We start from the raw sequence: 115343 nt of genomic DNA on the forward strand, positions 1-115343 counted from the left end.
TGCTTTTGCCGTTACGCACCACCCCGTCAGTAGCTGAACAGGAGGGACAGCTGATAGAAACAGAAGCCACTGGAGCACCTCAAAAACACCATCATACACTAAATCAGTAAGTTGGCAGCATCACCCGATTTTACACAGGATTTATCGTGGGAAAGGTGCATGTATTTTACCGTTGAAAACAGCATTAATTTATAAAAGTGAAAGTTTGGCCGTTAAACCTATCAAAGAGAGAAAAATATCAGTGTTTATGTATCACAATGAAGGTCTTTCATTTAAAGAGGGATTTGAAAGGACAAAGCAAGTTCTTCTGTCTTTTATCTGACGACTGAAAGCGAAAAAGCTCTCGCTGCGAGAGCTTTTATTTCTTGTTAAGGTCAATACCGGTTTTTATCTTTAACGCAAAGAGAAAAAATCTCCCGATGCCATGAGTGCCTAATAATGATATGATAATTGCAATTGCCCCTGATGAGATTTTGACTCCGTGAAAAGGAGGCAAGCTGATTATATGCGGTTTTACCAGGAAAAAAATCAGAAGACATATAATTAAGTCTCCGCATTTTTCCCGAAATTTCCCCCCTCCATATAACCACCGTCCTGTCTCTCCTAGTGTAATAATAAAAATCATTTTGAGTGTGTCCAGGGGTTCAGAAAAGAGTGCGAATATCAACCCGCTAAATGTCAATTTTGAGGACATCATTTCTCCTGAAAGGCCAGTTTAATAACTGGCCTTGTATAGTTATCTTACGTTAGATTTACATGCCAATCAGTAAACGTACATCATCGATATCGACTGCATCAGTCGGTTCGGCATTGTATGTCGCCTGAAAATGCAGCATCAGCGGCCCAGTCCAGCTTTCTTGTACAGTGAAGGTCATTGTTTCAGTCGTCCAGTCGACATTCATACCTGTATTGAATGTCTGGCTCCAATAGATGGTGTTTGTGTTCAGCATCATTACTGACACTGTACCGCTATTCTGGCCGCGAGATTTGAAGCTCAATACAGCTTCTTGTCCCACAGGGATGCTAATTCCCTGCCATGCAGATTCTGTGGCATTAATATGCGCGTAGTAGTTTTCAACAGTTTCGGATTCGTTTTGCACGCCCGCGGCACTATCAGAAAAAGACCATGCGTTGAGTTGTTCCGGGTTAAAATCGCCGTCGTTAATAATATTAGAAATCATTTTGTATCTCCAAATTGAAAAATTAAGGTATATGTTACTGACTCAGTAACATGAATTAATAGTAACGATATTCTTGCAATAGAATTTTCATTATTTAGTGAAAGTTCAACTCAAAAAGGTTGTTTGTTTTCAGGAGTCGAATGTTTAATCAGGGGATTCGACAGGAATGCATGTAAAGATTTTTTGACAGTTTATCGTTTCAAATGTGCTGTCAACTCACCATTAAAGTTTAAGTCCATTTTGGGATTGGTCGCTTGTCATGGCTATCAAGGAGTTTTACAACGATAAGGGAATGCTTATGTACAGCATCTCAACATTTTGCCCGTTCTGTCATTCTACGTTTTTAGTGGGTGCTGAGCGATGCGGTAGCTGTGGTGCGACCATTGAGTATGGACGAATTCCACCGCGATTCTTTCTGTTTCTGCTTGTGGTGATTTGGGGGCTGATAGGTGCTGTCCATGTCATTTGTGATAATTTTGGCGTTTTTAATTTCATTATACAGCTCAGTATTGCCGTTTCACTTTGCCTTATGGTTTGGGGGATCGGAATAAGAAAACTGGGTAAAAAATATCGAGGTCGGGTGCGGTTTGTTCGTAATGGAGCCTGAAGGAATGTAAAGCGGCGGAATTAACCGTAACAGAATTTTATTACTTTTAGGAAGATGATTTGTATGCCAGTTAATGACATCGCGGTGTTGATTTTTACGTTTATCGCAGTATGTGTGTTTATTTTTTGTGCCGCCAATATTGTCGTGCAGCTAAAAATCTATGATCTTAAACGACTTCTTCAGGACGACTATGAAAAGGCCCGGCAAAAGCTCGTGAGTGATCTGGATGAGTCCTGGATAAAATACAATGATGAACTTGCCGGTCTCAAAATAGAAGTGAAAGCACTTAAGAATCAAATTGCGAAGAAAGACGTGGCTGACGAATATCTAAGCAGCGCAGAGATATTGGGCAAAACAAAGAAGCCGCAGGACGATCCACAACATGATCAGTCACTGTCAAATGGAATACTTGCCCAACGCCATTGATGTGGCGCTACCTCCGACATGAAAACGTGCTGGGTTACATTGTGCAAATTACACATTCATCGGGGAAATAATAAGAGGTATATTCAGGTGAGATTTTAAAACTACTATTCACTATACCGAAAAAAGGACTCTGGCATCTAGGGTGTTAACACAGATGCCGAGTCCTGTTGAGTATCTTACTTATGGCGTTTCCACCTGCGGTTTACTGTTGCGCTTACGGATCAGACGCAGCATCGGCGGGATTACGATAACCATCACCGCCATCGACAGCAGAACTTTTGCCACACCGCTGGCCCACAGAATGTCCATGTTGCCATTACTGATAGACAGCGCGCGACGCAGGTTCTGCTCCAGCATTTCACCCAACACAAATCCGAGGATCAGCGGCGACATGGGGAAGTGCATCTTTCGCAGAATGTAGCCCAGTACGCCGAGCGCGACCATCAGCACCAGATCAAAGGTGGTGCTGTGAACCGCGTAAACGCCCACTGCGGAAACCGCCGCGATAGCAGGGACGAGGAACCACAACGGGATGGTCAGCATTCGGGTAAACAGACCGATCAGCGGGATGTTCATCACCAGCAGCATCACGTTGGCAATCAGCAGGGCGGCAATCAGCCCCCAAACGATATCCGGCTGCTCGGTAAACATCGCCGGACCCGGTGTGATGTTGTACAGCGTCAGTGCGCCCATCATGACGGCGGTAGTCCCGGAGCCCGGTACGCCAAGCGTCAGCATCGGGATGAAGGAGCCGCAGGCGGAGGCATTGTTTGCCGCCTCAGGAGCGGCAACACCGCGAATGTCCCCCTTACCAAAGCTGTCGCTGTTGCCGCTCAGCTTTTTCTCGGTCATGTAGGTAATCGCACTGGCGATAGTGGCGCCCGCGCCGGGCAGTACGCCGACAAAAAAGCCAATCACCGATGAACGCAGCGTTGCGCCCACACACTGGGCACCTTCTTTGGCATTGAATAACATGCGGCCTGTTTTACGCACCAGCGTCTGGCCACTGCTGGTATGTTCCAGCATTAAGAGAATTTCTGAGACAGAGAACAGCCCAATCACCACCACGATAAACTGCACGCCGTCGGAGAGATGGACACTGTCAAAGGTGAAGCGGTAAACCCCGGTATTGGCGTCTACGCCAACGGTCGCAAGTCCGAGACCGATTAGCGCTGCCAGAAATGATTTCAGTGGATTTTGCGCCATCATGCTGCCGAGACAGGCAATGGCGAAAACCATTAAGGCAAAGTATTCTGCCGGACCGAACGCCAGCGACCATTGCGCCAGCGCCGGGGCAAACAGAATGATGCCGCCGATAGCGATCAGCGAACCAAAGAACGAGCTGACCGCTGAAATAGAGAGCGCCACGCCGCCGCGCCCTTGCTGTGCCATCGGGTAACCGTCGAGCGCAGTCATAATGGCGGCCGCATCGCCGGGAACATTGAGCAGAATAGAGGAGATCCGCCCGCCGTATTCGCAGCCGATATAGACGGTTGCCAACAGGATCAGCGCAGACTCTGCGGGCAGGTGTAACGCGAAGGCCAGCGGCAGCAGAATCGCCACGCCGTTGATCGGCCCCAGCCCCGGCAACAGCCCAACAATGGTGCCGACAAAGCAGCCAATCAATGCAATGACCAGGTTTTCCGGCGTCATCGCCACCGCGAAACCCTGAGAAAGATAAATCCAGGTATCCATCGTTTCTCCGTTAACCCAGCCAGGCGCCGAGTGGTAAGGTGACGTCAAGTAGCCGGTCGAAGGCATACCACAACAGAATGCCAAGAACCGCACCGGAAATTCCTGCTGCCGGAATCGTGGCGCCGAACAGCATGCCTATCACCACCGTGAGAATGGCGGTGGCAATCGGAAAGCCCAGCCATTCAAAACCCCAGGCGTACATCAACAGCACAATCACCATCGTGAGCAGTTTTTGCAGCACGTGGCGGCGAGGCCAACTGATGGTATCCGGGTGGCGCAACAGCAACGCCACGGCACACAGGAGCATCAGGCTGATAATGCCGAGCGGGAACGGACGCGGTCCGACCGGCTCATAGCTGTATTCACTGCTGATTTGCCAGGCGATGAACAGCCCGGCAATACAGAGCAACAGCCAGATACCTGCAAAAATACGATCGCTCATCATCGTTGCCTCAACGGTTATTTAGCGAGACCAAAGGCTTTCGCCTGCTCACGGTAATCCGTAACCTGCTTTTTCACGTAGTCGTCGAGCTGCTTGCCGCTCATGTTGAATTCGAACAGACCACGCAGGTCGCGCTGCTTTTTAAACTCATCGGTCTGCTGGAGTTTGTTAAAGGCTTCAACCCACCACTGATATTCGGCATCGCTGACTTTGGGACCAACGTAGAAGCCGCGGATGATTGGCCATACGAGGTCATAGCCTTGCTCTTTGGCGGTGGGGACATTGGCCAGTTGACCCGGCAGGCGCGCTTCAGAGAACACTGCAAGCACACGGATCTTGTCGCCACTGAGGTAGGGCACCATTTCACTGAGATCGCCGGAGACGACCTGCACGTGATTCCCCATCAGTGCCGTCACCGGCTCGCCGCCGCCTTCAAACGCGACGTAACGCATCTTGTGCGGATCGACGTTGGCCTTTTGCGCCAGCAGCGCGGATTTCATCCAGTCCTGGCTGCCGATGGAGGCCCCTGCGCCAATCACCACGCTATTGGGATCTTTCTCCATCGCCGTCAGCAGATCTTTCAGCGTTTTCCATGGGGAGTCGTTACGCACAGCAATCATGCCGTAGTCGGTTCCTACGCTCGCCAGCCAGCGCACATCATCCACGCCGTAGCGGCCAAACTTGCCCTGTGACAGGTTCAGCAGCGAGCCGCCGGAGAAGGCCACCACGGTTCCCGCTTCGGCAGGGCGTTGCGCGACGATCGCGTTATAGGCTACGGCCCCCACGCCGCCGGGCATGTAGGTCACGCGCATCGGTTTTTCGATAGCGCCTGTTTCCATCAGGCTCACCTGAATCAGCTTGCAGGTGAGATCGAATCCACCGCCGGGTTTTGCCGGGGCGATGCATTCTGTGCGCGAAGGCGCTTGTTCAGCCAGCACAGAGGTACTCATCAATAAAATGCTTGCAGTAAGGGTACGAAGTAATTGTTTTTTCATTGTTTATCCTCACGCCGGAAAACCGGATTTTCGGGTACGGAAGAAGATTTTTGTGATTATGTGAGCCGATGTGTAGCAGTTCGGTTGCGTGATTGTTAAAACATTAACCTTTCAATTCCCTTTCAATGCGGCAGAAACTTTACAGGATGTGATATGCGTCTCTTATTAGCGGAAGATAACCGTGAGTTAGCTCACTGGCTGGAGAAAGCGCTGGTGCAAAACGGTTTTGCCGTGGACTGCGTGTTTGATGGCCAGGCGGCCGATCACCTATTACACAGTGAAACGTATGCGCTGGCGGTGCTGGACATCAACATGCCCGGTCTGGATGGGCTTGAGGTTGTTCAGCGGTTACGTAAGCGCGGGCAGACGCTTCCCGTCCTGCTGTTGACGGCGCGCAGCGCGGTGGCGGATCGGGTGAAGGGGCTGAACGTCGGCGCCGATGACTATCTGGCGAAGCCGTTTGAGATTGAAGAACTGGATGCCCGGCTGCGGGCGCTGCTGCGGCGCAGTGCGGGACAAGTACAAGGCATACAGCAACTGGGTGAACTGGCGTTTCACGATGAAGGCTATTTTCTGCTGCAAGGGCAGCCGCTGGCGCTCACGCCACGTGAGCAGGCGCTGCTGACGGTGCTGATGTACCGTCGATTGCGCCCGGTTTCACGTCAACAACTGTTTGAACAGGTTTTCAGCCTGAGCGATGAGGTCAGCCCCGAAAGTATCGAGCTGTACATCCATCGCCTGCGTAAAAAACTGCAAGGAAGCGATGTGCGGATTGCCACGCTGCGCGGCCTTGGTTATGTGCTGGAGCGTAGCGATGAAGTGGGTTAAGCCCCAGTCGCTGTATCTGCAGCTATTAATGTTTCTTGGTTTGCCGCTGCTGTTGCTGTGGGGGCTGTCGGCCTTTAACAGCTATGTCAGCGCGCTACAAGCGGCGACGCAGGCGTATGACAGGGCGCTGCTCTCGTCGGCCCGAACGGTCTCTGAACGGCTGGTGGTGCGAAATAAACAGCTGGAAGTCAATGTCCCGTGGGTGGTGCTGGACAGCTTTGAACTGAACATGAACGACAGGCTGTATTACAAGGTGGTGGATCCGGCGGGGAATGTGATCTCCGGCTATGACGATTTGCCGGCGATGCCGCTCGCAACGTCGCGCACCCAACTCTATCCGGCGCTGGCGTGGTTTTATCACACGGAATACCGTGGAGAAGCGATCCGCGTGGCTCGTCTGCTCCAGCCAGTGAACGAGGGCGGGATCGTTGGCATGGCGGAGATCTACGTCGCCGAAACTCTGCAATCGCGGCGCTATCTGGCAAGGCAGCTGCTGTTTTCCTCATGGGTTTCACAAGGGCTGTTGGTGCTGCTGACGCTGGTACTGGTCGGCTGGTTACTGCGGCGGGTATTACGCCCGATGCGCCAGTTATCGTCATTGATGGTGCGGCGTGAGCCGGGATTGCTGACCCCGCTGCCGGAACTGCTCCCGTGGTCAGAAACCCGTTTGCTGATTGTGGCATTCAACCGCTATATCGACCGGCTGCGTGCACTTATTTCCCGTCAGGAACGCTTTAGTGCGGATGCGTCCCATCAGCTAAAAACGCCTCTGGCGGTGCTAAAAACCCAGGCGGCGGTGGCTCTCGCCAGCCCACAGCCCCAGCAATGGTATGAGAGCCTACAGGCGATGAGTACGACGCTGGACAGTACAATCCAACTGACGGAAAGGTTATTACAGCTTTCGGCGGTGAAGCGTAAAGAACAAGGGGAGAGGCACTTTTCACCGGTTAATCTGTACGAGGTGGTGCAAAGCAGCTGCTTTACCCGACTGGCACAGGCGCGTAGCAAGGCAATTGATCTGGGTTATGAAGGGGAACAGGGCGCGGTGTGGATTGAAGGCGACGAGGTACTGCTCGGTGAACTGTGCGGGAACCTGCTGGATAATGCACTGAAATATACTCCCGCTCAGGAAGTCGTCACTGCCCGGCTATTGCGGGAGGGCGATGCGGTGGTGCTGGTGGTTGAGGATAGCGGTCCCGGCATTGATGATCAGCAGATGCATCAGGCGTTACTGCCGTTTCATCGTCTGGATAACGTCGGTAATGTCCCCGGCGCCGGTATTGGTCTGGCGCTGGTCAACGATATTGCTCGCCTGCACCGTACTCATCCACAGCTATCACGCAGCGAAACGCTGGGAGGGCTGTGCGTTCAGGTGCGTTTTTTGTGCGCAGTGGATGAAGGCGAAGGATATATTGCGCAGAGGTAAATCAGTAGACGTATTTTCTACGTATTGCTGGCTACCTGACGTTAATGGTGCCGTCGTACTATGGAGATAATAAACGACGTGATTGATAACGAATAATTATCTTTATTGGATAGTGGGTAGTCTATGGATGGTTATCTGTCAATAGTGCTTCAGTATTGTATTGGCAGTTTTTCTAATACTGGGTTTTTAAATAGGGTGATATTTTAATAATCATTAAAATCATAGTGATAGGTATTCATGGTGCGATATTAGTCACACTGAACAACAATCTTTTTTACATTTGTTGACAGTCTGACATTGCGTTTTTCAGACTTGTGATATAATTAGCAACAGTAAAGGGACATAAAAACATTAAATATCAATAAAATAATAACAGGCCGAGATATGCTAAAAAATTCACTAAAGATTAGCAGTCAAGGATATCCAGTATTTATAAAGCTGGTCGATTTTATCGTTATTAATTTAACGTTAATGAGTAGCGCGCATCTGTTAGCAATTGCGCCGTTTAAGACTGTTGTTATTCTTAGCGTACTCTTTTCCGTACTTTTTCTATTGTTTGCTGAATACACTAAAATGTACCAGCAAAAGATCAAGACTATCAGTTTACGTAATCAAAAAAGACTGCTTTCCTGTACGCTGCTGGCGATATGTTGTAATGAATGGGTCAGGGTGACGGTGGCCGAGCCTGAGTCACAGGGATACTTAGCGGTACTGGAATCTTCTTTTTTATCAGCCATTGTCTACTGGTATTTTATTCCACTGCCTTTTCTTTATTTTGTGCGTTTTTTAATTTTTAAATTAACGGCGAAAAAAAACATTCGCGTTGCCATTATTGGGCTTACCGATAATGGTCTGGCAGCAGAAACGGCACTGATGAATGAATATGCCCATATAAAATTAGAACTGGCTTTTTATGATGAACGCAGTCTATCCCGCTGCGGTGATGTGGTGAATAAGGTTAAAAGTCCCTTTCGCGGCTCGGTGATTAATTTGGTTGAAGAAGCCAAAATGGGAAGAATGGATGAGATCTACATTGCATTGCCAATGGTCGCGTTACAGCGTATTCGCCATTTTTTGGCAATGATGTCTGATACCACGGTGGATACCTATATTGTTCCTGATTTTTATACTTACAGTAACAATATGTCTAAGCTGCGCTCCATCCACAACCTGCAGACTATTGGCATCTTCAGTTCGCCGTTTGAAGGGGCGGGTTCTTTTATCAAGCGTGCGGAAGACCTGATTCTGGGCAGTATCATTATGGTGATGATTTCCTCATTGATGTTAGCGATCGCCATTGGAATCAAACTTACCTCTCGTGGGCCGGTATTTTTCAAACAGGATCGTTATGGCCTGAGTGGGCAAAAAATTAAGGTCTGGAAGTTTCGCTCTATGCGCGTTATGGAGAACGCCGATACGGTGATTCAGGCCACAAAGAACGATCCGCGGGTTACCCGCTTCGGCAGTTTTTTGCGCCGCACCTCTCTGGATGAATTGCCGCAGTTCATTAATGTCTTGCAGGGAAGTATGTCAATTGTTGGCCCAAGACCACATGCGGTTACGCATAATGAGCAGTACCGCCAACAGGTCGAAAATTACATGATCCGCCATAAAGTTAAACCCGGTATCACTGGGCTTGCGCAGATTAACGGTTTCCGTGGTGAAATCGATGCGCTCTATAAAATGGAAAAAAGAGTCCAGTATGATATTGAATATATTCAGAACTGGTCGTTGTGGTTGGACATAAAAATTATTATTAAGACTATTTTCAAAGGATTTGTCGGTAAGAATGCATACTAAATTAATAATTATTACCGGAATTGTGATATCGCAGCCCGCATGGGCTGATTTAACACCGAAATCACACATAGGCTTTGCGGGGATAGACTTCCAGGGCAAGGTTGCTGTGGATTACGGTTATGATGATAACGTGACTTATCAGCCACATAACAGCGATGCCATCGGTTCTTCGTTCCAGAGTGCCGCGCCTGTGCTGAGTATGATCGGTGAACGCGGTCAGGATAAGTATTTGCTGATGTATTCCGGTGATTACCGTAACTACTCCAGTGATTCCGCAGATAATTACGCCGATCATCTTTTCCGTTTTAACGGTGCCTGGCGCTATGGGCGTATGCACGGTTTAACCCTGAATCTGGAAGATGCGCTTGGGCATGAAGCGCGTGGACGGGATATCACGGAGGGGTTTCTGCCGGGGCAGTTTCGCCAGTATGGGATAACGTCACCGTTGACGACAAATTTTATCAACAGTGAATTGCGCTATAGCTATGGTGCGCCGGATGGCCGCGGCAAAGCTGAGCTGGCGCTGTTATACAAAAAACTGACGTTTGGTAATACTCAGGATGTTGAGGATGCCAGTGAGGATTTCTACCATTACATCCAGCAACAGGAGTGGCATGAAAATAGTCTGGTGGCCGAGATTTTTGACCAATACACATCCAGAACGCGTTTTCGCTATAGTTTTATTACCAACCAGCGTCATTATGATAATGATTCAGATAAAGACAGTAATGAATACTATTTGCTTTACGGTCTGAAATCACAGTTGACGGGGAAAACCAACGTCGACATGAATATTTCCTGGTTGTATAAAACATTTGAAAATGACCCAAACTCACATGATTTTAATGGTCTAAACTGGGATATTCAGGGGGAGTGGAAGCCGTTAAAGCAATCAGTGCTTACTCTCCATTCCTCGCAGAGCATTAAAGACCCTTCGGAAGTGGGGGGCTATATTTTAGTGACTCAGTATGGGATTTCATACCAACATTTCTGGTTGGGAGAGCGTTTTTCAACGCTGCTGGACTACTCATATACCACGGAAGATTATAAAAAACAGAACAAGGATCGGCATGATAAAAATGGTGTATTTAGCGTAACCCTGAGCTATGACTACACGCCGTCTGTGAACTTTGAGATTAAATATCAACTGGATACCCTTAACTCGAATAAGGATACTGACTCGTTTGATATCGGTCCCAACGACAATCAGAACGTCATCAGAACGTTGGGTTATGATAATTCTATGATTATGCTTAAAGCTAAGGTTCAGATCTAAAATGAAAATAATAGAACTGTGCGCGTTTTTGCTATTCAGTGTTCTGTTGGTCGGGTGTACAGCCTCCAGACCAACATTAATGGACGATCCCGCTGATCTTGCGCAGGATTACCGACTCGGGGCGGGGGATACTGTCAATATCGTTGTTTACGGTGAACCCGAGATGACGATGAAATTCATTGTGGATAAGAGTGGCACAATTAATTTCCCTTATATCGGTGCTCTGGTATTAAAAGATAAAACACCTGAACAGGTGAATATTGAATTAGCTCAGCGCCTGCGCGATGGTTATATGATTAATCCGATGGTGACAGTGAGCGTCGCTGAATTCCGTAAATACTTTGTTTCAGGCGAAGTGAAAAGCCCGAATGGGTTCGCTTATGAGCCAGGACTTACCGTTGAGAAGGCCATTGCGCAGGCTGGCGGATTTACCGATCGTGCTGACCGCAAAGATATCAATATACGCAAAGCGGGTAGCCATCAGCTGCTGGAAAATGTCGATTTAACGCACTCTGTTCGTCCTGGGGATGTCGTGATTATTGGCGAGGGGTTCTTTTAACGATGAAACTATCAATAGTGGAAAACGGCAAGAAACGGGAAAACACCGTGGACTTCTCCCGATTCGCCAAAGAAATTAAAAAGAACGCCTGGAAAATCGCCCTTACCGGGATTATTGCCGGGGTCGTTGCGTATCCGTTAATCAGCATGATGTCATCAAAGTATGTTTCGACGGCAACGGTACTGATCAAGGCGCAAGCGGATAATGTTTCGCCGTTTCCACAGGTTGATGGTTTTGATTCAACGCGCAGTGGTTACTATGAAACGCAGTATGCGTTGATGCAGTCACGTATCGTGCTGGAGCAAGCCGTACGCGATCTGAAACTGGATGAAAACCCTGACTTTAATGGTGAGAAGGCTGGCGCTAAAGCGGGGGATAGCCGCCAAAATCAGCAGCAGAGAGTCGATCAAGCGCTGAAGACCCTGTCGAAGCACCTGAGTGTTATCGGCATCAGAACAACGAATCTGGCGTCCATTTCCTATGAATCCACGTCCCCTGACGAGGCGGCGCAAATTGCTAACGGTGTTGCCCAGGCTTTTATCCATTACACGGTAGATCAAAAACGCCAGAAAGCGGAGAAAGCGAAAGCGTTAAACGCAGAAAAGATGGCGGAGATACAGGCCTCCATCGTCAAACAAAAAGCGGAAATGGATAATTACCTGAAAAGCGCGGGGTTATTGACGTTCCGCGGTATTGATGGCTTTGAAACCGAGCAGTTAAGTATCGCCACCAATCGCCTGGCTGATGCGACTCAACGCCGGGTAGCCGCAGAATCGGTCTATAACGAGGTGAATGGCTCCGGGAAGTCGCTCGCGGATATCATTTCTCAGCCCTCCGTTTCTGACCATGCACAGATTCAGGATTTACGCATTGCGCTGATCCAGGCACAACGTACGCTGGCTGAACAGCGTAAGCTGTATGGACCTAAGCACGCGAATATCCTGAAAGCGGAAGCCGATGTTCAGTCTATTCAGGGGCAAACACAACGCGTCCTTAGCGAGCTGAAAACCGGGTTACGTCAGCAATATCAGGCTGCGCTCGCGGATGAAAAAAATTACCGGGATCAGGTGGCTCAGCAGAAAGACGTTTTCCAGAATATGTCATCAAAGCGGGATATCTATAACAGTCAAAAACTGGCGTTGGATAAAATGGAAGACCTGTATAAAACGCTTTATCAGCGAACTCAGGAGCTATCCCTGTCCGGGGTGAATGCCGACGCGGTGTTATATGATCCCGCCGTGCCCGCATTAAAACCGGCCAAGCCAAATAAATCCTTACTGTGGGTGATGGTTGTTTTGCTGGTGGTGGTGTTCAGCATCATGTATTTCATTGTCAAAGCGGCAATGGACAATTCAATCAGCACCCTGAGTCGTATGAAAAAACGCCTGAATATTGAACCGCTGGGGGAAATACGGCGTTTTAATGGGATTGAGGGGCGATCGCAAATTCGGGATCTGATTCTGAAGAATCCGCTAAATGCCGACGTTGTTCACGGCATTCGTACCCGGATAATGCTCGATACCCGCTTATTGCAGACGGTGGTGATCGCCTCGACAGAGCACGGCGAGGGGCGCTCTCTGTTGGCCAGTCTGCTGGCAAATTCATTCAGCTTTGATCAGAAAACGCTGCTCATTGATGCGGACTTCTTTAATCACGACGGGCTCTCTTCTGAGTTTGCAACCCCAGCCTCTGCTGGTGTAGCCGAATTGCTACGTGGTGAGGCGGTGCTGGAAAACGTGCGGCTTAACATAAAGGAGAATCTCGACTTTATCCCTCACGGTAAAGCGACGATCTCTTCGTTGCTGATGCTCTCCTCGGAACATGTTGAACCGCTGATGCGCGAGCTCAGATCGCAGTATCAACGCATTATTATTGATGTTGCGGCCGTGAAACAGAGTCAGGATATTCAACTGATCAAGCGCGTTGTGGATGGGGCGGTATTCGTTGTTAACGCCGGGGCAGGGGCTGCTGATGCCATTGCCAGCGCACTGGATAAGCTCGAAGAGCATCAGGGCGTTGTGATTGGGGCTGTGCTGAACAAGGTCGAGGAGAAAAACCTGGAAACGCAAGAGGGGCTGCGTTCACTGAACTTCAATACTGACCAACTGATGACCACGCCAGGTCGCCTATGAGTCTGCTGAAGAGCGCCTCCACGATAGCCGGCTCCTCCGTCATTTCGCAACTGATTGGCGCGCTGTCTATCTGGTTGATTTCGCACAAGTACGATATGGCTGAAGTGGGGCTTTATGCGCTCAACTACAGCATTGCCGTGGTGGGCGCTCAGGTATGTACTTTTGCTTCACAGCTGCTCATTCCGAAACAGCAGGATGAGGATCTGGCGCAAAATGTGGTGTTTTGTCTGCTGCAAAGTACGGTGATTGCACTGCCGTACGCCGTTCTGACGGCGTGGTTATTTCATCAGAATGTGCTGTTTCTTTATTTACTGTCGCTTTCAAATGCCTGGGTTTTGATCTCGGAAAATTTATCGCTGCGAACGGCAAACTTTGCTTTTCTGATATTTCAGCGTATTTCGGTCTCTGTCGTGGTGGTTCTTTCGGTACTGCTGACGCACCATGTTCAGATGTTTTATTGGTCGTGGGCATGCGCGATGATGTTGCTGACCACGAGCTGTATTTTGCATTCGTTTGATATTCGTTCGGTAACGGCACACCATTTGCGTCCGGGCAGCAATCTGCAATTTTTTAAACAGCATGTTCATCACATCACCAAAGTCGGCAGTGCGGAAGTGTTAGCGATGGCAAGCAGCAACTTGCCGATTATGCTGATTAACTTCTGGTTCTCGGCGCTGACGGCAGGCTATTTTTCCGTCGTGAGTCGATTCTGTCTGGCACCGGTTGTGATCATCGGTAACGCGGTGCGCAATACCATTTTTTCAAAATGGTCTATCGACTTCAGAAATAATACCTTCAATTATCAAGAGTATACGAAGGTACGCATGTTGTTGTTGGTGCTTGGGGTTATCTGTACCTTAGGGGTCTTTATTTTCTATCCGATCGTGATGCGTCTGGGGTTTAGCGAAGACTGGATCAATTCTATTCAGACTTCACGTTACATGCTGCCCTATTTATTCCCGGCGCTGGCGATCAGCCCATTGACGGTAGTGGAACTCATTTTTGGCTCCCACCGCTATTTTCTACGTATCCAGCTTGAGCAATTGGCCATTGTGCTTATCGCTTTTGTGGTCACGCCGTATTTTTATAATGACTATGCGACATCCGTAATATTGTTTTCCTCACTGACCTTTATTCGCTACGCCTTCATTTATGTGAAAATGAATAAGCGTGCGAATCTGCTGAAAAACAAGCCGGTGATACTATGACGCTGAATACCGGATATTATTTACAGGTTTATGCCTTTATTACGCTGATTGTCTGTGGCCTGGTACAATACTTCACCGGCGTGCAGTCAGTGCTGTGGCTCCCCTTTTTCCTGACCCTGGCGATGCTCGTACTGTTGGTCATGCAGACGCGGGATGGCTCGCTGCATTTAGATGCACAGGAAACGATAGTGCTTGCGCTGTATCTCTCTTTCCTGGTGCTGGCGGGGACATCGACCCTGCTTCAGGGCGGGATCACCGTTGCTATCGTGGCGTTTAAAAACGAAATCGCGCTGTCGCTGGTGATGATCTGTTTGTTGCTGGGATTTTGCCGGGAGTCGCAGATTTATCGGGTCACTCGCTATCTGTACTGGGTGTTTTACGCACAAATCCCGGTGATGATTTATCAGGTTGTCATGGTGCTCCCCCAGCGTGTGGCCTTGCGCGGTGAAGATGAAAAATGGGACTCCGTGGTAGGCACGTTCGGCGGCGATCCCATGGGGGGCGGTAACACCGCAGCCATGGGGCTATTTTGCTTGTTGATTATGTTGCTTAAACTCTCGGAATATAAGCACGGGTTAACGACGTTTAAATCACTGGCGCTGCACATTATCATCGGGATTGGGCTGTGTATCATTGGTGAAGTGAAGTTCGTTATTCTGCTTTCACCAATATTCCTGGCCTGGGTGTGGATAACGCCGAGCTACGTCAAAGATGTCAGTAAGGTCAATCTGAAGACGTTATTGGTGATAGTGGCAGGAATGCTGCTGCTGATTGGCGTATCGATCGTCATTCTGGCTTATTATTATTCCACCGCGTTTGGCGGCGATGCACAGAAAAGCGCGTTAAGCATCTTCATTGATTCATTAAGTTATATCTTTGACCCTAACTACATCATGTCTACCGGAGAGTTAGGGCGTTTTACGACCTTTCTGTTCTGGCTCAAAAATAACGATTTGTGGGGACTTTCAGGAACGTTATTTGGCTATGGGTTAAATGCCACGAACAGCGGGAGTTCGGTGTCACCGGGATTTTTGAATATTGTTTATAACTTAATTCTGGATTCCACTGCGCTGAGTATGCTGCTGTGGGAAGTGGGCGTTATCGGCACGCTGCTGTTTATCAGTTTGTTTATTTATATTCTGAAAGTGTGTCAGCCAAAACCCTTACTGACGCTTGAACAACTGGACAAAAACGATCTTCAGTTGTTGAGCTTTGCCCCGGCGTTTAATGCTTTTGCTATCAGTTGTTTAATTAGCTTGCCTTACAGCCAGATATTGATGATCACGCCGATGTTACAGTTCCTGTTCTATCTGGCTCTGGGGTCAAGCTTAGTGATTCGCCGAACGGTTCTTCGCTGCGCAGGGTAATGATATGGACAATAAACCATTTATTTCAGTGAGTATTAAGACCCTCAACGAAGCAAAAGGTATTGAGAAAACGATCGACAGCATCCGGCGGCAGCTGGTGGGTTATCCGCATAAAATCATTGTTGCGGATAGCTTGTCGACGGATAGCACCCAACAACTGGCGGTCAATAAAGGCGTGACGGTGGTGTCATTAACCGATCCTGGCGATCGCTGCTGCGGGGTGGGGCATCAGCTTGGTTACCTTTATAGCGAAGGCGACTATCTGCTGCTGATGGACGGGGATATGGAGCTGGAAGAGGGATTTGTGGATCAGGCCGTCGCGTTTTTGCAGGCAGAGCCGGAATATGCGGGTGTTGCGGGAACGGTAGCGATGGATGAGGCCGTAAACTATGAGTTTAAATCCCGTAAGCAGCGAATTAATCAGATCTATCCCGTTGGCGATTGCGATCATTTAGGCGGCGGTGGATTGTATCGTCGCGCAGCAATTGAAAAAATAGGTTATCTCACCAACCGTAATTTGCATGCTTATGAAGAGGCCGAACTGGGTCTGCGTTTAGGTAATGCGGGTTATAAATTACGTCGTCTGAATATTCCGTATTTTTTCCACACGTCGCATACCTTACCGACATTTAAAATGCTGAGGCATCGCTGGAAAACACGGTATTACCAGGCGCCGGGTGAGCTTTTACGCTGTAGCTGGGGGAAACCCTGGTTTATGGGGGCGCTCAATATGGTCAGAAATGAGGCCGTATTTGCTCTCTACCTTATTGTGTTATTTGCTGCGCTGTTCACCTTTAATCGCGACGTAGTGGCGATAGCCTTTCTGCCATTACTGGCATTTGCGCTGTTGAAGATCGTGAAAAACCGCTCGCTGACCGATGGGTTGCAAAGCGTTATCAATTTAGTAGTTCGTTCAGTGGGATTGCTCAAAGGCTGCATTTATCCGGTTCGCGATCCGCTGACTCCGCCCAACAGTAAAATCATTCATGAATAAACAGGGCAGGCGTAATGAAAATTTTATTAGTCAATAAGTTCTTTTTCATTAAAGGCGGCGCGGAAACGGTCTATTTTCAAGAGCGCGACATGCTGAAGCGGGCTGGCGTAGAGGTGATCGATTTCTCGATGCAGCATGAGAAAAATTTCCCTTCTGATTATGCCGATTATTTCGTCAGGAATGTGGATTACCATCAACAGAGTGATCTTCTGGGGGGAATCAAAACGGCGGTTAACTTTATTCATAACGCTGAAGCCTGTAAAAAAATGCTGGCGTTATTGCAGAAAGAGCGCCCGGATGTCGTCCACTTTCATAATATCTACCACCAGCTGACGCCCGCGTTGATTAAAGTTGCGCGTAACTTTGGCTGCAAAACGGTGTTGACCGCCCACGACTATAAAATTGTTTGTCCTGCTTACTCAATGCTGCGGGAGGGAAAGGTTTGCGATGCCTGTATCACCGGGACCGTGTTCAATGCGTTCAAATACCGCTGCCAGGAAGGCTCTGCCTCAAAAAGCTTGCTGCTCTCTTTGGAGGCGACCTGGCAATATATCGCCCAAAACTACCAGGCGCTGGATGTGATTATTTCACCCAGTCAGTTTTTACGCGGTATTTTACGGCGTAAATTGCCGAATTCCCGTATCGATGTGATCGTCAATGGCGTTGATGACAGCAAGCCAGTTACGGAGATCAATGATGACGGGTATTTACTCTATTTTGGCCGCTTAAGCCGTGAAAAGGGGGTGGCAACGTTGGCGCTGGCTCATCAGAAAATGCGTAACAAAGCGCCCCTGAAAGTTGTGGGGCACGGCCCGCTCTATGATGGGCTGGTGGCTAAATACCCGGATGTCGAATTTGTCGGTTACGTGCAGCAGGGAGAGGCGCTGGATAACCTGATAAAACATGCCAGGGCCGTGATCCTGCCCTCGGAGTGTTATGAGAACTGCTCGATGGCGGTGTTAGAAGCGATGGCATTCGCGAAACCCGTGATCGGGGCGCGTATTGGGGGGATCCCTGAGCAAATTCGCGATGGCATCGAAGGGATTCTATTTGAACCGGGCAATGCGCAGGCGCTGGCGGATGCGATGGATACCCTGATAGATGACCCGGAAAAAGCACGTGTGATGGGCTTATGTGGGCGTGAACGTTTGAGTGAAAAATATGCGCTTCGCAAGCATATGGATACGCTGCAGACGTTATATCAAGAACTTTTGGGCAGGCCATAATATGGGTAAAAAAATCACTGTTTTTGGTACGCGTGGTATTCCCGATGTATTGGGCGGGGTGGAAACGCATTGCCAGAATCTTTATCCCGCCATTAAGCAACTGTGTGATGTGGATATTTGCGTGATCGCCCGCTCGCCGTACGTGAATTACACGCGGTCCTCTTATAAGAAAGTAGAGACTTACGCGCTGTGGGCACCGAAAAAGCGTTCGCTGGAGGCCATTGTCCATTCTGTTTTGGCGGCGTTCAGAACCTGCATAGACGGCTCGGATATTGTCCATGTACATGCTATCGGCCCAGGGCTCGTTATTCCATTATTACGTGTGCTCGGGAAGAAGGTGGTGTTCACCCATCATGGTCCAGATTACGACCGCCAGAAATGGGGATATGTCGCCAAAAAAATATTGTTGCTGGGTGAGCGCTGGGCGGTGAAATATGCCAGCGAGGTGATTGTTATTTCTGATGTTATTAATCAGTTGATCCAGAATAAATACGGTCGCCATGACGCGCACTTAATTCATAATGGCGTGAATGAACCGCGGACGTTATCGGCGCATACCCTCCACACGACGCTCTCCCGGTTTGGACTACAGACTGACAACTATCTTGTGGTGGTCGGACGATTTGTGGAAGAAAAGGGGATGCACGATGCCATCTCCGCGTATCAACAAAGCGGTTTGAGTATGCCGCTTGTCTTAATTGGCGATGCGGATCATCCGACGGAGTACAGCATCAGACTCAAACAACTCGCCGCCGACACGCCCGGCGTGGTGATGACCGGTTTTTTAAGAGGCGATGAGCTACAGGCCGTGTTTTCGCAGGCAAAATTGTTTGTGATGCCTTCGTATCATGAAGGATTGCCGATAGCGCTGCTGGAGGCCATGTCATTTTCGCTGCCTGCTGTCGTCAGCGATATTCCGGCTAACCTGGAGGTACAATTGCCTGCAGAGGCCTATTTCAATGTGGGTAATCTGGCAAGTCTGGCCGAGAAAATGACCGTCTGGTCGACAGCCAATAGCGTTGACTATAGTGTATATTTGCAAAACTATAACTGGCATGAAATCGCCAGAAAAACCGTCAACGTCTATCACTCAATTGATAAAGATATAGGTTAATTTTGACCAGTTCTCACAAGCATCCTCCCGCCATCGAACGATTTTATGCTGAGCTTGATCCGCAAATATCGCAGGCGTTAACCCCGGAACAAAAAGCAGGGATAGAGAGTGCGGTGGTTGCCATTACGTTGGGCTCTAAGCACCGCGTTGATATTCGCAGAAGTTTTCCTTTTTTCGGTAAGCGTTTTTATCTGGTTTTTTTGTTTGGCCGGGATTTACGTCAGCGACATCGGCAGGAATCGACCTTATCGACAATCCTGCTCACCTGTTTGCTGTTGATTGCCGTACTGTTCGTGACTTGCTGCATATTGCTGACGCTTTACATGATCAAATCAGCCTTGGGTATTGATGTGTTCCAGCATTTTCATGTGGGTATTTGGGACTGGTGGCTAAGCCTGAAAAACCACTAGTGTTAACGCAATTGTGGGGCGTGACTGCGATGAAAGCCAAATGGGTGACTGCGCTATTGGGGATGTTTTGTCCGTTGACGGTATTGGGCGCATTAACGACCGTAACGCCTAAAGCATTGACCGGTCCTTTGACGAATCCCGGGATAGGGGTGGCCAGTTTTCATCAGGGGTATGGTGAAACGCTGGGCCTGGCGGATTATCCCGACACCGGATTTGAATATGAGCGATTTTACTGGCGAGAGCTGGAACCGGTGGAAGGCCAGTACAATTTTGCGCTGGTTGATGAGGCGTTCAAATATGCGGCGGCTCATCGACCCGCAATGAATGTCGGGCTGCGGTTTATGGCGCTCGCGGAGCCGGAAAGCGGTCCACAAATTCCTGACTGGCTGATTAAAAAAGGCGTAAAAGGCACATGGACGCCGGATAAAAAAACCTTTGCCCCCGATTTAGATGATCCCCTGTTTATTGCCTACAGCCAGCGGCTGCTGAATGCCTTTGGGAAGCGTTATGATGGGAATCCGAATCTGGCCTTTGTGGATATTGGCATGGTTGGGGCGTGGGGAGAGTGGCATAACAGCAACTTTCCAACGCTGAAGCCGCTGCTGGAGAGATACACCACGGCGCAGTTGGATCGCTACGTCGCCATGCACTTTTCCGCTTTTCCTGTGACACCCAAAATCATGCTAATGAGTGGTGGGCAAAGTCTGGCGAACGCAGTCGCCAGAGGGGCGGGATGGCGTGCGGACTGTTGGGGTGACCTGCGCGTCTTTTCTGACAGCTGGAATCATATGAGAGATGATTATCCGCAACGCTTGCAGGCGGCCCAGAGGAGTTATTCAGGGTTTAATGATGCATGGAAACGCGCGCCGGTGAGTCTGGAAATGTGCTCTTATATGCCGGACTGGAAGAATACCTTTCATTATACGCGCGCTGAAGTGCAGGCTATCTTTGACTGGGCGGTGAAACAACATGCCAGCACCATTAATCTGAAATCAAGAACGGTCCCCAGTGAGTATCGGCCTATTGTCGATGATGCGTTGACGAAGCTGGGTTATCGGTTTCGTTTGGCCTCCCTGAGTCACGAGTCAGTATGGGAAAAAGGCAAAAGCCTGGCGCTCACCAGTACCTGGTATAACGATGGCGTTGCACCAGTTTATCTTCCTTACACCCTGTCATTTCGCATCATGAATCAGGCTAATCAGGTGGTTGCTCAGGGGAATACGCCGCAGGATATTCGAACCTGGTTACCCGGTACGCATCCGGTCAATTATCTGTTGCCCATGCCTGATACCTTACCGAAAGGACACTATTTTATTGAGACGGCAATGCTGGATAAGTCTGGCGCGGCAAGAATCAGTTTTGCCAATGAAGGGAAGCAGAGCAGTGGTTGGTATCGGATATCGACGATAACGGTAGAGTAGCGGACGAGCGTAATGAGCCCGCCAGGCAGGCTCATTACGACTATCAATTACATGCGATACCCATTCGGGTTATTTTTCTGCCAGTTCCAGGTGTCGCGCATCATATCATCCAGATTGTGGGTCGCCTGCCAGCCTAATTCTGTACGTGCTAATGACGGGTCCGACCAACATTCAGCAATATCCCCAGGCCTTCTGGCGACAAACTGATAAGGAATTTGGGTTTGCGCGGCTTTTTCGAAAGCTTCAATCAGATTGAGCACGGAATAACCGATTCCGGTGCCGAGATTAAATACCTTGAAGGCCGCGCCTTTATCCTGGCTGTCCAGTGCGGCCAAATGACCGGTTGCCAGATCCATCACATGAATATAATCGCGAACACCCGTGCCGTCTGGCGTCGGATAGTCATTGCCGAATACCGACACGGTTTCCAGCTTACCTATTGCAACCTGAGAAATATAAGGCACCAGGTTGTTGGGTATTCCATTCGGATCTTCCCCAATTCGGCCTGATGGATGGGCGCCAACCGGGTTAAAATAGCGCAGACAGGTGATGCGAAAATCAGGCTGGGCGTGTGAAAAATCCGCTAAAATTTGCTCAACCATATATTTGGACGTGCCGTACGGGTTGGTGGTCCCCCCAGTCCGTGCCTGCTCGTTTAGCGGTACGCTTTCGGGATTGCCGTATACCGTTGCAGAGGAACTAAAAATGAAATGGTTAACGCCAGCGGCTAACATTTCATGCAGTAAAACCAGCGTGCCCGTGACATTATTTTCATAGTAGGCGAGCGGTTCTTTCACCGACTCGGAAACCGATTTTAGTCCTGCGAAATGAATAACATCAGTAATATTATGCCTGGAAAAAATCGTTCTCAGCGCTTCTTTGTCCAGAATGTCAGCAATGTAGACCGTGGGTTCCCTTCCGGTGAGTTCCGCGACCCTGTCCAGCGATGTTCGAGAAGCGTTTGAGAGATTATCGATGACCACAACATCATCCCCTCTCTCCAGCAGTGTCAGCACGGTATGTGAACCAATATAACCTGCGCCACCAGTGACAAGAATTGCCATACAGTCTCCAGATATATGCTTTAAACCCGAACCATTTTCTACCAATGTTACTCGCAAATCCAGTGAATCATTGATGCCTTCGGGAAAGATGAATACTTCTATATTTGATCATACACTTGTATGATATTTTTTTAAATATTGAGAATAAACTAAAGCTGAGTTTTTTAGTGTCATAAACAATATAGTTATCCGTGAAATTTAATGTGTGGACACCTTCGCTTTGGTTGATGCTGGAATGTATTTGCTCCGTCATTTCCTCTGTAAAGGTAGAAGCATTGAGCGTGATTAATTCTTTGATGTAAATTGACTTGCCGTAAGTTTCCGGCGTGCACTCCTGGGTCAGGAAATACATTTTCTCATTTATTGTGTGAGGTGAACCGGCTCCCCGATGGTGTTCATTACACACATGCAATTCTGGGGTGATTTTTTTCCACGGTCCGCTCACCGCATCGGCGGTATGGAGGGTTAACGTATCTTCCATCGTGGTGGATAAAAGATAGAAGTGTCCATCACGTGCAAGCAAGACATTATCAGTGAGCGCGATATCCGATAGTAATACGTTTATTTGTTTCCAGTGTGTGGGGAAATCTAAAGACTGGAATAAGATGACCTCTTTTCTCTCTGAAGACTCGGGGATCATAAAGAGCTGGTCATTGCTGTAAAACAGGAAAGGAAAAGATAAATGACACTGCAGATGATCAAAACCTTCCAGTTTTACATCATCAAGCTCCACCAAATTAGCATCAAGTATGCGGCAGCGCAATATCCCTTTTGAATTGAGAAAGCTTAATGCCTCATAGAATATATATACTTTATTATCTCTTTCAATAATGAAAGGATCGGCCTGGAAAGTATATTTCTTTTTGAGCTGTTGGGCCGTGGTGTTATTGAGAATGTCCAGCGTATTGGTCGGGAATCTATGTGGTTTATTATTTTTAATGATCATAATATCCCACGATTCATGAAAGAATAACCTATCAACCAACCTGTTATTTTTCGCTCGCATTCGCAACGGCTCCTTTTTATCGCTTAATTTGCTGCTGGTTCCCATAAGGCAACACTAACGAACAGTATAAAAGCTAGTAGCCAGAGTACTTTTTGTCCACTCACAGAAGTCGTGGTCAGGCGGTGTGATGTTGCCAGAGCATCCTTGCTCCAGTAGAACGATTATTCGAAGTGAACCTGAGGGTTGTCTGCCAGTGACACAAACGTTTTGCTGTTTTTATCCAGGGTTCTGATCTCACCACTTTCAATGTCGTACACCCAACCGTGTAGACGAATTGCATTATCGCGCAGTCCGACAGCGACAGAAGGATGCGTTTTAATGTTGTTCAACTGGGCGATGACGTTCTCTTCCACCATGGCGTTGATTTTATCGGTTTCGTTATCCCAGGTTTTCTTTTCAACGACGGCTCTGGCGGCATCAGCATAGTGCAGCCAGTGGGCGACGGCGGGCATCGGGTCCAGACACTGGTTGGCGGCGATGGCTTTCATGGCGCCGCAGTTTGAGTGACCACAGATAACGATGTCGGTTACGCCTAAGGCGACCACGGCGTATTCGATAGTGGCTGACACCCCACCCGGTTCCGGGCCAAAAGAGGGGACGATATTACCGGCGTTGCGGATAACGAAAAGCTGTCCAGGCTCTTGCTGTGTCACAAGCTCTGGTACCAGGCGGCTGTCTGAGCAGGAGATGAAAAGTGCTTTAGGATTCTGGCTGGATGCCAGGCTGCGGAAGAGTTCCTTACGCTGAGGGAAAATCTCTTTTTGAAAGTTGAGGAAGCCCTCAATGATATGTTGCATAGCAGTGTCTCTTTTCTCTGTTTAAGCAGGTTATGATGAAGATCACACTTTCCAGTTTACCATCAGCAGACAGAAGAGAAAGACTTTATAGCCGTTCGGCGATTCGCTATGCGAAAAAGCCTGGCCATTATTACTCATAAATCGGAGTAATAGAGATGGCTGATACCCAGGGAATACCGTACATTTTGTCTGTATCCCACACGTAAAGGAATCATCATGTCCAGGCTCCGTACTTTAGCAACGGCCTTCGTCGCTGTTGCCGCAATAGCGATGTGTGCCACCCCTGCGTTAGCCAACCCCGGTAATGGGAACGGAAACGGGAATGGTAACAGTGGCAACCATGGCAATAGTGCGAACAAGAGTAATCATGGTAATAGTCAGAAAGGAAATTCGGATCAAAAAAACAACCCGAAATCCGAGTCACGTAAAAACTATGGCAAACCGGATCATGTCGATAGCGACATCAGTTTTCATGTGGCGCGGCAATACGCCGTCCAGTATGGATTGACCGGGTATAAATCCCTTCCCCCAGGTATTGCAAAAAACCTGGCGCGCGGAAAACCGCTGCCCCCGGGTATCGCCAAGAAAAGCGTTCCCGCCTCTATGCTGAATCAACTCCCGTATTACCCGGGGTATGAGTGGCAGGTTGTCGGTGACAATCTGGTGCTGATTGCACTGAGTACGGCGATTGTGACCACCATCATCAATGGTGTGTTTGATTAACGTATAAATAGCGATTAAAAACAAAAGACTACGATAACCTCGTGGTCTTTTTTTATTTCCTTGCCCCAAAACGGTCTGTGCCAGACGACGCATTAATTGGGTTTTGATTTATTCATATAGAAAATAATAACAGCCATCAATCAATTGATTGAGGAAGGGTTTATGTTTAGAATGTTATTTCATAACAATTCAAGCATGCAATTATCCTTCCTGCCGCCAAAAACCGGATGCTTACTCGTTGTGTAGGTCGCGGTGTGGGAACCGGTTTACGGGAGCTGTTACGGTGAAATCCCCCGAATCTGAACGCGAGCCGCTGTCAGGTCGTTTTGCGTTGCGTCTGTCTATCACGCAGGTTGTTCTCTATGGATGCATCGCCGTATGTGGCGCGTGCTACCTTTTTCTGGTTCTGCTGAATGAACCGGGCTTCTGGTTACCCTTTTACGGTCTGTTGCTGGCAACGGCATTTGTTGCCTTAGGGTTTATCGATAACGCCCAGCGCATGTTACCTACTGCGACGCTGGCGGCGAGTGACACGCCGGATACGCCCCCAACGAAACGTCTGCGTTTTCCCCCACGACTCACCGCATGGATACAACACGTCCAGCAAAATCTGGCCGTTACGTTGATGACGGCCTTGCTGGCGCTGGGATTTGCGTTCGGAAACCTCATCAACACGCGTCCGGCACTGCCGCCCGAGTTCTACCGCATGGCGGTCTTCAGCGTGTTAATTGTTGCCAGCTTTGCGCTGCTGGTCATCGAGCGGATGCTCAGTTTTCAGCGTCCCCGTTCGTGGCGCTATCAGGCGGAATATGTCGGGCTGGCAAGGGTGGGGCTAAGCGTATTGCTGATCGCCGCGATTGCTCTGCTGATTTCCGCTTCCTTTCCTCTACTGGCAATAAGGCTCATCAATGTTGCCAGCTTCCTGATTTTATTGATTGCGCTGGAGTATTTGCTGCGCGCACTTGCCGCGTTGAGCTTACCGTCCGATGAGGGCGCACCGCGTTTTGTGACGCGCAGTTTACTGGCGGCGCAGTATCGCTGGCCTCCGCGTCCGCTGGCTTTTTTACTGGAACGAATCCAACGCCAGTTTGGCATTGATCTTCGCCAGATTCAGGCGTTTCGCCTGATGGCCCGACGCTTTTTACCGGTGACGGGAGCGATGCTCCTGCTGGGCTGGGTGTTCAGCGGGCTGACACAGATCCCGCTCCAGCAGCGCGGTATCTACGAACGCTTTGGCAGACCGGTTGCGGTATGGCAGCCAGGGCTTCATGTGGGATTGATGTGGCCATTTGGTCGTGTTATCGCGGTCGAAAATGGGACGGTGCATGAATTACAACTCAGCGATGTGACCGAGAAAACCCGCCGCGATACGCAGCCTGATACGGCAGAAGGGCCAGCGCCGCAGAGCAGTTGGCGGTTGTGGGATAACAATCATGCGACCGATCAGTCGCAGGTAATCGCCAGTAGTGCGTCAAACAGCCAGAGTTTTCAGATCGTGAATATGGATATTCGCCTGATCTGGCGCGTGGGGCTGCGCGATCAGGACGCGCTCAATAGCCAGTATCAGACCGATGGCCTGCCGACGGTGATCCGCAGTATCGCGCGCCAGGTTCTGGTCAGCGAATTTGCTTCGAAACAACTTGATGAGCTTCTTAACGAGCAGCGTGTCACGCTGGCGCTCACATTGAATCGCCAAATCCAGCAGCGGCTGGATGCGCTACACAGCGGTGTGGAATTGCTGTTCACCCGGGTTGAGGCCATCCACCCTCCGGTAGGGGCTGCAAGTGCTTATCACGGCGTGCAGGCTGCGCAAATCGCCGCAACCGCGCTCATTGCCCGCGAGAAAGGGTATGCCGCCAGTGTGATCAGCGATGCTCAGCGTAACGCGTTAACCCGCTTAAATGATGCCCAGGCATTTTCCCATGAAAATCTGGCTCGGGCTAACGCTGCGGCCGTTCAGTTCGCCGCTGAACATGACGCCTGGCGTGAGGCCGGTGACGCTTTTATTACCGAACGACGGTATGCCGTACTCACCCAAACGCTGGCACAAACGCCGCTCTTAATTATTGATAGCCACCTTCAGGGGAACAATGCGTCGGTACTCGATCTTCGCCAGTATCCGCTGCTGTTTGGTTGTCCCGACTCACAAAAGGCCTGCGCAAAATGAAGATCCATGCGATTACTCACCCGGTGACGGCGCCCAAAAATGCCCTGCATCGACCACCGTCAGCGAGGCCGACGGCTCCCTTTTGGCGAAAGCGGGCGCTACGTATTGTTATCGCTGTCCTGTTCATCGCCCTCGCGCTGTTAACGGCCAGTTTGCTGGAGGTACGGGCAGGAAGCGCCACCGTCGTGACACGGTTTGGTAGCCCGGTTCGCGTGCTGCTAACGCCCGGTCTGGCATGGCGTATTCCCGCGCCGTTCGAAACGCCGGTCAATGTTGATCTCCGCGTGCGCTCAACTTCCAGCGGGTTGCAGGATGTGGGCACGCGCGATGGTTTACGTGTGTTGGTTCAGGCCTGGGTCATCTGGAAAGTCAAACCGGATAACGATCATGTGCTGCGCTTTATTCGCGCGGTGCAAAACCAGCCCGACGAGGCTGCGCGTCAGATTCGGACATTTGTGGGCTCGGCGCTGGAAACCACGACCAGTAATTATGCGCTGGCGGATATCGTGAACACCGACAGCCGTAAGATCAAAATCAGCCAACTGGAACAACTGCTGCAGGAACAACTGAAAACCCAGTTGCTGAACAGCTACGGTATTGAGCTGATACAGGTGGGGATTGAACGCTTAACGCTGCCTGCCGTGACGCTGAATGCCACCGTTGATCGGATGCGCGCTGAGCGTGAAACCATTGCGACAGAACGGACGGCAGAAGGGAAGCGTCAGGCGGCGGAGATCCACTCAAAAGCGGACAGAGATGCGCGCATTCTGGAAGCCGATGCCTCCGTTCAGGCGGCGACCATTACCGCCCAGGCGCAGCGTGATGCCGCCAGTATCTATGGCAAGGCCTGGGCCAGCGATCCTCAGCTCTATAACCTGCTGCGTTCACTGGATACCTTAAATTCAGTGATCAACACCCGTACCCGTTTGGTATTAAGTACCGATGCTGCCCCCTTTAAGGCGCTGGTGCAGTCCCCGGATGAAACAACAGAGCTGAAACGGCCATGAGAACAACGACCTCTGCCCGTACGCCGTGGGGACAATCCTACCGTATTGCCTTTTTCACGCTGTATGGCGCGGCGATCCTGGCGGCAGGCGCATGGCTGTTTTCCAGTATCCATGAGATTGCGCCAGACAGTCGTGCGGTCGTCTTTCATTTTGGCAATCCGACGCGTGTCGAAAATGCCGGGCTGTTGTTTGCCTGGCCGCAGCCAATAGACCGGGTTGAGCAAGTGCCCGGCGCTGAACGCGTGATTGAACGGGATGTCCGGGCGCTCCAGCGTAGTGTGCAACTTGAATCGGTGAATAGCTGGGAACTGGACAGTGATGCCGGGGCCGGTGCGGGCTATCTGCTGACCGGCGATGCCGGTGTGGTGCAGCTTAACGTGCGCGTATTTTATCGAGTCAGCGACCCGATTCGCTACGCCTTGCAGCGCCCGCATATTGACCCCTTGCTCGACCGCTTAACCCAGCGCGCGGCGGCGGTAGTTTGCGTCGGTCGCGATCTGGACACGATTCTGGTTGCCCGCCCCGAGGCGCGGCAAAATGATGCCCGCGCAGCGGAAGAGCGTATTCGTCTGCGCAGCGACTTCAAACAGGCGATGGCGCACAGCCTGGCGCAACTGGCCGACAGCGGCAACGATCCGGGCATCACGATTGAACGCGTTGATATTGCATCCTCACTGCCGGTGAATGCGGTCGCGGCGTTCGATGCGGTGTTAACGGCCAGCCAGCAGGCGGAACAGGCTATCGCCAGTGCCCGTAATGATGCCAGTCTGCGGATGCAAAAAGCGCAACAGCAGGCGGATCGCACTCTGCAACAGGCGCAGGCCAGCGGCGAAGAAAAGGTCGCCAAAGCGCATGTCGATACCCAGGCGATCTTTGCGCTGGCGCAGGCGCGAAAAGAGGGGATGGATGGCGGTATGTTGCAGAGGATCTGGAGTGAAAAAATTACCGCGTTGATGGCGAAAGCGGGGCAGGTCACGACCATTGCTTCAGGTCAGGACAGCCAGCTGATCCTGCAAAGTGAACCGACAGCGGTGACGTCATCCTCCGCGAGCGAGCGTAAACCATGAGCCATCAATGTAGCCACGGGCATACTGATCATTTCAGCAGCCAGTTATTAACGCCTGACGAACAACGGCGAATGTCGCGTCAGCTGACGCTGGTCATGACAACGATTGGATTACTCCTGTTAAGCCTGGCGTGGCGCGCGATTGCGCCGGAACAACCGGCGATCAGCGATATTTTAGCGGGTGTCGCCTGGCTGCTGGTGGCGGTCCCGGTGCTTCGTGCGGGATGGCACAGCCTGCTGCATCCTGATCTGCACGGCGTGACCGACCTGCTGATTGTGCTGGCGATGCTCGGCGCCTGGGCGTTGGGCGATTTAATGACGGCTGCTCTTTTGCCGATCATTATGATTTTCGGGCATATCCTCGAAGAACGAAGCGTGATGGGAACGCGACAGGCGATTGCCGGGCTGAGTAAACTGACCCGCAGCAAAGCATGGCGCGTGCGGGCCGATGGTTCGCTGGAGAGTACTGACAGCGAGCATCTGCAAGCGGGCGATGTCGTTGAAGTCCGCGCGGGCGATAATATCCCGGCAGATGGTCGGGTAATTTCCGGGCAGGCCAGTCTGGATGTGGCCTCCATCACCGGAGAGTCCGTCCCGCTGGAAGCCGAACCGGGGATGGCGATTTATGGCGGTGCGACCAATCTGAATGGCGTATTGCGGGTTGAGGTGACCCACACGGGGGAATCCTCAACGCTTGGGAAAGTGATTGCGCTGATGAAGAACGCCGAGCATGCCAAACCGCCGATAACCCGCATGCTGGAACGCTACGCCGGGCACTATCTGATCCTGGTGTTACTGATTGCCGCGACCACCTGGTTTTTAACCTACAACAGCCAGGCGATGTTGGCGGTTCTGGTGGCGGCGTGTCCTTGTGCGCTGGTGCTCTCGGCGCCCGCGACCGCAATGGCGGGGATTGCGGTTGCCGCGCGACACGGGATCCTGATTCGCAATGCCGCATTTCTGGAAGAACTGGCCGATGTGGATGCGCTGATTATTGATAAGACCGGTACGCTGACGCAGGGGCGTTTGCGGCTAACCGATATCGTCCCGCAGGACGGTGTTGCGCGTGAATCACTGTTGCCGTTGGCGGCAGCACTGGGGGCAACCAGCCACCATCCGGTGAGTCGCGCCCTCGCTGAATGTGCACCGTCTGCCGAACTTCCTGTCTTACAGGAAATCCGCGAAGTGCAGGGGCTGGGCGTGATGGCTCGCACCGATGCAGGGCTGGCTCTGCTGGGGCGGGCGGCGCTCTTTAAGCAGTATCAGATAACGCTTTTACCGCTGCCGGAACACGATGGCCCCGTGGTCGGGCTGGCGTTGAACCAGCGTTTCCTCGGGTGGTTGCTGCTGGACGATACTATCCGACCCGAAGCCTCTGAGGCGATGGCGGCGCTCAGAGCGTTGGGGATTGCCCGACAGCAGCTACTGACCGGCGATCGGTTATCCGCCGCGCAACGGGTCGCGCAGGATGCGGGGATCGATGAACTGGCGGTCGAGGCGCTGCCTGCAGAAAAATTGCAGCAGGTGCAACAGGCGGTGAACGAAGGCTGGCGACCGCTGGTGGTGGGAGATGGTATTAACGATGCGCTGGCATTAAAAGCCGGCGCGGTGGGCATTGCGATGGGGAGCAATGGCGCGGATATCGTACTCGCTTCGGCTGACGTGGTCTTAACCGGCGGGGATTTGCGCCGCTTACCGACGGCGGTGCGTTTAAGCCGCAAATGCCGCCATACCTTACAGGTCAATGTGTTTATTGGTCTGGGGTGGACGATCCTGATTGTGGCCGCCGCGGCGTTGGGATGGCTGGGTGCAGCAGGTGCGCTGGTCGCGGCTATTCTGCATAACCTGAGCACATTGTTGGTGCTGTTGAATACCGGACGGCTACTGCAGTTTGATGAAACGCGCTAAGTGACGGGCGGTGGAAGCGTCGCCGTCGATAAGGGCTCAGGCTAAAACAGCGTGTTGAACAGGCTGTTTTTGCCGGAGCCAGATTATCCCTCTTATCTGCCACCGATTCATTGCGGCGCGGTGCGCAATACCGATAACCAGTGTTGTGTAGTGTCGTAGAAGCGATCCCCCTTGAATAACGCGCTCCCGGAAACGACCCGTTCTACGCCACTGGCTTTCAACCCGGTCAGTTGATCCAGCGTCAGGGAACCATCCACCGCCACGATCACGTCTTGCGTTTTCCCCCTGGACGCCAGCAATTGCGCCAGTTGCTCCAGACGATTGAGCAGATCGGTCTCAGCGACTTTACTGCCATAACCCGGATTAACCGCCAGCACCTGAATCATCTCTACTTCATTCAGCACCGGCAAAATCACCTCCAGCGGTGTGGCCGGGCACAGGCTAATGCCGCGTAATACCGGCATAACGCCGCCCTGTACCGCCGCCTGCTGCTGACCCAGCCAGTGCAGAATGTGGTGCAAATGGCGATTGCCTTCAACTTGCACCGTCACGCAATGCGCACCGGCTTTCACACACTCCACGACGACCGGCCAGGGCTCTTCCACCATTAAATGCACATCTTTAATCATGTGTGAGGGAAGCTGGGAAACGGCCCAGGGACCGACGGTAAACTGCGGGCAAAAGCGACCATCCATGAGATCCAGATGCAGCAGGGGTAATTCGAGGGACTCAAGCTCGCTCAGATATTGACCCAGTTTTATCCAGGACGCCGCCAGAATGCCGACGCTCAGCGGATGTTGCTTCATCCGCAGGACGCACTCTTCGCGGCTTAAACCGGCAAAAATCCTGTTCATCCGTAACCCCTTACGGCATCAGCCCGTTGAATACCGTTTTTTTACGCGGCATCGTCATCAGCGGTTCCAGTTGTTCCACACAGGTTTTATAGTGCGGCGTGGTTTTGTGAAATGCCACGGCCTGTTCATCGGTGTAGGCTTCGTAGATAAAAAAGCGCGTCGGGATGTCGGGGTCTTGTAATACGTCAAAGCGTAAATTCCCCGGCTCCGCGACAGACCCCAGATGGTTTTGCCGAAAAACCTCAATAAACTGTTCCACCTTATCTTCATGAACGTTTATTTCTACCAGCGTGACGTGCATAAGATCTCTCCATCATCAGTCGTTCAGCGCCGGATAAAACAGCATGGCGGCTGAGTTTTATCCGGCTGGCTGCGTTATTTCGCGTTGATTTCGTTCAGGTACAGTTCATAGGCGCGCGCCGCGGTTTCATTGTGATGAACGACGGCATGTACGGCCTTCAGCATGGCGACAGGATGTTCTGACTGGAAAATATTGCGTCCCATGTCTACCCCGGCAGCACCCTGATCAATCGCCTGCCAGCACATTTCCAGCGCCTCACGTTCCGGCAATTTTTTGCCGCCAGCAATCACGATAGGTACCGGGCAGCCGGAGGCGATGCGCTCAAACCCGGTGTCCACGTAGTAGGTTTTAATGATCTGCGCGCCCATTTCGGCGGCAATACGGGTGGCCAGCGAGAAGTAACGCTGATCGCGAGCCATATCTTTGCCCACCCCGGTCACCGCCATGGTCGGCATCCCGACTTTCATCCCTGCATCCACCAACTGGATGATATTTTTAATCGACTGGTGCTCATGCTCGGTACCGATATACACCTGCGCAGCCATTGCACAGCTGTTGAGGCGCACGGCATCTTCGGTACAAACGGCAACCGCTTCATTGCTGAGTTCGGTCAGAATGGAGTTGGCGCCAGAGGCGCGCAGCACCACCGGTTTATTGGTCGCGGGCGGCACGACGCTGCGTAAAATACCGCGGGTACACATCAGCACATCGGTGTATTCAAACAGGGGCGCAATTGTGACGTCGATACGTTCAAGCCCGGTGGTCGGCCCCTGAAAATAGCCATGATCGAAGGCCAGCATGACGGTCTTCCCGGTTTTGGGATTAAAAATCCGGGATAAACGGGACTGCATGCCCCAATCCAGCGCCCCGCAGCCTTTCAGGGTGAACGGGGTGTTCTGCTGAGGTTTATCCGTATAGAAATTTTTACCGTCTTTAATGTCATCTAAATCAGCCATGATTTTCTCCGTATTTCATCGTGGATATCAGAAGTCGTACTGGTCGATATTGTCTTTGGTAAACACCACACGCTGAGGCAGCAGAACAATGCCGTTACCTTTCGCTTCATAGTCGTAGCCCTGAACGCTGTTGGGGGAGACGTCTACCTGGCCAATACCCGGAATATCCAGTTTGGCGCCAACGTCCAGCGCTTTGTTTTTCAGCAAGGCGTCAGCAACATGGATGGAGATCTTGCCTTGCTGAACCACGTCCCACAGACCGAACGCTTTCACCGTGTCGCGTTTCACATAGGGGCGCATCACATTCGGCGTACTGAAACCCACGATGGCGACATTTTTATTTTTCAGGTTTTCAGCAGCCTGGGCGGCGGCAGGGAGCGCATTGGCGTCGGGAGCAATAATGATGTCCAGATCGCTATACGCCTTGAGGATACCTTCGGCGGTTTGCAGAGATTTCGTGGCATCGTTATAACCAAACTGCGTGGTCACCACTTCCCAGCCCGGATGCTCGCTGGCGATTTTCGCCTTCGCTTCTTTGACCCACTGGTTCTGATCCGTCACGGTGGGGCTGGAGTAGAAGAAGGCCACTTTGGCTTTCTCTTTGCTCACCTGGCTGGACGCCATATCCACCAGTAATCCCCCTAGCTGGGCTGGCGTTCCCTGGTTGATGTAATAGGAACGGCATTCGGGTTTGGTGTCAGAGTCCCAGGTCAGCACTTTGACGCCGCGCTGCATCGCGCGTTTGAGCGCCGGACACAGCCCTTCAGGAGAGACCGCGGAAACCACAATGGCGTTATAGCCCTGGTTGACAAAGTTATTAATCAGCTGAACCTGCCCGGAAACGCTCGGCTCTGTTGGACCGTCGTAGGTGACATCCACGCCCAGTTCTTTTCCGGCTTCCAGCGCGCCGTTGCCGCCGCTGGTGAAAAAACCCACCCCGACCAGTTTAGGAATAAAGGCGATCCGTTCTGCGGCATTGGCATTCATAGCAAACGTGGCCAGACCGAGAGCGCTGAGTAAGGCCATTTTTTTCATACCTTGCATAGTCATGTGTTTCTCCTTGAGTGAGATTCGTTATCAGGCCTGGCGGGTAGCACGGCGACGGGCAATCCAGTCGCGTATTTGTTCACGGTGCAGGCTGACTGAACGGCCAACAACAACTACTATCAACAGCGCGCCGGACAGTGCGCTGGAAATCTGGTTCGGTACGCCCGCCATCTGCAAGCCTTGCTGCAGATATCCCACCAGCAGGACGGCAATCGCCGTACCGAGGATGGAGCCGGAACCGCCATAAATATTGGCGCCGCCTAAGACCACGGCAGTAATGGCTGGCATCAGAAACGATGCGCCGAGATCAGAGCGCGCAGAGCCAAAGTAGGAGACCAGCAGTACCGCGGCGATGGCGGCGGAAATACCGGTCATGGCATAGATGGCGCACAAGGTTTTATTCACCGGGATGGCGCTGTACAACGCGACCCGGTTGCTTTGTCCAATCAGGAAAATATTGCGACCGATATGGGTCTTGTGCATCAGCAGCCAGAAGAACAGCACACAGAGAATGAAAAAGAGGAGTGGTACCGGGACGCCCGCCACATCGAGGTTGGCAAACTCGGTAAAGCCCTGCGGGAAACCGCCAATGCCTTCGTAGCCGGTCGCACCGGCCATACCGGACATTAACAATGCACTGCCGCTAAACAGATACATCGTGCCCAGGGTAATCACCAGCGGGTTGATACCGGTATAAATAATCAGACCTGCGTTAATCAGCCCGCACAGTGCGCCGAGCAACAGCGTCGCGGGAATGGCTAACGACAGCGGTACACCCGCCTGAAACAATACGCCGAGGGCGATGGAACACAGACCGATGGTGGAACCAAATGAGATATCCATACCGCCACTGACAATGACCATGGTCAGAGGTAAGGCCACAATGCCGATACAGATAAAATCACTGGTGCTAAACAGCAGGACATTCATATCCAGCAGACGCGGGTTGAGTACGCCGAACGCGAGGATTTCTGCAATAAGCAGAGCGAACAGAGCGATTTCCCAGCCGTGGCGGTGTAAACGAATGTTCATACGACCTCCTTGTTTTTACCCGTCCAGGACGTTGAGGATGACGCCGCAGACGCCGGCGGTACCGATTTTGCTTCCGGGGTAAAACGCGCATATTTCTGTTGGCGAATATTTTTCTCCAGCGCCCGGCGCAGACGACCGTCGAACACCAGCACCCCCAGCAGAACCAGACCGGCGATGAAGTCATTCCACCAGGCCGGAATGCGCAGCAGCACCAGTACGCTGTCTATTTGCGTCAGGAAGTACGCGCCCAGTACGGCGCCGATCACCGTCCCGGAACCGCCCAGCAAACTGATGCCGCCCAGCACGCAGGCGGCGATAGCTTTCATTTCCAGCCCGGTGCCGGTCTGATTAGGGATAAAGCCGATTTGCGACGCGAAAACGATGCCCGCCAGCGCGGCCATACAGCCATTGAGCGAAAAAGCGAGAATACGGATAGTTTCAGTACGGACGCCGAGTTGCCGGGCGCCCTGCAGGTTGTCGCCGGTAGCGTAAAAGTTACGGCCGAACGGGGTTTTGGCCAGCAGCCAGGCCATCGCCAGCACCAGCACCAGCGTCAGCCAGCCGATAATGGAAATCCCCAAAAACCACGGCGCGGAGAGCTGTTTCAGTTCCGCCGGCAGGCCTTCAATCCATTTACCGCCGGTCCACAGCAGCATAATGCCGCGATACAACCCCAGCGTGCCCAGCGTGGCGACAATGGCCGGAATTTTCAGCCATGCCACGAGGACGCCATTAAAAAGACCGGCCATTAATCCCAGCATCAGCGTCAGCGCGCAGGCCACGCTCAGCGAATAACCCTGGTTGAGCAGCAGTCCCAGTAACACTGCGCACATCCCCGTGGTGGAGCCGACCGAAACGTCGATATTGCGGGTGAGCATCACCAGCGTTGCGCCCATCGCCAGCAGCATCAATATTTGCGCACTGCTGAATACCATCGTGATGGTTTGCACGCTGAGGTAGCGACTATCAATGAGACCGGGCAGGATAAACAGTAAAACAACCGCCAGCAGCGCGGTGATTTCCCGGTTGTTCTGAATAAACTTCAGCATGAGGCCTCCCGGTCTGACAGCGGTAGTGCCGCATCCGGTTGGTGGTGCTCACCGAAGGCGACATGCATGATGGTATCCACGTTGATGTCATCACCGGTCAGGGCATTTTCGCCCGTTTCGCCCTGATGCATGACATACACTCTGTCCGCCATAAGTTCTATCTCTTCGAGGTCGGAAGAGATAAACAGCACCGCGACGTCTTGCTCCGCAATGCTGCGAATCAGTTGATAGATGTCGCTGCGGGCGGAAACATCCACCCCTCTTGTGGGCTCATCAATAATCAGTACCTGAGGCGAGGCCTCCAGGCATTTGGCGATCAATATTTTTTGCTGATTACCGCCAGAGAGCGTACGGGCAGGCTGGTCTGGCGTATTGAGTTTGATATTCAGCGCGCGGCGATAGCGTTCAAGCACCGCATTATCCCGTTCGGGCCGGGCCCAGAATCCGTTGTGGTTATGAATTAAGGCAGAGACATTCCAGGCGAGTGAGGCATCCAGATGCAGCCCCGACGACTGGCGGTCTTCCGGCAGATAGACCAGCCCGCGCAGCAATCGCTGCTCGCTGGAGAGCGTTGAGATATCGTCGCCGTTCAGCGTCAACCGCCCGCCGCGCAGGGGGCGAAGGCCATATAAGGTTTCCGCCAGTTCGGTTCTGCCCGCGCCGACTAATCCCGCCAGCCCCAGAATCTCACCGGCGCGAACATCAAAGCTGATATGCATAAAGCCTTCGCCGGTCACATTCTCCAGTTGCAGTACGGTTTCACCTTTTTGGCGCTGCGGCCGTTGACCCGGCAGCTCCAGCCACAGTTTCTGGCTGGCAGACATGCCAACCCCGCGCGAGGCGGGGGTAATGGCCTGAATAATGTCGTCCGTTGTGAGGTCGCGGGTCTTACCGGAAAGGGCTATTTTGCCATCGCGCATGATGCTGATGCAGTCGGCGATCTGCCTGATCTCAGGGAGCTTATGCGAGATAAATACGATCCCCACGCCTTTATCCAGCAGATCCCGCAAGCGGGTAAACAGGCGGTCGGTTTCGGCCGGCGTCAGCGAAGCGGTCGGTTCATCCAGAATCAGGATCCGCGAGTCACGCATCAGTCCACGCATGATCTCCACCAGTTGACGGTCCGCCACATCCAGCGAACCGGCGGTCATATGGAGATCAAACTGGCAGCCCAGCGCGTTCAGCAGTCCTCGCATTTTTTCCAGTGAGGCGTGTTGTTTGTCGAGGCCGAACAAAATGTTTTCTTTCACCGTCAGGCTGGGAAACAGCAGGGGTTCCTGAGGAACCAGATAAATGCCCAGCTGGTGTGCCTTCACCGGTGTCAGGCTTGCGCAGTGCTTACCTTCAATATCGATAGTGCCGCTGTCTGCAGGGGTGATCCCCGCAATGATTTTCATCAGGGTCGATTTTCCCGCCCCATTCCCGCCGAGCAGCGCATGAACCTCCCCCGCATGCAGGGTAAAGTCGATGCCTTTAAGCACCTGAACACCCGAAAACTGCTTATGGATGTTGCAGGCCCTGAGCAAGGGAATTGATGTATGATTACCGGTTTGCATTTTGCCTCCGTTCGCCTTTAGACAGATCCGGATTGAACAAATGTAATTGCATATTCTATTTGTTCAAAACATAAGACCTGATTGGTCATAAAACCAACGGATAGATCACGATTTTAGAAAAAATGAGATCAAATTTATCAATTGTTCATTTTAGATTGCGATTTGTGGCTGAGATCACAGCTATTAAGGGATTTTGATTGAACAATTGCATTCAGGGTTAAGAAATGTTCAAAAGTGAAGCAAAAATTATGACAACACATGATGCGTTTGTATCTGAAAACGAAATGAGCGAAGAGGAGCTGGTCGCTCGTATTGCCTGGTTTTATTACCACGACGGCATGACGCAAACCGACATCAGTGAACGACTGGGGCTGACCCGGCTTAAAGTCTCGCGTCTGCTGGAAAAGGGACATCAGTCGGGCATTATTCGTGTACAGATAAATTCGCGTTTTGAAGGTTGTCTTGAGTATGAGCATGCGTTGAAAACGCACTTCGCGCTGAAACACGTCCGGGTTTTGCCAGGACTGCCCGTGGAGAATGCTTATCCACGACTGGGCATCGGCGCTGCGCAAATGCTGATGGAAAATTTGCAGCCGCAACAGTTGCTGGCGATAGGCTTCGGTGAAGCCACCATGAGCACACTTAAGCGACTCAGTGGGTTTATTTCGGCAAATCAAATCCGTCTGGTGACCCTTTCAGGCGGCGTCGGACCTTACATGACCGGCATTGGCCAACTGGATGCCGCCTGTAGCGTCAGCATCATTCCGGCACCGTTGCGTGCCTCTTCTGCCGCCATTGCCAGCACCTTAAAAAATGAAAAGAGTGTGCAGGATGTCATCCTCGCCGCGCAGGCGGCAGACGTCGCGGTTGTCGGGATTGGCGCCATCAGCCAGCGCCACGATGCAACGATTATGCGTTCCGGTTATATCACCGCGGGTGAACAATTGATGATTGGGCGTCACGGTGCAACGGGAGACATTCTGGGCTACTTCTTTGATGCGGATGGCGCGCTGATCCCGGAAATGAATATTCATGACGAATTGATTGGGTTGCCTTTGCCGGCGTTATCGACCATCCCGCTGGTGGTGGGGGTGGCTGGCAGCCCACAGAAAGCGGCGGCGATTGTAGCGGCAATGCGTGGGGGTTATATCAATGCGTTAGTGACAGACCAGGACACCGCAGCAGCTATGCTAAAGCTGATTGAATAAAGGTGTTATGGCGGTAACGCATACCGCCCGTAGGCATACAAAGACAGTGAATACCGCAAGCAATACCGGAGAAAGAGTGAACGATTAAACTGGAATAATTAGCCGAGGAAGAGACTATGTCCCGACTTTGTACCCCATCTGAAAACGGTCCTTACCTGATGGCGCTGGATGCTGGTACCGGTAGCATCCGAGCGGTTATCTTCGATTTAAGTGGTAATCAGATAGCCGTCGGCCAGGAGGAATGGCGACATCAGGAAGTGCCTGATGTGCCGGGATCGATGGAGTTTGATCTGCAACGTAACTGGCAGCTGGCCTGCCAGTGTATTCAGCAGGCGCTAAAGTCGGCAAATATCTCCGCCTCGGCGATCTGCTCGGTGGCTGCCTGCTCCATGCGCGAAGGCATTGTGGTTTATGACAGCAACGGGACGCCCATCTGGGCCTGCGCCAACGTAGATGCCCGGGCGGCCAGAGAGGTCAGCGAACTGAAGGAACTGCATCAGCATACTTTTGAAGATGAAGTTTATCGCTGTTCCGGGCAGACCCTGGCACTGAGTGCGATCCCGCGTTTACTCTGGTTGGCTCACCATCGGTCGGATATTTATCATCAGGCGTCAACCGTCACGATGATCAGTGACTGGATGGCGTATATGCTCAGCGGTGAACTGGCGGTTGATCCCTCCAACGCAGGCACCACCGGGTTGATTGACCTCTCGACCCGCAACTGGAAACCCTCACTGTTACAAATGGCCGGATTACGGGCCGACATTCTCTCCCCGGTCAAAGAGACCGGTACGATGCTGGGGCGGGTGACCGCTGCGGCTGCCGCGCAATGTGGATTGCAGGCCGGTACGCCGGTGGTGATGGGCGGCGGCGATGTGCAGCTTGGCTGTCTGGGACTGGGCGTGGTGCGACCAGCGCAAACGGCGGTGCTGGGCGGGACGTTCTGGCAGCAGGTGGTCAATCTCCCGGAACCGGTTATCGATCCCAATATGAATGTGCGGATCAATCCGCATGTGATCCCCGGTATGGTGCAAAGTGAATCGATCAGTTTCTTTACCGGGCTGACGATGCGCTGGTTCCGCGATGCTTTTTGCGCAGAAGAGAAGCTGATCGCCGAACGGCTGGGAATTGACGCCTATACCCTGCTCGAAGAGATGGCCAGTCGGGTGCCCGCCGGATCGTACGGGGTGATGCCGATCTTTTCTGATGTGATGCGCTTTAAAAGCTGGTACCACGCCGCGCCCTCTTTTATCAACTTATCCATCGACCCTGAAAAATGTAATAAAGCCACGCTGTTTCGCGCCTTGCAGGAGAACGCGGCCATTGTGTCGGCGTGCAACCTGCAACAAATCACCGAGTTCTCCGGCGTCCAGCCAACCTCGCTGGTGTTTGCCGGGGGCGGCGCAAAAGGCAAACTCTGGAGTCAGATTCTGGCGGATGCCTCCGGTCTGACGGTAAAAGTACCGGTCGTCAAAGAGGCGACCGCGCTGGGATGCGCGATTGCGGCAGGCACCGGCGCGGGCATCTGGTCCTCCATGGCGGAGACAGGGGAAAAGCTGGTGCGCTGGGAGCGTGAGCATACGCCAGACATGCAGAATCATGAACTTTACATGGCATCGCGCCAGAAATGGCAGGCGGTGTATCAGAAGCAACTCGGTCTGGTTGATAACGGACTGACCACCTCTCTGTGGAAAGCGCCGGGCTTATAAAAGGAAACTGCCATGATTAAGACAAATGAATCGCAGCATGAATATCGATTTGGTGACAACGGTCCAAAATACCTTGTCCGCGGTCCGATTTGCGACATGGGCGTCGTTATCCTGCAGCCCGGCCAGTCGTTTCCCAACCACCGCCACCAACAGGCCTGTGAAATTTTTTACACCCTGCAAGGGGAGGTGAATTTCTATCTCGAAGGGGAGTTGCATGTTCTGCAGCCCGGCGATGTGCTGCAGTGCGAGCCAGGGGAAGCGCACTTTTTAGTGAACCGCAGTTCGGCGCTGTGGAAGGGGGTGTTTGTCAAATCCCCCCACATCCCAGGCGACAGCCACCCGGCGGAGCCAGTGGCGTTTGAGTAAAACAATCACCGCGATTAGGCGGTGAGATAATGCCAGACCAGGAGGGCTTTCTGCGCGTGGAGTGCGCCATTAAGCGGCTGTTTACCTGACGGTATAAGCCGCTTTTCTCAGCACTGACTGCCAGGGCGGTCAGTGTACCCACACCGTGCGAATGACCGCATTATTGCGCAATGGCGCTTCTGATAGCCGTCAGGCGCTGCTTTTGTTGCTGCTGCGACGTGAAATTATCTGCCGATAGCCATGTCTGAAACGCTCGCTCAATCAGCGGCCACTCTTTATCGATGATCGAGAACCAGGCCGTATCCCGGGTTCTGTCTTTATACACCACCGCCTGGCGAAAAATTCCCTCGAAACGAAAGCCAAGCCGCTCCGCTGCGTTTCGCGAGGGGGCGTTCAGACTGTCACATTTCCACTCATAACGGCGGTAGCGCAGCGTATTGAAAACATACCGCATGAGCAAGAACTGTGCTTCGGTCGAGGCTGGTGTCTGTCGGAGTAACGGCGAGAACGCGACGTGTCCCACCTCGATAACGCCGTTGCCGGGATCAATACGCATCAGGGACAGCGTACCGACTGCTTTACCTGATACGGTGTCGATAACAGCATAATGTTTGGGATCGGTACTGTGCGCAATGCGCTCGGCGTAGTGCCGGTATGCGGCTGCGTCCTCAAACGGGCCTGCGGACATATAGGTCCAGTCGCGACCATCCGGGGCGCAGGCGTAGGCCGCGAACAGATCGTCAGCATGGCGTTTCACATCCAGCGGCTCCAGGCGACAGAAGGTTCCCTCAAGCGTCACATCGCCGGGAGTCGGACGGGGCGTCCAGTCCGTCATGGTTTCCCCGACGGGTTGTCCAAATGGATTGCAGTTCCGGGTCATGCTGTTCCTCGCTCTGTTGCGGTTCGGGATGGTTTTTTGCTGTTATCGGGAGGGATATTCCACGAACGTCCCGCGTTCCCGCCGCCTGATGACGACACCTTAAGCCATCAGGTTTCTTGCCCTGTGTGAAAGATTCTAGGAACATAACGACCCATAACACAGGTACAAGAAGAGTAAAAATGACCAGGACATCGCGCGTCAATCTGCACCCTTTGCGGCTCACCCGGACGTCGGACGCGCCGATCTATCTGCAGTTATACCGACGCTTTCGCGATGCTATTGCGGCGGGAAAACTGCAGCCGGGAGACCGTGTACCGTCAATCCGCAGCCTCGCCAGTGAACTCAGCATCGCGCGGGGAACCGTTGAACAGGCTTACCAGATGTTGATCGGCGAAGGGTATTTTCTGGCACGTGGCCCTGCCGGGACAATTGTTTCACCGCGCCTGGACGGTGCGGGGACCTCAGGACAAGCCCATCACGCCAGAGCTTATACTCCGCAGAGCGCACGCCAGCAGGCGACTCCCGACGAGACAGAACCTTTCCAGTTTGGCCTGCCTGCGCTTGATGCCTTTCCGCGTAAGACCTGGGCGCGTCTGGCGGGACGTAGCCTGCGAGTTCTTGATACCGCTGCGATGCGCTATCCCGATCCCGCCGGGTATGAACCGCTGCGCCACGCCATCGCCGCGTATCTGGGCATTTCACGAGGCATCGTATGCTCTCACGACCAGGTTTTTATTACGGCAGGCTACCGGGGCGCGCTGGAACTGGTGTGCCGCACGCTGTTGCAAAGCAGGGATGTGGGCTGGCATGAGGACCCCGGTTATGTCTATGCGCGGGACTTTTTGCTACGGGCAGGGATGAACCTTGTTCCTGTCCCCGTGGATGACGAAGGGTTATGCCTTCGAACCGCGCAGCAACAGGCCGACGGAGCGCGTTTTGCGCTGGTCACGCCGACTCATCAGTGCCCGACGGGCGTGGCGTTATCCTTACCCAGGCGGCTGGAACTGCTGAAGTGGGCAACGCGACAGCAGGCGTGGATTATCGAAGACGACTACGACAGCGAGTTTCGCTATCACGGGCGTCCGTTACCCGCGCTAAAGAGCCTCGACCAGGACGATCGTGTGCTCTACGCCAGTACTTTCAGTAAGGTGCTGTTTCCGGGGCTGCGGTTGGGGTATCTGGTTGTTCCCGAGTCGCACATCGAACGCTTTCGCGATTCGGCGCGTCACCTGTCAGGGCCGGGTTCCATCCTCCCGCAGGCGACCGTGGCCGCCTTTATGGAGGAAGGCCATTTCGCCCGTCATCTGCGCAAAATGCGCGTACTTTATGCCCAACGGCAACGCTGGTTGATGGATGCGCTGGCGCAGACATTCGGCACAGAGCTCAGCATCGTGAAGCATGCGGGAGGGACGCACCTCCTCGCGATGCTGCCAACCGCCCGTAGCGACAGGGATTTTGCCGCTGCCGCGCAGTCTCACGGTCTGGCGGTTCAGGCGCTTAGCCGCTGGCGGGTCAGCGCGTCAAACCCGGGCGGGGTCCTGCTGGGATTCGCTAACATTACCGGACCGGAACATGCCAGGGTGCTGGCGCGTCGGCTTTTCGACGCCACCCGCACCGGGTAATCCTTTAGTTCAGACTTGGGTAAATCCCCGGTCCAATCGGCAGACCGACGAGGTACCATACCACCAGCATCACCAGCCACACGGCTAAAAAGATAAGCGGATAAGGCAAGACCAGCGAATAGTAGGTCCCCAGTTTCGCCTCCGGTTTATAGCGCTGCAGGAAGCCTAAAAACAGGGGTACGAAAGGCGAGACTGGCGCCAGCGGGATCACGGAAGAGTCCGCGATACGGAACAGGATCTGCGCAAACGCCGGGTGAAATCCCAGCATCATGAACATCGGGACAAAGATGGGCGCCAGAATGGACCAAATTGCTGAACCGCTGGCGATAAACATGCACAGCAGCGATGATAGCAATGCCAGGCCCACAAATGCCGGCACGCCGCTTAATCCGGCCGCTTCCAGGGCATCGGTCAGTCCGACGGCCATAAATTTACCCATGTTGCTCCAGTTAAACATGGCCACGAACTGCGCCAGCGGGAACACCATCACGATAAAGCCCGCCATCTCTTTCATAGGCTCGATCATCAACTGGGGGAGATCGCCCTGGCGGCGTATCGTGCCGGTCGCGATGCCATAGGCCAGTGAGACAACAAAGAAAAAGAGAATAATCAGCGGCACAATACCCTGAATAAAAGGCGACGGGAGCACGGTGTGTTTCACCGGATCGCGCAGCACGCCGCTTTCCGGCACCACCATCAGCGCCACCACGGCGATAAATGCGAGCGAAACGATCCCGGCAACGCGCAGGCCAAAGCGCTGCTCTTTACTCAGCGTTTCAAGCTTTTCGTCGCTGCGGCCTTCCCATTTCCCGAGACGTGGTTCGATGATTTTGTCGGTGATAAGCCCGCCGACAACCGTCAGTACAACCACCGAACTGGCCATAAAGTACCAGTTGTCGATGACGCTGACGTGCATTGCGGCATCGATGGTTTTGGCCGCTTCGGTGCTGATGCCAGAAAGCAGAACGTCGGTGGTAACAATCAGCAGGTTAGCGGTAAATCCGCAGCCCACACCGGCAATTGCCGACAGCAGCCCCGCCACGGGATGACGCCCGACGGCGAGGAAAATCAACGCCCCCATCGGCGGCATGATCACCAGCGCGGCATCGGATGAGATATGGCTGAAGAAGGCGATAAACAGCACCATATAACTGGCATAACGCGCGCTGACGTGCGAGGCCATTTTCACCATCAGCGCAGGTAGCAGACCCACACGTTCAGCCAGTCCGGCACCGAGTACCAGCGCCAGGATGGCGCCCAGCGGAGCGAAGCCGCTGAAGTTTTTGATCACATTAGGTAAAAACCAGTGCAGCCCCTCAACGCTGAGCAGGTTTTTCACCGCCACCATACTGCCGTCGGCCGGGCTGCGCACGCTGACATCGAACGCGGAGAGCACGGCGGTGGCGACCATTAAGATCACAATCAAATAGATAAAAAGCAGGAAAGGGTGGGGCACTTTGTTGCCAATTCTTTCAACCCAGCCATAGAGCTTACCGGATGGGGAATGCGAAGGTATGGATGACATACTCATGGGCGTTCCTCGGGACTGTTGTGTTGTTATGCCCGTCATACTTCAAGTTGCATATGCGTTGGCTGCGCTCGTTCACCCGAATCACTTACCAGAGTAAGCTCATCGGGATTCACTTCCTTGTCGCCTTCCTGCAACTCGAATTATTTAGGGTGTATGTTGTTGTTTTATTTTCTTATTTATTTTAATGGTGAAGGTGTCACGCCCTGTGGGATCGGACACACATACGGTTTTTCTGTGATTTGTTGTTCGAACTCTTCCCTGCATTTTTGCAACAGCGCGGCATCCTGAAGCAGATGGAGTGCTGTTGCGCCCATCACTTTTCCGGCCAGCAGCATGCCTTTATGGGCGATGGAGGTGCGTCCCTGCGCCACCAGTTGCCAGGTATGCAGCGGCGTGCCGACGGTAAAGCAGGGGCTAAAGCACTGTGCCACGGGCATTTTCCAACTGACATCGCCGACATCGGTTGAGCCTGCCAGCACGTTATCGGTAATGGCGTACGGGGCGACCTCATCCACCAGCAGCGTCTCCTGATGGCGGCGGGCAAAGCGTTTCCCTTCTTCTGCGCCGGTGGCAGCAATATTCTTCAGGCTGTTTTGCAGATCGTTGGGCGTGAGCGTCGCGCGAATATCGCGGGCAAATTCGCGTTCTTCCGCCGTCCATGCCGGGGTACCGTAATGCTGTAATGCGCTGTACATCGCCGCTTCCAGCGTCCGGTTTGGCAGATAGCTGGAACAGGCTTTATCAAAACGGCACTCGACGCGGGTTTCGGTCATCATTGCCGCCCCCTGGGCGATTTTTTCGATGCGTGCATAAATTTGCTGCGCATCTGCCATCTCCGGGGCGCGGATCAGGTACAACACTTCGGCCTGCGCCTGTACGACGTTCGGCGAAATGCCTCCGGTGTCGGTGATGGCGTAGTGGACGCGTGCTTTCTCGATAATATGTTCGTTGAGGAAATTCGTGCCGGTGGTCATCAGCGTCACCGCATCGAGCGCACTGCGCCCCAGATGTGGCGAGTTTGCCGCATGAGCCGCAACACCATGAAAACGCCAGGCCGCCTGAATATTGGCCAGCGTGCTGACGTTAAACATTCCGGCAAAGGCTTCCGGGTGCCAGGTGACGGCCGCATCGACATCATCAAACAGCCCTTCACGTACCATAAAGGTTTTACCGGAACCGCCTTCTTCGCCCGGACAACCGTAAAAGCGTACGGTGCCGGTGCCGCCGTGCTGTTCCAGCCAGCTTTTGACGGCGACGGCTCCCGCAAATGCCGCCGTACCGAGCAGGTTATGCCCGCAGCCGTGACCGTTGGCGCCCGGCGTGGACGATTGCGCGGTGGCGCAATGCGCCTGCTGGCTTAATCCGGCCAGCGCATCGTATTCACCGAGCAGCGCAATAACGGGTTTTCCATGACCAAAGCTGGCAATAAAGGCGTTGGGGATCCCGCCCGCCTCCCGCGTCAGGGTAAAACCTTCGGCTTCCAGTGCGCTGGCCAGGCGCTCGGCCGACCAGAACTCTTCGAAACGCGTCTCTGGATGATCCCAGATCTCATCGGCAATATGGGTAAACGTCTGGGATCGTGTGTCGATCGCATCGGCAATAAAAGCGTAGTTCTTTTCCATTACACACCTCGCGTCCACGGGAAGTTGAGCGCAGTGCGCGCCAGCGTTTCGATCGCAACGGTCATAATGCTCTCGTCAAAATCGAATTTTTCGTTGTGGTGTCCGGCGGTCAAATCGGTGCCAAACACCATATACGACGCCTTACCGCCGTTTTGCTGCACGTGCGCCATCATCAGCGTGGCATCTTCGGAACCGGCCGGGGCTTTCACCTTATCAATGGCATGAACGACACCGGAGACCTGGCTTGCCTGCGCGCGAAGGTAATCCACCCAGGCCGGGGTCGGCGCGCTGGAGGTGGCGGCTCCCATCAGACGAATCTCTGTCGTTACGCCGTAGAGCGCCGCTGCGCCGGTAATGACGGATTGTGCGCGTTCGAATACGTACTGATTAATGCTTTCGCTTTCGCCGCGGGTTTCGACTTTCAGCAATGCGCTGGCAGGCACCACGTTGCGTCCACTTCCTGCCTGCATCACGCCGACGTTCACGCGGGAAGCGCCTTCGCTGTGCGGAGCGATGCTGTGCAGGGCGAGAGCCGCCTGCGCCGCCGCGAGCAGGGCGTTGCGGCCATCTTCCGGTTTACCGCCTGCGTGTGCCGCCACGCCGGTAAACTGCACGTCGAATTTGGTGGTTGCCATAAAGTTATCGCTGCCGCAGATAACCGTTCCGGCAGGCACGCCGGTACCAATGTGAATCGCGGTGAAATAGTCCACATTATCCAGCGCACCGGCGGCCACCATGGCGCGGGCACCGCGCGTACCTTCTTCGGCAGGCTGGAAGATAAGTTTGATTGTGCCGTTTAGCTGCGCTTCGTTCTGTTTCAGGATCTGCGCCAGCCCGAGGCCAATGGTGGTATGGCCGTCGTGACCGCAGGCGTGCATCATTCCGGGATTACAGGAGGCAAAACCATGCCGGAACGGGCGATGGCTGTCGTCGAGCGCTTCACCCAAATCGAGCGCGTCCATATCCACGCGAAACGCCAGCGTCGGGCCCGGACGTCCGGTATTCAGAGTGGCAACAATGCCCGTAAACCCACCTTCAAAAGGAGCCAGCCATTTCTCTGGCGCGCCTTGTTCGCGCGCGCGGGCAAACTCGCGCGCCAGCGTGGCGTCGTCGGGCAATCCCATACGACTTTCGGCATCCACCACGTCGCGACCCATTGCCAGTTCATACCCGAGGTTATCTACGATCTCCGCGACTTTCGCCGCCGTACGAAATTCCACCCAGCCGGACTCCGCAAAGTGGTGAAAATCACGACGCCATGCGCTCAGTTGCGGGGATAACGTCTGGATGTTTTGCGCCAGTAAATCCATATCTCTTCCTGTCATCACGAAAATATGTGAACGGCTTCACGCTGTGATAGTTTTTACTTACCACTAACCGTTTTTTCACAGTTTTAACTGTTCAGGAATTACCCTCGCACATTCATTTCCATTAAAGTAGATGACAGTTTCTTTACTCTGATAAACAACGGTTATCGGTCGGGCTATGTCATTTCAGATTAAATTTCATCAAATTCGGGCGTTTGTGGAAGTGGCGCGGCAGGGCAGCATTCGTGGTGCCAGCCGAACGCTTAACCTCTCTCAGCCAGCTCTGACCAAATCGATCAAAGAGCTGGAAGAGGGGATGGCGGCGCAGCTTTTTGTTCGTCGCAGCAAAGGCGTGGCGTTAACCGAGTGCGGTGAGGGGTTTTATCAGCGAGCCAATTTAATTCTGGAAGAGTTACGCGCGGCTCAGGATGACATTCGACAGCGGCAGGGGGAACTGGGCGGGCAGATTAATATCGGTATGGGAGCCAGTGTGGCACGCACGTTAATGCCCGCGGTTATCACGCGCTTTCATACTCAACATCCGCAGGTAAAGGTGCGGATAATGGAAGGGCAACTGGTCTCGATGATTAATGAATTGCGTCAGGGAGAACTGGATTTCACCATTAATACCTACTGTCCAGGCCCCTACGATCATGAATTTACCTTTGAAAAACTGTTTGAAAAGTCGTTTGCGATATTTTGCCGGGAAGGGCATCCGGCCATCGGCGCACAGTCCATCAACGATCTTTTGCATTATAACTGGACCATGCCCACGCCGCGGGGCAGTTATTATAAGCAGTTAGAGGATACATTTAGCCACCGTTCGCAAATACCGCGAGTGAGCATTGTTTGTGAAACGTTTTCATCCTGTATCAGTCTGGTGGCGCAGAGCGACTTTTTGAGCATTCTTCCGCAGGAACTGGGCTGTGATCCGCTGCTGGCGCATCGTCTGGTGGTGCTGCCCGTTGCCGAATCGTTGCCTAAAGCGGCTTACTTTTTAATTCGGCGCCGCGATTCGCGGCAGACACCGCTCACGGAATCGTTAATCACGCAGTTCAGACGAGAGGCGCGTAAAATCGTTGCGGAGTAAAATTGAAATAATAAAAAGCAGCGTCTGAAAAGGATCAGCCAGACTCTTTAGAAGAGAGCGTCGTTTCATTCAAACCGACATGAAAACCACCAATACAAAAGGGTACATGTTTTAACATGTACCCTTTTGAATGATGGTCAACAAAGAGGGCGCAGTTAGAAGCTGTACTTCGCTCCAATCATGGCGGAAGTATCGCTGTAACCCTTATCGCCGAGCTGCACACCAACATTTCCCCATACATTCAGATGCGGATTCAATTGGCCTTCAACCCCTGTTTTGACTTCCCCAATATTGCGGGTACCCGACTGAGAAACGTTTATCTCATCCATACGCGTTCCAAAATCATGGGTATTGTGGATCCAGTTCGCTTCCACAAAGGGCTGGAAACTGCGATTTTTGTCTGCATCCATTTTGCTGTGTCCTTTGAGGAAAGTACGCATACCCAGACGCGTCTGGACATTATCTTCCCCCAGAGCACTCACTTGTGTACCGTTGCTTTCCCGATGGTCATCTGCGGTCACTCCCATCCAGATTGCCTGAGCTTGTGGCTGAATAAACCATTCATTCACAGACCCCTTACTGCCGGTGAACTCACCCAGTTTATGCGTGTATCCCAGTTCCAGAGATGCGGTAATACCGCTGGAGTCATACGATTCACCCTGGACATTCTGGCCTTTTACGTCGTTATCAAACCAGCCGTACTGTGCCCAGGTATCCAGGTAAGCCCCTTGTTTTGTCTGTTCATTTTCATACCAGGTTACGTAAAGCCCAGCACTGTAACCGCTCACCGACCCTTCAGAATGGTATCCCGTTACACGTGAGTGAGAGTTGCTTTCATTATTGCCGTAACCTGCCATCGCGCCAAAATGCCAGCTCTGCAAACCATCTGGGCTCCATTGAGCCAAATCGCCACCCAGTTGTGTGACGTAGCGGTTACTTTGTGTATCAAGTTGGCCGGTGCTGTCTTTCCAGCGATTGTGACCGCCGACCTGTCTCAGCCACAGGCTGGTGACTTTCTTTTCACCTGTCAGCGGATCAATATACTGCGTTTCCCCCTGACGATCGTGCAGACGGGTGATGAACATGGTATTCGCTGCTGCAAGATTGGAGGTATAACTCGCGGATTCAGGACGTACGGAATAGTGGCTGGTTAAAGACCAGTCCGCTCCTTTCTTCACGATGTCGTAGTCATACACACCAGCAACAATACGCCCGGATTTCGTGAAGGTACCGTCTGAGAGTCCTTTCACCTCTATCAGGCGGAACCCTTCAATCGTCTGCGCGCCTTTACCGCCAAGGTTATTGACTTGAACAAATGTGTTGCCGCTGGTATTGCCGTTGATCACGATCTTATCGGAGATGGACGCATCATTATTCAGTACGGTATTCATTATCACCGTGCCATTTTGTCCTTTCCAGTTGGTTACTGTCAGCGTTTTGCCGGCCACCATCGGTGACGATGTCGGGGCAACGAAATTGAGCGTACCCGCGAGGCTAATATCATCAACCAACGAATCGGCAGTCATATTCCAGCGGCTGGATTTATCGATATTTACGTCAGTAGGATCGATAGAACCTGTCAGGCTGGCGCCGTTACGCAGTGAGAACGTGGTATTGTCTTTCGCAATGATATTGCTGACCAGATGCGCCCCCCCCTTCGCACCGTCCAGTACCAGTTCACCCCCGTCAAGATGGGTGTCTCCCGTCCATCCGGTTTTGCCTGTGAGGGTCAGTGAACCCTCACCCGTTTTGATCACGTTACTTTTACCTGCGCCATCGACAATATCGCCCGCGAAGGTGGTGTTATCTGCTGCAGTGGCATTGTTCAGCGTAACCGTGGCGCTGTTCAGGCGGACTTCTCCACCCGTACCGGCCAGCTTATTAAACCGCTGGTCATGACCGTTGAGGTCGAGGATGCCGCCATTCATGATTACGTCACTGCTGTTGGCAATACTGTCAGCCACGTCTGTTCGCAATGTGCCGTCATTGATGATGGTTTTGCCTGAATAGGTATTCACCGCCGATAACACTAACAAGCCGCCACCGGCTTTGGTCAGGCTTTTACCGTCCCAGCCGCTGTCAAAGGGGCCGCTCTGGTCAGTAAGTGCGGTATCAATATTAAATCCCGTTCCCTGTGCGACGGTGAAGGAGCCGGTCCCCTTCGACTGAAGACCTTCAGTCCAGGCCATCCGGAATCCAAGGTTATAATCTTTACCGTTTGTTGAGACATGTCCGTCATGCAACAAATAGTCTATTCCGGTCGAGACCAGAGGGTTATTCGTGAAGTCGCCTGTAATACCATTGGTTGTATGGATAACCGTATAGGTATTTTGGGTCACTTCGCTGGCTTTGACGGGGGCAGGGCCGTCGGCAAAACCGTTGATGACCAGTTGTCCCCCAAGGCTTGCGGTGTCCGCCTGAATTTCAGGTGAACTGCCGAGGGTAATATTCAGGATGGATCCTGCAGCCTGAGTGAACGCACCTCCCACGGACAGTGTGGAATTGCCCTGCCCAATTTTGGTCGTGGCGCCTGCCTGAGTCGTGTAGTTCCCCGAGGTGGTAAACGCGCCGTTCTGTTCAAACTGCAGAGTACCGCCGGTCACATTAACATTGCCGACCGTGTTGTTTGTGCCGCTCAGAATTTGCGTCAGGGTGCCTGCTTTGGTGAGCTGACTGATATTATTCAATGCGCCAGCAAAACGGGCTTCATCAATAAGACTACCGTTACCCGTCTGATTATTGCTCCCAAGCGTGAGCTGACCGCCTGCGCTGCTGGAATTCACCGCGCTGGAGGCGTCGCCCTCCAGGGAGCCAATCATCACGCCTGTCGGGTCAGTCGTCAGAACGGCACCGGTATCGAGGAGAATGCGTGAACCGGCTGCATTTGCCCCGGATAAAGCTATGCGGCTACCCGCGCCTGTCGCCCAGAGTCCAGTGCCTCCGGTGCTGCCGCCATTGATGGTGACCAGACCACCCGCTTCAGACTTGATGCCCCAGGTGTTCGCCGATGCGGCACCACGAATATCAAGCGTCTGGTTATTGAGTGTAATTTGGCTCCCGGTGCCATTCGCATCCAGCATGGCGGAACCCGCCCCGCGGACAACGATAGTCGGCAGGACATTGCCAGCAGAGCCATCAAATACTTTGGTCGTACCGCCCGTTGCGGTAAAACCATGTGAACCGGCGCCTGATGTGGTAATACTGCCGCCATTACTGCGGATACTTGCGGTTCCATCTTGTCGTAAGCCATGGGCACCATCGCCAGCGGTCGCCACCGTTGTCGCTGCGGTCAGGTCAATGATAGAACCCGCTCCGCTTGCGAAAACAGCGGTAGCGCCAGCGCCTGTCGTGTTCACCGTCGTGGCGGTTCCAGCATGAAGGGCGCCGCCGTTAGCGGCCTGCAGACCATAGGCATTATTACCGGTCGTCTGAATGACCGTCGTTCCGGTGCTGGTAATATTACTGCTGCTACCAGTGGCAAGTAGGCCGACGGAATTATCACCGGCTACCGTTACATCTGTATTCAGCATGCTAATAACGCCGCCGTTTTGGGCTCGTAACCCTGCGCTATTATTGCCAGTGATATTCACCTTAGTGAGTCCGCTGCTGGAAATGGAAGAGCCTGAATCCTCGGCATTCAGTCCATGGGAATTATTACCTGTGATGGTAATCTCCGCGTCAGCCAGATGTACTGTGCCACTCAACAGAGCAATAACGCCATTGCTATATGATTTATCAGCCTGAATGACGGTTTTACCGATAACGTTAATCGTACCGGGAAAGGCGGCAATACCGCGAATCGAACTGTTTGTACCCGTTATTGTGAGGTCTTGCAGATTAACGGTAGCGGTATCCCTTAGTGTGGAGACACCGGTGACGGCGTCGCCATCAATAAGATGAATCGTTGTCGCCCCGGTAGCGGAAATCACGCTGTCACTACTATAAGCATTTAACGCAGTATAGTTATTTCCCGTGTTTGTGATATCAATGTCTGCGAATTGGAAGTTGGATTCATTATCGGCCTGTATACCGCCACTTCCGTTGGTTGTATTAACGGTGACCAGACCTGTACTGGTGAAGTTTCCGTTACTGCGGATACCGAAAGCAGAATTACCCGTGGCCGTAATAGTGACGTTCTTAAGATTAACATGCGAGTCATAGCTGCCCTTGATGCCATTACTGCCATACCCGGACGTATTTATTACCAGATCATCATTAGATGTGACTGTTTCATCCCATAAATTGATACCCGGGGTACTATCAGCCGTTGTCGTGATTGTGCTGGTTTCGCCGGCTGGGAAGGTAAAATTGCCCGTAATCGTTGAGGTATAATCAGCAGCATACCCGGCGCTACACAATAGCATCGCCGTAATACCTGCGGATACCGATCCGAGTTTTGTTTTATTCACACTGCTTTTTTGTTTTTTTTGCGAGGCCGTCAATTCTGAAACAACCATCCAGCATTGGTTCGCACTACTCCAGATAACACGGTACACCTTGTTCATCATCATCTCCATGTCTGACTTATATTCGTGTGAAATAAAGTCAGTGTTAGAACAATCCACTAAATAAATTATCTGGGTAAGTAGCTTAAATAGTTTTTGTTATTAAACGACTCTGCATCAGATAATATGTCCCATATATTAGGTATCACTGAATATAACGCTCCTGATAACGCCATAGTTTTAGCTATGCTGTGTTCACAAAATGCGCCTCAGGAAGAAGTGATTAATATATTTGGTAACATCATCTTACATCAGGTCAAAATCAGTTCAACAAAATGCGTTTTTGTCTTTATGTAACTAAAAAAATAGCATTAGATTTTTTGATGTGAGAAAGCATGCGAAGGATGTGATTTTTTTTGTGTTAACCATGTTCGGGTGCAATAGTGTAATAGTTATTCTTATGTATTTATGTTAATTCATTAATAAGTAAATAGTTTGGGTTAATTAAATATTTAAATAATCATTATAGGATATCTCTTATCTGTTGCGTATATCCAAATAGCCTGCAGGTATGACAATTTGAATATACGCGGATAAACACGATTTGCCCCCGATATTATAAAGGCACAAAAAAGCGAAAACAGGCACCGGGTGTGGCATCCATCAGACGGATGCCGCCACCGTGCAGTTCCAGCATTCGGCGTACAATTAGCAGCCCCAGTCCACCCCGCGCTTCGCGTGACGCCTTTTGGCTGAGCGCTGATGGCCGCTGGAACAGTTGCGCCCGCATATCCTCTTCTACCCCCGGTCCGCTGTCCGCCACTTCGACCTGCAACTGGTCATGTTCTTGCCATACTTTCAGCCGGATTGTGCCTCCCTGCGGGGTGTGGCGTACGGCGTTATCCAGTAAATTGGTGACCACGCGCTCGATCATTGAAACATCAGCGTTGATCAGCGGCAGAGAATGCGGCATATCCACCCGTAGCTGTAATTGCCGGGTTTCGATGGTGAGATCGAATTTCTGCGCCACATCCTGGATGAGCTCGCCGATGGCAAACCGCTCCAGTTGGGGCTTGATACCGCCATGCTCAAGGCGCGCCAGTTCAAAAAGCTGCTGAGATAAATGCCTCACTTTATGTCCCTGGCGCAGGGCAATCGCCAGGTACTGACGGCTGTCTTCTGGTGAGAGCGTATCCGCTTTCATTGACAGGGTTTCCAGATACCCAAGAAGCGACGTTAATGGCGTGCGCAGATCGTGGGAAATATTGGCGATAAACTCACGACGCTGCCGATCGCTATCGGAGAGTTGATCCCACTGACAGGCGATTTTACGCGCCAGCTCAATAAAGGTATTACGCAATACCGCGACTTCATTGCCGGGCTGCGGGTCGGGCTCCTGCATTGCCAGCTGTTTGATGGCGCTCATACTGTCCTGCTCGATCCTGCTGACATTCGCCGTCAATTGTTTTACCGGACGCGTTACCCAATACCAGACCAGCATCCCCGCCAACAGACCAAACACGGCCACCAGCAGCAGCGACCACAGCAGCGCATTCCAGAGCGCTTTTTGCCACACCGCATCCGCGAGGGCATTGAGTTCTTCGCCCTGCAAAATTATGTACAGATAGCCGCGCAGCTCGCCATTCAGGTGAATGGGAGCCACGCTGAATACTTTTTGTTTATCCGTGCTTCGCGGGTCATCGCCGTATACTGGCCAGGCGCTCCCGGCGAGGAATTTCTGCAGCGGCGCGATGTTGACGCGCTGACGCTTGAGGTGCCCCGAGGGCGCAGCATCCGCGAGCAGTTGCCCATCCGGCGAGATCAGATAGAGCTCCACGCTGGGATTGAGGGTCATAAGCCGATCAAACAGGGTTTTAAGCGTCTGGCGATTGACCTGCCCGGCGTTATCCAGCAGCGGTTCGCTGATGGCGATTTGTTGTGCCAGACCGGCAGACAAACGTTGCACCATCGCGTTGCCGTACTGATTACTGCTGTAGATCTGGACGCCGCATGCCGCGGCGGCGCAAAACAGGAGAATGGCGGTGAACACCAGCGTTAACCGCTGGCTTAACGTCAGGCGACGAATCATGGTTGCGGCTCCGTTTTCTCGACAGCAAATTTGTACCCTTTACCCCAGACTGTCAGGATAATCTCCGGCTCGGCAGCGTCATGCTCGATTTTGGTGCGCAGGCGGTTGATGTGCGTGTTCACCGTATGCTCGTACCCTTCATGTTGATAGCCCCAGACGTTGTCCAGTAGCGAAAGACGGGAAAAAACTTCACCCGGGTGACGGGCGAACCAGTACAGCAGGTCAAACTCGCGCGGAGTGAGATCGATCAACTCGCCACGCAAGCGAACCTCGCGCGCCAGTGGGTCGATATGCAACCCGTGACAGCGGATCAAGCCGCCTTCCAGCCGGATATTTTGCCCCATGGCTTCCTGGCGACGAAACAGCGCTTTGACGCGCGCAATCAGTTCCAGCACGGAAAAGGGCTTTGGCAGGTAATCGTCAGCGCCCATTTCCAGCCCCAGCACCCGGTGGGTTTCACTGGTGCGGGCGCTGATGATAATTACCGGCAGGTAGCGCGCCATTTGACGGATACGGCGGCAAATCTCCAGACCATCGACATTCGGCAGCATCAGATCGAGGATCACCGCATCCCAGACCTGCTTCTCGAGTAACGCCAGGGCTTTGGCGCCGTCCGCCTCATGGACAATCTGATAGCCCTCATCCTGCAGATTCAGCCGCAGCAGGGTGGCGATATCGCAATCATCTTCCACCAGCAGTATTTTTTTTGCGTTATTCATAGCGAGTTACCCACGATGTCTTTACCAAAAGCTTACCCCAGGCTGGCGCGGCGAGTTATCACATTTTATTTAAACTTTCGTGAGGATGTGGTGATCAGAAAACCGCCATGATGCGTCCATATCTTCCACAGAGAGCGCACCATGCAACCATCACATTCACAACCGGTACACCCTTTATGGCTGCGCTGTTGCCACTGGGTCAATGTCGTGGCCATTGCGGGCATGTTGTTCAGCGGCTGGCGCATTTATAACGCTTCTCCCTTGTTTCCTTTTACGTTTCCGACGCCGTTGACCCTTGGTGGCTGGCTTGGCGGCGCGTTGCAGTGGCACTTTGCCCTGATGTGGGTACTGGTCATCAACGGTGCGGTATACCTCTCGCTGGGTGTCGCCAGCGGGCGCTTTCGGCGCAAATTCTTCCCGCTCTCGTGGCAGTCGCTGAAAGAAACCCTTTCCCAGGCGTTACGCGGAAAACTGCAGCACGCTGATCTGCGCGACTACAACATGGTGCAAAAAATCGCCTATCTGCTGATTCTTCTCGACGGTGTGGGGCTGGTGTTTTCAGGCCTGGTGCTGTGGAAACCCGTCCAGTTTTCGCTGCTCAGTACGCTGCTCGGTGGTTATGAAGCGGCGCGTTATATCCACTTTTTGTGCATGAGCGCGATGGCGCTGTTTATCGTTATTCACCTGCTGATGGTGCTGCTGGTACCGCGCACGCTGTTGGCTATGCTGCGTGGTCGCTAAGGAACTGATCATGAAAAAAGAGCGCTTTCTCTCCAACAGTGATGCCCATTACCTGGTGAAGGATGCAGAAAAAATACTTAGCCCGGACAGGCGCCGCTTACTGCGTCAGGGACTGACGCTGGGGGGCATTATGATGCTGACCGGCTGTGATATTAGCGATAACGCGGATGTGGAAAATGTGTTGTCGCGGATGTCCCGATTTAATGACCGGGTGCAAGGGTTCCTGTTCAGCGACCGCAATCTGGCACCGGAATACACCGCTGCCGATATAACCCATCCATTCCCCTTTAACGCTTTTTATGGGGAGGAGGATATCCCGCAGATTGATGGCGGCGATTACCAACTGGAGATCCGTGGGCTGGTGCGCGACACCCGCCGTTGGCGCTTACCTGAACTGTATCGCATGCAGCAGGTGAGCCAGATAACCCGCCATATCTGCGTGGAAGGATGGAGCGCGATAGGCGAGTGGGGCGGTGTGCCGTTCCGCCATTTCCTGACGCTGATCGGCGCCGATATGCGCGCGAAGTACGTCAGTTTCCGCTGTGCGGATGACTATTACACCAGCATCGATATGGCGACCGCACTGCATCCGCAGACTCTGCTGACGCTGACATGGAATAACCAAATCCTCCCTAAGGAATATGGGTATCCCATGAAGTTACGCATCCCGACCAAGCTGGGATACAAAAATCCCAAGCATGTTCAGGTCATTGAAATCACCAACCATTTCCCGGGCGGTTACTGGGAAGATCAGGGTTACAACTGGTTTGGTGGCAGTTAATACAACAACGTTAATAACGAGGAAATACCATGAAAAAGATGATTATTGCAGCAACTGTGCTTTCTGCTCTGTTTATGGCCAACGTCCAGGCGGCAGACACAATGAAAAAAGACACGATGTCGAAAGACTCCATGTCTAAGCCGCATGATGAAATGTGCAAAGACAGCATGTGCAAAGACGCCATGAGCAAGGATCACATGGGGAAAGACAATATGGGCAAAATGGACAAGATGAAAAAGGATGACATGGGTAAAAAAGACGGCATGGCGAAGAAAGATGATATGGGTAAAAAAGACAGCATGAGCCAGTAAACGAAGCGGATTTCAACGCGCGTGCGCCTGGCCACACATTTTCTCTGTTACTTGCTTGCGCCGGACGCGTTGTAAAGGTGACCGCTCTGGCGGTCACCAAAACCCGTAAAATGCTGCGGTGCGCTATTGCCCCGCAGCATGTCCATTCTCATTTCCTCTGTCGCCTAACCGGTAAGCCAGCGCCACCACCAGCGATTGCACCAGGCACAATGTTGCCGATTGAGACCGAAACGCGTCTACCTGCGCCTCTTTTACGACAAAACAGAGATCGCTGAACGTGGCCAGCGGGCTTATCTGGCTGTCGGTAATGACTATCTGACGTGCGCCCGCATTCGCTGCTGTTTCGCTGACCATTAATGTCTCTTCCGCGTACGGCGAGAAGCTAACAGACACGACAATATCGCGCGCTTTGATACGGCTTATCTGCTCGCGCAACATCCCGCCCATTCCGTCGAGCAGAACAGGGCGGCAGTCCAGGTGACTCAGGGCATAGGTGAGATACGCCGCAACGCTGAAGGAGCGGCGCAAGCCCGCAATATAGATGGTGTCAGCTTCGGCCAGCAGTTGGACGGCGCGTTCCAGCATTTCAGGTTCGGCACGCGCGGCCAGTTGTTGTAGCGCCTGCGAGTTTGAACGCGCAAATTCCTGCAATATGTCGAGTGGCGTTTCCGGCACGGCCTCGCTTTCCATTTCGCGGAACATTCGCGCACGGTCACTGTAGCTGGCGGTTTCTTCCACCAGGTTCATGCGAAACAGTTGTTTCATCTCGTTGAAGCCGGTGAAATCAAACGCATTGGCAAAGCGGATAAGCGTTGACGGCGGAACATTGGCGCGCTCGGCAATGACGGCGACCGTATCAAAGGCCACGCTATTCGTATTATCCAGCACATAGCGCGAGACCTGCTGCAGCCTTTTGCTCAGGCTATCGTAGCGATCGCGGATTTGCTGCTGCAGTTCGTTCAGGTTGGTTGCTGTCGTCATTTTATCCCTCACAATAGTTTTATGATTCTAAACACAAAACCGTGTCTTTTAAATCTCGACCATCCATCCAGCATCAAAAATGAAACAGAAGCTCCAGTCATTTCCACGGGGAAAATGCCTTAATGGTGCAGGCTGTACCAGTGATGTTAGTCGTTAACATAAAAATCCATCCTTGATCACAATAATCATCATTTATTTTATTTCAACTTAAAGTGGAATATTTGTTTCATATATAGTGTTTGGTAAACATTGAGTACAGGAAGCATTGAGTACAGGAAACAGAGTGTTCATGTAACAGTCACGTATCAACAGCGAGAGGTTAAGGATGAAGACGGTAGCGAATTTTATTCACGGCGAATGTGTCACCCGTTCAGGCCAGCGCGTTCAGGCGATCTTCAACCCGGCCACTGGCGAGCAGATCCGCCAGGTGGTGATGAGTACAGCACAGGAAACCGAACAGGCGATTGCAGCAGCGCAGCAAGCTTTTCCGGCGTGGGCGCGTCATTCTCCGCTTAAACGCGCACGAATCATGTTCCGTTTCAAAGCGCTGCTGGAAGAGAACATGGCGTCCCTGGCTCGCATTATCAGCGAAGAACACGGCAAGGTCTTCTCTGACGCGGTGGGCGAGTTGACCCGTGGGCTGGAAGTGGTGGAGTTCGCGTGTGGCATCCCGCATCTGCAAAAGGGGGAACACTCCGCGAATGTGGGAACCGGTGTTGACAGCCACTCGCTGATGCAACCGCTTGGCGTTTGTGCCGGTATCACCCCGTTTAACTTCCCGGCGATGGTGCCGATGTGGATGTTCCCGATTGCGCTGGCGACCGGGAATACCTTCGTGCTGAAACCGTCGGAAAAAGATCCTTCTCTGGCGCTCGCGTTGGCAAAACTGCTGAAAGAGGCGGGGCTGCCGGATGGCGTATTTAACGTCGTGCAGGGGGATAAAGAGTCTGTTGATGTGCTGCTGACTGACCCGCGCGTGCAGGCCGTGAGCTTTGTCGGCTCGACGCCGATTGCAGAATACATTTACCAGACCGCATCTGCTCATGGTAAGCGTTGTCAGGCGCTCGGCGGGGCGAAAAACCACTGCATTTTAATGCCGGATGCCGACATGGAAATGGCGACGAACGCCATTATGGGTGCGGCTTATGGCGCGGCGGGCGAACGCTGTATGGCGCTGTCTGTCGTACTGGCGGTGGGCGACAAAACGGCCGATGAACTCTGTGCGCGGCTGGAAAAACAGATTGCCGCGCTGCGCGTGGGGCCGGGTCTGGATCAGACGCCGGAAAATGAAATGGGGCCACTTATTTCCTCCGCGCACCGTAGCAAGGTTTTAGGTTACATCGACAGCGGGGAATCGCAGGGAGCCAGCCTGCGCGTAGATGGTCGTGGTTTTAGCGTGAAGGGGCATGAGCAGGGCTATTTTGTCGGACCGACGCTGTTCGATAACGTCACCCCGGAGATGGCTATTTATAAAGAAGAGATTTTTGGACCGGTGCTTTCTGTGGTGCGCGTAGCAGATTACCGCAGTGCGGTGGAACTGATTAATCGTCATGAATATGGTAATGGCTCGGCGATCTTCACCCGTGACGGTGGCTGTGCGCGCCGCTTCTGCGAAGAGGTGCAGGCGGGCATGGTGGGGGTGAACGTTCCGATCCCGGTACCGATGGCGTTTCATAGCTTCGGCGGCTGGAAACGTTCCATCTTTGGCGCGCTCAATGTTCATGGTAACGACGGCGTACGTTTCTACACCCGAATGAAAACCGTCACCGCTCGCTGGCCTGAAATGCAGCAGGAAACCGGCGCTGCGTTCTCCATGCCGACGCTGGGCTGACAGGAGGTTTTATGCAAACCGAACGTATGACCATGGCCCAGGCGCTGGTCAGATTCCTCAATCAACAATATGTCTGTGTCGATGGACAAGAAACGCCCTTTGTGGCGGGCGTGGCGACCATCTTCGGTCACGGTAATGTGCTCGGTATAGGTCAGGCGCTGGAGCAGGATCCCGGTCATTTACGGGTTATGCAAGGGTGTAACGAGCAAGGGATTGCACACATGGCGACGGGATTTGCGAAACAGCACCGACGCCAGCGTATTTTTGCCGTCACGTCATCCGTCGGGCCAGGCGCCGCCAATATGATTACGGCGGCGGCGACCGCAACGGCAAACCGTATTCCGCTGCTGTTGTTACCGGGCGATGTGTATGCCAGCCGCCAGCCAGACCCGGTGCTGCAACAAATCGAGCAGTACCACGATCTCAGCATCAGCACCAACGACTGCTTCCGTCCGGTCTCCCGTTACTGGGACCGCATTAACCGCCCGGAACAGTTAATGAGTGCGATGTTAAGTGCAATACGCACGCTTACCGACCCGGCAGACACCGGTGCCGTGACGATTTGCCTGCCGCAGGACGTGCAGGGCGAGGCCTGGGATTACCCGCTGAGTTTCTTTGCGCGTCGCGTACATCATATTGAACGCCGTCCGCCTGACCCGCAGCGTCTGGCTCAGGCTCAGGCGCTGATTGCCAGTAAACGTCGTCCGCTGGTGGTGTGTGGCGGCGGTGTGCGGTATTCCGGTGCACACGAGGCGTTTCGTGCGTTTGTGGAAACCTTGCAACTGCCGTTTGCCGAAACTCAGGCCGGAAAGGGGGTGTTGGTCAGTGACCACCCTCTGAATCTTGGCGGTATTGGGGTCACGGGCGGTATGGCTGCGAACCAGCTTGCGCCACAGGCCGATCTGGTGATTGGTATCGGAACACGGCTGACGGATTTTACCACCGGTTCAAAAGCGCTGTTTTCACATCCTGACGTCGAATTTCTGCTGTTGAACGTAGCGGAGTTCGATGCCCTGAAACTGGATGCAACCGCGCTGATTGCGGATGCGCAAACTGGGCTAACGGCATTGACGCAGGCACTGAAAGCGTACCGGAGTGGCTGGGGAGAGGAAGTACAGCAGGCGCGTCGTGCCTGGCGGGACGAGTGCCATCGACTGTGGTCGCGTGAATGGCATCCTGACGACGCGCCCGAAGTGGCGGGGCATCTCGATGCGCAGCTGGCAGAATATGGCGACGCGCTGAATACCCGCCTGACCCAGACGCGGGTGCTGGGGCTGATAAACCAGCATACTGAAGATGACGCCATCGTGGTGGGGGCTGCAGGCTCATTACCGGGGGATCTACAGCGGCTGTGGCAGGTCAAAACGCCTGACAGTTATCACCTGGAATATGGCTACTCCTGCATGGGCTACGAGATTGCGGCGGCCATCGGGGCGAAGCTGGCAAAACCTGAGCAACCGGTTTACGCCATGGTCGGGGATGGTTCGTACATGATGCTGCACTCTGAGCTACAAACCGCGGTGCAGGAGGGGATCAAGATAACCCTCTTGCTGTTTGATAACGCCAGCTTTGGCTGCATTAACAACCTGCAGATGGGACATGGTATGGGCAGTTTCGGCACGGAAAACCGCCATCGCAACCCACAGACCGGGCGGCTTGACGGACCGCTGGTGAAGGTGGATTTCGCTCAAAATGCCGAAAGCTATGGTTGTCGGGCATGGCGGGTTAACGATGAACAAAGTCTGCTGGCGGCGCTGGAGGCCTCGCGTCATCACCCGGGACCGACGCTGCTGGACATCAAAGTGCTGCCGAAAACCATGACTCATGATTACGCGTCATGGTGGCGAACCGGCGATGCGCAGGTGGCGGAATCACCGGGCGTTCGCAGAGCTGCGGAGCAGACGCAGGCACAAGTGAAAAAAGCGCGTCAGTATTAGCCTGACGCCGTCATTCGGCAAAACAGAACCGAAACAATGCCTGATAAGGCCTCACTTATCAGGCCAACAAACTGCCATCCGGCAAAACGGCTATAACGAAATTTTCATTTCATTTTCCTTCCTTCTTCACTTTCACTCTCTTCTTCCTGGGAAGAGAGTGTGTTTTCCGCATAATGTTGCCGTTAATGTTGTGATGTTGATAACAGAATTTATCTCATTCATCTCAAAAGTGTTAACCTCCACTCAAAAACATAATTTTCACTATCCACAAAAATGAAATAAATGTTTTATTTATAGTGTCGTTAGTTCACCGCATTCACCAACACCGGGAGCCGTTATGTTTAACATTGCTTTACTGGGCGCTGGCCGAATTGGCCAGGTACATGCAGCTAACATCGCCAACCACACCGCGACCACCCTCTGGTCTGTGGTCGATCCGAATCAGGAATTTGCTACCCGCCTCGCGACACACTATCAGGCCCGTCTACAGAGCCTGGACGAGGCGATGACTGACCCGAATGTTCACGCCGTATTGATTGCCTCCGCGACGGATACCCACGCGGATCTGATTGAAATGGCTGCCCGTCACGGCAAAGCCATTTTTTGTGAAAAGCCTGTACACCTTGACCTTGCCCGCGTGCGCGATTGCCTGAAAGTGGTCAATGAGTACGACGTGCCGCTGTTCATCGGTTTTAACCGTCGTTTTGACCCACAGTTTCGTCGTGTGAAAACTGACGCGCAGGCCGGGCGTATCGGTAAGCCGGAATCCTTGCTGATTATCTCCCGCGATCCGTCACCGCCGCCTGCTGAGTACGTGCGCGTTTCCGGCGGTATGTTCCGCGATATGACGATTCACGATTTTGATATGGCTCGCTTCATCATGGGTGAAGAGCCGGTGTCGGTGTACGCCCAGGGCAGTAATCTGGTGGATCCGGCCATTGGTGAGGCAGGGGACATTGACACCGCCTTTATCGTTCTGAAATACGCCTCTGGCGCGATGGCAACCATCGTTAACAGCCGCCGCTCTGCCTACGGTTACGACCAGCGTCTTGAGCTTCATGGCTCCGAAGGGCTGCTGTGCGCGGGAAATATTCTTGAAAACCAGGTTCAGCACTACGGCAAACAAGGCTGTACCAGCGCGCTGCCGGAGCACTTCTTCCTGCAACGCTACAAATCCGCCTATGCCGCGGAATGGGAACACTTTGTTGCCGTGCTGCGCGGCGAAGCGGTTCCGGATTGCAGCGGCGAAGATGGTGAACGTGCGCTGTACCTTGCGGATAAAGCGCTGGAATCACTGCGTAGTCAGCGTGAGATCGTCCTCTAAACCACCACTACCCTACCCAGAGAGACATAATAATGAAAAAACTGATCTTAGCCGCCCTCATCGCCATGACATCCGGGGCAGCCATCGCCGAAAACGAGCAAATTGTTTTCAGTACGCCAAACCTGGCGATGCCGTTTGAAGTTCACATGCAGCGTACGGCGGTCAAAGCCGCAAAAGAGATGGGCGTCAATTTGCAGGTGCTGGATGGACAGGGCAGTTCCCCGAAACAGGTGGCTGACCTGGAAAACGCCATAACCCGTGGAGCACAGGGGTTTATTGTTTCGCCGAACGATGTCAACGCGGTGTCCAGCGCGGTCGATGAAATTCAGGATGCGAAACTGCCTGTTGTGACACTTGACCGCTCCGTTGACAGCCAGAAGAAAGTGCCGCACTTCGGCGCTAATAACTACAAAGGCGGTCAGGCCATTGGCGACTTCGTAAAAACCAAATTCCCTGACGGGGCGGACATCATTCTGCTGACCGGCCAGCCAGGCTCTTCCTCCAACATTGAACGTACTAAAGGGATCCGTGACAGCCTGAAGGCGGGCGGCGAGAAGTACAAGATCGTTGCCGATCAGACCGGTAACTGGATGCGTTCAGAAGGGATGCGCATTGTCGAAAGCGTCCTGCCTTCGCTGCCTAAACGACCTCAGGTGATCCTCTCCGCTAACGACGACATGGCGCTGGGCGCTATTGAAGCCTTGCAGAGCCAGGGGGTGAAGCCGGGTGAAATTCTGGTGACGGGGTTCGATGCCGTGCCGGAAGCGCTGGCGCGTGTGCGTGACGGCTGGCTGGCGGTGACGGCGGATCAACGTCCGGGCTTTGCGGTGAAAACCGCGATGACCCAACTGGTGGGCAGCGTACGCGAGAAGAAAGCCATCACCGGTGCGGACTACCCGCCAACGCTGATTACCAAAGAGAACCTGCAGCAGGCTGAGCGGATCGGTGAGGCCGGTAATTGATTCAGTGTATGTCCAGAGCCGCCCTCAAGGCGGCTCACTATGAAGGAGGAGCAGGCCGATGTCGCAACCCTTACTGAAAGTGACCGACCTGGCAAAAAGTTTTTCCGGCGTCTGGGCGCTGACCAGTGCCCAACTGTCCGTCGGGACGGGTGAAATTCACGCGCTGCTGGGTGAGAACGGAGCCGGTAAATCGACGCTGTTGAAGGCGCTGGCGGGCGCTCAACCACAAACGCGCGGTGAAATCTGGTTCAACGGCGAAACGCTGTCGGTAGAGGATTCTCCGGTCGAGCGACAGAACAAGGGTATTATCACGATCTATCAGGAATTTAACCTGCTGCCCAATATGACCGTCGCGGAAAATATGTTTCTGGGTCGTGAGCCACGCAAACGCAACGTTATCGTCGATGAAAAAGCGGTGAACCAGGAAGCGCAAGTGATTCTGGATTACCTGCAACTGAACGTTGCCCCGACCACGCCGGTTGCCCGCCTCAGTGTGGCGCAGCAGCAAATGGTGGAGATCGCCCGGGCGCTGACGCTGAACGCGAAGCTGATCATTATGGATGAGCCTTCCGCCGCGTTGAGCGACAGTGAAGTGGAAAGCCTGCACCGCGTAGTGCGGGAACTGAAAGGGCGTGGCGTGAGCATTATTTATGTCACCCACCGCCTGCACGAAGTTTTTCAGCTCTGCGACCAGTTTACCGTCTTCCAGGATGGCCGTTTTACCGGTACCGGCGCGGTCGCCAGTACCACGGTTGAGCAACTGATTCGCCTGATGGTTGGACGTGATGTGGCCTTTAATCGCCGTCCTTCCAGCGAAACGCATCATGAAAATAAACCTGTCCGCCTGGCGGTGAAGGGGCTGAGCCGTGAAAAGCCGCCGTTAGATCCGCATGGCATTGCGCTGCACGACATCAGCTTCCATGTTCACGCAGGAGAAGTGTTAGGGATTGCCGGGCTGGTGGGCGCAGGACGTACCGAGGTTGCACGTTGTCTGTTTGGCGCCGATGGCTTTACCTCAGGGACCTTTGAGCTGGACGGCGTACCGTATCAGCCGCGCGACCCGCTTTACGCGCTGGATCATGGGCTGGCGCTGGTGCCGGAAGATCGCAAAAAAGAGGGGGCGGTACTGGGGCTGTCGATTCGTGACAACCTGTCGCTCTCTTGCCTCTCTTCTCTGTTGCACTGGCGGTGGTTCGTCAACACCCGCAAAGAGGACGACCTGATTGAGTCCTACCGCCAGGCGCTGCAGATCAAAATGGTCAACAGCGCCCAGGAAGTGCGCAAGCTCTCCGGTGGGAATCAGCAAAAAGTGATCCTGGCGCGCTGCATGGCGCTGAACCCACGGGTGTTGATCGTGGATGAGCCGACGCGCGGCATCGATGTTGGCACGAAATCAGAAGTGCATCAGGTGCTGTTTGATATGGCGAAAAAGGGCGTTGCCGTGATCGTGATCTCCTCCGATCTGCCTGAGGTGATGGCGGTGTCCGATCGGATCATCACGCTCAGTGAAGGCCGGGTCACCGGCGAGATCCACGGTGACGACGCTAACGAAGAGCGGCTTATGACGATGATGGCCATCAACCACAACGCCCTGAACGCGGCATAACGGAGTTTCTCATGACGCAGATAATTTCTAAAACGCAGACCCCGGTCAAACGTGCCGGACGCATCGATCCCATCGCCTTTTTCGAGCGTTTCGGGGTGCTGATTTTCATGATCCTGTTGCTGATTTTCTTCCAGTCCCAGAACAGCAATTTTCTCTCTGAACGTAATATTTTCAACATCCTGACCGAAGTCTCCATCTACGGGATCATGGCGGTGGGGATGACATTCGTCATTCTGACCGCCGGGATCGACCTCTCCGTCGGATCAATCCTGGCGGTCTGCGCCATGACCGCCGCGTATGTCATTAAAGGCGACAACTTCACGACCGTTGATCCCAATGCCTGGGGAGGCATGAGCTGGTTAATTGGGCTTGGGATTTGTCTGGCAATGGGCACGGTCATTGGCTTTCTGCATGGCCTTGGCGTGACCCGCCTGCGCCTGCCGCCGTTTATTGTCACCCTCGGCGGGATGACCATCTGGCGCGGTCTGACGCTGGTGATCAACGACGGCGCGCCAATTGCCGGTTTCGATCCTGGCTATCGCTGGTGGGGGCGAGGCGAACTGCTCGGTATCTCCATTCCTATCTGGATCTTCGCGCTGGTGGCAATTGGCGGCTATCTGGCGCTGCATAAAACCCGTTGGGGTCGCTTTGTCTACGCCATCGGCGGCAACCCGGAGGCCGCGCGTCTTGCCGGGGTCAACGTCAAGCGTGTGCTGGTGAGCGTCTATGTGATGATTGGCTGCCTCGCAGGGCTGGCGGGCTTCATCCTCAGTGCGCGCCTGGGAAGCGCGGAAGCGGTTGCCGGGATCTCGTTCGAGCTACGCGTCATCGCCTCGGTGGTCATTGGCGGCACCTCGCTGATGGGCGGTTACGGGCGTATCGGCGGCACCATTATCGGCTCCATCATCATGGGCATTCTGATTAACGGCCTCGTGCTGATGAACGTTTCGGCTTACTACCAGCAAATCATCACCGGGTTAATTATCGTTCTGGCTGTGGCGTTTGACACCTATGCCAAGAGCCGTCGCGGCGCATTGTGAGGAATAAAGGATGAAAGAAGTACGCATTGGATTGATCGGCACCGGGTATATCGGCAAGGCACATGCCATCGCCTATGCCCAGGCGCCGACGGTTTTCAACCTGCGCGGCAAGCTGGTGCGCGAGATGGTGGCGGAAGTGACGCCGGAACTGGCGACAGAACGGGCGCAGGCCTTTGGCTTCAACCGCTCAACGGGAGACTGGCGCGCGCTGGTGGCCGATCCGGCAATTGATGTTGTGGATATTTGCTCGCCCAATCATCTGCATAAAGAGATGGCGCTGGAAGCGATTCGCCACGGCAAACACGTCTATTCGGAAAAACCGCTGGCGCTGAATGCCCATGACGCCCGTGAAATGGTAGAGGCTGCGAAGCGGGCAGGCGTGAAAACGCTGGTGGGCTTCAACTACATGAAGAACCCGACGGCACAGCTGGCGAAAGAGATCATCGCCCGTGGCGAAATTGGTGAGGTGATTCATTTCTACGGCACGCATAACGAAGACTATATGGCTGACCCGCTTTCACCGATTCACTGGCACTGCTTTAAAGAGACCGCGGGTCTGGGGGCGTTGGGGGATCTGGCCGCGCATATCGTCAATATGGCGCAGTACCTGGTGGGGGATATTCAACAGGTGTGCGGTGACCTGAAAATTGTCGTGCCGGAGCGGCCAGCAAAGGCGGGATCATCGCAAAGGGTCGCAGTGGAAAATGAGGATCAGGCACATGCCATGGTGCGCTTTGCGGGCGGCGCGCAAGGGGTAATTGAAACTTCCCGCGTCGCCTGTGGCCGCAAGATGGGGCTGTCGTACGTGATTACCGGCACCAAAGGCGCCATCAGTTTCACCCAGGAGCGGATGGCTGAACTGAAGCTCTATCTGCATGACGACCCGGTGAACCGCCAGGGATTTCGCACGCTGCTCGTGGGGCCGGCGCACCCGGACTACGCCGCATTTTGCATGGGCGCGGGGCACGGTATCGGCTTTAACGATCAGAAAACGGTGGAAGTGCGCGATCTGGTTGATGGTATCGCCGCGGATATACCGATGTGGCCGGACTTCGAAGAGGGCTGGAAAGTCTCGCGCGTGCTTGATGCGATTGCACTTTCACACCAGGAAGGCCGCTGGCTGAACGTGAACGACATTGTCTGATGAGGTATCAACGTGGAAAAGCAGTTTGATCTGATATGCATGGGCCGCGTGGCGGTTGATCTCTACAGTCAGCAGATTGGCGCGCGTCTGGAGGATGTCTCGAGTTTTGCCAAATATCTCGGCGGCTCGTCCGGCAATGTGGCCTACGGCACGGCGCGTCAGGGGCTGCGCTCGTCAATGCTGGCGCGCGTTGGCGATGAACATATGGGGCGCTTCCTGCGTGAAGAGTTAAATCAGGTAGGCTGCGATACCAGCCATCTGATCACCGATAAAGAACGCCTGACGGCGCTGGTGCTACTCGGCATTAAAGACCGGGACACCTTTCCCCTGATTTTTTACCGTGATAACTGCGCGGATATGGCGATTACCGCCAGCGATGTTGATGAAAACTACATTGCCTCCGCACGTTGTCTTGCCATCACCGGGTCACATCTTTCTCATCCGCACACCCGTGAAGCGGTGCTGACGGCGCTGAACTATGCCCGCCGCCACGGCGTACGTACGGTATTGGATATCGACTACCGTCCGGTACTGTGGGGGCTGACCTCATTGGGGGACGGCGAAACGCGTTTTATCGCTGCCGATCAGGTGACCCGCCAGTTACAGGACGTGTTGCATCTGTTTGATGTCATCGTCGGCACCGAGGAGGAGTTCCACATTGCAGGCGGCAGCACCGATACCCTACAGGCGCTGGCGCAGGTGCGGGCGGTAAGTCAGGCCGCACTGGTCTGCAAACGCGGTGCGCTGGGCTGCTCAGTCTATACCGACGCCATCCCGCCACGTCTGGATGATGGCCTGACGGTGACCGGTGTGCGCGTGGAAGTGCTTAATGTCCTCGGCGCGGGCGATGCTTTTATGTCCGGTTTGCTGCGCGGCTATCTGAACGATGAAGGCTGGGAACAGGCGTGTCGCTATGCCAACGCTTGCGGTGCGCTGGTGGTCTCGCGCCACGGCTGTGCGCCCGCAATGCCGAGCAAAATTGAACTGGATGATTATCTCTCGCGTGCGGCGCTCGTTCCGCGCCCGGATCTCGACCCGCATCTTAACCATTTGCATCGCGTTACCACCCGCCGACGCACATGGCCGGAACTGTGCGTGATGGCCTTCGATCACCGCAGCCAGCTTGAGGAGATGGCGTTGCAGTGCGGCGCATCGTTAAAACGCATCCCGGCGTTGAAGCAACTGATCCTGCGGGCCAGCCGTGAGGCGGCAAACCGTGCCGGGCTGGATGGAAAAGCGGGGTTGTTGTGCGACGGCACGTTTGGTCAGGACGCGCTGAATACGATTACCGGTGAAGGGTGGTGGATTGGACGTCCGATTGAGCTGCCGGGCTCGCGGCCTCTGGAGATGGAGCACGGCAATATCGGCACGCAACTCATCAGTTGGCCGCAGGAGCATGTGGTGAAATGCCTGGTCTTTTTCCACCCGGAAGATGCCCACGGTCTGCGCCTGGAGCAGGAACAAAAAATCGCCGAGGTATACCACGCCTGCTGCCAGTCCGGTCATGAACTGCTGCTGGAGGTGATCCTGCCTGCCAGCATGCCGCGCAGCGATGAACTGTATCTGCGCGCCGTTTCCCGTTTTTACAACCTGGGGATTTACCCCGACTGGTGGAAGCTGCCGCCGCTCTCTGCTTCGGGCTGGACGGCGCTGAGCGAGATTATCGAACGCCGTGACCCGCACTGTCGCGGGGTGGTGATCTTAGGCCTGGATGCTCCGGCAGAGCAGTTGCGCGCTGACTTCAAAGCCGCGGCAGGTCAGGGGCTGGTAAAAGGATTCGCCGTGGGGCGCACGTTGTTTGGCGATGCCTCCCGCGCGTGGTTGAAACACGATATTGATGATGCCGAGCTGGTGGCGCGCATCCGGGACAACTACCTGCAGCTTATCGCCTGGTGGCGTGAGCGCGGACAAGCATAATTCAGGAGATAAAAATGACTGTGCAATTAGGCATTAACCCGCTGACATGGACCAATGATGACCTGCCTTCTCTGGGGGCGGAGACACCGCTTGATACGTGTCTGAGCGAAGGGAAAGAGGCGGGGTTTGCGGGTTTTGAGTTGGGCAATAAATTCCCGCGTGAAGCGCGACTGCTGGGTCCGATCCTGCAGCGCCACGATTTGCAGCTGGTTTCAGGCTGGTACTCCGGTCGCCTGCTGGAACGCAGCGTCGAAGAAGAAATCGCCGCCGTGCAATCGCACCTGACCTTACTGCGTGAGCTGGGCGCAAAGGTCATGGTGTTTGCCGAGGTGAGTGGTTGTATTCACGGCGAGCAGCAGACGCCGGTTCATTTGCGTCCGCGCTTCCCGCAGGCGCGCTGGAAAGAGTATGGCGAGAAGCTCACCGCGTTTGCCCGCTATACGCAACAGCAAGGGGTTCAGATTGCTTACCATCATCATATGGGAACGGTGATTGAGTCTGCTGAAGACGTCGATAATCTGATGACCCATACCGGTGAGGAAGTGGGGTTACTGCTGGATACCGGTCATCTGACGTTTTCCGGAGCCGACCCGCTGGCGGTGGCGCAGCGCTGGGCATCCCGCATCAACCATGTTCATTGCAAAGATGTGCGTGCCGATGTCCTGGCTGATGTAAAAAATCGCAAAACCAGCTTCCTCGACGCCGTGCTGAGCGGCGTGTTCACTGTGCCGGGTGATGGCTGTGTGGATTACCCGCCGATCATGGCGTTGCTGAAGGCGAACCAGTATCAGGGCTGGCTGGTGGTGGAAGCGGAGCAGGACCCGGCCATCGCACACCCGCTAACTTACGCGCGTCTGGGATATAACAACCTGAGCCGTCTGGCGCGCGATGCCGGACTGATTTAAGGAGGTGGCATGTCACATCTGTTATCACGCTGGCAGCAGCCAAACGCGCAAGGCCTGACGCAGTCCGTCACGCCGGAACGTGCAGGCTGGGGATATGTCGGCTTTGCGGCCTATGAACTTGAGGAAGGGCAGCAACTGACGCTACCCGCCGTCGATGAGGAGCGCTGTCTGGTGCTGGTGGCCGGACGTGCAACCATTACTACGCCTACGGCGACGTTCAGTGATATTGGCGAGCGGATGAGCCCGTTCGAACGGATTAAACCGTGGGCGGTGTATGTTACGCCGCAGGAAACCGTGCAGGTTCAGGCACTGACCCGGCTGGAGCTGGCCGTTTGTTCCGCGCCGGGGAAAGGCACCTACCCGACGCGGCTGATCGCGCCGCAGGATATCGACGGTGAAGCGCGAGGAAAAGGGCACAACCAGCGTTACGTGCATAACATTCTGCCTGAGGATAAACCCGCCGACAGCCTGCTGGTGGTCGAAGTGTGGACCAACGAAGGCTGTACCAGTTCATACCCGAGCCACAAACACGATACGGATAATCCACCACAGGAAACCTATCTGGAGGAGACTTATTACCACCGTCTTAACCCGGAGCAAGGATTCTGTATGCAGCGGGTGTACACCGATGACCGGACGCTGGATGAGTGTATGGCGGTCTACAATCGTGATGTCGTGATGGTGCCGAAAGGTTATCACCCGGTGGCGACGATGGCAGGGTATGACAGCTACTACCTCAATGTGATGGCCGGCCCGGTACGGAAATGGATGTTCACCTGGGAAGAGGATCATGCGTGGATAAATACCACCTATTCCGCTGAAAAATGACGATCCGATCTTTCTGGATGAAGAAAAGAAATAATGCGTTGGAGAGGGTTACCTGAGTAAGGTCTGTTGCGACGGTTGAGCATCAGACCTTTCTCCAACGTTTTGCTGGGCTTGGGGGGAAACGTTAGAGCGCGATATAGACACGTTTTTGAATCGCTAAGGATGTGTCAGTGAATAACTGATGGCGAATGAACTGACAGGCGGTGGATACAAAATCTTTTAATTTTCAGTCAGATTGCGTGCTCTGCCGCTAATATCAATAATACCATCATGAGCCGCCTGGAGAAGGGATGCAGCGGATAAGTGCCCCTGGTTATCCTGCATGTACACCAGTACCATCGACAGATTAAGCCCTGTATAAACGGTGGTGGTTTCCCGGTGCTGTAGCCAGTATTTCAGCGCAACATTCGCTGGTGTTCCACCTGCGATATCGCAAACCAGAATCACGGGTTCATCCGCGTAGGCTGACAGCAGAGTCTGCAGCGCATGCGCAAGAGACTGTGGGCTGTCGCTAATGCGGAGCGCAAGGGCATGGACGTCGTTTCGCGGCCCCAGAATATCGAAGGCGGCGTCGCGAATGGCCACGGCGATGTCGCCGTGGCTGATTAAGACAAGCTGTGTCACGTTGTGTTCTCTGATACCTCAATATAAACGGGCTCGTCCAGCAGATCTAACGCGCCAACGTCGACCCCTTCGGTTTCGAAGATAACCAGACGGTTCTCCCCCTGCCTTAGCAGCGGTGCCGGGATGTACAGATAACCCAGAGGCCCGCGATGCCAGTAACGGCCAAGATTGAAGCCGTTGATAAACGCGACACCTTTACCGAGCGATCGGGTATCCAAAAAGGTATCAGCTGGGTTGTCGATAGCAAAGCGATATTCATAAAACGCGGGTTGCTGCGACTGCCAGCCTGCTGAGAAATCGATATCTTCAATATTATCCAGCGGCAGCGGATAAATGTCCCAATCGGCTTCCAGATGCAGGTCAATGACCAGTCCACCACGCAGCCCTTTACGCTGGGTGGGAGACAGCAGTCGCGGACCATAGTTGACCCGTCCCATGTTTTCGATCAGCAGGTCCAGCACGTTGTCGCTTTCACGTAAGGTAAATGGGATCTGCTCCCCTATCTGCTCGTGATACTGGGTCGCCAGATGTTGGCCATTGCAATAAAACTGCACTCTGTCGCTCGCATCGACCACCCTGCATTTCTCGACCTTTCCGGGGCCTGCCTTATGGCAACGGTAAAGAATATAGCCGTAATTTTGACCGACTTCTTCCATTGTCAGTGGCCAGGGGCTTTTCACGGGATGACTCAGCGTCGGGAGCGTCGCAAACAGGCTGACTTTTCGATTGAGAGCGATCGTGCCATAGGCTCGTCGCAAAAGCCCAACTGGTGCGGACTGCTCAATCTCCGGTGCATGCTGGTGGATGGCCCGCTGCACAGCGAAGAATTTCGCACCCGGCTCACCCCATTCACTCAACAGCGCATCATAATCATAGGAAGTGACCTGTGGCAGGTCTTTATCGCCGCGCACGGAACAACCGTTCATAAAACCAAAGTTAGTGCCGCCCTGAAACATGTAGATATTGATACTGGCGCGCGTCAATAAAGTGCTTGTTTCCTGACCGACATCCTCGGCGTCGCGACGAATGATGGCATCACCGTAGCGGTTAAACCAGCCGTTCCAGAACTCCATGCACATCAGCGGACGTTCCGGCTGGAAAGCGTCAAGGTTATCGAGGCTTTCGGCAGTACGGGAGCCAAAATTCGCGGTTGCCAGGACATTGTCATTGCACAGGGAACCCGCCTGGAGCGCTTCCTGCCAGGCGCCATCGGAAGTGAATAATGGCACTGTGACGCCATACTGACGCATCATAGCCGACAGTGCGCGCAGGTAGGCTTTGTCGTTGCCAAACGAACCATATTCATTCTCCAGTTGCATCATCACCACGGGGCCGCCGCGATCGTACTGCCAGGGCACGAGGCGGGGAAGCAGTTCGGCATAGTAGCGCTCAACCGCCTGTAAAAATGCGGGTTGACTGCTGCGTACCCGCAGCGACGCATCGCGCAGCAGCCAGGCGGGAAGCCCACCAAACTCCCACTCCGCGCAGATGTAGGGCGAAGGGCGCAAAATAACAAACAACCCTTTGCGTTGCGCCAGCGTGATGAAACGCTCAACATCCGCCATGCCGGTGAAGCAAAAGCGATCGGGTGCTGGCTGGTGGATATTCCACGGCAGGTAAGTTTCCACGCAGTTGGCGCCCAGTGCTTTAAGGTTATTGAGACTGTGTTCCCAATATTGCGGCACGAGGCGGAAATAGTGGATCGCGCCGGAAATAATCTGTACGGGCTTTCCGTCCTGCAGCAGGTTTTTGTCGACCGTAAAGGTACCCATGCTCACTCCATTAACCGAGAATGCCGGTGTTATAGCCCACGATGGATATCAGCATCACCACCCAAATAACGCGGGTGGAGTTCATGCGACGCACCCCAAGCAGCCAGTACACCAACGCGACCAGCAGGACCGGCAGCAGTGATGGCATCAGTTGATCAAGCGTTTCCTGGATTTTCAGCTCCACACCACCGCTTTTTAGCGTCAGTGGTACTGTAACGTGCACGACAGAGGCGATAAGCGCGCCGACAACCGTGACCCCGAGCAGTGTTGCTGCTTCGGTAATCGACTTCAGCCGGGTGTTCATGCTGCCGACCATGTTGATACCCTGGCGATAGGCAAACCCGAGCTGTGGAAGGCGAAAACCAAAGATGATCAGAATGTGGGCGATGATCCAGAAGATGGAACCCATCGGATTACCGTTCAGCGCCATCCATGAGCCCACGGAGCCGAAAATGGTCGGCACCAGTGCGCCGAACAGGGCATCACCGATTGCAGCGAAGGGCCCCATCAGTCCGGTTTTCAGGCCGGATACCGCTTCCATCGCGTCACGACCTTTTTCCTCTTCCAACGCCAGATCGACGCCGAGGATCAGCGCGCCGGTATGGGGGCTGGTGTTAAAAAACTGCGCATGCATCTCCAGGTTCTTTTTTAACGCCGCCGGATCGTCGCCGTAGAGCTTCTGTGAGGCTGGGAGCATGGCATACAGGTAGCCGGTACTCATCATACGTTCGTAGTTCCAACAAATCGCAGAGGTAAAGAGCCAGCGCAGATTCACCCGACGTAGGGTGCGACGATCGAGCCGGCCCTGAGTCTCAGCGACAGTGGTATCAGATTTCATCATCAGTAATCTCCCCAGAGGTAGTCTGTACGGCAGGGCGAGGCGTATCTTCTGACTGGCGCTTCTCCGTACTGGAAACGTTGCGGTAGTGAATAATGGCACCGGCGATACCGAGAACAGCGACACCCAGCATCGGCGTTTTCAGCCAGGCTGCGGCGAAGAAGCCAATCAGCAGCCAGGGGAAAAACTGACGGGTTGGCAGGTAGCGCAGCAGAATACCGATACCGACGACCGGCAAAATACCGCCCGCAACCTTCAGGCCGCCCATCAGCCAGTCCGGTGCGTAGTGCAACACCAACTGGACGAAATGTTCTCCGAACAGCAGCATCAGCAGCACGGGTAGCATTCGTGACAGCCCCCAGGGAAGGGCGCCTGCGAGTACGTTACGTTCAATCGCGCCGATATCCAGTCTGTCGATAGCTTTGATGATGCGATGCAGGAAAAAGGTGTTGAGAAAGCGCGCCAGGATATCCAACTGAATCAGCAGCAGGCCGACTGGCACAGCGAGTCCGATGGCGAACTCAATGCCTTTGCCGCTGATGACCGCGAAAATTGTGCCGATAATGGCGCCAGTGGTGAAATCAGGAATTGAGGCGCCGCCGTAGGTGCCGACACCCAGCACCATTAGCTGCAGCGTTGCGCCAACGGCAAGACCGGTGGTGACATCCCCCATAATAAGACCGGTGATCATCCCGGCATTCAGTGGATATCCCAGACCGACGTTGACGGTAATAACGTCAATAATCTGGATAAAAGCAAACAGGCAAATAACCAGAATCTGCCATCCTTCTATTGTCATGGTGGCTCCTCGCTTTATTTCAGGTTATTAAGAATATCGGTGACATTCAGCTTATCGTCGTTAGGAACGCGCTGACTGATAATTTTTGTGCCCTGCGCGCCAAGCTGCTGAAGTCGGGTAATATCCTCGGCAGAAAGGCTGACACTTTTCGTGACCGGGAATCCGTTATGAAGCTGTGTCACGTTGGCAATATTAATTTCAGGCATCGGCAGATGATGTTCATACAGAGCCATTAATGCTGGAACTGATTTAATAAGTAACAGCACGCGCTGCGAATCATATTTGCCCGCAATAATATTTTCCGCCGCCGTTTTGAACGGCAGGACACTTAACTTAACACCTGCAGGAACAGCCATTTTGAGGGTCATTTTGTCGATGTCGCTTTCCGCTATTTGATCATCTACCACCATGATACGGGTGATATTCAGACGCGATGTCCACATATTGGCGACCTGGCCATGAATGAGCCGCTCATCGACACGGATGTTGATTATAGCCATAAATATTCCTCTTATAATTTATTTCCCTGTCGCGTTCTATTGCAGAAAAACTAAATATTCAGCCGGTAGCGGAGAATAATGTGTTGGCTGCATATGAATACATCAGGAAATAACGTTTTTATTTTTCATTAACGGGCGGCGAAGGATAATTCACAACGCTGATACCGTGTTGTTTCAGATCCTGGAGCAGGGCCAGTTCGTCGTTCGTTAGCCAGACGCTGGCGGCAAATTGCTGGCATTCCGCCTGACGGTGATATTGAGAGCAGTTTGCCAGATTAATTTCCGTAATCGCGGGAATACGTGACACGACGCGACTGGCACAGGCGAGGGAGGCGACGATTACCATCTGGTTTGCACCCGGCAGGATCTGGTCTGCAACATCTTCTGGTGTACAGATGTGGCACGACACGCCCGGTGGTAGCGCCATTTCCAGCGCCAGAGCGTGCATCGGATCTCCCGCGGCATCATCGTTGCCGACGATAATACGAGTGAGTGCCAGCGCCTGTATCCACCCTGCAACTACCTGGGTATGGATGAGACGGTCGTCAACACGCAATGTCAGCATGCCACCCCCGGACCTGCGTTTGCGCATTTGGCCATGGTTTCACGCAGGGCGATGAAATCAGGTTGCTCGTTCTGGTAGCGACTGGCGCCGTGAGCGGCCTGTAGTGCGATGGTTATCCGCTGCGCGAGCGGTGCGCCTTCGCTCATGTAAAACTCCAGCAGCATCACCACGCTGGCACCGGAGATAAGGTGAATATGGCGGCTGCTGGCAGCAATTTTCAGAGCCGTATTATTCACGCTGCCGCCGGGTATATCGGTAAACAGCACCATTTCGTTGCCTCTGGAATGTACGTCGGCAGCAGCCTGGGCAAGATGCGTTTCCAGTTGATGAATAGAGGTGATATCACCGCAGTAGGCGCAAATCGGCGTGACACCGTGGCTATCGCCCAGCAACATATCCAGCGCTGAAACAATGCCTCTGGCATATTCACCGTGTCCCGCCATATAAATTTCAATCATGTTTGCTTCTCCCGTCATGGTCTGTTGATATACAGCAAACGCCATGCCAGTTTTTAATGTGCTGATATTTAAAGGTTAAAATTCTGTTTTGGACACTAATTGCCATTTTCGACACCGGGGATGGTATGTGTCGAACGCGCACGGATACCTGCGAGGATTTCATCAATCATCAGCATTTCGGTCAGTGGGATTGTGATGTGGTATTTCTGCACCAGCGGCTGAAAATAACGGGTGTTTTGTGAGATAAACCGCTGCTGACGCTCGTCCAGTGTTTCACTGTCACGATGGGTGTGACCACTGTTCAACATCAGTCGCTCCGTCATCAGCGCGATGTGCATCACCAGGTTGATATGCAGATAGTTTTCGAACCGGCAGTGATAGTCCTGCTCATAGCGACGAATAATGGTTTCAATATCCTCAAGCACCACCCGGGGATTGAGAAAGGTCAGGCGGCTGCTGATACCTTCAAGAGTAAACAGCTCGACCATCTGCTGGATCATGTCACCAAATTCCGCGTCGTCCAGCCACTCGGAGAAATAGTGTTGTAGCAGGCTGTCGGCGTTGCCCTGAATGATGTTGCGGATAGTCAGGGACGGGATGTTGCCCGTATCCAGGTCGGTAGTCGTGATTATAAGTCGCGTATCTGCTAGCTGGCCTTTCTCCTTCAGCGCCTGACGCAACGTGTCGTACTCCATGGTGATAACATCTATGTTCACGGCAGTGAGCGCGTGGGCAAGGATATCCTGCAGTTTTCGGGCTATGCCTTCACCAGAAATGCAGGCGACAATCAATGTGTTGCGAACCGGAGCCCCCGCATAGTAGCGAATTTCATTTTCGTAGCTGCCGGGGATGGTGCTGATGATGTCAGGCATCGGTAGCCCCTGCTGCAGCTTTTCCGCGATATCCAGCGCCAGCAGCGTCGTCACGTTATTGATGACGACCAGATCGCCGTGCACGTGTTGATGGATGCCGTGCCAGATCTCTTTCAACGAGCCCATATCAACCAGGATCAGGAGCCCGCTGTCATGACGTAGCAGTGCGAGGTGGTTTATCAGCATATCGATAATGGTTTGCGTGCTGGTCAACCAGGGCATGTCAAACGCGGTAAAGTAGTAACCGCCGGTGAGTTGGTTCACCAGTGAAGCGATGCTGGAGGCGGTCGACTGCCCGTGGGTGACGATAATGCCCTGAAGTTTGGCTCGCGGGTTATCGTGAAGCGCGAACAGCGCGGCGCTCAGCGTGAACATCATTTCTGGTGAGGTGAGTTCGCCGCAGGCAGTAATGGCGTCAATAAATTCCTGAGCCATCAGGCGTGAGCGAGGCGGGTACGGGCACAAGGCGGGCGTAGTGAAGCGGGACGCGGGATCCGCTTGTCCGTTCATCGATTCTCGCAGGATAACGTAGAGCGCCAGCCGCAGCGCTGGGGAGAAAGGGATACCCCAGCGCTGGCTCAGATTATCAAGCGCTGCTCCGACCATCTGTTGTTGCAGACGGTGAAAATGGCCTTCATTTTTTGGCTCATGCTCCGCAAGCCAGGCCTGCATCTCACCAATAAAACGGGCCGCATCCCGGCTGACACAATAATCGGTGAAGGCGGCGCCGAGCGCGCCATCGCGAGGAAGCTCGTCATGATGTGCATTCTGGTGAATGATCCAGCCGTGATACTGCGCATCACGATGTGCGGTGACAGCCCCAAGGTGGAGCGGACTATTTTCCTCGCGCACTATCCAGGCCGTCGCGCACATGACTTTGATCTGATTTCTGATCTCGCCAATATTGCCGGCAAATCGCCCGTTGAGCCAGCCGTAGAAGTGCATACTGTCGAGCCGGATATCGCAATGAAGCTGCCTTGCCTCCTGGCGCAAAAAGGTTTCCAGCAGCGCGATACGCTCCCGGCGGGTTCTTTCATGCCATGCCGGAAGATGAACCGTGACGGGGATACGCCGGTGCAGGGTGCGCAACAGTACGTTATTCACATCTTCCGTGGTGGCGAACACAAAACGCACCTGCGCGGAACGTGGCTGCTTATTGTCGCCCAGTCGGTAGAAGTAGCCTTTGTCCATGAACAGAAACAGTTTTTCCTGGTTCTCCGCTGATAAGCGATGGACCTCATCGAGAAACAACATCCCGCCGTTAGCGTTGTCCAGCAGGCCTGCTTTTTCACCCGTCGCGCCGGTAAACGCGCCTTTGCTGTGGCCGAATAGGGTACTGGAGAGTAACTCGGGGTTATTGGCGTAATCCGCGCAGTTTAGCTCGACGAGCGGGCATCCGGTTGCAATCAGTCCTTGTTGGCAGGCGTAGTCATAGAGCCGGGCGGCAAGGTAGCTTTTCCCCGTTCCGCTTTCACCGGTCAGCAACAGCGCGAGTCCGTTCGGTGGATAATCCACCGCCGCGCGGCACAATGTCATTTGGCTATACAGGCTCTCGTTTTCTGCCTGTGGGAGTATGGCAGCGGTTGTTTGCGGACCGGAGAGGTAAAACCTCACCGGGCGGCTGTTGTCTTTAGTCAGCATGCCATCTTCACAGAGTCGGTTCAGATAATGGCTGATGACGTTACGTTTAACGGACAGTAGTGAGAGGCACTGGGCGGCCGTAAAGCCGTTGGGCTCTGAGGCAAATGTTGATACCAACTGCTGAAAGAAATTGTCTTTAACGCTCAAAGGCGGAGCTCCCTTTTATCCAGAGGGTGATCCCGGCTGGGCTTTAGCGGTGTATAAGAGCAGGAATAGCGATAAATGGATGCGGCGCGGCCCGCATTAATGGCAATGGGTAATTATGGAGGGAATATTTATAGAAATTATGAATGGCAAGCGTGCAAATTGATAAAGGGTTTTGCCTTGCCCTGGATACGTCTGATGCCAGTGGCGTTACGCTGGCAAAACCATAATGCAATTAGACCATGAGAGTAGGATAGAGCCGGTACAGAACCACCAGAACGACAATATTCAGCATCACCGTTAAAATGAAGTACGTCTTGAAAGGCTGTTTTTTTGTCTTGTGGCGAAAAAATTGCTGGCCAAGAATCGCGCCGGGCCAACCGCCAACCGCGCCCAACAACAGCAACGTAGACTCAGGGACTCTACGCCAGGCGTTGCAGGCTGCTTTTTTATCAATACCGTACACCACCAGCGTCAACACACTGACCAGCAGGAACCACATCACAAAAGGATGGGGTAACCATAGACAGCCCATCGCCGCAGCAATCAGAAGTAAGTAACATAAACGCGTGAGAAACATATCCCTCATTCCCAGATTATCAATCCGTGAAAAATGAAGTGGCAATGGTAATCGATCGCTTCCATTGTGGCTATGCCGCTGAGCTGTCCGCTTCTTTACAGTGGAGCGATACAGACGGCGAATGAGGTTCGTTTGTGTTAAAAGTAAATTTCTGGGCAGTTATGCCTGAAACTTAACGGAGTATAAATGAGAACGCAGAAGCGATGCATGGGATATGTAGCACTGGTGGTTGATGACTATGATAGGGCAATTGAGTATTACACTAAAAAGCTGGGTTTCACTCTCGTTGAGGATACACCACAACCGGGGAAACGCTGGGTCGTAGTAACACCTAACCCCGAAAGCGATTGCAATCTTCTTTTAGCTCGTGCGTCAAATGAAAGGCAGGAAGGTTTTATCGGCAATCAATGCGGTGGCAGGGTTTTTCTTTTTCTCCAGACTGATGACTTCTGGCGCGACTACAACGCTATGAAATTAAAAGGCGTGAAATTCTCTGAGGAGCCTCGTGAAGAGGAGTACGGAACAGTAGTGGTATTTGAAGACCTTTACGGCAACCGCTGGGATCTTTACCAGAACAAGTAAAGTTAAAACGCTCTGTCCGCAATGTCATCAATACGTAGTCACGTAGTCGGAAGATGATGCAAGTCTGCTCCTCGCTCACTGCGTACCTTCAGCTCAGTTGGTATGTCCGCTTCGTCCCAGAGGCGAACATAAGCAATGTTGATTGCCTAATGTGATGTACCGAATTTTTATATAACGTCCCCGTATGGGAATTAAGAGCCTGCCACGCTGCTGTCATTAGGGTGTCAGGTTCCTGTCAGGTCACTGTCAGGTTCTGATCGTGGTAATGCAGACAGGCACCGGTAACACTGCTAACTGACAACTTACTACTCGGAGATAGACGACAATGAGTGACACGAATAAGTTCAGGGCGCTGCGCCTGCAGCGAGCCTGGTCGCAGGAGCAGCTAGCCGAATTAACCGGCCTGAGCACGCGTACTGTACAGAGGATCGAGAACGGCGAGAGCCCCAGCCTGGAAACGTTGAGCGCCTTAGCTGCCGTGTTCGAGGTAAGCGTTACGGAGCTTTCAACTCCGGAAAATGACGGGGACAACGCACTCGATCAGCGAATTACCGAAACGAGAGCCAGGATAGACGAGGAACGCCGGTTTTACAGCTCAATATTTTCAGCGCTCGTCGTTTGCCTGCTGCTATTCATGCTTAATCACTTCACGTCTCCTGGCCGCTTTTGGTCGCTATGGGTTGCTGCTATCTGGTTTGCGTTAATTGCAATGCGAGGAGTGAAGATATTTTTGTTTCGGGGACTGATTAACAAATGGCAGCAGAAGAGGCTCCGACACCTGCTCCGCAAATAATGTATGGTTGGAAAGCCTGGATTAATAGCTCTAATTCTGACCAGCAAACTATACGAAACCCCACTCGACGATATTTTTCGTCGAGTATTGGCATGTCTGCTCCTCGCTGTGAGTTCAACGGGTCAATGCAACGCTATCCTTAATCGAAGGGGGACGTTGCCATGAAACGAAGAACGCGTAAACTACGGATCACTCAAGAACAGTGAGTCGTTTGTAAGGAATTTTAATTATGGATTATGTGGATAGCGAATTAAATCCTGTAGCAGAGAGTGTAAAAAAGAAATTTGTTGATTTAGAGTATGAACTACAGGTGCTTAGTAGGCAGAGGGAAGTACTGCTGCTTTATCGCGGAGAAGAGTTACGTAATATAAAAAAACGCCTGCTAAAAAAAACTGTTTCCAGTAAAGAAGCCGAAATTTATGAGCGTGCGTTTTACTTTGGTGAAAAGGCCAGACATTTTTCAGTCGATGTTTTTACGCCGGTGCGAAACTATCTTACCAATCTCAACGACCATTCAGACCAAACCTTCACATTTATTCATAATCGCATTTGCAATATTCTTAAAGAACCCAAGTTATCGGCCAGAATCGAAAAATGCACAGATGATAGATTCCGGCAGTACTTTCTTAGGCCTGGCTCTGATGTTGACTTTCTGCAAAAAAGTAATTCTTGTTATACTGATAAGACCAAAGTTTATGCCCGTGATTATTACTTGTACTTTCTTCATGTTGCGGGATCTCCGGGCATTCGCAAGGAAACAATGCTGGTCTCGACATCAAAAGATAAAACCATTGCAATGCAGTTTTCTGAATCCACAAAGAAAGAAAGGGTGATTTTTCATTACTTTGTTCCTGCACCATTTCAGGATTATGCTATCGGCCCATGGGAGATTGAACATCATAAAAAAGTAATTTATGCCACGGGACTTCCCGCGTATTCACCGAAAGGATTGTATCCGAAACAGAATGAAATTGCCGTTAAAGGTGCACTGTTTCCACATTTTCTTTTAGGAATAGAGTTGGTTGGTAAAGATAAATTTATAATAAACTCTCACTTTACCAGTGCGAATAACATGAATAATATTCAATCGATTGTCCAGCATGGGTTCAATATAGATCAAACTGATTTTGAAAAAACGATATTTGACACTGGATATATACGCTATGGTGAAACCGATGGTTATGGAGCATTTAGCTCTTATAATGTCTGAAAATGAGTCTGTCAGTAGTTCTGTGTAACTGCCGCGGTGTTAAGGGTGAGCGCGCGTGCGGTCACCGCACTTGATAATATAATCCTTCCTCATCAGCCGCCGGTCCTGAGTCGTTATACTCCATTTTTTGACGCATCCTTGATTACCAGGTAAAGAACCTTTCGTACTGAGCTATCTGTCGGGAACACTTTGCACTTCTCGCTCAGAGCTGGCTATGCTTTCTAATAATTCCTGCTCTTTGTCTAGCTTGTTGGGGTAACTGACGGGTAGGGGCCTATGATCTTCTTTGCACGTTTCTCGATGACAGGCCGATAGCAACAGAACTGCCAGAGCTTACTACCACTGGACTTGATTAACAGAGTAAGACCGTCACCATCATACAGCTGATAATCGGCATCTTTAGGTTTGGCGGCTTTGATTTCCGTATCAGTTAATGGCTTGGTTTTTCTTGCTATGGGGAGTCTCCATGCGTTTAGGCCCAACGAAAACAATAGAGCTTTTCGTTGGGCCTAACAAGGTGCCTAAAAGGTTCGGATTTAATTAGTTGGCATCAGACTTCGCGGGACAAATTCAAGGCACAAAAAAGCCCGCAGGGCTTGCGCCGTGCGGGCTCTTAGGACTTCATCGGATGACTCTGGTAATCACCGATGGAGAATTTTGGTGGAGCTGGCGGGAGTTGAACCCGCGTCCGAAATTCCTACATCCTCGGTACTACATGCTTAGTCAGTCTTTACATTCGCCTGGCACCTGCGGACAGACACGCCACTACCAGACTAGCCTGATTAGTTTTAACGCTTCAACCCCAGGCAGGGCTTCCACGCGATCTCTTTTGGGTTTGACCTCTCTTTGATCCCCGTCTTAAGAGCGGAAGCTAGGGAGAGAGGGCTCAGAGCAGGTTATTAAGCTGCTAAAGCGTAGTTTTCGTCGTTTGCGACTATTTTTTTGCGGCTTTTTACGAGGCCAACCGCCCCTCGGCATGCACCTTGGGTTTCGCGAATCCCGTCGAATCCAGAATCAGCCCCAATGTGTTACAGCAAGTATAACAGACTTGTGACACGCGTGACCAGCCCCCGCAACCCCTTATCCTCAAGGATTTACCGCTCGCGTAGTGCTTCTTTTGCGCGATTAAACGGTTTGATTAAATAGTCAACGATGGTTTTTTCACCTGTTTTTATATCCACTGTGGCAATCATGCCTGGGACGATGGAGAAATGACGCCCCAGTTTGTTCTGCAGATAGTCCTGATGGGTGCGGATAAACACACGGTAGTAGAAGATTTCGGGCTTCACTTTGTCCTGGATTGTATCCGGGGAGATGGTTTCCACTACACCTTCCAGCCCGCCATAAATGGCGTAGTCATAGGCGGTGATCTTCACCAGCGCGCGCTGACCGGGATGGATAAAGGCGATATCGCGCGGCGACAGGCGCGTTTCAATGAGCAGGTGGTCGTCCACTGGCACGATCTCCATCATCTCGCCGTTAGGGGGAATAACGCCGCCAATGGTGGTGACCTGAATGTTTTTTACGATGCCACGCATCGGGGTGCGCACGGTCAGACGGGTGACGGAGTCTTCGCGCCCTTTTAAAATGGCCGCAAGCATATCCACTTCGGCGTTGGCTTTCGACAACGCTTCACGCGCTTGCACGTAATATTGCGAGCGCAGGTCGGTTATCTTCAGCCCCAGATCGCTTTTTTGACGTTGCAGACGCAGCACTTCCACGTGGCTGGCTGCACCGCTTTTTTCCAGCCGTTGGGTAATCGTCAGCTCTTTATTAACCGACACCAGCGCATCCTGCAGCTCCACCATCGAGTCGGCAAGCTGCGCCCGACGACTCTTATACAATCGGGTTTCGGAGGCGATAAGTTCCGGCCAGGCGTTTAGCTCTTTGGGGAAGGTCAGCGGCAGATCGTTGACTTCGGCATTGAGTCTCGCGCTGGAAGCCAGCGAGGCGCGGTATCGGGCGGCGCTTTCACCGACGTTGGATTCCGAACGGGTCGGGTCGAGGCGAGCCACAATCTGATTCGCCTGCACTTTATCGCCTTCGCGCACCGTCAGTTCTGCGAGGATCCCTCCGTCGAGCGACTGCAGCACCTGCTCGCGGGAGCTGGGGATCACTTTCCCGCTGCCGGTTGAGACTTCGTCCAGTTTGCCAAAATACGCCCAGACACCGACGACGACAAACAGCAACGTACTGAGCAGGATAATACGACTGGCCCCGGAAAAGCGGTGTTCGCGACGGATATCGAGGTCATCCATGGCGGCATCATGCGGATTGGTTTTCATTTTTCCACTCCCGACCGTGAGTCTGCGTAGGGGCCCGGCTCGCACTCAGTGCCTGTGCTTTCGGGGCATCCATCACCAGTTGACCTTCTTTTAACACCACCACGCGTTCGACCAGTTCCAGAACCGGAACGCGATGGGTGGCAACGATCAGCGTACGGTTGCCCAGCCACTGGTTTAACCGCTGAATAAACTCCCGCTCGGTGTGTTCATCCAGGGAGGCACTTGGCTCATCGAGCAGGACGATATTGGGTGAGCGCAGCAGCATTCTTGCCAGCAAAATCGACTGCCGCTGACCGCCGGAAAGCCCATTCCCTCCCTCCATAATGGGGTGAGCCAGCCCTTTGGCGAGCTGTTTCACAAAGGTGGCTGCACCGCTGACCTCCAGCGCCTCGAAGATCTGCGCATCGCTGGCGTGCGGGGCGCCAAGCGTCAGGTTCTCGCGCAATGTGCCGAAAAACAGCCGTGCGTTTTGGCTAAGAAACCCGATGTTTCGGCGTAAATCAGCCATATCGATTTGCGCCAGACTCAGGTTATCGAGACGAACATCGCCCTGGATTATCTCCACACCGCCTGCCATCGCCTGGAGCAGTGTGGATTTACCTGCACCGTTACGACCGAGGATAGCAACGCGCTCCCCGGGCATGATTTCCAGACGCGAGATGCGAAGCGGGACGCGCTGATCGTAGCTGTGGTAGCGAAAATGCGCGTTTTCAAAGAGATAGTGACCATGAAAAATCTCCTGATGCACCCGGTTTTCATCGTGCTGCGTTTCCGTGGGGAGCTGCATAATGCTGTCCAGCCCCATCTTTGCCGCTTTGACTTGCTGCCAGCGAGCCAGGACGCCACACAGATTCGCCATCGGAGCGATCATCCTTGAGCCCAGCATCGAGGCCGCCACGACCGCCCCGGTGGTCATCGTGCCTTCAATGACCATGGGCGCGCCGAACATAATAATGGCAGCGTACACCAGACTTTGTACCGACATGCCCCAGCCGATCAGCCCCTGAGTCAGCTTGCGTGTCCGCAGCCCCGATTCGCCGGTAATGCGAATGTAGCTGTTCCACTGCTGCAAAAAACGGTTCTCTGCCTGCATCAGTTTGATGTCTTCCAGCCCTTGCACGCTCTCGACCAGTACCGCGTTGCGCAGGGTGGATTCATGCGCCGCCTGGTTGGCGAGCACGGCCAGCTTTTTCTGCAGCAGCAGACCCGGCAGGATCATCAGCAGGGCGGCGACGGGGGCGATCCACGCCAGCGGTGGCGCGATACAGGCCAACACCACGATAAACAAAAAGAAGAACGGCAGATCGACGAGGGTGGAGAGGGTTGAGGAGGTGATCATCTCGCGTATTTGCTCGAGTTCGCGCAACTGGGAAATAAAGCTCCCGGTCGAACGGGGAACCGCGCTGTTGCGCAGTCGCAGGGCGTGGCTGAATACGCGATCGGAAATACGCATATCGGCGCGTTTACCGAGCAGATCCATAATATGTGTACGTGCCTCGCGCAGCAGAAAACCAAACAGCACCGCGACCAGCACGCCGGTTGAGAGGACATACAGTGTCGGGTACGACTGCGCCGGGATCACCCGGTCGTAAACCTGCATGGAAAAGATGATCCCGGCGAGTGACAGGACGTTAATCAGGAATGCGGCGATCATGACTGGCAGGTAGGGGCGGAAATCCTGTAACACCAGTTCGCGCATCCAGTCGGGTTTAAAACGCGAAATATAGCGGTCTACCCGACTGTCTTTCAGCGCTGACAACGGACGCAGCGCGGTGATGGTGTGGATCTCCGGCAGCAAATCGGCAACTGACAGCCGGTTGCGTTGTCCCTCTTCGGTAATGACAAAAACATCCAGCGTATCTTCACCGTTGAAATGTTCTATCACCATAATCTGGCCGTCGCGAAGCTCGGCAACAACCGGTAAACGCCACTGACTGAACACCACCTTTGCCGTATCCAGCGGATGAAAGGAAAGCCCAGCCTGACGTGCCAGCTGTGTCAGAGCCAGCGTCCGGGGTTTCCCGGCAAACCAGGGCGCGTTGGCCTGAATCGCACCGGGCGAGCAGGTGACACGGTAGTGGCTGGCAATGTGGGTTATCGCCTGCGCCCATTGACTGAGGGCGGGTTCTGCAATCGCGTTTTCAGCATGCGGATCATTGTGGCTCATCGTTTTATCTCCACTGACTGAATGCTGCGGTTATTTAAGGCGAACGCCTGACGTAACGATCCGGTGTTGTAGAGGCAGTTCAGCTGTAGCTGACGAAGCTGGTTTTGCGTTTGCAGTTCGGCAAAGCGCGCCTGATACACTTCCTGCTCGGCGTTAAGTACATCGAGCAGTGGACGAGAACCGAGATCCAGATACTGCTGCTGATAAAGCTCGCGGGTGCGTTCGCTCAGTTGCTGCTGGCGACGCAAAATTTGCAGGGCAGTGGCGAGACTCATCGCCTGGCTGCGGGACTCCAGTAATTTTTGGCGGACTTCGAGGCGGGTACGCTGGATAGAATATTGTGCAGACTCGACCGCGTGGCTGGCAGCATTGCGTCGGGCGGTGAGACCGCCGCCCTGATACAGCGGCATCTCCACTTTTACCCACGTTGAGTACTGGGTTTTATCGAGCACGTCATGGCTGGGATATTTATCATTGAGATAGTGCTGAACGGACGGCTCAAGGGAGATGGTCGGCGTCATCTGCGCGTTGGCGTAATCCAGATTTGCCTGGGCGACATTCGCCTGCGCCCATGCCGCCAGTACCGCAGGAACCAGGCGATCGTCCGGTTTTTCTACATCGCAACTGCTGTTCAGTTTTACCGGAAACTCATTGCTGATGCTGTTGAGCGAGTTCCAGCCAAGATAGCTCATCAGCGTCGCCTTACTGCTGTCGAGATTGGCCTGATACTGCGCCAGCTGTGACCGCGCGGACTCAATACGCGCATCGGTTTGCACCACATCTGAAAGCGACGTTGCCCCTTCATCATTACGCTGTCGGGTCAGCCGACCAATACCATTGAGTGCGATAAGCTGCTCGTCGGCGGCATCCACCATTTGTTGCCATGTCTGAACCTGAACAATGGCGTTAGCGGTTGCGTGGGCGACGGTATCAATGCTGAGTAATACGTTAGCCTGTTGCTGTGCGGCCCCGGCGGTTTCGGCGCGGACCTGGCTTGCGACTTTGCCGAAGTCATACAGCATTTGCGAGACTGAAATGACCAGCGACGGACTGAAACCATGATCGTTATAGGTATTGCTGTAGCCGTTGTTCATTCCGGCAGTAACCTGCGGATAATATTTTGATTTCGCCACGTCGATCTGCTCATTTTGCGAGAGCAGTTTACCGATGGATTCACGGATAGAAGGGTGCCAGCTTACGGCGCGGCTTACCGCGTCGTTCAGTGTCAGATTACCGGGGGCGGCGGCGCTTAGCGGTAGCTCAGCCACGGAGCCATCCAGAGAAGGGAGCATCTGGCTGGTGGCCAGTCCTTCAGACGTAATGACTTGAGGTTCATCTTCAGCATTAACCCGTAAGGAACAGAGCGTTAATGCCAGCAGTACAGCGACAGGGGCGACACGTCTCATAGTTTATCCCTTTCAAAATACGGCAGTGACGACTGTTATTGCCCCGGACGTCATGGCATCCGGGGCTGTAGTTATGGCGTTATCAGTGACAGCGTTAACTTCAGGTCACAATATGATTTTGTTGGATCAGTTCTTCGAGCGTGGTGTGTACGTTCTCCAGCGTGATGAGGTTAGTGGACTGATACGTAGAACCCGTACCATCGCGGTTAATGGCAATGACCGTGTTGTTACCGTCGGTGGACACGGAGAGGTAGTTACCGAGCGTGGCGTTTTGCCCGTTCCAGCCTACCAGCAGATCGCCGATATCGATTTTGTCTCCCTGCGCCAGCGAGAAGTTAGTCCAGGTGTCCGCTGTCCCGTTGCCGCCGGTTGCATCATTGGCGCTGAGCAGGTGATAAATCAGCGTATCGCCGTATGCGCTGCCAATCACCCGATCGGCATCGACGGTACTGACGACCTGCGGGTTCATATCGATGGTCAGCGTGGCTGTGTCGGTATGGCCTTTCTGGTCGTTCAGGGTGTAGGTAAAGGTCTCTTTGGTACTGATGTTGGCAAGTGAGACATCGCTGTTGAGGGTGTAGGTGTAATGCCCATCAATGCCCATCGTCAGTTTGCCGTACAACCCATTAACGGTAGCGCTGGAGAGACTGCTTCCCAGCGGGTCCAGTGTCGCAGTGCTGCCGCCTGTACCGTTCACCGTCAACAGCGTATGTACGCTGGCGATATGGTCCCCATCATAGATATTGCCCGTGACGCTGTTCACGCCGGAAGTCTCGAAGTTATCGAGATCGATAATCGAGCCTTTTACGCTTGGGGTGATGGTAATGGTGCCTACGCCCAGCGCGCCGACGCTGCCGGTATAATCCAGACGATAGTTACCGGCGTGCAGCACAACGCCGTTCAGGGCGATATCGATATTGCCGCCAATCAGCAATCCGCCGCTGAAGGAATCCCCCGCGATTCGGGCTCCCTTGCTGTCATACAGTGTCCAGGTCACGTTTAGCCCGCCAAGCGTGAGCCCGGATGCCACGTTAAAGTGCAGCACGACATCTTGCACTGCCGTCCCGGCTGCGATCTCAATGGTGCCAGTGCCACTTTTCGAGCTGGGGACCACCAGCGTGCTCCAGGTGGCGTTACCCACGCTGTTATCCGTAAACGGCTGTGAGGTGTCCTGCAGGGTGGTGACGGCCATCTGACTGCTGATGTCATTGACGGCATCCAGCGCCTGCGGGGTAGCTTTTATGTTCAGCGAGGCGCTGGCGGTATCGCCGTTTGGCGCTTTGACCGTGTAGACGAAGCTGTCCGGTGTGCTGATGCTGTCTGCGCCCAGCCCACTTTTCAGCGTATAGGTATAGTTCCCCTTCGCATCGATGGTCAGCGTGCCGTACTGGCCGTCAATACGCGTAGTGCCCGTGCCGCTCACCGCCACACCGTTCACTTCGGTGATGACCGTGTTGGCCGGAGCCGAGTCATTAGCCAGAATATTGCCGTTGGTGGAAGCGCTCAGGCTGTCTACCGCGTAGGTGTGATCCGCCTGAATATTCAGGGTGTAGGTTGTCAGCAACGCCAGACCACCGGAAGCATTCAGCAGGAACAGATAGTCACCGCCAGGCAGCGTAATGGTGTAATCCTTTGATTTTCCGCCTAACAATGCGGTTATCCAGTTGGGCTGTATCCGATATTGCTCGTACTGTTGAATGGCGTCATTGAAGCGATAGATATAGAGATCAAAGCCGCCAACCGTCACACCGAGAACATCGGCCTGAACGGTCAGCGTACGGGTCGCGCCATCATCCACATTGAATTTGATCGGCGAGGTCAACCCGTTCACCAGACTGACGTCGAGGACATTCCCCAGACCGACATTGGCGAGCGTGAAGCCGGTCTGCTTTGATGGCCCGTGGTCTATTGCGCTGACTTCTGTTCCGTAGGTCAGCGAGGCAATATCGTCCGCCGCCGTCACCGTGCTGCTCGAAGGGCTTTGACCCAGCGTCACCACCAGTTTTGCTGACGAGTGGTCAGCGCCGTGCGTCAGCGTGTAGGTGAAACTTTCGGAGCGTCCATATACCGATGCCGATGTGCTGGTGAGGGTGTAGGTATAGCTCCCGTCCTGATTAATATGCAGGATGCCGTATTTCCCCTGCACATCCACGCCGTTCGCCGGGATGTTAATGACGTTACCGTTGCCATCGGTAATTGAGGTCACCCGCGTGCCGGTAGGGGCGTTGTCCTGGCCATTGACAGGATCGGTATCGGTGATGAGGTTGCCGGATTCCGTCGTCCCGCCAGTGATATTGCCCGCGCTGGTTTTCACGACGGCAACGTCCAGGCTGGTATACGCGCCGGTCGCCAGCAGACTGGTGTTATAGCTGACTACGCGATAATCCCCTCCGGCAAGGCCATCATAATTGAGCGTCACGCCGGAGGCACCCAGCGTCAGCAGGTCAGCAAACTGAGGTTCCGAGGTATCCACCACCGTGACCCAGGTGTTGAGAGCGGTGTCAAAGCGCTGGATAACAATCTCCATGCTGCTCAATAGCGACAGCACAATCCCGGTTGCAGCGGCGTTGATGGTGATAGATCCACTGCCGCCAGACGCGATGCTGAAATTGACGGCAGCCGTGTTGTCTCCCAGCACGTTGGCGACCGTTCCCGCGGCGTTTACCAGCAGGAAACCATAATCGCTTTTATGCTCGCTGCTGATGGTGACGTCCGTTTGTAGCGCCAGACGCGTAACGTTATCTTCGGCCAGCAGCGGCAAGACGGGCGCGGTAGTGCTTGCCGGTAATGACGTGTTGCCCGCCGCATCGGTTGCCGTGACGGATAACGACTGGCCTTCAATCTGGCGTACCGGCAAGGTGATGCTGTAAACGCCGCTACTGTTGGCAATCGCCGTGACGCTGCCACCGCCTGGCAGGGAGAGGGTGACGGTGCTTCCCGCTTCGGCGATACCGCTAACGGTTCCGCCATCGGCGCTGATCAGTATCGTTGGCGGCGGTGGTGGTGTGGTATCCACGATTACGCTGAACGATCCTGACAACCCGCTTGAACCGTTGGCGTTTGTCGCGCTGGCGGTAAACGCGTGGTTGCCTTCACTGAGCGCGCCGCCTGGGGTAAAGCTCCAGAGCCCGTTGCTGTCAGCGGTGGTTGTGCCCATCAGCGTCCCGTTGTTGTACAGGCTGACGACGGCGTTCGCCTGCGCCGTGCCGCTGATAGTCGGGCGGGTATCATTGGTGGTTTTCCCGGCCGCCACTGCGCCGGTGACCGTACCGATATCATCGAATACGCTGGAAATGACCGGTGCGGGTGGAACACCGGTAAACGGTGCCAGCGCACTACCCGGCGAACCCGTATTACCTGCCGTATCCTGCGCGCTCACTAGCAGCGTTTGCCCGCTGATCTGCGGCGGATCCAGAGTGAAGGTGAAGTTACCGGCGGCATTGGCTGTTGCCGTGCCGATCACGGTTCCGGTGCTTGTGGTGACGATCACCGTGCTGTTCGGTTCGGCAACGCCGGTTAGCGTGGTGCCGTTGGCGTTAACGACCAGGTTACCAGGCACGCCCGGCGCGACAGTATCGACCACGATGGCTGCGGCAGATGAGAACCCGCTGGTATTTCCCGCCGTGTCCGTCGCTGTGATGGTAAAGGCATGCGCACCCTGAGCCAGCGCCGCAGGTGGCGTGTAGTTCCAGCTACCGTTGCCGTCTGCCGTTACGCTGGTCACGAAGGTGCCATTGTCATAAATATCAACCCGCGCATTGGCTTCCGTTGTGCCGTTCAGCGTCGGTCGTGCGTCGTTGGTGACCTGATTGTTGCCAATCGCCCCGGTATTCGGGCCGATGTCATCAATGATGCTGCTAATCGAGGGCTGCACTGGTGCGGTCGTGTCTACCACAACGGTAAAGCCAGCCGTCGCGCCGCTGGCATTACCCGCGGCATCGGTGGCGGTTACGGTGAAAGTATGTGCGCCGTTAGCCAGCGGCGAGCCAGGGGTAAACGACCAGCTATTATTGCTCTGCACGAGCGCGGTGCCGAGCAGCGTACTGCCGTCGTAGATCGACACAGTGCTGCCCGCTTCGCCAGTGCCGTTTAGCGTTGGGCGCGCATCGTTAGTCAACTGCCCGTTGCTCAGCGCCGCATTAAAGACGCCGCCAGCGACATCATCCACCACGGACGTCAGGAGCGGTGCGGATGGCGCAACGGTGTCCACGTTAAGCGTAAACGCGCTGGAAGCAGGACTGACGTTGCCGGCGGCATCGGTGGCAATCGCAGTGAACACATGCTGACCGTTGCCCAGCGTGGTGGGCAGATATTCCCAGGTACCGTCTATCGAGGCGGTAACGGTAGCCAGCAGCGTGCCGTTATCGTAAATGGCAATTCGGGCGCTGGCCTCCGCAGTTCCCGTCAAAACAGGGCGGGTGTCATTGGTATAGGCGCCGTTCAACAATGTACCGGTACCCGGCGACACGTCATCGATGGCTTCAATAATCGTTGGCGCAAGAGGGGCGACGGTATCGACAATAACCGTAAATCCGGCAGAGGACGGACTTACGTTTCCGGCGCTGTCCGTGGCGGTTACCGTCAATAAGTGGTTGCCATTGCCAAGCGCGGTGCCTGGCGTGAAGTTCCATGTGCCGTTACCGTCGGCTGAAACCGTGCCGATAAGCGAACCATTGTCGTAAATTTTGACGGTTGAATTGGCTTCTGCCGTGCCGGTGAGGGCAGGGCGGGCATCGTTCGTCGCCTGGCCGTTGTTCAGATTGCCGGTCAGCGGACCAACGTCATCAACGACCTGAGTGATCGCTGGCGTGCCGGGCGATACGGTATCGACCGTGAGCGTAAAACCGTTGGACGCAGGGCTGGTATTGCCTGCGCTGTCAGTGGTGGTAACGGTCAGTGTATGTTGGCCATTGCTCAGCGCGGCGGTTGGGGTAAAGCTCCAGCTTCCACCTGCCCCCACCGTGGTGGTACCAATGGGGAGACCATCGCTCAGGACAGTAATGATCGAACCGACTTCGCCCGTTCCGCTAAGGGCCGGATGCGTTTCGTTTGTCGTCTGACCGTTATTGATCGGTCCTGTTGTCGGGGCGGTGTTGTCCTGCACCGAGCTGATAACCGGTGCCACTGGGGCAACGGAGTCCAGTTCAAGGGTAAAAGAGGACGAGGCTCCCCCGGTATTTCCTGCTTTGTCAGTGGCTACTGCGGTAAAGATATGTTGCCCCTGATCCAGTGGGGCCGTCGGTGTGAAGCTCCAGTTGCCTGATTCGTCCACCAGCGTCGTACCGAGATCGTTGCCGTTATCCTTAATAGTGATGATGGCACCGGCTTCGCCTTTGCCGTTCAGCGTAGGCTGCGCGTCGTTGGTCAGTTGCCCGTTTGCCAGCGTTGTGTTGCCTGGCTGATCGTCAATGACGGCGGTAATCTGCGGTGCCGCTGGCGGTAATGTGTCAACGACCAGGACGAACGGCGGCGTTGCCGGGCTAATATTGCCTGCGCCATCGGTGACGGTTGCGGTCAAGGAGTGGTTGCCTTCGCCAAGCGCAGGAGCTGGCGTAAAACTCCATAGACCGTTTTCATCGCTGATGGTGGTGCCGATTACCGTGCCGTTATCGCGAAGAGTGACAAGCGAATTCTTCTCGGTCACGCCCGCAAGCGTCGGGGTGTTATCGTTCGTTGACTGCCCGGAGATGAGCGTCTGTAATGTGCCGACGTTATCCGTTACCGTCACAATGGTGGGGGCATCAGGGATTGTGGTATCCACAGTGATCCGAAATTCGGTGGAAGCATCCCCCTGATTCCCTGCGGCATCGGTCGCGCGCACGGTAAACATATGCTCGCCTTCTCCCAGCGCGTTCGTCGGGGTAAAACTCCAGAACCCGCTGCCGCTCACGGTGGTTGTGGCGATCGCCACCCCTTTATCATACAGGGTGATGGTGGCACCCGCCTCGCCGGTACCGTTTAAGGTTGGACGCGAGTCGTTGGTGATTTGCCCTTTATCTAACGAGCCCGTCCCCGGTGATACGTCGTCGATGATGCTGGTAATCGTAGGTGCCGACGGCGCCGTGGTGTCGATGGTAATCGCATAATTGGGCGACTGGCCGCTCGGTGTGCCATTTACCGTTTGCGACACAGAGAAGTTATAGGTGGTGCCATTGGTCAGCGCGGTCGGCAGTTGATAACTCCAGGCACCAGAGTTGGCATCGGCGTCCACCGTGACGAGCAAGACGCCATTTTGGAAAATGCTGACTTTAGCCCCTGCCGTCGCGTTCCCTTGTAACAGCGGTTGGGTATCGTTGGTGGTTTTGCCGTTGCCTATCTCACCAATACCGGGGCCGATGTCGTCGATAATCGCCAGCGTCGGCGGATGCGGAACGTTGGAAGTGGAGGCGGTAAAGGGCGTAGGATCGCTCTGATTCCCGGCAGCATCCCGGGCGATGGCGTTCAGCGACTGACCTTCCGTTTGCGCCGGTGAAATGGTGACGGAATAGTTTCCAGCGCCGTCGGCTATTCCCTGTCCGAGGATCGTGGTGCCGCTGCGAATGATGACAATACTGTTGGCTTCGGCTGTACCGCTAACGATTGTCCCGTTAGGTTCAATGTCGTTGACCTTAGGTGCATTCGGCGCCTGTGTGTCGATCGTCAATGTCACCGGGTTGCCAGCCGCCAGCACGTTACCCGCGGTATCTCTGGCACCGAACGTCAGTTGGTGAGTCGCGTTAGGTGTCAGCGTGACATCAGCGCTCCAGGTACCGTTCGCCGCAACGAGGGCTTCGCCAACGGGATTGCCACCATCGAAAATGACGACCGTACTTCCTGGCGTGCCGGTCCCGCTGATCGTCGGGGTGGTATCGTCTGTGATGCTGCCGCTGGTGAGTGAACCGGTAATTACCCCGACGTTATCCTGAATATCCGTTACCTGCGGTAACGTCAGTTTCGTGCTGTTCACCGTGAACGAGAGAGTGCCTGAGCTATTGCTGGCGTTGCCCGCCGCATCGGTGGCGATGGCATGCAGGGTATAGCTTCCGTTGGCCAGCGCGCTTCCGGGCGTGATGCTCCATTCGCCACCGACTACCGTGGCCGTGCCAATCACCGTATTGCCGTTATACAGCGTGATCGTGTCACCGTCTGTCCCTGTCCCGCGAAGGGTCGGCGTGTTGTCATCGGTGGTGGCGCCAGGCACAATATCGCCAGTGACATCGCCGACGTTGTCACTGGCGGCGGTAATGACCGGTGCATCAGGCGGTGTTGTGTCAATGCTCAATGCGACAGGGTCCGAGCGTACGCTGACGTTGCCCGCCGGATCGGTTGCGGTGATGCTCACCTGGTAGCTGCCCTGAGCCACTGGCGTGGTTGGGGTAAAGCTCCAGCTGCCATCCGCGCCAACCGTCACTTCGCCCAGCGGCGTGTTGCCGCTATCAAGATAAATCGTAATACGATCCCCGACGCTTCCCGTCCCGCTGAAGGTTGGCGTGGTGTCGTTGGTGATACCGTTGGTAATCGTTCCGGTTATCGGATTGGCGTCATCGGTCATCGTCGGTGCAGAGGGTTTGACCGGTGCCAGATTATCTACCGTCAGCGTAAAGCCAGCCGATGGAATACCCGTGTTTCCGGCCACATCGGTCGCCGTGGCGGTGAGTTTGTGTGGACCATCCGACAGTGGGTCTTTCGGAATGAACGTCCAGGTTCCATTTGCCTGCACTATGGCTGTGCCAATCTCGACGTTATTGTCAGAAATCGTGATTGTCGCACCAACCTCGCCGGTACCGGACAATTCCGGCTTCGTGCTTTTGGTGCTGCCACCGTTACTCAGCGTCTTTGTCTCACTGCCAATCAGACCTTCCGCTGACGTGATGACAGGAGCAAGCGGCGGGGTGGTATCAATGGTTAGCGTGAAGTTTCCGGCGCTACTGGCGTTCCCCGCCGTATCCGTCGCGATAGCGGACAAATTGTGTAAGCCTTCACTGAGAGGCTGGTTGAGCTGCAAACTCCAGCTCCCCCCGGGGAGTACCGTTGCGGTTCCAATGGCGGTCGCGCCATCGTAGACCGTAATGGTGGAGCCTGCCTCCCCGGTGCCTTTCAGCAGCGGTAGGGTATCGTTTGAACGGCTACCAGAGAGGAGGTCGGTTGGTGCATTGCCGACGTCGTCGGTGGCTGTCGCAATGGTGGGGGCAGTGGGGGGTGTGATATCCACGGTGACGATGACGGCAGTCTGCGACGTGACGACGTTACCGGCGGCATCGGTGGCTGATATTGTAAAGCGGTGGTCACGTTCACTAAGCTGCATGTTGCCCGGAACGGTGTAGCTCCAGGTGCCTGATTTATCGATAAGGATGACCGTCATAAACAGGCCATTATCATACAGCGACACCAACGAGCCGGGTTCACCGGTGCCCGAGAGGGTTGGTGTGCGGTCATTGGTTACCCAACCGTTGTCGGCGACGTTGCCGGTGATGGTGCCAACATCATCGCTGACCAGCGTAATGACCGGAACAGTGGGCGCAATGCTATCGACAATGATTTTCCAGCTTGCGGCGCTGCTGGTGTTGTTGGCGGCATCGGTCGCCGTCACGGTAAATACGTGTGCGCCCTGACTGAGCGCCGTGGTAGGCGTGTAGCTCCAGTTGCCGTTGCTATCGGCTTTGATGGTCGTTAACAGGACGCCATTATCGTAAATTTTTACCTGAGAGTCGGCCTCGGCGGTACCATTAATTTTCGGCTTATCGTCGTTCGTCAGCGTATTGTCCTGGATGATGCCGACGATTTCATCAACATCATCCGTGACGGCAAGAATGACGGGGCGATCCGGTGCGGTGAGATCCGGCGCCACGGCGGAGGTTGGCTGGCTCTCGTTGCCTGTGCTGTCTGTCGCGGTGGCCTTTATCGTTTCGCCATTGACTTGCGATGGTGCGACTTGCACGGTGAAATTACCGCCGCTGTCAGCCTGACCCACGCCAATGGTTTTGTTGCTGCTGTCTTTTATGGTGACGGTGCTTCCCGCTTCAGCATGCCCACTGACGGAGCCGCCATTTCCGGCGACGGTCACGCCAGTCGGCGCATCAGGTGCCGTGGTATCCGGTGCGTTGATCCCGGCATTTCCTCCTCTGTTACCCGCCGCATCCGTGGCGTTAGCCAACAGGGCCTCACCGTTGGTCTGTGGTGGAACCAGTGTAGCGGTGAAATCCCCATTGCTGTCGGCAGTCGTCGTACTGATGATGTTGCCGCGCGGATCGAGGATATGCACCGTGCTGTTGGGCTCCGCCGTACCGGTGACCTGGTCGCCAGTGCCGTTTATCGCCAGATTGGTGGGCGGGAGCGGGGCGGTGGTATCCGGTGCCAGCGCGGTTTCCGGCTGACTGGGGTTTCCTGCCGGATCGGTTGCGATAGCGGTTAGCGTTTCACCGTTGGTCTGCGGTGGCTTAATTGTGATGATAAATGTACCGTCCGGCCCGGCGACACCGCTGCCAATTTCAGTCTTGTTGCCGTCGGTGATCACCACGGTATTGCCGGGTTCGGTTGTGCCTGTGACGGCTGAACCATCCGCCGATACGCTCAAGTTGTCCGGTGGTGAAGGAGGCTGAGTATCGATATTTACGGTGAATGCTGCCGACATTCCCCCGGTGCCCGACTGGTTCGTCGCGGTGACGGTGAAGGCATATGAATCATCCGGCAACGGTGTGCTGGAGGTCCAGGTCCAGTTGCCGTTACCGTCAGCGAGCACGCTTTCGACAGGCAAGCCGTTATAGAAAATATTTACTGTGCTGTTGGCCTCAGCGGTACCGGAAAGCGTCGGGGTTGGATCGTTGGTGGCCTGGTTATTGCTCAATGTGCCGGTTGAGGGGGCGACGTCATCCGTCACGCTGACGATAACCGGTACGCCAGGATAGCCTGAATTCTGGGCATTGAAAGACGTATCCGGACCGACGTTGCCCGCTTCGTCCTGGATCCGGGCCGTGAGCGATTCGCCGTGCGTCTGCGAGGGTGAAATCGAAATCGAAAAGTTGCCGCTGGGGTCAACGGTAACTGAGCCCAGCACCTGGTTATTGCTGCCGATGATCATGACCTGACTTCCAGGCTCCGCGCTGCCGGTTACCGTTGTACCTTCAGGGTTAATGCTGGAAATTGTTGCGGCCAACGGTGGCGTGGTATCGACGCTAAAGGGCGGTACGGTGGTTTCTGCGCTGACGTTACCTGCATCATCAGTTTGCGTAATGGTCAGATTGTGCACACCTTCGTCGAGCGGCGGGTTGGGGGTAAAACTCCAGTTACCCTGGTCATCCACCGTGGTCATGCCAATCAGGATACCGTTATCGGTGATGCTGATGAGGCTACCTGCTTCACCGGTACCGGTTAGCGTTGGCGTGTCGTCATTGGTTATCGCGTTACCGGTGATAAGGCCCGTAATAACGTCGGCGTTGTCGATTATCTGTGTAACCACCGGTGCATCGGGCGCAACGGTATCGATGATAATCACCCAGCCTTCAGACATTTCACTGGTACCCGCGCTGTCTGATGCGCTGACCGTAAACTGATGTGTTCCCTCTGCGAGAGGAGGTGAGGGGGTAAACGTCCAGTTACCGTTAGCATCAATGATGACCTGGCCGATTTCTTCGCCATTATCATAAATATGCAAGGTGGCATTGGCAGGGCCGGTCCCCTTGAGTGTAGGCGTGTTGTCGTTGGTGGATTCCTGCGGGTTAACGTTGCCAGTAATGAGTTCCTGGTTATCCGTTATGCTGGTAATGGTGGGGACATCTGGAGCCGCTGGCGTTGTGGTTGGCGGTGTACTGTCATCGCCGCCGCCGTTACTGCCGCCGTTATTGCCACCACCTTCTCCGCCATTACCGTTACCGCCATTACCATTGCCGCCATTGCCAGTGTTGTTATTGCCATCACCGCCACCACCACCGCCGCCGCCTCCACCTGCAGCGAGAGCGATACCGCCTGCAACCGCAACGCCGCCGAGAACCCAGGGCCAGACAGCACCGCCTTCATGGCTGCCTTCGGCTGTCATCAGCGGTGTCAGATCATCAATATGCTGGAAGTGGAATGCGCCATCAGTATCCTGAACCCACCAGAGTGCCCCGTTGCTGTCTTCGAGAACGAGCTGGCTTTTGTCATCCCCTTTGCCGACATAGAAGTTTTTAATCGTAATTACTTCACCTGAACGGAGTGTGACAACCAAATCCTGATTAACGCGAGTCATCTGACTAATGTCTTCACGTTGAACGGACAGTTTCACAATAGAGGGTGAACTGAGTGTAACTTCAGAGGTTTCAATATTAGTGGAAACACCAGTCAACTTTGATACAACTGCGAGCAGACGCATATGTTCACTCCTGATGGTATGCCGGGAGAATGACTCCGCAACGGTGCGCTGGGAAAAATGAGCAGACAGGTGCCCCGTTCATCATGAAGATGAATTTACACATGTAGTTTCATTGTTTCGGTCGTACAGTGGTTTTGGGGTATATCAATAATTCCCGGCCCTGTGTCCAGATAGTTCTTTCGTATTAGATGATATAGTCAGAAAGGGAGTATTCTGCAAATTCTCGTAATTAAAAATATAATATGGCATTTAATAGTAATACAAATTAAACAGCATTTAAGTTCATATTGTTAATTTAACTTATTGTATTTTAAGTGTTTTATGTTTTTATTGAAGTGTGTTGGCTATATAATAAACAACAGTAATAATAGTGTTATTTAGAGGGCGAAAATAGGTAGGGAATGAACTTGATGTTTTATTTTATTGGTCTATGGGCGTCTGGAAATAAAGTCAGGCGTATTTTTGATGTTGAACGATTCAGCGGAAATAATTCATAAATGAGATGAATGTATTTGGGTGGTTTCAATAACCAGACAATAATGACCAGCCTCAAAACGAGGGTCTGGTCATCATGTTTTGGCGTTTATCTGCCTGCATTTTTCATAATACGCGCTTTATCCAGTTGCCATTCACGCTCTTTCACATCGGAGCGTTTATCATGCTGTTTCTTACCTTTTGCCACACCAATTTTCACTTTGCACCAGGCATTCTTCCAGTACAGAGACAGTGCAACCACGGTATAACCTTCGCGGTTCATTCGACCATACAGAGAGTCGAGCTCACGTTGGTTTAACAGCAGCTTACGGGTGCGTGTGGGATCGCAGACCACATGTGTCGATGCAACCGCCATCGGGGTGAAGTTTGCGCCAAACAGGAAAGCTTCACCGTCTTTGAGGATGACATAGCTATCGCCGATATTGGCTTTACCGGCACGCAGGGATTTGACTTCCCAGCCTTGCAGAGCAAGTCCTGCTTCGAACTCTTCTTCGATAAAGTATTCGTGTCGTGCGCGCTTGTTAAGCGCGATTGTGGCTGAGCCAGGTTTGTGTGCTTTTTTCTTCGTCATAATGCCGCTCAGTATAGGTAATCTGGAATCGAAAAACACCCCATTTCATCCAGCGGGGCGCAAGGCGCTATCTTAACACGAGTTGGGCTATAGCGTTTTTTTTAGCGAATGATAAATGGTATTATTTGTACGATTGATATTGATGGAAATTGTTATGCCTCAGATTAGCCGGACCGCTTTAGTTCCTTACAGTGCGGAACAGATGTATCAGCTAGTGAATGATGTTAAGTCCTATCCCCAGTTTTTACCGGGTTGCACCGGAAGTCGTGTACTGGAGTCAACGCCGGGACAGATGACGGCGGCTGTGGATGTCTCTAAAGCAGGGATCAGCAAAACGTTCACCACGCGCAACCAACTGACCAGCAACCAAAGTATCCTGATGCATTTGGTCGATGGGCCATTTAAGAAACTGATTGGTGGCTGGAAGTTTACTCCGCTGAGTCAGGAGGCCTGCCGTATTGAGTTTCATCTCGATTTTGAATTCACCAACAAGTTAATCGAGCTGGCGTTTGGCCGTATCTTTAAAGAGCTGGCTTCTAACATGGTGCAGGCCTTCACGGTTCGCGCGAAAGAGGTTTACAGTGTCAGTGTCGGCTAAAATTGTCGTTGAAGTCGCCTACGCGCTGCCCGAGAAACAATATTTACAGCATGTCACGCTGCGAGAGGGCGCAACGGTTGAAGAAGCCATACGCGGCTCCGGGCTGCTGGAATTACGTACCGATATCGATCTCGGTAAGAATAAAGTGGGTATTTACAGTCGCCCGGTAAAACTGGCGGATGTTGTACACGACGGTGACCGGGTAGAAATCTATCGACCGTTGATTGCCGATCCGAAAGAGCTGCGCAGGCAGCGGGCAGAGAAATCGGCCAAAAAATAACCGCAATAAAAAAGGTGCTCAGTGAGCACCTTTTTTGATCTCTCGAACTTATTTGTTCTCAGTCAGAGCCGGTTTGTTATCAATATTGGTTAATACACCACTGCTGTTAAAGGTCAGCGTCAGCGTTTGCTGCGTTACGCCTTCATGCCCCGGTTGTTGACGGAACACATAGAACCAGGTGTTAGTGCCAAAAGGATCGGACATCATCGGCGTACCCAGAGCATAAGCGACCTGTTGTTGTGTCATACCAACACGAATTTTGGATACGTCGTTAGCGGTCAGATAGTTTCCCTGGTTGATGTCAGGACGGTAAACCACTCGCTCCAGAGTGGAACAGCCTGCAGTCAACATCAGTAGTACTGCTGCAGCAGCAGTCAGCGTTTTACAGCGCATAGTGATTTGATTCCTTTTCGGGCCCGAGCAGTACGCGGCTCATATGTAATGTGCCGATGATAATAGACCTTTCACCACTTTAAAACCTTTTGGTGTCAGGTCGTCCGGCGATTTTATGTTGAACTCAGACCTTAACAAGGGAAAAAAGTTTATGCAGCCAGCAGTTCTTTTGCATTTGCGAGGGTATTGCGCGTCACTTCGCTACCGCCAAGCAAGCGTGCCAGCTCTTGCAGACGCGCGCGTTTGTCGAGGGGTTGCATATGCGTTTCCGTCATCGCGCCATCGGTTTCTTTGCTGACATAGAAATGCTGATGGCCGCACCCGGCAACCTGAGGCAGGTGAGTTACACACATCACTTGTGTCGATTCACCTAACTGACGCAGCAGTTTACCCACTACCGCTGCCGTTGGTCCGCTGATACCCACGTCAACTTCATCGAAAATGAGCGCCGGGGTTTCCATTTTACGTGCGGTAATGACCTGAATAGCCAGTGCAATGCGTGACAATTCCCCGCCGGAAGCGACTTTCGCAATCGGCTGTAACGGCTGACCCGGGTTAGTGGTGACTTTAAATTCCACACGGTCGGCGCCGTCCGCGCTCAAATGATGTTCATCAAACTTCACGTCAATGCAAAAGAGGCCGTGCGGCATTGAGAGCGCATGCATACTCTCTGTAATCAGTTGACCTAATTCCTGAGCATAACGCTGGCGTTGCTGATGCAGCGTGTGAGCAGTTTCCAGTGCCTGCTGGTGATGATTGTTCATCGCCAGGGTTAAGGTTTCGAGCGAGTCGGCCTGATCGTCGAGTTGCTGTTGTTCATCCAGCAGAGACTGGTAGAACTGCGGCAGTGCTTCTGGTGAGACATGATGTTTACGCGCCAGTGAGATTTGCTTAGAAATACGCTGCTCAAGTTCGAATAAACGATTAGGGTCTAAATCCAGTCGGTCGCAGTAGTGCCGCAGTTCGTCACTGGCTTCACTGAGTTGGATGGTTGCTTCTTCAAGCATGTCCAGAATACCGGATAGCTTACTGTCCATTCCTGCCAGTTCACCGACCAACTGTTTGGCGGTGTACAGCTGACTTTGAAGATTAATCTCTTCGCCATCTGCCAGGATAGCCAGCGCTTGTTGGCTGGTCGTGAGCAACTGCCCGCTGTTGGCCAGACGCTTGTACTCTTCATCGATTTGCTCAAACTCACCCGGCTGCGGATTAAATTCGTTCAACTCTTTCAGTTGATACTGCAGCAGTTCCGCGCGGGCTGCGCGCTCCTGACTTTGCTGTTGGTGATGTGCCAGATCGCGGCAGCTTTGATGCCACAACTGGTAGCGCTGCGCCATCTCCTGAACCAGGGAGGCCTCATTGGCGTAACCATCGAGCAGGTTTTTTTGGTGTTCAGATTTGGTCAGTAACTGATGCGCATGCTGGCCGTGGATTTGAATAAGCAGTTGGCCCAGCTCACGAAGCTGCGACAGCGGAACCGCAGTGCCGTTGATAAAGCCGCGGGAACGTCCGTCGCTGCTGATAACACGGCGCAGCAAGCACTCACGGCCTTCTTCAAGCTGGTTTTCTTCGAGCCAGTGCAACGCTGCCGGCGTGTCTTTCAACGAGAAACGGGCGCACAGATCGGCGCGTGTGGCGCCTGCGCGTACCATGTCGGCGTCTGCCCGACCGCCCAGGCACAAACCGAGGGCATCAATGGCAATGGATTTGCCCGCGCCGGTCTCACCGGTAATCACGGTCATTCCGCTTTGGAAATCGATCTCAAGTTCACGAACGATAGCAAAATTGCTGATGGTCAGTTGTGCCAACATAGCTGTTTTCCTGTATGAAAAACCATAACTGTAATTTCATACAGTATAAACTGGTTTTTTATACAGTAAAGAGGTTGGCGTTAAATTAGAATAATTTTTTTGACCAGCCCAGCTTGGTGCTTAATGTGTTGAAATAGCTGTAATCTTTGGGGTGAATAAGATTCAAGTGATAATCACAGCGACGAATCAATACGTCTTCCCCTTCCTGTATCGGCAAGGCAATCTGGCTGTCGCAGCTGATCTCCAGGTCATTTCGACGATGTGAGAAGCGCAGGCGTATGGTGCTGTTGCTGTTAATCACCAGTGGGCGTGCTGAGAGCGTGTGCGGGAACATGGGCACCAGCGTAATGGCATCCAGGGACGGCGTCAGAATAGGGCCTCCGGCAGAAAGCGAGTAGGCGGTTGAGCCGGTAGGGGTGGAAATAATGAGCCCGTCCGAGCGTTGGGAGAAGGCAAAGGTCTCATCAATATAGACCTCAAACTCTATCATGTGCGCGACTTTACCCGGGTGCAACACAACTTCGTTGATAGCGGTGCTGATGCGCTTCTGGCAATCCTGCTGGCAGACCTGAGCTTCAAGCAGGAAGCGTTTTTCGCTGATGTAGTGGCCTTCCAGTACGTCGGCTAATTGTTGGTGTGCGTTATCCGGGTCAAGGTCGGTTAAAAAACCAAGATTGCCACGGTTAATACCGATGACTTTAATGTCATAACGCGCCAGCGTGCGCGCAGCGCCCAGCATATTGCCGTCACCGCCGACAACCACGGCAAGATCCGCCTGCTGTCCAATTTCAGCCAACGTACCGGTTTTCACATTCTTCAACTGGAGTTCATGAGCGATCTGCTGCTCCACGATTACCTCATAGCCTTTCGTGCACAGCCATCGGTAGAGCATTTCATGTGTCGTCAGTGCAGTGGGGTGACGTGGATGCCCCACAATGCCAATACACTTGAAATGTTTGTTCATTTTCTCGAGGTCCTTGTAGCGAAGATGAGTGACAATGTGAGTACTTCCCTTGAATCCCTGAATCTTATCCCCATAATAAGCGAAGTTAGCGAGATGAATGCGAAAAAAACGCGGAGAAATTCATGAGTAGTAAAGAACAGAAAACGCCTGAGGGGCAAGCCCCGGAAGAAATTATCATGGATCAGCACGAAGAAGTTGAGGCGGTTGAACCAGACGCTTCTGCTGAGCAGGTGGATCCGCGCGATGAAAAAATTGCGAATCTGGAAGCTCAGCTTGCTGAAGCCGAAACGCGTGAGCGTGACAGCGTGTTACGTATCAAAGCGGAAATGGAAAACCTGCGCCGTCGTACCGAACTGGATGTAGAAAAAGCGCATAAGTTCGCGCTGGAAAAATTCGTCAACGAACTGCTGCCGGTGCTGGATAGCCTGGACCGTGCGCTGGAAGTGGCGGACAAAGATAATGACGCGATGTCGGCGATGGTTGAAGGTATTGAACTGACCCGTAAGTCGATGCTGGATGTGGTGGCTAAGTTTGGTGTGCAGGTGGTTGCGGATATTGATGTGCCGATGGACCCGAACGTGCACCAGGCCATTGCGATGGTGGAATCTGATGACGTTGCCGCCGGTAATGTTCTGATGGTGATGCAGAAAGGTTATACCCTGAACGGACGTACCATTCGCGCAGCGATGGTGTCTGTGGCGAAAGCCAAAGGCTAATCAGCCTGTAGCGCCGGGTATTGCAGATGCGTTACCCGGCCTGCAATTATCGCTTTAATCCCCTACACTTTCCCGCAGCGGCTTCACCGGCAAGACCTGTACCTGTTTAATCATATTGTCCTGTACGTCGAGAATATCGATATCGTACTGACCTATGCGCACGCGTGTTCCGGCAATAGGGATCTCTTCCAGTGCTTCGAGGATGATACCGTTCACGGTTCGCGCATCATCTTCCGGCAGGTGCCAGTTAAAAGCTTTGTTGATTTCACGAACGTTGGCGCTGCCGTCAATGATCACCGAGCCGTCATTTTGCGGCGTGACCTCTTCAGCAAGCGTCGGTGACATGGAGGTGGTGAAATCGCCGACAATCTCTTCCAGAATATCTTCGACAGTGACCAGTCCCTGAATGTCGCCATACTCGTTAACCACCAGGCCAACTTTCTTTTTGTTACGCTGAAATTTGATCAGTTGCGTGCTGAGTGGCGTTCCCTCCGGCACGAAATAGATTTCGTCGGCGGCGCGCAGCATTGTCTCTTTGGTGAACTCTTTTTTTTCTGCCATCAGCCGCCAGGCTTCACGGACGCGTAGCATGCTGATGGCGTCATCCAGCGAGTCGCGGTAGAGCACAATACGCCCGTGAGGGGAGTGCGAAAGCTGGCGTACGATAGATTTCCAGTCGTCGTTAATATCTATACCAATGATTTCGTTACGCGGAACCATGATGTCATCAACGCTGACTTTTTCCAGGTCCAGTACTGACAGCAACATATCCTGATTACGGCGGGAGATTTGCGAGCGTGATTCGTTCACGAGGGTGCGAAGTTCGTCTTTACTCAGCGAACCGCTCACGACGATATCCGCTTTGATGCCCATCATGCGCATCAACAGACGCGTGATGGTATTCAGCAACCACACCAGTGGCATCATCAGTATTTGTAGTGGGGCAAGCAATACGCTGCTGGGGTAGGCGACTTTTTCGGGATACAGCGCGGCAATGGTCTTTGGCAACACTTCGGCAAAAATCAGTACCACAAAGGTCAGCACCCCGGTGGCAATCGCCACGCCCGCATCGCCATACAGGCGCATGCCGACAATGGTGCCGAGCGCGGAGGCCAGAATGTTCACCAGGTTATTACCAATAAGCACCAGACTTATCAGGCGGTCTGGCTTACGCAGCAATTTCTCAACGCGCTTTGCCTGGCGATTTCCCTGTTTAGCCCGATGGCGAAGGCGGTAGCGGTTGAGGGTCATCATTCCGGTTTCGGAACCGGAAAAATAGGCGGAGATAACCACCATGATGAGAAGCGTAACGATAAGCGTGGTGGTGGAGATATGTTCCACGTAGGGTTCCTTAAGACTTAACTCACAAGCTGTTGCAGTATGCGACTACCGAAATAGGCCAGTGTCAAAATGCCTGCGCCTGCGACGTTAAACCACACGACACGACGTCCGCGCCAGCCTTCATGGTAATGCCCCCACAACAGAACGATATAGACAAACCACGCCACAATGGAGAGAACGGCTTTATCGATATTTTCCGTGCTGAACAGGTTGTGCAGGTAAAACAGGCCAGTACACAGAGTGAGCGTCAATAGAACCACGCCTATCTGGGTGATGTGAAACATTTTGCGCTCAATGCTCATCAGCGGCGGCATGTCATTGTTGAAAGCCAGCCTTTTATTTTTGAGCTGATAATCGATCCACGCCAGCTGCAGGGCATACAGCGCGGCAATAATTAAGGTGGCGTAGGATAATAGCGACAATCCGATGTGGATCATCATGCCCGGCGTGGCTTCAAGGTGCGTGATGTACTCGTTGGGCATGAACGTGGCGCAGGCCAGGTTGATCAACGCAAAGGCGTAAACAATCGGCAATAATAACCAGCCGCGATTGCGCGAGGCCACGATGGTCATTACGGTACAGATCATCAGGCTGACCAGAGAGCCGACGTTCAGCAGGCTCAGGTTTTGTCCGCTTTCGCCACCAGGCAGAATACGTGCTTCCAGGGCGAAAGCGTGGCACACCAGCGCGATAACCGCAGAAAGAATAGCCATACGCCGCCAGCCGCTGTTTTTTTGCAGCAACGCGGGAACGATCAGCGCGAGGCTGATGGAATAGGCGACAAGGGCGAACAAAGCAAAAACGGGCATATAAGTGTCGACAGTTAGCCAGTGATAAAGAAAGGCAGTATAGCGTTACGTGACCGCTGCTCCAACCGTTGCATAACAACAAAGGCGGCTTCATGTTATACTGCGACAAATTTCTGTTGATGTGTCGCTGTCGCGACCGACCGTTTCCACCCCAGGCGAGAGACAATGTTTGATAATTTAACCGATCGTTTGTCGCGCACGCTGCGCAATATCAGTGGCCGTGGACGCCTTACTGAAGACAACGTTAAAGAAACGCTGCGCGAAGTGCGCATGGCGCTGCTGGAGGCTGACGTTGCGCTGCCGGTAGTGCGTGAGTTTATCAATCGCGTAAAAGAGAAAGCGGTTGGTCATGAAGTTAACAAAAGCCTGACGCCGGGACAGGAGTTCGTCAAGATTGTTCGCAACGAACTGGTTGCGGCAATGGGCGAAGAGAACCAGACCCTGAATCTGGCTGCACAGCCGCCAGCCGTGGTGCTGATGGCGGGTCTGCAGGGTGCAGGTAAAACCACCAGCGTCGGTAAGCTGGGTAAATTCTTGCGCGAGAAGCACAAGAAGAAAGTGCTGGTGGTCTCTGCCGACGTTTATCGCCCGGCGGCGATCAAACAGCTGGAAACGCTGGCCGAACAGGTTGGTGTGGACTTCTTCCCGTCCGATGTCGGACAGAAGCCGGTGGATATCGTTAACGCCGCGCTAAAAGAAGCCAAACTCAAATTCTACGATGTGCTGCTGGTGGATACCGCCGGTCGTCTGCACGTCGATGAAGCGATGATGGACGAGATCAAACAGGTTCACGCCTCTATCAATCCGGTAGAAACGCTGTTTGTTGTCGATGCCATGACCGGTCAGGATGCCGCAAATACCGCGAAAGCGTTCAACGAAGCGCTGCCGCTGACCGGTGTGGTTCTGACCAAAGTCGATGGTGATGCCCGTGGCGGTGCCGCGCTCTCGATTCGCCATATCACCGGTAAGCCGATTAAATTCCTCGGTGTGGGTGAGAAAACAGAAGCACTGGAGCCGTTCCACCCGGACCGTATCGCTTCACGTATCCTCGGCATGGGCGATGTGTTATCGCTGATTGAAGATATCGAGAGCAAGGTTGACCGTGCGCAGGCTGAGAAGCTGGCGAGCAAGTTGAAGAAGGGCGACGGTTTCGACCTGAACGACTTCTTAGAGCAGCTTAAACAGATGAAAAACATGGGCGGTATGGCCAGCCTGATGGGCAAGCTGCCGGGCATGGGGCAGATCCCTGACAACGTAAAATCGCAGATGGACGATAAAGTCCTGGTGCGTATGGAAGCGATCATCAACTCGATGACGATGAAAGAGCGCGCCAAGCCGGAGATCATCAAAGGTTCCCGTAAGCGCCGTATCGCACTGGGTTGTGGTATGCAGGTACAGGATGTTAACCGTCTTCTGAAGCAGTTCGACGACATGCAACGCATGATGAAGAAGATGAAGAAGGGCGGGATGGCGAAGATGATGCGTAGTATGAAGGGGATGATGCCCCCAGGATTCCCTGGCCGCTAATTTCTCGGCCTGGCTCACTTGCTATTTCGGCACCGGGGTGTGCTCGCCATCCTCACGTACTGTGTGTACGCTGCGGTGGCTGCGCGCACGCCGGCACCGATCTCGCTGCGCCGCCGACGGCCTTCTACAGCAGAGTTATTAACTGTTGATTGCTTTTTTCCCAGAAATCAGTAAAATTTTCGGGCTTTTAATATGACACCGGGTCCCTTCCCTCGATGGGGCCCGGTGTTTTATTCACACAAGAGGATGTTATGGTAACTATTCGTTTAGCTCGTCACGGCGCTAAAAAGCGTCCGTTCTACCAGGTTGTTGTCACCGACAGCCGTAATGCACGCAACGGTCGCTTCATCGAGCGCGTTGGCTTCTTTAACCCAATCGCTAGCGAAAAAGAAGAAGGCACTCGCCTGGATCTGGATCGCATCGCTCACTGGGTTGGCCAGGGCGCGACTATTTCTGATCGCGTTGCTGCGCTGATCAAAGAAGCAAACAAAGCAGCTTAATCTGTCACGGTGGTCATGATGAGCAAGCAACTCGCCGCACAAGCACCCGTTGAACCCATTGTTTTGGGAAAAATGGGGTCTTCATACGGTATCCGTGGTTGGCTCAGAGTGTTTTCTTCCACTGAAGACGCCGAAAGCATTTTTGACTATCAGCCCTGGTTTATCCAGAAGGCGGGTCAGTGGCAGCAAGTACAGCTGGAAAGCTGGAAGCACCACAATCAGGATCTGATCATCAAGCTGAAAGGCGTTGACGATCGTGATGCGGCGAATCTCCTGACCAATTGTGAAATTGTCGTGGATTCTTCGCAGTTGCCTGCGCTGGAAGATGGTTCTTACTACTGGAAAGACCTTATGGGCTGTCAGGTAGTGACCACTGAAGGTTACGATCTCGGTAAAGTCGTCGATATGATGGAAACCGGATCGAATGACGTAATCGTCATTAAGGCAAACCTGAAAGATGCGTTTGGTATCAAGGAACGTCTTGTACCGTTCCTCGATGGGCAGGTTATCAAGAAAGTCGATCTCGCTACTCGTACTATCGAAGTAGATTGGGATCCTGGTTTTTAAACCACCGGATAAACGGTAAAAGTCGGCGTTATGGGGATTGGCTTGTGTTTATAGGTATCGTTAGCCTGTTTCCTGAAATGTTTCGTGCAATTACCGATTACGGGGTAACTGGCCGGGCAGTAAAAAATGGCCTGCTGAACATCCAGAGCTGGAGTCCTCGTGACTTCACGCACGACCGGCACCGTACCGTGGACGATCGTCCTTACGGCGGCGGACCGGGGATGTTAATGATGGTGCAACCTTTGCGGGATGCCATTCATGCAGCAAAAGACGCGGCAGGTGAAGGCGCGAAAGTGATTTATCTGTCACCTCAGGGGCGCAAGCTTGATCAAGCGGGCGTGAGCGAACTGGCAACGAATCAAAAATTGATTCTGGTGTGTGGTCGCTATGAGGGAATAGATGAGCGCGTGATTCAAACCGAAATTGATGAAGAATGGTCAATCGGCGATTACGTTCTCAGCGGTGGAGAGTTAGCAGCGATGACGCTGATTGATTCCGTTTCTCGGTTTATTCCGGGCGTTCTGGGTCATGAAGCATCAGCAACGGAAGATTCCTTTGCTGACGGGTTGCTGGACTGCCCACACTATACCCGACCTGAAGTGTTAGAACAGATGGAAGTACCGGCAGTTTTGCTGTCGGGGAACCACGCTGAGATACGTCGCTGGCGTTTGAAACAGTCGCTGGGCCGGACCTGGCTTAGAAGACCTGAACTTCTGGAAAACCTGGCTCTGACTGAAGAGCAAGCAAGGTTGCTGGCGGAGTTCAAAAAGGAACACGCACAACAGCAACATAAACATGATGGGCAGGCGTAAGCCCCCAATATCAGTTTACCCAGGATAAGAGATTAAATTATGAGCAACATTATTAAGCAACTTGAACAAGAACAGATGAAGCAGGACGTACCTTCCTTCCGTCCGGGTGATACCGTGGAAGTGAAAGTATGGGTTGTTGAAGGTTCCAAAAAACGTCTGCAGGCATTCGAGGGCGTGGTTATTGCTATTCGTAGCCGCGGTCTGCACTCTGCATTCACTGTTCGTAAAATTTCCAACGGCGAAGGCGTTGAGCGTGTCTTCCAGACTCACTCTCCGGTAGTTGACAGCATTTCTGTCAAACGTCGTGGTGCTGTACGTAAAGCTAAACTGTACTACCTGCGTGAGCGCACTGGTAAGTCTGCTCGTATCAAAGAGCGTCTTAACTAAGATATCGCTCAGGCGACATCCTGATAAAAAGGGCTGGCCAATTGGCTGGCCCTTTTTTTATGCTGCCAGCTCCCACATTGTTAACCATTAGTTCATAAATCATTTACAATGCCTCTTCGTTGCCGGAGGGACAGTGTCTACAGATGTATTTTCTCAGTCAGATAATCAACGCTGCGCGACATGGCTCGCGTTGTTTGCGATCCTGCTGATCGTCGTTGCGCCTCTGATTTCTGTCTCTTTACAACAAGATCCCATGAATGCTATGCCGGGCATGCATCATGATATGAGTATGCTGACAGAACACGCTGATCATCATAAGAACCCCGCCCCCATGACGATGCCAGTCGATCACGGCGAGGCGTGTGGTTACTGCGTACTGTTGGCTCATGTACCAGGACTGATGCTGGCGCTCATTTTTCTGCTGTGTGGCGTACTGCTGAGACAGAAAAAGAGGATGTTGCATCCGACGGTAACATTCTGGCACTACTTTGCCTGGTTATATCCCGATACCCGCGCGCCACCGCGCAAGTCTGCTATTTCCTGATTCTCATAATACGTTTGTGCGCATAAGCGCTCAGACACGCTTTGACTTTTTCTAAGGAAAAGTATGACAACCTGCACTTCGCGCGCGGCATGGATTACCCTGCTGCGACGCCTTCATTTTTATATCGGTTTGTTCGTCGGACCCTTTATTTTTGTCGCGGCGCTTACCGGTACACTTTACGTGGCGACACCTCAGCTGGAAGCGCTGATTTACGCACACGCGCTAAAAGGAACAACGCAAGGGGAGTCGCAATCGCTGGCGGCTCAAGTTGCGAAAGCCCAGCAGATAACCGGTAATCATCTGCGTGTGTCTGCGGTACGGCCTGCACTTGAGGCGGGTGAGACAACCCGGGTGATGTTCGCGGATCCGGCATTGGCACCTTCGGAAAACCGGGCGATTTTTATCGATCCGGTTACGCTGGCAGTCACTGGGGATATGACCGTCTATGGCACCAGTGGGATCTTACCTCTGCGTCAGTGGATCGATTATGCGCACCGTTCATTGCTGCTGGGGGATGTCGGGCGACTCTATAGCGAACTGGCGGCATCGTGGATGTGGATAGCGGCATTGGGGGGTATTGTGCTTTGGTTCTTTACACGGCCAAAACGTCGCTTGAACAATCGGATGCAAAAAAACCGCCGTCTGCATGTGACGCTAGGGTGGTTTTTGTCAGGAGGAATGTTGTTGTTTTCCGCAACGGGGTTGACCTGGTCTCAATGGGCGGGAGGCAATGTGGATAAAATGCGTCATCATTTTGGCTGGATGACGCCACAGGTGAATACGCAACTCCATGGCGTCATGCAAACGCAGAGTGAGCATGCAGAACATCACGCCGGAATGTCGATGACTGCGGTAAATGTTGTGGACGGTGGTCAGTTTGATGCCGTCTTACGCGTGGCGCAGGCGGCGGGGATTCATGCCCAAAAACTGGAGATTCGCCCGGCAAAAGATGTGCAGCATGGCTGGACAGTCACCGAAATTGATCGTCGTTGGCCAACCCAGGTTGATGCGGTGTCTATTGATACCGCCACGATGCAGGTCATTGACCAGACTCACTTTGCTGACTTTCCGTTAATGGCAAAACTGACTCGCTGGGGAGTCGATTTCCATATGGGGATCCTGTTTGGCCTGCTCAATCAGTGGCTGTTGATGGTCTTCGGCACAGGACTTTGTTTGATGATTGTGATCGGCTATCGATTGTGGTGGATACGTCGTCCTACCCGCTCGGCTGTGAATCCGGCACAAACACTGATTCAATGCTGGCTGGCGCTCAATGGGAAAGGACGATTTACGGTGCTGGTTGTGGCGATTGTTCTGGGCATTGCGATGCCGGTGGCGGGCTGCAGTCTTTTGTTCTTTATGATAATAGACTGGCTGCGCTGGTTCAGTACTTCACACACCATAGTGGCGCAGTCAGCCGAGTAATGCTTAAGGCGTGCTGATCACGACCGCAACGCGACGATTTTCGGCACGACCTTTTGAGGTCTGGTTACTGGCAATTGGGTATTTTTTCCCCAGCCCCTGCGTGGTCAGATTGGTGCGCGGAATATTGGCGCCCTGAGCCCAGGCATCGGCAACCACATTAGCCCGTTTCAGTGACAAGGCCTCGTTGTAGCTGTCTTCACCATAGTTATCGGTATGACCATCCAGACGGGCATGGTTCAGGCCGGTAGCAGCCAGTTTAGACGCCATTTCCTGGATCTGTTTTTCACTGTCCGGACGGAGTTTATAGTCGTTTTTATCAAACAGGATGGTATCTGACAGACCCAGAGACCAGTCCCCCGAGGCTTCGGTAAATCCGTATGATTTCATTGCTGCAATTTGTTCTGGGGTAAATTTACCTTGTGGAGCCTGACAGCCTGCCAGAATTAGCATGATCAAGATAAACGGGGACAACAGACGTTTCAGCATGTGTGTAATTCCTTATTTT

Annotated in this window: 94 protein-coding genes, 1 other RNA gene and 1 pseudogene (1 of these 96 running past the window's edge); 50 read left to right on the plus strand and 46 right to left on the minus strand. The window is 53.4% G+C overall.

Going from position 1 to position 115343, the window contains the following annotated elements; translation table 11 throughout:
- A partial coding sequence (locus tag N7268_RS15105) for an IS1 family transposase (protein ID WP_001680836.1) occupies window positions 1-70 on the minus strand: 70 nt, incomplete at its 3' end.
- A 682-nt stretch (window positions 71-752) separates the two neighbouring features.
- The gene (locus N7268_RS15110) at window positions 753-1181 is read right to left on the minus strand and encodes a carbohydrate binding domain-containing protein (RefSeq protein ID WP_260863563.1); all 429 of its coding nucleotides are present in this window, start codon (window positions 1179-1181) and stop codon (window positions 753-755) included.
- Between the two features lie 670 nt (window positions 1182-1851).
- Between N7268_RS15110 and N7268_RS15115 the strand changes: the two genes are divergently transcribed.
- Complete coding sequence (locus N7268_RS15115; RefSeq protein ID WP_260863564.1) at window positions 1852-2214, plus strand: hypothetical protein; 363 nt, start codon at window positions 1852-1854, stop codon at window positions 2212-2214.
- 180 nt (window positions 2215-2394) lie between these two features.
- On the opposite strand, the gene N7268_RS15120 is transcribed toward N7268_RS15115, so the two are convergent.
- The 3 genes from N7268_RS15120 to N7268_RS15130 are packed head-to-tail and all read right to left on the minus strand — an operon-like array spanning window position 2395 to window position 5346.
- Window positions 2395-3909, minus strand: a complete 1515-nt coding sequence (locus N7268_RS15120) for a tripartite tricarboxylate transporter permease (RefSeq protein ID WP_260863565.1) — start codon at window positions 3907-3909, stop codon at window positions 2395-2397.
- Window positions 3910-3919: 10 nt separating this feature from the next.
- On the minus strand, window positions 3920-4354 hold the full coding sequence (locus N7268_RS15125; protein ID WP_198906217.1) for a tripartite tricarboxylate transporter TctB family protein: 435 nt from the start codon (window positions 4352-4354) through the stop codon (window positions 3920-3922).
- A 14-nt stretch (window positions 4355-4368) separates the two neighbouring features.
- Window positions 4369-5346 carry a Bug family tripartite tricarboxylate transporter substrate binding protein gene (locus tag N7268_RS15130; protein ID WP_260863566.1) on the minus strand — a complete coding sequence of 326 codons (978 nt, stop codon included), beginning with the start codon at window positions 5344-5346 and terminating at the stop codon, window positions 4369-4371.
- 153 nt (window positions 5347-5499) lie between these two features.
- Between N7268_RS15130 and tctD the strand changes: the two genes are divergently transcribed.
- The 13 genes from tctD to N7268_RS15195 all read left to right on the plus strand — a co-directional run bounded on the left by tctD (window position 5500) and on the right by N7268_RS15195 (window position 21107).
- Window positions 5500-6174 carry a transcriptional regulator TctD gene (gene tctD / locus N7268_RS15135; protein WP_042313173.1) on the plus strand — a complete coding sequence of 225 codons (675 nt, stop codon included), beginning with the start codon at window positions 5500-5502 and terminating at the stop codon, window positions 6172-6174.
- Window positions 6161-7600: a sensor histidine kinase gene (locus tag N7268_RS15140; RefSeq protein WP_260863567.1), complete on the plus strand. Its 1440-nt coding sequence runs from the start codon at window positions 6161-6163 to the stop codon at window positions 7598-7600. Before tctD ends, N7268_RS15140 begins: the two co-directional genes overlap by 14 nt.
- 384 nt (window positions 7601-7984) lie before the next feature.
- Window positions 7985-9400, plus strand: coding sequence for an undecaprenyl-phosphate glucose phosphotransferase (locus N7268_RS15145; RefSeq protein WP_260863568.1), 1416 nt, complete (start codon window positions 7985-7987; stop codon window positions 9398-9400).
- Window positions 9390-10676: an outer membrane beta-barrel protein gene (locus N7268_RS15150; RefSeq protein ID WP_260863569.1), complete on the plus strand. Its 1287-nt coding sequence runs from the start codon at window positions 9390-9392 to the stop codon at window positions 10674-10676. The genes N7268_RS15145 and N7268_RS15150 overlap by 11 nt, the downstream gene beginning before the upstream one ends.
- Before the next feature lies 1 nt (window position 10677).
- A complete protein-coding gene (locus N7268_RS15155) occupies window positions 10678-11235 on the plus strand; it encodes a polysaccharide biosynthesis/export family protein (protein WP_198906225.1) in 558 nt (185 codons plus the stop codon).
- 2 nt (window positions 11236-11237) lie between these two features.
- The gene (locus N7268_RS15160) at window positions 11238-13367 is read left to right on the plus strand and encodes a GumC family protein (RefSeq protein WP_260863570.1); all 2130 of its coding nucleotides are present in this window, start codon (window positions 11238-11240) and stop codon (window positions 13365-13367) included.
- Window positions 13364-14575, plus strand: a complete 1212-nt coding sequence (locus tag N7268_RS15165; protein ID WP_260863571.1) for a lipopolysaccharide biosynthesis protein — start codon at window positions 13364-13366, stop codon at window positions 14573-14575. The genes N7268_RS15160 and N7268_RS15165 overlap by 4 nt, the downstream gene beginning before the upstream one ends.
- Entirely contained in the window at window positions 14572-15942 is a 1371-nt protein-coding gene (locus N7268_RS15170; protein WP_260863572.1) for a capsular biosynthesis protein, read from the plus strand. Before N7268_RS15165 ends, N7268_RS15170 begins: the two co-directional genes overlap by 4 nt.
- A gap of 4 nt (window positions 15943-15946) precedes the next feature.
- Window positions 15947-16936, plus strand: a complete 990-nt coding sequence (locus N7268_RS15175) for a glycosyltransferase (RefSeq protein WP_260863573.1) — start codon at window positions 15947-15949, stop codon at window positions 16934-16936.
- A 14-nt stretch (window positions 16937-16950) separates the two neighbouring features.
- The gene (locus tag N7268_RS15180; RefSeq protein WP_260863574.1) at window positions 16951-18162 is read left to right on the plus strand and encodes a glycosyltransferase family 4 protein; all 1212 of its coding nucleotides are present in this window, start codon (window positions 16951-16953) and stop codon (window positions 18160-18162) included.
- Between the two features lies 1 nt (window position 18163).
- Window positions 18164-19276 carry a glycosyltransferase family 4 protein gene (locus tag N7268_RS15185; protein WP_260863575.1) on the plus strand — a complete coding sequence of 371 codons (1113 nt, stop codon included), beginning with the start codon at window positions 18164-18166 and terminating at the stop codon, window positions 19274-19276.
- A 2-nt stretch (window positions 19277-19278) separates the two neighbouring features.
- Window positions 19279-19686 carry a hypothetical protein gene (locus N7268_RS15190; protein WP_260863576.1) on the plus strand — a complete coding sequence of 136 codons (408 nt, stop codon included), beginning with the start codon at window positions 19279-19281 and terminating at the stop codon, window positions 19684-19686.
- A 29-nt stretch (window positions 19687-19715) separates the two neighbouring features.
- Window positions 19716-21107, plus strand: coding sequence for a DUF4832 domain-containing protein (locus N7268_RS15195; protein ID WP_260864681.1), 1392 nt, complete (start codon window positions 19716-19718; stop codon window positions 21105-21107).
- A 47-nt stretch (window positions 21108-21154) separates the two neighbouring features.
- On the opposite strand, the gene galE is transcribed toward N7268_RS15195, so the two are convergent.
- From galE to N7268_RS15210, 3 genes are all read right to left on the minus strand, one after another.
- Complete coding sequence (gene galE / locus N7268_RS15200) at window positions 21155-22171, minus strand: UDP-glucose 4-epimerase GalE (protein WP_260863577.1); 1017 nt, start codon at window positions 22169-22171, stop codon at window positions 21155-21157.
- A 67-nt stretch (window positions 22172-22238) separates the two neighbouring features.
- Window positions 22239-23177, minus strand: a complete 939-nt coding sequence (locus N7268_RS15205) for a hypothetical protein (protein ID WP_260863578.1) — start codon at window positions 23175-23177, stop codon at window positions 22239-22241.
- Window positions 23178-23338: 161 nt separating this feature from the next.
- On the minus strand, window positions 23339-23974 hold the full coding sequence (locus N7268_RS15210) for a carbonic anhydrase (RefSeq protein WP_198906243.1): 636 nt from the start codon (window positions 23972-23974) through the stop codon (window positions 23339-23341).
- 216 nt (window positions 23975-24190) lie between these two features.
- Here N7268_RS15210 and N7268_RS15215 point away from each other — a divergent pair, with 216 nt between their 5' ends.
- The 5 genes from N7268_RS15215 (at window position 24191) to N7268_RS15235 (ending at window position 30845) form a co-directional block, all read left to right on the plus strand.
- A complete protein-coding gene (locus N7268_RS15215; RefSeq protein ID WP_198906244.1) occupies window positions 24191-24697 on the plus strand; it encodes an anti-virulence regulator CigR family protein in 507 nt (168 codons plus the stop codon).
- Between the two features lie 283 nt (window positions 24698-24980).
- The gene (gene hflK / locus N7268_RS15220; RefSeq protein ID WP_260863579.1) at window positions 24981-26864 is read left to right on the plus strand and encodes a protease modulator HflK; all 1884 of its coding nucleotides are present in this window, start codon (window positions 24981-24983) and stop codon (window positions 26862-26864) included.
- The gene (gene hflC / locus N7268_RS15225; RefSeq protein ID WP_260863580.1) at window positions 26861-27871 is read left to right on the plus strand and encodes a protease modulator HflC; all 1011 of its coding nucleotides are present in this window, start codon (window positions 26861-26863) and stop codon (window positions 27869-27871) included. The genes hflK (N7268_RS15220) and hflC overlap by 4 nt, the downstream gene beginning before the upstream one ends.
- Window positions 27868-28938: a protease modulator HflK gene (gene hflK / locus N7268_RS15230; RefSeq protein ID WP_260863581.1), complete on the plus strand. Its 1071-nt coding sequence runs from the start codon at window positions 27868-27870 to the stop codon at window positions 28936-28938. The genes hflC and hflK (N7268_RS15230) overlap by 4 nt, the downstream gene beginning before the upstream one ends.
- A complete protein-coding gene (locus N7268_RS15235) occupies window positions 28935-30845 on the plus strand; it encodes a heavy metal translocating P-type ATPase (protein WP_260863582.1) in 1911 nt (636 codons plus the stop codon). Before hflK (N7268_RS15230) ends, N7268_RS15235 begins: the two co-directional genes overlap by 4 nt.
- A 107-nt stretch (window positions 30846-30952) precedes the next feature.
- Here N7268_RS15235 and N7268_RS15240 read toward each other — a convergent pair whose 3' ends face one another.
- The 7 genes from N7268_RS15240 to lsrA form a co-directional block, all read right to left on the minus strand.
- On the minus strand, window positions 30953-31699 hold the full coding sequence (locus tag N7268_RS15240; protein ID WP_260863583.1) for an epimerase: 747 nt from the start codon (window positions 31697-31699) through the stop codon (window positions 30953-30955).
- Window positions 31700-31709: 10 nt separating this feature from the next.
- Window positions 31710-32000: a (4S)-4-hydroxy-5-phosphonooxypentane-2,3-dione isomerase gene (lsrG, locus tag N7268_RS15245; protein ID WP_198906247.1), complete on the minus strand. Its 291-nt coding sequence runs from the start codon at window positions 31998-32000 to the stop codon at window positions 31710-31712.
- A 74-nt stretch (window positions 32001-32074) separates the two neighbouring features.
- Complete coding sequence (gene lsrF, locus N7268_RS15250; RefSeq protein ID WP_198906248.1) at window positions 32075-32956, minus strand: 3-hydroxy-5-phosphonooxypentane-2,4-dione thiolase; 882 nt, start codon at window positions 32954-32956, stop codon at window positions 32075-32077.
- A 27-nt stretch (window positions 32957-32983) separates the two neighbouring features.
- Window positions 32984-34006: an autoinducer 2 ABC transporter substrate-binding protein LsrB gene (lsrB, locus tag N7268_RS15255; RefSeq protein ID WP_260863584.1), complete on the minus strand. Its 1023-nt coding sequence runs from the start codon at window positions 34004-34006 to the stop codon at window positions 32984-32986.
- A gap of 27 nt (window positions 34007-34033) precedes the next feature.
- Window positions 34034-35035 carry an autoinducer 2 ABC transporter permease LsrD gene (gene lsrD, locus N7268_RS15260; RefSeq protein WP_409929197.1) on the minus strand — a complete coding sequence of 334 codons (1002 nt, stop codon included), beginning with the start codon at window positions 35033-35035 and terminating at the stop codon, window positions 34034-34036.
- Window positions 35032-36084 carry an autoinducer 2 ABC transporter permease LsrC gene (lsrC, locus tag N7268_RS15265; RefSeq protein ID WP_260863585.1) on the minus strand — a complete coding sequence of 351 codons (1053 nt, stop codon included), beginning with the start codon at window positions 36082-36084 and terminating at the stop codon, window positions 35032-35034. The genes lsrD and lsrC overlap by 4 nt, the downstream gene beginning before the upstream one ends.
- Window positions 36078-37640 carry an autoinducer 2 ABC transporter ATP-binding protein LsrA gene (gene lsrA, locus N7268_RS15270; RefSeq protein ID WP_260863586.1) on the minus strand — a complete coding sequence of 521 codons (1563 nt, stop codon included), beginning with the start codon at window positions 37638-37640 and terminating at the stop codon, window positions 36078-36080. Before lsrA ends, lsrC begins: the two co-directional genes overlap by 7 nt.
- Before the next feature lie 248 nt (window positions 37641-37888).
- Between lsrA and lsrR the strand changes: the two genes are divergently transcribed.
- From lsrR to N7268_RS15285, 3 genes are all read left to right on the plus strand, one after another.
- Window positions 37889-38848, plus strand: coding sequence for a transcriptional regulator LsrR (gene lsrR / locus N7268_RS15275; protein ID WP_198906254.1), 960 nt, complete (start codon window positions 37889-37891; stop codon window positions 38846-38848).
- Between the two features lie 116 nt (window positions 38849-38964).
- A complete protein-coding gene (gene lsrK, locus N7268_RS15280) occupies window positions 38965-40557 on the plus strand; it encodes an autoinducer-2 kinase (protein ID WP_260863587.1) in 1593 nt (530 codons plus the stop codon).
- Window positions 40558-40569: 12 nt separating this feature from the next.
- A complete protein-coding gene (locus N7268_RS15285) occupies window positions 40570-40923 on the plus strand; it encodes a cupin domain-containing protein (protein WP_260863588.1) in 354 nt (117 codons plus the stop codon).
- 160 nt (window positions 40924-41083) lie between these two features.
- Here the strand turns inward: N7268_RS15285 and N7268_RS15290 are convergent, their stop codons facing one another.
- Window positions 41084-41803, minus strand: a complete 720-nt coding sequence (locus N7268_RS15290) for a GNAT family N-acetyltransferase (RefSeq protein ID WP_260863589.1) — start codon at window positions 41801-41803, stop codon at window positions 41084-41086.
- A gap of 179 nt (window positions 41804-41982) precedes the next feature.
- Here N7268_RS15290 and N7268_RS15295 point away from each other — a divergent pair, with 179 nt between their 5' ends.
- Window positions 41983-43425: a PLP-dependent aminotransferase family protein gene (locus tag N7268_RS15295; RefSeq protein ID WP_260863590.1), complete on the plus strand. Its 1443-nt coding sequence runs from the start codon at window positions 41983-41985 to the stop codon at window positions 43423-43425.
- A 4-nt stretch (window positions 43426-43429) separates the two neighbouring features.
- Here the strand turns inward: N7268_RS15295 and abgT are convergent, their stop codons facing one another.
- From abgT to N7268_RS15310, 3 genes are all read right to left on the minus strand, one after another.
- Entirely contained in the window at window positions 43430-44956 is a 1527-nt protein-coding gene (gene abgT, locus N7268_RS15300; RefSeq protein ID WP_260863591.1) for a p-aminobenzoyl-glutamate transporter, read from the minus strand.
- 176 nt (window positions 44957-45132) lie between these two features.
- Window positions 45133-46578 (minus strand): M20 family metallopeptidase, encoded by a 1446-nt coding sequence (locus N7268_RS15305; protein ID WP_260863592.1) that lies wholly within the window; start codon window positions 46576-46578, stop codon window positions 45133-45135.
- Entirely contained in the window at window positions 46578-47888 is a 1311-nt protein-coding gene (locus N7268_RS15310) for a M20 family metallo-hydrolase (RefSeq protein ID WP_260863593.1), read from the minus strand. Before N7268_RS15310 ends, N7268_RS15305 begins: the two co-directional genes overlap by 1 nt.
- A gap of 175 nt (window positions 47889-48063) precedes the next feature.
- Here N7268_RS15310 and N7268_RS15315 point away from each other — a divergent pair, with 175 nt between their 5' ends.
- A complete protein-coding gene (locus tag N7268_RS15315) occupies window positions 48064-48975 on the plus strand; it encodes a LysR family transcriptional regulator (protein WP_260863594.1) in 912 nt (303 codons plus the stop codon).
- Between the two features lie 155 nt (window positions 48976-49130).
- On the opposite strand, the gene N7268_RS15320 is transcribed toward N7268_RS15315, so the two are convergent.
- The 3 genes from N7268_RS15320 to N7268_RS15330 form a co-directional block, all read right to left on the minus strand.
- Window positions 49131-53480, minus strand: coding sequence for an autotransporter outer membrane beta-barrel domain-containing protein (locus tag N7268_RS15320; protein ID WP_260863595.1), 4350 nt, complete (start codon window positions 53478-53480; stop codon window positions 49131-49133).
- Between the two features lie 556 nt (window positions 53481-54036).
- Entirely contained in the window at window positions 54037-55509 is a 1473-nt protein-coding gene (locus N7268_RS15325; RefSeq protein WP_260863596.1) for a sensor histidine kinase, read from the minus strand.
- On the minus strand, window positions 55506-56228 hold the full coding sequence (locus tag N7268_RS15330) for a response regulator transcription factor (RefSeq protein ID WP_260863597.1): 723 nt from the start codon (window positions 56226-56228) through the stop codon (window positions 55506-55508). The genes N7268_RS15325 and N7268_RS15330 overlap by 4 nt, the downstream gene beginning before the upstream one ends.
- Window positions 56229-56369: 141 nt before the next feature.
- Here N7268_RS15330 and N7268_RS15335 point away from each other — a divergent pair, with 141 nt between their 5' ends.
- The 3 genes from N7268_RS15335 to N7268_RS15345 are packed head-to-tail and all read left to right on the plus strand — an operon-like array spanning window position 56370 to window position 58061.
- Entirely contained in the window at window positions 56370-56969 is a 600-nt protein-coding gene (locus N7268_RS15335) for a cytochrome b/b6 domain-containing protein (protein ID WP_260863598.1), read from the plus strand.
- Window positions 56970-56979: 10 nt separating this feature from the next.
- Complete coding sequence (locus N7268_RS15340) at window positions 56980-57750, plus strand: molybdopterin-dependent oxidoreductase (protein ID WP_260863599.1); 771 nt, start codon at window positions 56980-56982, stop codon at window positions 57748-57750.
- Window positions 57751-57779: 29 nt separating this feature from the next.
- The gene (locus N7268_RS15345) at window positions 57780-58061 is read left to right on the plus strand and encodes a hypothetical protein (RefSeq protein WP_260863600.1); all 282 of its coding nucleotides are present in this window, start codon (window positions 57780-57782) and stop codon (window positions 58059-58061) included.
- 123 nt (window positions 58062-58184) lie between these two features.
- On the opposite strand, the gene N7268_RS15350 is transcribed toward N7268_RS15345, so the two are convergent.
- Window positions 58185-59042: a MurR/RpiR family transcriptional regulator gene (locus N7268_RS15350; protein ID WP_198906270.1), complete on the minus strand. Its 858-nt coding sequence runs from the start codon at window positions 59040-59042 to the stop codon at window positions 58185-58187.
- 325 nt (window positions 59043-59367) lie between these two features.
- On the opposite strand from N7268_RS15350, the gene N7268_RS15355 reads away from it, so the two are divergent.
- From N7268_RS15355 to iolB, 10 genes are all read left to right on the plus strand, one after another.
- The gene (locus N7268_RS15355; protein WP_198906271.1) at window positions 59368-60873 is read left to right on the plus strand and encodes a CoA-acylating methylmalonate-semialdehyde dehydrogenase; all 1506 of its coding nucleotides are present in this window, start codon (window positions 59368-59370) and stop codon (window positions 60871-60873) included.
- 11 nt (window positions 60874-60884) lie between these two features.
- A complete protein-coding gene (gene iolD, locus N7268_RS15360) occupies window positions 60885-62810 on the plus strand; it encodes a 3D-(3,5/4)-trihydroxycyclohexane-1,2-dione acylhydrolase (decyclizing) (RefSeq protein WP_260863601.1) in 1926 nt (641 codons plus the stop codon).
- A 337-nt stretch (window positions 62811-63147) separates the two neighbouring features.
- Window positions 63148-64134 carry an inositol 2-dehydrogenase gene (gene iolG, locus N7268_RS15365; RefSeq protein ID WP_198906275.1) on the plus strand — a complete coding sequence of 329 codons (987 nt, stop codon included), beginning with the start codon at window positions 63148-63150 and terminating at the stop codon, window positions 64132-64134.
- 32 nt (window positions 64135-64166) lie between these two features.
- Window positions 64167-65096, plus strand: a complete 930-nt coding sequence (locus N7268_RS15370) for a substrate-binding domain-containing protein (protein WP_198906277.1) — start codon at window positions 64167-64169, stop codon at window positions 65094-65096.
- 58 nt (window positions 65097-65154) lie between these two features.
- On the plus strand, window positions 65155-66702 hold the full coding sequence (locus N7268_RS15375; protein ID WP_260863602.1) for a sugar ABC transporter ATP-binding protein: 1548 nt from the start codon (window positions 65155-65157) through the stop codon (window positions 66700-66702).
- A gap of 11 nt (window positions 66703-66713) precedes the next feature.
- A complete protein-coding gene (locus N7268_RS15380; RefSeq protein WP_260863603.1) occupies window positions 66714-67742 on the plus strand; it encodes an ABC transporter permease in 1029 nt (342 codons plus the stop codon).
- Between the two features lie 10 nt (window positions 67743-67752).
- Window positions 67753-68886 (plus strand): Gfo/Idh/MocA family protein, encoded by a 1134-nt coding sequence (locus N7268_RS15385; protein ID WP_260863604.1) that lies wholly within the window; start codon window positions 67753-67755, stop codon window positions 68884-68886.
- Window positions 68887-68898: 12 nt separating this feature from the next.
- Window positions 68899-70803, plus strand: a complete 1905-nt coding sequence (gene iolC, locus N7268_RS15390) for a bifunctional 5-dehydro-2-deoxygluconokinase/5-dehydro-2-deoxyphosphogluconate aldolase (RefSeq protein ID WP_260863605.1) — start codon at window positions 68899-68901, stop codon at window positions 70801-70803.
- A 14-nt stretch (window positions 70804-70817) separates the two neighbouring features.
- Complete coding sequence (gene iolE / locus N7268_RS15395; RefSeq protein WP_260863606.1) at window positions 70818-71708, plus strand: myo-inosose-2 dehydratase; 891 nt, start codon at window positions 70818-70820, stop codon at window positions 71706-71708.
- Window positions 71709-71717: 9 nt separating this feature from the next.
- Window positions 71718-72536 carry a 5-deoxy-glucuronate isomerase gene (iolB, locus tag N7268_RS15400; RefSeq protein WP_260863607.1) on the plus strand — a complete coding sequence of 273 codons (819 nt, stop codon included), beginning with the start codon at window positions 71718-71720 and terminating at the stop codon, window positions 72534-72536.
- Between the two features lie 219 nt (window positions 72537-72755).
- Here iolB and N7268_RS15405 read toward each other — a convergent pair whose 3' ends face one another.
- The 9 genes from N7268_RS15405 to N7268_RS15445 form a co-directional block, all read right to left on the minus strand.
- Window positions 72756-73160, minus strand: a complete 405-nt coding sequence (locus tag N7268_RS15405; protein WP_260863608.1) for a PTS sugar transporter subunit IIA — start codon at window positions 73158-73160, stop codon at window positions 72756-72758.
- Window positions 73157-74932: a glycoside hydrolase family 35 protein gene (locus tag N7268_RS15410; protein WP_260863609.1), complete on the minus strand. Its 1776-nt coding sequence runs from the start codon at window positions 74930-74932 to the stop codon at window positions 73157-73159. The genes N7268_RS15405 and N7268_RS15410 overlap by 4 nt, the downstream gene beginning before the upstream one ends.
- A 10-nt stretch (window positions 74933-74942) precedes the next feature.
- On the minus strand, window positions 74943-75773 hold the full coding sequence (locus tag N7268_RS15415; RefSeq protein WP_260863610.1) for a PTS system mannose/fructose/sorbose family transporter subunit IID: 831 nt from the start codon (window positions 75771-75773) through the stop codon (window positions 74943-74945).
- Window positions 75760-76569, minus strand: coding sequence for a PTS mannose/fructose/sorbose/N-acetylgalactosamine transporter subunit IIC (locus N7268_RS15420; RefSeq protein ID WP_198906294.1), 810 nt, complete (start codon window positions 76567-76569; stop codon window positions 75760-75762). Before N7268_RS15420 ends, N7268_RS15415 begins: the two co-directional genes overlap by 14 nt.
- Window positions 76570-76583: 14 nt before the next feature.
- On the minus strand, window positions 76584-77069 hold the full coding sequence (locus N7268_RS15425) for a PTS system mannose/fructose/N-acetylgalactosamine-transporter subunit IIB (protein WP_260863611.1): 486 nt from the start codon (window positions 77067-77069) through the stop codon (window positions 76584-76586).
- A gap of 118 nt (window positions 77070-77187) precedes the next feature.
- Window positions 77188-77634, minus strand: coding sequence for a PTS sugar transporter subunit IIB (locus tag N7268_RS15430; protein ID WP_260863612.1), 447 nt, complete (start codon window positions 77632-77634; stop codon window positions 77188-77190).
- Complete coding sequence (locus tag N7268_RS15435) at window positions 77628-78092, minus strand: PTS sugar transporter subunit IIA (protein WP_198906297.1); 465 nt, start codon at window positions 78090-78092, stop codon at window positions 77628-77630. Before N7268_RS15435 ends, N7268_RS15430 begins: the two co-directional genes overlap by 7 nt.
- Window positions 78093-78187: 95 nt before the next feature.
- Window positions 78188-80752 carry a sigma 54-interacting transcriptional regulator gene (locus N7268_RS15440; protein ID WP_260863613.1) on the minus strand — a complete coding sequence of 855 codons (2565 nt, stop codon included), beginning with the start codon at window positions 80750-80752 and terminating at the stop codon, window positions 78188-78190.
- A 232-nt stretch (window positions 80753-80984) separates the two neighbouring features.
- Window positions 80985-81329 (minus strand): DUF1294 domain-containing protein, encoded by a 345-nt coding sequence (locus N7268_RS15445; protein WP_260863614.1) that lies wholly within the window; start codon window positions 81327-81329, stop codon window positions 80985-80987.
- Window positions 81330-81515: 186 nt separating this feature from the next.
- Between N7268_RS15445 and N7268_RS15450 the strand changes: the two genes are divergently transcribed.
- The 3 genes from N7268_RS15450 (at window position 81516) to N7268_RS15460 (ending at window position 83914) form a co-directional block, all read left to right on the plus strand.
- Window positions 81516-81911 carry a VOC family protein gene (locus N7268_RS15450; RefSeq protein WP_260863615.1) on the plus strand — a complete coding sequence of 132 codons (396 nt, stop codon included), beginning with the start codon at window positions 81516-81518 and terminating at the stop codon, window positions 81909-81911.
- 325 nt (window positions 81912-82236) lie between these two features.
- A complete protein-coding gene (locus N7268_RS15455) occupies window positions 82237-82704 on the plus strand; it encodes a helix-turn-helix domain-containing protein (RefSeq protein WP_260863616.1) in 468 nt (155 codons plus the stop codon).
- Between the two features lie 229 nt (window positions 82705-82933).
- A complete protein-coding gene (locus N7268_RS15460; protein WP_260863617.1) occupies window positions 82934-83914 on the plus strand; it encodes a hypothetical protein in 981 nt (326 codons plus the stop codon).
- A gap of 254 nt (window positions 83915-84168) precedes the next feature.
- Here N7268_RS15460 and N7268_RS15470 read toward each other — a convergent pair.
- From N7268_RS15470 to smpB, 7 genes and pseudogenes are all read right to left on the minus strand, one after another.
- Window positions 84169-84369, minus strand: a pseudogene (locus N7268_RS15470) (integrase arm-type DNA-binding domain-containing protein); the annotation flags it as partial.
- A gap of 203 nt (window positions 84370-84572) precedes the next feature.
- Window positions 84573-84936, minus strand: a transfer-messenger RNA (tmRNA) gene (ssrA, locus tag N7268_RS15475).
- Window positions 84937-85008: 72 nt separating this feature from the next.
- Window positions 85009-86172, minus strand: coding sequence for an HlyD family efflux transporter periplasmic adaptor subunit (locus tag N7268_RS15480; RefSeq protein WP_260864683.1), 1164 nt, complete (start codon window positions 86170-86172; stop codon window positions 85009-85011).
- Between the two features lie 7 nt (window positions 86173-86179).
- Complete coding sequence (locus tag N7268_RS15485) at window positions 86180-88366, minus strand: type I secretion system permease/ATPase (RefSeq protein WP_260863618.1); 2187 nt, start codon at window positions 88364-88366, stop codon at window positions 86180-86182.
- A complete protein-coding gene (locus tag N7268_RS15490) occupies window positions 88363-89772 on the minus strand; it encodes a TolC family outer membrane protein (RefSeq protein ID WP_260863619.1) in 1410 nt (469 codons plus the stop codon). Before N7268_RS15490 ends, N7268_RS15485 begins: the two co-directional genes overlap by 4 nt.
- Window positions 89773-89872: 100 nt before the next feature.
- The gene (locus N7268_RS15495) at window positions 89873-101098 is read right to left on the minus strand and encodes a BapA/Bap/LapF family large adhesin (RefSeq protein ID WP_260863620.1); all 11226 of its coding nucleotides are present in this window, start codon (window positions 101096-101098) and stop codon (window positions 89873-89875) included.
- 583 nt (window positions 101099-101681) lie between these two features.
- Entirely contained in the window at window positions 101682-102164 is a 483-nt protein-coding gene (smpB, locus tag N7268_RS15500; RefSeq protein WP_260863621.1) for an SsrA-binding protein SmpB, read from the minus strand.
- A gap of 154 nt (window positions 102165-102318) precedes the next feature.
- Between smpB and ratA the strand changes: the two genes are divergently transcribed.
- Window positions 102319-102762, plus strand: a complete 444-nt coding sequence (gene ratA, locus N7268_RS15505; protein WP_040234063.1) for a type II toxin-antitoxin system toxin RatA — start codon at window positions 102319-102321, stop codon at window positions 102760-102762.
- The gene (locus N7268_RS15510; protein ID WP_260864684.1) at window positions 102752-103042 is read left to right on the plus strand and encodes an RnfH family protein; all 291 of its coding nucleotides are present in this window, start codon (window positions 102752-102754) and stop codon (window positions 103040-103042) included. The genes ratA and N7268_RS15510 overlap by 11 nt, the downstream gene beginning before the upstream one ends.
- Before the next feature lie 48 nt (window positions 103043-103090).
- Here N7268_RS15510 and bamE read toward each other — a convergent pair whose 3' ends face one another.
- The 3 genes from bamE to nadK all read right to left on the minus strand — a co-directional run bounded on the left by bamE (window position 103091) and on the right by nadK (window position 106210).
- On the minus strand, window positions 103091-103435 hold the full coding sequence (gene bamE, locus N7268_RS15515) for an outer membrane protein assembly factor BamE (RefSeq protein ID WP_198906333.1): 345 nt from the start codon (window positions 103433-103435) through the stop codon (window positions 103091-103093).
- A 149-nt stretch (window positions 103436-103584) separates the two neighbouring features.
- The gene (gene recN / locus N7268_RS15520; RefSeq protein ID WP_260863622.1) at window positions 103585-105246 is read right to left on the minus strand and encodes a DNA repair protein RecN; all 1662 of its coding nucleotides are present in this window, start codon (window positions 105244-105246) and stop codon (window positions 103585-103587) included.
- Between the two features lie 85 nt (window positions 105247-105331).
- Window positions 105332-106210: an NAD(+) kinase gene (nadK, locus tag N7268_RS15525; protein WP_045446384.1), complete on the minus strand. Its 879-nt coding sequence runs from the start codon at window positions 106208-106210 to the stop codon at window positions 105332-105334.
- A gap of 122 nt (window positions 106211-106332) precedes the next feature.
- Here nadK and grpE point away from each other — a divergent pair, with 122 nt between their 5' ends.
- Window positions 106333-106926, plus strand: coding sequence for a nucleotide exchange factor GrpE (gene grpE / locus N7268_RS15530; protein WP_260863623.1), 594 nt, complete (start codon window positions 106333-106335; stop codon window positions 106924-106926).
- Between the two features lie 54 nt (window positions 106927-106980).
- Here the strand turns inward: grpE and N7268_RS15535 are convergent, their stop codons facing one another.
- Both N7268_RS15535 and N7268_RS15540 read right to left on the minus strand, forming a co-directional pair.
- The gene (locus tag N7268_RS15535) at window positions 106981-108267 is read right to left on the minus strand and encodes an HlyC/CorC family transporter (RefSeq protein WP_198906336.1); all 1287 of its coding nucleotides are present in this window, start codon (window positions 108265-108267) and stop codon (window positions 106981-106983) included.
- A 17-nt stretch (window positions 108268-108284) separates the two neighbouring features.
- On the minus strand, window positions 108285-109076 hold the full coding sequence (locus N7268_RS15540) for an inner membrane protein YpjD (RefSeq protein ID WP_260863624.1): 792 nt from the start codon (window positions 109074-109076) through the stop codon (window positions 108285-108287).
- Window positions 109077-109241: 165 nt separating this feature from the next.
- Between N7268_RS15540 and ffh the strand changes: the two genes are divergently transcribed.
- The 7 genes from ffh to N7268_RS15575 all read left to right on the plus strand — a co-directional run bounded on the left by ffh (window position 109242) and on the right by N7268_RS15575 (window position 114838).
- Entirely contained in the window at window positions 109242-110603 is a 1362-nt protein-coding gene (gene ffh / locus N7268_RS15545) for a signal recognition particle protein (protein WP_198906338.1), read from the plus strand.
- A gap of 251 nt (window positions 110604-110854) precedes the next feature.
- Window positions 110855-111103 carry a 30S ribosomal protein S16 gene (gene rpsP, locus N7268_RS15550; protein WP_181681441.1) on the plus strand — a complete coding sequence of 83 codons (249 nt, stop codon included), beginning with the start codon at window positions 110855-110857 and terminating at the stop codon, window positions 111101-111103.
- An 18-nt stretch (window positions 111104-111121) separates the two neighbouring features.
- A complete protein-coding gene (rimM, locus tag N7268_RS15555; RefSeq protein ID WP_198906377.1) occupies window positions 111122-111670 on the plus strand; it encodes a ribosome maturation factor RimM in 549 nt (182 codons plus the stop codon).
- A gap of 44 nt (window positions 111671-111714) precedes the next feature.
- Window positions 111715-112482: a tRNA (guanosine(37)-N1)-methyltransferase TrmD gene (gene trmD, locus N7268_RS15560; protein ID WP_198906339.1), complete on the plus strand. Its 768-nt coding sequence runs from the start codon at window positions 111715-111717 to the stop codon at window positions 112480-112482.
- Between the two features lie 39 nt (window positions 112483-112521).
- On the plus strand, window positions 112522-112869 hold the full coding sequence (gene rplS / locus N7268_RS15565) for a 50S ribosomal protein L19 (RefSeq protein ID WP_198906340.1): 348 nt from the start codon (window positions 112522-112524) through the stop codon (window positions 112867-112869).
- Window positions 112870-113002: 133 nt separating this feature from the next.
- Window positions 113003-113413, plus strand: a complete 411-nt coding sequence (locus N7268_RS15570; RefSeq protein ID WP_260863625.1) for a DUF2946 domain-containing protein — start codon at window positions 113003-113005, stop codon at window positions 113411-113413.
- A 63-nt stretch (window positions 113414-113476) separates the two neighbouring features.
- Window positions 113477-114838, plus strand: coding sequence for a PepSY-associated TM helix domain-containing protein (locus N7268_RS15575; RefSeq protein ID WP_260863626.1), 1362 nt, complete (start codon window positions 113477-113479; stop codon window positions 114836-114838).
- 3 nt (window positions 114839-114841) lie between these two features.
- Here N7268_RS15575 and N7268_RS15580 read toward each other — a convergent pair whose 3' ends face one another.
- Both N7268_RS15580 and dgcN read right to left on the minus strand, forming a co-directional pair.
- A complete protein-coding gene (locus N7268_RS15580; protein ID WP_260863627.1) occupies window positions 114842-115324 on the minus strand; it encodes an OmpA family protein in 483 nt (160 codons plus the stop codon).
- 12 nt (window positions 115325-115336) lie between these two features.
- Window positions 115337-115343 carry the 3' portion of a diguanylate cyclase DgcN gene (gene dgcN / locus N7268_RS15585; RefSeq protein WP_260863628.1) on the minus strand. 1220 nt of this gene lie beyond the right edge of the window, so 7 of the gene's 1227 nt are visible here — the last part of the coding sequence; its start codon lies off the right edge, out of view — the gene reads right to left on this strand; it ends in the stop codon at window positions 115337-115339.

Source organism: Citrobacter sp. Marseille-Q6884 (assembly GCF_945906775.1).
Lineage (GTDB): Bacteria > Pseudomonadota > Gammaproteobacteria > Enterobacterales > Enterobacteriaceae > Citrobacter.

What these genes read in the sequence shown, in the direction of transcription:
- N7268_RS15205 (WP_260863578.1), bottom strand. Translation starts at nt 23,177, where the DNA reads ATGCGAGCGAAAAATAACAGGTTGGTTGATAGGTTATTCTTTCATGAA.
- N7268_RS15455 (WP_260863616.1), top strand. Translation starts at nt 82,237, where the DNA reads ATGAGTGACACGAATAAGTTCAGGGCGCTGCGCCTGCAGCGAGCCTGG.
- N7268_RS15425 (WP_260863611.1), bottom strand. Translation starts at nt 77,069, where the DNA reads ATGGCTATAATCAACATCCGTGTCGATGAGCGGCTCATTCATGGCCAG.
- N7268_RS15450 (WP_260863615.1), top strand. Translation starts at nt 81,516, where the DNA reads ATGAGAACGCAGAAGCGATGCATGGGATATGTAGCACTGGTGGTTGAT.
- N7268_RS15175 (WP_260863573.1), top strand. Translation starts at nt 15,947, where the DNA reads ATGGACAATAAACCATTTATTTCAGTGAGTATTAAGACCCTCAACGAA.
- N7268_RS15310 (WP_260863593.1), bottom strand. Translation starts at nt 47,888, where the DNA reads ATGGATTTACTGGCGCAAAACATCCAGACGTTATCCCCGCAACTGAGC.
- N7268_RS15285 (WP_260863588.1), top strand. Translation starts at nt 40,570, where the DNA reads ATGATTAAGACAAATGAATCGCAGCATGAATATCGATTTGGTGACAAC.
- N7268_RS15160 (WP_260863570.1), top strand. Translation starts at nt 11,238, where the DNA reads ATGAAACTATCAATAGTGGAAAACGGCAAGAAACGGGAAAACACCGTG.
- lsrC (WP_260863585.1), bottom strand. Translation starts at nt 36,084, where the DNA reads ATGCTGAAGTTTATTCAGAACAACCGGGAAATCACCGCGCTGCTGGCG.
- N7268_RS15430 (WP_260863612.1), bottom strand. Translation starts at nt 77,634, where the DNA reads ATGCTGACATTGCGTGTTGACGACCGTCTCATCCATACCCAGGTAGTT.
- N7268_RS15385 (WP_260863604.1), top strand. Translation starts at nt 67,753, where the DNA reads ATGAAAGAAGTACGCATTGGATTGATCGGCACCGGGTATATCGGCAAG.
- N7268_RS15375 (WP_260863602.1), top strand. Translation starts at nt 65,155, where the DNA reads ATGTCGCAACCCTTACTGAAAGTGACCGACCTGGCAAAAAGTTTTTCC.
- N7268_RS15145 (WP_260863568.1), top strand. Translation starts at nt 7,985, where the DNA reads ATGCTAAAAAATTCACTAAAGATTAGCAGTCAAGGATATCCAGTATTT.
- N7268_RS15170 (WP_260863572.1), top strand. Translation starts at nt 14,572, where the DNA reads ATGACGCTGAATACCGGATATTATTTACAGGTTTATGCCTTTATTACG.
- bamE (WP_198906333.1), bottom strand. Translation starts at nt 103,435, where the DNA reads ATGCGCTGTAAAACGCTGACTGCTGCTGCAGCAGTACTACTGATGTTG.
- N7268_RS15110 (WP_260863563.1), bottom strand. Translation starts at nt 1,181, where the DNA reads ATGATTTCTAATATTATTAACGACGGCGATTTTAACCCGGAACAACTC.
- lsrB (WP_260863584.1), bottom strand. Translation starts at nt 34,006, where the DNA reads ATGACTATGCAAGGTATGAAAAAAATGGCCTTACTCAGCGCTCTCGGT.
- N7268_RS15435 (WP_198906297.1), bottom strand. Translation starts at nt 78,092, where the DNA reads ATGATTGAAATTTATATGGCGGGACACGGTGAATATGCCAGAGGCATT.
- N7268_RS15215 (WP_198906244.1), top strand. Translation starts at nt 24,191, where the DNA reads ATGTCCAGGCTCCGTACTTTAGCAACGGCCTTCGTCGCTGTTGCCGCA.
- iolB (WP_260863607.1), top strand. Translation starts at nt 71,718, where the DNA reads ATGTCACATCTGTTATCACGCTGGCAGCAGCCAAACGCGCAAGGCCTG.
- N7268_RS15305 (WP_260863592.1), bottom strand. Translation starts at nt 46,578, where the DNA reads ATGGAAAAGAACTACGCTTTTATTGCCGATGCGATCGACACACGATCC.
- N7268_RS15330 (WP_260863597.1), bottom strand. Translation starts at nt 56,228, where the DNA reads ATGAATAACGCAAAAAAAATACTGCTGGTGGAAGATGATTGCGATATC.
- rimM (WP_198906377.1), top strand. Translation starts at nt 111,122, where the DNA reads ATGAGCAAGCAACTCGCCGCACAAGCACCCGTTGAACCCATTGTTTTG.
- hflK (WP_260863581.1), top strand. Translation starts at nt 27,868, where the DNA reads ATGAGAACAACGACCTCTGCCCGTACGCCGTGGGGACAATCCTACCGT.
- iolG (WP_198906275.1), top strand. Translation starts at nt 63,148, where the DNA reads ATGTTTAACATTGCTTTACTGGGCGCTGGCCGAATTGGCCAGGTACAT.
- lsrF (WP_198906248.1), bottom strand. Translation starts at nt 32,956, where the DNA reads ATGGCTGATTTAGATGACATTAAAGACGGTAAAAATTTCTATACGGAT.
- N7268_RS15575 (WP_260863626.1), top strand. Translation starts at nt 113,477, where the DNA reads ATGACAACCTGCACTTCGCGCGCGGCATGGATTACCCTGCTGCGACGC.
- tctD (WP_042313173.1), top strand. Translation starts at nt 5,500, where the DNA reads ATGCGTCTCTTATTAGCGGAAGATAACCGTGAGTTAGCTCACTGGCTG.
- lsrK (WP_260863587.1), top strand. Translation starts at nt 38,965, where the DNA reads ATGTCCCGACTTTGTACCCCATCTGAAAACGGTCCTTACCTGATGGCG.
- N7268_RS15125 (WP_198906217.1), bottom strand. Translation starts at nt 4,354, where the DNA reads ATGATGAGCGATCGTATTTTTGCAGGTATCTGGCTGTTGCTCTGTATT.
- N7268_RS15185 (WP_260863575.1), top strand. Translation starts at nt 18,164, where the DNA reads ATGGGTAAAAAAATCACTGTTTTTGGTACGCGTGGTATTCCCGATGTA.
- N7268_RS15540 (WP_260863624.1), bottom strand. Translation starts at nt 109,076, where the DNA reads ATGCCCGTTTTTGCTTTGTTCGCCCTTGTCGCCTATTCCATCAGCCTC.
- N7268_RS15445 (WP_260863614.1), bottom strand. Translation starts at nt 81,329, where the DNA reads ATGTTTCTCACGCGTTTATGTTACTTACTTCTGATTGCTGCGGCGATG.
- N7268_RS15130 (WP_260863566.1), bottom strand. Translation starts at nt 5,346, where the DNA reads ATGAAAAAACAATTACTTCGTACCCTTACTGCAAGCATTTTATTGATG.
- N7268_RS15155 (WP_198906225.1), top strand. Translation starts at nt 10,678, where the DNA reads ATGAAAATAATAGAACTGTGCGCGTTTTTGCTATTCAGTGTTCTGTTG.
- lsrR (WP_198906254.1), top strand. Translation starts at nt 37,889, where the DNA reads ATGACAACACATGATGCGTTTGTATCTGAAAACGAAATGAGCGAAGAG.
- ffh (WP_198906338.1), top strand. Translation starts at nt 109,242, where the DNA reads ATGTTTGATAATTTAACCGATCGTTTGTCGCGCACGCTGCGCAATATC.
- nadK (WP_045446384.1), bottom strand. Translation starts at nt 106,210, where the DNA reads ATGAACAAACATTTCAAGTGTATTGGCATTGTGGGGCATCCACGTCAC.
- N7268_RS15485 (WP_260863618.1), bottom strand. Translation starts at nt 88,366, where the DNA reads ATGAGCCACAATGATCCGCATGCTGAAAACGCGATTGCAGAACCCGCC.
- N7268_RS15580 (WP_260863627.1), bottom strand. Translation starts at nt 115,324, where the DNA reads ATGCTGAAACGTCTGTTGTCCCCGTTTATCTTGATCATGCTAATTCTG.
- abgT (WP_260863591.1), bottom strand. Translation starts at nt 44,956, where the DNA reads ATGAGTATGTCATCCATACCTTCGCATTCCCCATCCGGTAAGCTCTAT.
- hflC (WP_260863580.1), top strand. Translation starts at nt 26,861, where the DNA reads ATGAAGATCCATGCGATTACTCACCCGGTGACGGCGCCCAAAAATGCC.
- N7268_RS15490 (WP_260863619.1), bottom strand. Translation starts at nt 89,772, where the DNA reads ATGAGACGTGTCGCCCCTGTCGCTGTACTGCTGGCATTAACGCTCTGT.
- N7268_RS15210 (WP_198906243.1), bottom strand. Translation starts at nt 23,974, where the DNA reads ATGCAACATATCATTGAGGGCTTCCTCAACTTTCAAAAAGAGATTTTC.
- smpB (WP_260863621.1), bottom strand. Translation starts at nt 102,164, where the DNA reads ATGACGAAGAAAAAAGCACACAAACCTGGCTCAGCCACAATCGCGCTT.
- N7268_RS15165 (WP_260863571.1), top strand. Translation starts at nt 13,364, where the DNA reads ATGAGTCTGCTGAAGAGCGCCTCCACGATAGCCGGCTCCTCCGTCATT.
- N7268_RS15335 (WP_260863598.1), top strand. Translation starts at nt 56,370, where the DNA reads ATGCAACCATCACATTCACAACCGGTACACCCTTTATGGCTGCGCTGT.
- N7268_RS15340 (WP_260863599.1), top strand. Translation starts at nt 56,980, where the DNA reads ATGAAAAAAGAGCGCTTTCTCTCCAACAGTGATGCCCATTACCTGGTG.
- N7268_RS15290 (WP_260863589.1), bottom strand. Translation starts at nt 41,803, where the DNA reads ATGACCCGGAACTGCAATCCATTTGGACAACCCGTCGGGGAAACCATG.
- N7268_RS15495 (WP_260863620.1), bottom strand. Translation starts at nt 101,098, where the DNA reads ATGCGTCTGCTCGCAGTTGTATCAAAGTTGACTGGTGTTTCCACTAAT.
- N7268_RS15120 (WP_260863565.1), bottom strand. Translation starts at nt 3,909, where the DNA reads ATGGATACCTGGATTTATCTTTCTCAGGGTTTCGCGGTGGCGATGACG.
- N7268_RS15345 (WP_260863600.1), top strand. Translation starts at nt 57,780, where the DNA reads ATGAAAAAGATGATTATTGCAGCAACTGTGCTTTCTGCTCTGTTTATG.
- N7268_RS15315 (WP_260863594.1), top strand. Translation starts at nt 48,064, where the DNA reads ATGTCATTTCAGATTAAATTTCATCAAATTCGGGCGTTTGTGGAAGTG.
- galE (WP_260863577.1), bottom strand. Translation starts at nt 22,171, where the DNA reads ATGGCAATTCTTGTCACTGGTGGCGCAGGTTATATTGGTTCACATACC.
- lsrG (WP_198906247.1), bottom strand. Translation starts at nt 32,000, where the DNA reads ATGCACGTCACGCTGGTAGAAATAAACGTTCATGAAGATAAGGTGGAA.
- lsrA (WP_260863586.1), bottom strand. Translation starts at nt 37,640, where the DNA reads ATGCAAACCGGTAATCATACATCAATTCCCTTGCTCAGGGCCTGCAAC.
- rplS (WP_198906340.1), top strand. Translation starts at nt 112,522, where the DNA reads ATGAGCAACATTATTAAGCAACTTGAACAAGAACAGATGAAGCAGGAC.
- N7268_RS15150 (WP_260863569.1), top strand. Translation starts at nt 9,390, where the DNA reads ATGCATACTAAATTAATAATTATTACCGGAATTGTGATATCGCAGCCC.
- lsrD (WP_409929197.1), bottom strand. Translation starts at nt 35,035, where the DNA reads ATGAACATTCGTTTACACCGCCACGGCTGGGAAATCGCTCTGTTCGCT.
- N7268_RS15295 (WP_260863590.1), top strand. Translation starts at nt 41,983, where the DNA reads ATGACCAGGACATCGCGCGTCAATCTGCACCCTTTGCGGCTCACCCGG.
- N7268_RS15195 (WP_260864681.1), top strand. Translation starts at nt 19,716, where the DNA reads ATGAAAGCCAAATGGGTGACTGCGCTATTGGGGATGTTTTGTCCGTTG.
- iolD (WP_260863601.1), top strand. Translation starts at nt 60,885, where the DNA reads ATGCAAACCGAACGTATGACCATGGCCCAGGCGCTGGTCAGATTCCTC.
- recN (WP_260863622.1), bottom strand. Translation starts at nt 105,246, where the DNA reads ATGTTGGCACAACTGACCATCAGCAATTTTGCTATCGTTCGTGAACTT.
- iolE (WP_260863606.1), top strand. Translation starts at nt 70,818, where the DNA reads ATGACTGTGCAATTAGGCATTAACCCGCTGACATGGACCAATGATGAC.
- N7268_RS15460 (WP_260863617.1), top strand. Translation starts at nt 82,934, where the DNA reads ATGGATTATGTGGATAGCGAATTAAATCCTGTAGCAGAGAGTGTAAAA.
- N7268_RS15350 (WP_198906270.1), bottom strand. Translation starts at nt 59,042, where the DNA reads ATGACGACAGCAACCAACCTGAACGAACTGCAGCAGCAAATCCGCGAT.
- N7268_RS15380 (WP_260863603.1), top strand. Translation starts at nt 66,714, where the DNA reads ATGACGCAGATAATTTCTAAAACGCAGACCCCGGTCAAACGTGCCGGA.
- rpsP (WP_181681441.1), top strand. Translation starts at nt 110,855, where the DNA reads ATGGTAACTATTCGTTTAGCTCGTCACGGCGCTAAAAAGCGTCCGTTC.
- N7268_RS15355 (WP_198906271.1), top strand. Translation starts at nt 59,368, where the DNA reads ATGAAGACGGTAGCGAATTTTATTCACGGCGAATGTGTCACCCGTTCA.
- grpE (WP_260863623.1), top strand. Translation starts at nt 106,333, where the DNA reads ATGAGTAGTAAAGAACAGAAAACGCCTGAGGGGCAAGCCCCGGAAGAA.
- N7268_RS15480 (WP_260864683.1), bottom strand. Translation starts at nt 86,172, where the DNA reads ATGGATGACCTCGATATCCGTCGCGAACACCGCTTTTCCGGGGCCAGT.
- N7268_RS15140 (WP_260863567.1), top strand. Translation starts at nt 6,161, where the DNA reads ATGAAGTGGGTTAAGCCCCAGTCGCTGTATCTGCAGCTATTAATGTTT.
- N7268_RS15325 (WP_260863596.1), bottom strand. Translation starts at nt 55,509, where the DNA reads ATGATTCGTCGCCTGACGTTAAGCCAGCGGTTAACGCTGGTGTTCACC.
- ratA (WP_040234063.1), top strand. Translation starts at nt 102,319, where the DNA reads ATGCCTCAGATTAGCCGGACCGCTTTAGTTCCTTACAGTGCGGAACAG.
- N7268_RS15235 (WP_260863582.1), top strand. Translation starts at nt 28,935, where the DNA reads ATGAGCCATCAATGTAGCCACGGGCATACTGATCATTTCAGCAGCCAG.
- N7268_RS15420 (WP_198906294.1), bottom strand. Translation starts at nt 76,569, where the DNA reads ATGACAATAGAAGGATGGCAGATTCTGGTTATTTGCCTGTTTGCTTTT.
- N7268_RS15415 (WP_260863610.1), bottom strand. Translation starts at nt 75,773, where the DNA reads ATGATGAAATCTGATACCACTGTCGCTGAGACTCAGGGCCGGCTCGAT.
- N7268_RS15240 (WP_260863583.1), bottom strand. Translation starts at nt 31,699, where the DNA reads ATGAACAGGATTTTTGCCGGTTTAAGCCGCGAAGAGTGCGTCCTGCGG.
- N7268_RS15320 (WP_260863595.1), bottom strand. Translation starts at nt 53,480, where the DNA reads ATGAACAAGGTGTACCGTGTTATCTGGAGTAGTGCGAACCAATGCTGG.
- N7268_RS15370 (WP_198906277.1), top strand. Translation starts at nt 64,167, where the DNA reads ATGAAAAAACTGATCTTAGCCGCCCTCATCGCCATGACATCCGGGGCA.
- N7268_RS15410 (WP_260863609.1), bottom strand. Translation starts at nt 74,932, where the DNA reads ATGGGTACCTTTACGGTCGACAAAAACCTGCTGCAGGACGGAAAGCCC.
- N7268_RS15115 (WP_260863564.1), top strand. Translation starts at nt 1,852, where the DNA reads ATGCCAGTTAATGACATCGCGGTGTTGATTTTTACGTTTATCGCAGTA.
- N7268_RS15180 (WP_260863574.1), top strand. Translation starts at nt 16,951, where the DNA reads ATGAAAATTTTATTAGTCAATAAGTTCTTTTTCATTAAAGGCGGCGCG.